This window comes from Haemophilus sp. HMSC068C11 (assembly GCF_001815355.1).
Taxonomy (GTDB): domain Bacteria; phylum Pseudomonadota; class Gammaproteobacteria; order Enterobacterales; family Pasteurellaceae; genus Haemophilus_D.
Genome location: NZ_KV820375.1, coordinates 1 through 115,343, shown reverse-complemented (window position 1 = coordinate 115,343; position 115,343 = coordinate 1). Strand labels below are relative to the sequence as shown.

General features: G+C 39.8%; 115 protein-coding genes (1 of these 115 running past the window's edge). 73 read left to right on the top strand and 42 right to left on the bottom strand.

Translation table 11 applies throughout. From position 1 onward, the window contains the following. Positions 1 to 1,338, bottom strand: the 5' portion of a protein-coding gene (locus HMPREF3020_RS07610; protein WP_070776087.1) for a putative transporter. The gene continues 315 nt to the left of window position 1, outside the view; 1,338 of the gene's 1,653 nt are visible here — the first part of the coding sequence; it begins with the start codon at positions 1,336 to 1,338; its stop codon lies off the left edge, out of view. Between the two features lie 165 nt (positions 1,339 to 1,503). Between HMPREF3020_RS07610 and HMPREF3020_RS07605 the strand changes: the two genes are divergently transcribed. The 4 genes from HMPREF3020_RS07605 (at position 1,504) to mreD (ending at position 6,160) form a co-directional block, all read left to right on the top strand. Then, positions 1,504 to 3,294: an ABC transporter ATP-binding protein/permease gene (locus tag HMPREF3020_RS07605; protein WP_070776086.1), complete on the top strand. Its 1,791-nt coding sequence runs from the start codon at positions 1,504 to 1,506 to the stop codon at positions 3,292 to 3,294. A gap of 171 nt (positions 3,295 to 3,465) precedes the next feature. Continuing rightward, positions 3,466 to 4,521, top strand: coding sequence for a rod shape-determining protein (locus HMPREF3020_RS07600; protein WP_014064069.1), 1,056 nt, complete (start codon positions 3,466 to 3,468; stop codon positions 4,519 to 4,521). A gap of 86 nt (positions 4,522 to 4,607) precedes the next feature. Beyond that, positions 4,608 to 5,672, top strand: coding sequence for a rod shape-determining protein MreC (gene mreC, locus HMPREF3020_RS07595; RefSeq protein ID WP_049372834.1), 1,065 nt, complete (start codon positions 4,608 to 4,610; stop codon positions 5,670 to 5,672). Next, positions 5,672 to 6,160, top strand: coding sequence for a rod shape-determining protein MreD (mreD, locus tag HMPREF3020_RS07590; protein WP_049364929.1), 489 nt, complete (start codon positions 5,672 to 5,674; stop codon positions 6,158 to 6,160). The genes mreC and mreD overlap by 1 nt, the downstream gene beginning before the upstream one ends. A gap of 40 nt (positions 6,161 to 6,200) precedes the next feature. Here mreD and rhlB read toward each other — a convergent pair whose 3' ends face one another. The 8 genes from rhlB to HMPREF3020_RS07550 all read right to left on the bottom strand — a co-directional run bounded on the left by rhlB (position 6,201) and on the right by HMPREF3020_RS07550 (position 12,472). Further along, the gene (gene rhlB, locus HMPREF3020_RS07585; protein WP_070776274.1) at positions 6,201 to 7,460 is read right to left on the bottom strand and encodes an ATP-dependent RNA helicase RhlB; all 1,260 of its coding nucleotides are present in this window, start codon (positions 7,458 to 7,460) and stop codon (positions 6,201 to 6,203) included. A gap of 90 nt (positions 7,461 to 7,550) precedes the next feature. Beyond that, positions 7,551 to 7,832, bottom strand: coding sequence for a GNAT family N-acetyltransferase (locus HMPREF3020_RS07580; protein WP_049357723.1), 282 nt, complete (start codon positions 7,830 to 7,832; stop codon positions 7,551 to 7,553). Next, positions 7,829 to 8,035 (bottom strand): DNA gyrase inhibitor YacG, encoded by a 207-nt coding sequence (yacG, locus tag HMPREF3020_RS07575; protein ID WP_005695505.1) that lies wholly within the window; start codon positions 8,033 to 8,035, stop codon positions 7,829 to 7,831. Before yacG ends, HMPREF3020_RS07580 begins: the two co-directional genes overlap by 4 nt. Further along, positions 8,028 to 8,648 carry a dephospho-CoA kinase gene (coaE, locus tag HMPREF3020_RS07570; RefSeq protein WP_070776085.1) on the bottom strand — a complete coding sequence of 207 codons (621 nt, stop codon included), beginning with the start codon at positions 8,646 to 8,648 and terminating at the stop codon, positions 8,028 to 8,030. The genes yacG and coaE overlap by 8 nt, the downstream gene beginning before the upstream one ends. Positions 8,649 to 8,736: 88 nt before the next feature. After that, the gene (locus HMPREF3020_RS07565; RefSeq protein ID WP_070776084.1) at positions 8,737 to 9,414 is read right to left on the bottom strand and encodes a prepilin peptidase; all 678 of its coding nucleotides are present in this window, start codon (positions 9,412 to 9,414) and stop codon (positions 8,737 to 8,739) included. Next, entirely contained in the window at positions 9,411 to 10,634 is a 1,224-nt protein-coding gene (locus tag HMPREF3020_RS07560) for a type II secretion system F family protein (RefSeq protein WP_070776083.1), read from the bottom strand. The genes HMPREF3020_RS07565 and HMPREF3020_RS07560 overlap by 4 nt, the downstream gene beginning before the upstream one ends. Positions 10,635 to 10,642: 8 nt before the next feature. Further along, positions 10,643 to 12,022, bottom strand: coding sequence for a GspE/PulE family protein (locus HMPREF3020_RS07555; protein ID WP_070776082.1), 1,380 nt, complete (start codon positions 12,020 to 12,022; stop codon positions 10,643 to 10,645). A 6-nt stretch (positions 12,023 to 12,028) separates the two neighbouring features. Beyond that, complete coding sequence (locus tag HMPREF3020_RS07550) at positions 12,029 to 12,472, bottom strand: prepilin-type N-terminal cleavage/methylation domain-containing protein (protein ID WP_070776081.1); 444 nt, start codon at positions 12,470 to 12,472, stop codon at positions 12,029 to 12,031. Positions 12,473 to 12,614: 142 nt separating this feature from the next. Between HMPREF3020_RS07550 and ampD the strand changes: the two genes are divergently transcribed. From ampD to tadA, 6 genes are all read left to right on the top strand, one after another. After that, the gene (ampD, locus tag HMPREF3020_RS07545; protein ID WP_049371639.1) at positions 12,615 to 13,178 is read left to right on the top strand and encodes a 1,6-anhydro-N-acetylmuramyl-L-alanine amidase AmpD; all 564 of its coding nucleotides are present in this window, start codon (positions 12,615 to 12,617) and stop codon (positions 13,176 to 13,178) included. Positions 13,179 to 13,662: 484 nt separating this feature from the next. Beyond that, the gene (rppH, locus tag HMPREF3020_RS07540; RefSeq protein ID WP_049384519.1) at positions 13,663 to 14,256 is read left to right on the top strand and encodes an RNA pyrophosphohydrolase; all 594 of its coding nucleotides are present in this window, start codon (positions 13,663 to 13,665) and stop codon (positions 14,254 to 14,256) included. Continuing rightward, positions 14,256 to 15,050, top strand: coding sequence for a sulfite exporter TauE/SafE family protein (locus HMPREF3020_RS07535; RefSeq protein ID WP_070776080.1), 795 nt, complete (start codon positions 14,256 to 14,258; stop codon positions 15,048 to 15,050). The genes rppH and HMPREF3020_RS07535 overlap by 1 nt, the downstream gene beginning before the upstream one ends. An 8-nt stretch (positions 15,051 to 15,058) precedes the next feature. After that, on the top strand, positions 15,059 to 15,868 hold the full coding sequence (lgt, locus tag HMPREF3020_RS07530; RefSeq protein WP_070776079.1) for a prolipoprotein diacylglyceryl transferase: 810 nt from the start codon (positions 15,059 to 15,061) through the stop codon (positions 15,866 to 15,868). 9 nt (positions 15,869 to 15,877) lie between these two features. Further along, positions 15,878 to 16,729, top strand: a complete 852-nt coding sequence (locus HMPREF3020_RS07525) for a thymidylate synthase (RefSeq protein ID WP_049364941.1) — start codon at positions 15,878 to 15,880, stop codon at positions 16,727 to 16,729. A 9-nt stretch (positions 16,730 to 16,738) separates the two neighbouring features. Then, complete coding sequence (tadA, locus tag HMPREF3020_RS07520) at positions 16,739 to 17,257, top strand: tRNA adenosine(34) deaminase TadA (protein ID WP_143422670.1); 519 nt, start codon at positions 16,739 to 16,741, stop codon at positions 17,255 to 17,257. On the opposite strand, the gene ung is transcribed toward tadA, so the two are convergent. After that, positions 17,254 to 17,928 (bottom strand): uracil-DNA glycosylase, encoded by a 675-nt coding sequence (gene ung / locus HMPREF3020_RS07515; protein ID WP_257282558.1) that lies wholly within the window; start codon positions 17,926 to 17,928, stop codon positions 17,254 to 17,256. The genes tadA and ung overlap by 4 nt on opposite strands. 250 nt (positions 17,929 to 18,178) lie before the next feature. Between ung and grcA the strand changes: the two genes are divergently transcribed. From grcA to HMPREF3020_RS07475, 8 genes are all read left to right on the top strand, one after another. Next, the gene (gene grcA / locus HMPREF3020_RS07510) at positions 18,179 to 18,562 is read left to right on the top strand and encodes an autonomous glycyl radical cofactor GrcA (RefSeq protein WP_005697846.1); all 384 of its coding nucleotides are present in this window, start codon (positions 18,179 to 18,181) and stop codon (positions 18,560 to 18,562) included. A gap of 168 nt (positions 18,563 to 18,730) precedes the next feature. Further along, positions 18,731 to 20,527, top strand: coding sequence for a translation elongation factor 4 (lepA, locus tag HMPREF3020_RS07505; RefSeq protein ID WP_049362389.1), 1,797 nt, complete (start codon positions 18,731 to 18,733; stop codon positions 20,525 to 20,527). A 12-nt stretch (positions 20,528 to 20,539) separates the two neighbouring features. Beyond that, positions 20,540 to 21,589, top strand: a complete 1,050-nt coding sequence (gene lepB, locus HMPREF3020_RS07500) for a signal peptidase I (protein ID WP_070776078.1) — start codon at positions 20,540 to 20,542, stop codon at positions 21,587 to 21,589. Position 21,590: 1 nt separating this feature from the next. Beyond that, positions 21,591 to 22,274, top strand: a complete 684-nt coding sequence (gene rnc, locus HMPREF3020_RS07495; protein ID WP_005699979.1) for a ribonuclease III — start codon at positions 21,591 to 21,593, stop codon at positions 22,272 to 22,274. Continuing rightward, a complete protein-coding gene (gene era, locus HMPREF3020_RS07490; RefSeq protein WP_070776077.1) occupies positions 22,271 to 23,185 on the top strand; it encodes a GTPase Era in 915 nt (304 codons plus the stop codon). Before rnc ends, era begins: the two co-directional genes overlap by 4 nt. 77 nt (positions 23,186 to 23,262) lie before the next feature. Next, a complete protein-coding gene (locus HMPREF3020_RS07485; protein WP_070776076.1) occupies positions 23,263 to 23,868 on the top strand; it encodes a CDP-alcohol phosphatidyltransferase family protein in 606 nt (201 codons plus the stop codon). A gap of 11 nt (positions 23,869 to 23,879) precedes the next feature. Further along, on the top strand, positions 23,880 to 24,512 hold the full coding sequence (locus tag HMPREF3020_RS07480; RefSeq protein ID WP_070776075.1) for a lysophospholipid acyltransferase family protein: 633 nt from the start codon (positions 23,880 to 23,882) through the stop codon (positions 24,510 to 24,512). A gap of 9 nt (positions 24,513 to 24,521) precedes the next feature. After that, positions 24,522 to 25,454, top strand: coding sequence for a phosphatidate cytidylyltransferase (locus tag HMPREF3020_RS07475; RefSeq protein WP_180363119.1), 933 nt, complete (start codon positions 24,522 to 24,524; stop codon positions 25,452 to 25,454). Between the two features lie 50 nt (positions 25,455 to 25,504). On the opposite strand, the gene HMPREF3020_RS07470 is transcribed toward HMPREF3020_RS07475, so the two are convergent. Next, a complete protein-coding gene (locus HMPREF3020_RS07470) occupies positions 25,505 to 26,719 on the bottom strand; it encodes a pyridoxal phosphate-dependent aminotransferase (protein WP_070776073.1) in 1,215 nt (404 codons plus the stop codon). Between the two features lie 153 nt (positions 26,720 to 26,872). On the opposite strand from HMPREF3020_RS07470, the gene HMPREF3020_RS07465 reads away from it, so the two are divergent. The 4 genes from HMPREF3020_RS07465 to HMPREF3020_RS07450 are packed head-to-tail and all read left to right on the top strand — an operon-like array spanning position 26,873 to position 32,026. Then, entirely contained in the window at positions 26,873 to 28,153 is a 1,281-nt protein-coding gene (locus HMPREF3020_RS07465) for an isochorismate synthase (protein WP_070776072.1), read from the top strand. A 5-nt stretch (positions 28,154 to 28,158) separates the two neighbouring features. Further along, positions 28,159 to 29,865 carry a 2-succinyl-5-enolpyruvyl-6-hydroxy-3-cyclohexene-1-carboxylic-acid synthase gene (gene menD, locus HMPREF3020_RS07460; RefSeq protein ID WP_070776071.1) on the top strand — a complete coding sequence of 569 codons (1,707 nt, stop codon included), beginning with the start codon at positions 28,159 to 28,161 and terminating at the stop codon, positions 29,863 to 29,865. Between the two features lie 47 nt (positions 29,866 to 29,912). Further along, positions 29,913 to 30,656 carry a 2-succinyl-6-hydroxy-2,4-cyclohexadiene-1-carboxylate synthase gene (menH, locus tag HMPREF3020_RS07455; protein ID WP_070776070.1) on the top strand — a complete coding sequence of 248 codons (744 nt, stop codon included), beginning with the start codon at positions 29,913 to 29,915 and terminating at the stop codon, positions 30,654 to 30,656. A 53-nt stretch (positions 30,657 to 30,709) separates the two neighbouring features. Beyond that, positions 30,710 to 32,026, top strand: coding sequence for an MFS transporter (locus tag HMPREF3020_RS07450; protein ID WP_070776069.1), 1,317 nt, complete (start codon positions 30,710 to 30,712; stop codon positions 32,024 to 32,026). A 140-nt stretch (positions 32,027 to 32,166) separates the two neighbouring features. Here HMPREF3020_RS07450 and HMPREF3020_RS07445 read toward each other — a convergent pair whose 3' ends face one another. From HMPREF3020_RS07445 to nrfA, 9 genes are all read right to left on the bottom strand, one after another. Then, on the bottom strand, positions 32,167 to 33,261 hold the full coding sequence (locus HMPREF3020_RS07445) for a 5-methyltetrahydropteroyltriglutamate--homocysteine S-methyltransferase (RefSeq protein WP_070776068.1): 1,095 nt from the start codon (positions 33,259 to 33,261) through the stop codon (positions 32,167 to 32,169). Positions 33,262 to 33,370: 109 nt separating this feature from the next. Next, positions 33,371 to 34,573 (bottom strand): BaiN/RdsA family NAD(P)/FAD-dependent oxidoreductase, encoded by a 1,203-nt coding sequence (locus HMPREF3020_RS07440; RefSeq protein WP_070776067.1) that lies wholly within the window; start codon positions 34,571 to 34,573, stop codon positions 33,371 to 33,373. A 3-nt stretch (positions 34,574 to 34,576) separates the two neighbouring features. Further along, entirely contained in the window at positions 34,577 to 35,632 is a 1,056-nt protein-coding gene (nrfF, locus tag HMPREF3020_RS07435) for a heme lyase NrfEFG subunit NrfF (protein WP_070776066.1), read from the bottom strand. Position 35,633: 1 nt separating this feature from the next. Next, the gene (locus tag HMPREF3020_RS07430; RefSeq protein WP_070776065.1) at positions 35,634 to 36,164 is read right to left on the bottom strand and encodes a DsbE family thiol:disulfide interchange protein; all 531 of its coding nucleotides are present in this window, start codon (positions 36,162 to 36,164) and stop codon (positions 35,634 to 35,636) included. Continuing rightward, positions 36,157 to 38,061: a heme lyase NrfEFG subunit NrfE gene (nrfE, locus tag HMPREF3020_RS07425; RefSeq protein WP_070776064.1), complete on the bottom strand. Its 1,905-nt coding sequence runs from the start codon at positions 38,059 to 38,061 to the stop codon at positions 36,157 to 36,159. Before nrfE ends, HMPREF3020_RS07430 begins: the two co-directional genes overlap by 8 nt. 147 nt (positions 38,062 to 38,208) lie before the next feature. Next, a complete protein-coding gene (gene nrfD, locus HMPREF3020_RS07420; protein WP_070776063.1) occupies positions 38,209 to 39,174 on the bottom strand; it encodes a cytochrome c nitrite reductase subunit NrfD in 966 nt (321 codons plus the stop codon). Further along, positions 39,171 to 39,848, bottom strand: coding sequence for a cytochrome c nitrite reductase Fe-S protein (gene nrfC, locus HMPREF3020_RS07415; RefSeq protein ID WP_005695543.1), 678 nt, complete (start codon positions 39,846 to 39,848; stop codon positions 39,171 to 39,173). Before nrfC ends, nrfD begins: the two co-directional genes overlap by 4 nt. Further along, positions 39,848 to 40,513, bottom strand: a complete 666-nt coding sequence (gene nrfB / locus HMPREF3020_RS07410; protein WP_070776062.1) for a cytochrome c nitrite reductase pentaheme subunit — start codon at positions 40,511 to 40,513, stop codon at positions 39,848 to 39,850. The genes nrfC and nrfB overlap by 1 nt, the downstream gene beginning before the upstream one ends. A gap of 72 nt (positions 40,514 to 40,585) precedes the next feature. Continuing rightward, positions 40,586 to 42,109: an ammonia-forming nitrite reductase cytochrome c552 subunit gene (gene nrfA / locus HMPREF3020_RS07405; RefSeq protein ID WP_180363118.1), complete on the bottom strand. Its 1,524-nt coding sequence runs from the start codon at positions 42,107 to 42,109 to the stop codon at positions 40,586 to 40,588. Between the two features lie 520 nt (positions 42,110 to 42,629). On the opposite strand from nrfA, the gene HMPREF3020_RS09375 reads away from it, so the two are divergent. Then, positions 42,630 to 47,294, top strand: coding sequence for a YadA-like family protein (locus HMPREF3020_RS09375; protein WP_083315446.1), 4,665 nt, complete (start codon positions 42,630 to 42,632; stop codon positions 47,292 to 47,294). A 113-nt stretch (positions 47,295 to 47,407) separates the two neighbouring features. Next, on the top strand, positions 47,408 to 48,127 hold the full coding sequence (locus HMPREF3020_RS07395) for a DUF554 domain-containing protein (protein WP_070776061.1): 720 nt from the start codon (positions 47,408 to 47,410) through the stop codon (positions 48,125 to 48,127). Between the two features lie 20 nt (positions 48,128 to 48,147). Here the strand turns inward: HMPREF3020_RS07395 and mutM are convergent, their stop codons facing one another. The 4 genes from mutM to radC form a co-directional block, all read right to left on the bottom strand. Further along, positions 48,148 to 48,963, bottom strand: coding sequence for a DNA-formamidopyrimidine glycosylase (gene mutM, locus HMPREF3020_RS07390; RefSeq protein WP_065243867.1), 816 nt, complete (start codon positions 48,961 to 48,963; stop codon positions 48,148 to 48,150). Positions 48,964 to 49,035: 72 nt separating this feature from the next. Next, positions 49,036 to 49,206: a 50S ribosomal protein L33 gene (rpmG, locus tag HMPREF3020_RS07385; RefSeq protein WP_005613503.1), complete on the bottom strand. Its 171-nt coding sequence runs from the start codon at positions 49,204 to 49,206 to the stop codon at positions 49,036 to 49,038. A gap of 11 nt (positions 49,207 to 49,217) precedes the next feature. Further along, complete coding sequence (gene rpmB / locus HMPREF3020_RS07380; RefSeq protein WP_005599762.1) at positions 49,218 to 49,454, bottom strand: 50S ribosomal protein L28; 237 nt, start codon at positions 49,452 to 49,454, stop codon at positions 49,218 to 49,220. A 218-nt stretch (positions 49,455 to 49,672) separates the two neighbouring features. Then, on the bottom strand, positions 49,673 to 50,338 hold the full coding sequence (radC, locus tag HMPREF3020_RS07375; protein WP_070776060.1) for a RadC family protein: 666 nt from the start codon (positions 50,336 to 50,338) through the stop codon (positions 49,673 to 49,675). A gap of 200 nt (positions 50,339 to 50,538) precedes the next feature. On the opposite strand from radC, the gene coaBC reads away from it, so the two are divergent. The 5 genes from coaBC to crp all read left to right on the top strand — a co-directional run bounded on the left by coaBC (position 50,539) and on the right by crp (position 53,852). Beyond that, a complete protein-coding gene (gene coaBC, locus HMPREF3020_RS07370) occupies positions 50,539 to 51,741 on the top strand; it encodes a bifunctional phosphopantothenoylcysteine decarboxylase/phosphopantothenate--cysteine ligase CoaBC (protein WP_070776059.1) in 1,203 nt (400 codons plus the stop codon). Positions 51,742 to 51,814: 73 nt separating this feature from the next. After that, a complete protein-coding gene (gene dut, locus HMPREF3020_RS07365; protein WP_005698440.1) occupies positions 51,815 to 52,270 on the top strand; it encodes a dUTP diphosphatase in 456 nt (151 codons plus the stop codon). Positions 52,271 to 52,273: 3 nt separating this feature from the next. Beyond that, on the top strand, positions 52,274 to 52,927 hold the full coding sequence (gene slmA / locus HMPREF3020_RS07360; protein ID WP_005698358.1) for a nucleoid occlusion factor SlmA: 654 nt from the start codon (positions 52,274 to 52,276) through the stop codon (positions 52,925 to 52,927). 21 nt (positions 52,928 to 52,948) lie between these two features. Beyond that, complete coding sequence (locus HMPREF3020_RS07355) at positions 52,949 to 53,167, top strand: YheU family protein (protein WP_005695554.1); 219 nt, start codon at positions 52,949 to 52,951, stop codon at positions 53,165 to 53,167. 16 nt (positions 53,168 to 53,183) lie between these two features. Next, on the top strand, positions 53,184 to 53,852 hold the full coding sequence (gene crp / locus HMPREF3020_RS07350) for a cAMP-activated global transcriptional regulator CRP (protein WP_049369445.1): 669 nt from the start codon (positions 53,184 to 53,186) through the stop codon (positions 53,850 to 53,852). A 510-nt stretch (positions 53,853 to 54,362) separates the two neighbouring features. On the opposite strand, the gene nagE is transcribed toward crp, so the two are convergent. Continuing rightward, entirely contained in the window at positions 54,363 to 55,829 is a 1,467-nt protein-coding gene (nagE, locus tag HMPREF3020_RS07345; RefSeq protein ID WP_070776058.1) for an N-acetylglucosamine-specific PTS transporter subunit IIBC, read from the bottom strand. A 217-nt stretch (positions 55,830 to 56,046) separates the two neighbouring features. Between nagE and HMPREF3020_RS07340 the strand changes: the two genes are divergently transcribed. The 6 genes from HMPREF3020_RS07340 (at position 56,047) to nagA (ending at position 61,507) form a co-directional block, all read left to right on the top strand. Beyond that, the gene (locus HMPREF3020_RS07340; protein WP_049372873.1) at positions 56,047 to 56,736 is read left to right on the top strand and encodes an N-acetylmannosamine-6-phosphate 2-epimerase; all 690 of its coding nucleotides are present in this window, start codon (positions 56,047 to 56,049) and stop codon (positions 56,734 to 56,736) included. Positions 56,737 to 56,747: 11 nt separating this feature from the next. Further along, positions 56,748 to 57,686, top strand: coding sequence for an N-acetylmannosamine kinase (locus HMPREF3020_RS07335; RefSeq protein ID WP_070776057.1), 939 nt, complete (start codon positions 56,748 to 56,750; stop codon positions 57,684 to 57,686). Next, complete coding sequence (locus tag HMPREF3020_RS07330; protein WP_070776056.1) at positions 57,679 to 58,545, top strand: MurR/RpiR family transcriptional regulator; 867 nt, start codon at positions 57,679 to 57,681, stop codon at positions 58,543 to 58,545. The genes HMPREF3020_RS07335 and HMPREF3020_RS07330 overlap by 8 nt, the downstream gene beginning before the upstream one ends. A gap of 9 nt (positions 58,546 to 58,554) precedes the next feature. Then, positions 58,555 to 59,433: an N-acetylneuraminate lyase gene (gene nanA, locus HMPREF3020_RS07325; protein ID WP_005695560.1), complete on the top strand. Its 879-nt coding sequence runs from the start codon at positions 58,555 to 58,557 to the stop codon at positions 59,431 to 59,433. An 88-nt stretch (positions 59,434 to 59,521) separates the two neighbouring features. After that, complete coding sequence (gene nagB / locus HMPREF3020_RS07320) at positions 59,522 to 60,325, top strand: glucosamine-6-phosphate deaminase (RefSeq protein ID WP_014064021.1); 804 nt, start codon at positions 59,522 to 59,524, stop codon at positions 60,323 to 60,325. A 36-nt stretch (positions 60,326 to 60,361) separates the two neighbouring features. Next, complete coding sequence (nagA, locus tag HMPREF3020_RS07315) at positions 60,362 to 61,507, top strand: N-acetylglucosamine-6-phosphate deacetylase (protein ID WP_070776055.1); 1,146 nt, start codon at positions 60,362 to 60,364, stop codon at positions 61,505 to 61,507. A gap of 63 nt (positions 61,508 to 61,570) precedes the next feature. Here nagA and recF read toward each other — a convergent pair whose 3' ends face one another. The 3 genes from recF to dnaA are packed head-to-tail and all read right to left on the bottom strand — an operon-like array spanning position 61,571 to position 65,137. After that, complete coding sequence (recF, locus tag HMPREF3020_RS07310) at positions 61,571 to 62,653, bottom strand: DNA replication/repair protein RecF (RefSeq protein ID WP_070776054.1); 1,083 nt, start codon at positions 62,651 to 62,653, stop codon at positions 61,571 to 61,573. A gap of 5 nt (positions 62,654 to 62,658) precedes the next feature. Continuing rightward, the gene (gene dnaN / locus HMPREF3020_RS07305; RefSeq protein WP_014064018.1) at positions 62,659 to 63,759 is read right to left on the bottom strand and encodes a DNA polymerase III subunit beta; all 1,101 of its coding nucleotides are present in this window, start codon (positions 63,757 to 63,759) and stop codon (positions 62,659 to 62,661) included. Between the two features lie 10 nt (positions 63,760 to 63,769). Beyond that, on the bottom strand, positions 63,770 to 65,137 hold the full coding sequence (gene dnaA / locus HMPREF3020_RS07300; RefSeq protein ID WP_070776053.1) for a chromosomal replication initiator protein DnaA: 1,368 nt from the start codon (positions 65,135 to 65,137) through the stop codon (positions 63,770 to 63,772). 318 nt (positions 65,138 to 65,455) lie between these two features. Between dnaA and rpmH the strand changes: the two genes are divergently transcribed. The 11 genes from rpmH (at position 65,456) to rlmC (ending at position 74,830) form a co-directional block, all read left to right on the top strand. Then, complete coding sequence (gene rpmH / locus HMPREF3020_RS07295; RefSeq protein ID WP_005539760.1) at positions 65,456 to 65,590, top strand: 50S ribosomal protein L34; 135 nt, start codon at positions 65,456 to 65,458, stop codon at positions 65,588 to 65,590. A 12-nt stretch (positions 65,591 to 65,602) separates the two neighbouring features. Next, positions 65,603 to 65,971, top strand: coding sequence for a ribonuclease P protein component (rnpA, locus tag HMPREF3020_RS07290; protein ID WP_014064016.1), 369 nt, complete (start codon positions 65,603 to 65,605; stop codon positions 65,969 to 65,971). Continuing rightward, the gene (gene yidD / locus HMPREF3020_RS07285; protein WP_005695569.1) at positions 65,926 to 66,189 is read left to right on the top strand and encodes a membrane protein insertion efficiency factor YidD; all 264 of its coding nucleotides are present in this window, start codon (positions 65,926 to 65,928) and stop codon (positions 66,187 to 66,189) included. The genes rnpA and yidD overlap by 46 nt, the downstream gene beginning before the upstream one ends. Continuing rightward, positions 66,189 to 67,817, top strand: coding sequence for a membrane protein insertase YidC (gene yidC, locus HMPREF3020_RS07280; protein ID WP_070590571.1), 1,629 nt, complete (start codon positions 66,189 to 66,191; stop codon positions 67,815 to 67,817). The genes yidD and yidC overlap by 1 nt, the downstream gene beginning before the upstream one ends. A gap of 127 nt (positions 67,818 to 67,944) precedes the next feature. Then, positions 67,945 to 69,303, top strand: coding sequence for a tRNA uridine-5-carboxymethylaminomethyl(34) synthesis GTPase MnmE (gene mnmE, locus HMPREF3020_RS07275; protein ID WP_049371893.1), 1,359 nt, complete (start codon positions 67,945 to 67,947; stop codon positions 69,301 to 69,303). A 10-nt stretch (positions 69,304 to 69,313) separates the two neighbouring features. Further along, on the top strand, positions 69,314 to 69,871 hold the full coding sequence (locus tag HMPREF3020_RS07270; protein ID WP_005699957.1) for a manganese efflux pump MntP: 558 nt from the start codon (positions 69,314 to 69,316) through the stop codon (positions 69,869 to 69,871). Between the two features lie 67 nt (positions 69,872 to 69,938). After that, positions 69,939 to 71,816: a peptidylprolyl isomerase gene (gene ppiD, locus HMPREF3020_RS07265; RefSeq protein WP_070776052.1), complete on the top strand. Its 1,878-nt coding sequence runs from the start codon at positions 69,939 to 69,941 to the stop codon at positions 71,814 to 71,816. Between the two features lie 100 nt (positions 71,817 to 71,916). Continuing rightward, positions 71,917 to 72,267, top strand: coding sequence for a purine nucleoside phosphoramidase (hinT, locus tag HMPREF3020_RS07260; protein ID WP_005695575.1), 351 nt, complete (start codon positions 71,917 to 71,919; stop codon positions 72,265 to 72,267). After that, complete coding sequence (locus HMPREF3020_RS07255) at positions 72,267 to 72,614, top strand: DUF1425 domain-containing protein (RefSeq protein ID WP_049357021.1); 348 nt, start codon at positions 72,267 to 72,269, stop codon at positions 72,612 to 72,614. Before hinT ends, HMPREF3020_RS07255 begins: the two co-directional genes overlap by 1 nt. Positions 72,615 to 72,617: 3 nt before the next feature. After that, positions 72,618 to 73,661, top strand: a complete 1,044-nt coding sequence (gene nagZ, locus HMPREF3020_RS07250; RefSeq protein WP_054419678.1) for a beta-N-acetylhexosaminidase — start codon at positions 72,618 to 72,620, stop codon at positions 73,659 to 73,661. Beyond that, on the top strand, positions 73,658 to 74,830 hold the full coding sequence (rlmC, locus tag HMPREF3020_RS07245) for a 23S rRNA (uracil(747)-C(5))-methyltransferase RlmC (protein WP_070776051.1): 1,173 nt from the start codon (positions 73,658 to 73,660) through the stop codon (positions 74,828 to 74,830). Before nagZ ends, rlmC begins: the two co-directional genes overlap by 4 nt. Positions 74,831 to 74,864: 34 nt before the next feature. On the opposite strand, the gene HMPREF3020_RS07240 is transcribed toward rlmC, so the two are convergent. The 5 genes from HMPREF3020_RS07240 to HMPREF3020_RS07220 form a co-directional block, all read right to left on the bottom strand. Continuing rightward, the gene (locus tag HMPREF3020_RS07240) at positions 74,865 to 75,698 is read right to left on the bottom strand and encodes a metal ABC transporter permease (RefSeq protein WP_070776050.1); all 834 of its coding nucleotides are present in this window, start codon (positions 75,696 to 75,698) and stop codon (positions 74,865 to 74,867) included. Next, positions 75,691 to 76,542, bottom strand: a complete 852-nt coding sequence (locus tag HMPREF3020_RS07235) for a metal ABC transporter permease (protein WP_070776049.1) — start codon at positions 76,540 to 76,542, stop codon at positions 75,691 to 75,693. Before HMPREF3020_RS07235 ends, HMPREF3020_RS07240 begins: the two co-directional genes overlap by 8 nt. 3 nt (positions 76,543 to 76,545) lie before the next feature. After that, on the bottom strand, positions 76,546 to 77,442 hold the full coding sequence (locus HMPREF3020_RS07230; protein ID WP_070582499.1) for a manganese/iron ABC transporter ATP-binding protein: 897 nt from the start codon (positions 77,440 to 77,442) through the stop codon (positions 76,546 to 76,548). Beyond that, entirely contained in the window at positions 77,442 to 78,323 is an 882-nt protein-coding gene (locus tag HMPREF3020_RS07225) for a metal ABC transporter substrate-binding protein (RefSeq protein ID WP_049364985.1), read from the bottom strand. The genes HMPREF3020_RS07230 and HMPREF3020_RS07225 overlap by 1 nt, the downstream gene beginning before the upstream one ends. Before the next feature lie 153 nt (positions 78,324 to 78,476). Next, positions 78,477 to 79,352 (bottom strand): D-alanyl-D-alanine carboxypeptidase family protein, encoded by an 876-nt coding sequence (locus tag HMPREF3020_RS07220; RefSeq protein ID WP_070776048.1) that lies wholly within the window; start codon positions 79,350 to 79,352, stop codon positions 78,477 to 78,479. 302 nt (positions 79,353 to 79,654) lie between these two features. Here HMPREF3020_RS07220 and HMPREF3020_RS07215 point away from each other — a divergent pair, with 302 nt between their 5' ends. The 7 genes from HMPREF3020_RS07215 (at position 79,655) to HMPREF3020_RS07185 (ending at position 86,057) form a co-directional block, all read left to right on the top strand. Next, positions 79,655 to 80,803 carry a dual-specificity RNA methyltransferase RlmN gene (locus tag HMPREF3020_RS07215; protein ID WP_070776047.1) on the top strand — a complete coding sequence of 383 codons (1,149 nt, stop codon included), beginning with the start codon at positions 79,655 to 79,657 and terminating at the stop codon, positions 80,801 to 80,803. Positions 80,804 to 80,872: 69 nt separating this feature from the next. Further along, the gene (pilW, locus tag HMPREF3020_RS07210; RefSeq protein WP_070776046.1) at positions 80,873 to 81,415 is read left to right on the top strand and encodes a type IV pilus biogenesis/stability protein PilW; all 543 of its coding nucleotides are present in this window, start codon (positions 80,873 to 80,875) and stop codon (positions 81,413 to 81,415) included. Positions 81,416 to 81,490: 75 nt separating this feature from the next. Continuing rightward, positions 81,491 to 82,522: a RodZ domain-containing protein gene (locus HMPREF3020_RS07205; protein ID WP_070776272.1), complete on the top strand. Its 1,032-nt coding sequence runs from the start codon at positions 81,491 to 81,493 to the stop codon at positions 82,520 to 82,522. 18 nt (positions 82,523 to 82,540) lie between these two features. Next, positions 82,541 to 83,647, top strand: a complete 1,107-nt coding sequence (ispG, locus tag HMPREF3020_RS07200; RefSeq protein ID WP_065243889.1) for a flavodoxin-dependent (E)-4-hydroxy-3-methylbut-2-enyl-diphosphate synthase — start codon at positions 82,541 to 82,543, stop codon at positions 83,645 to 83,647. A 9-nt stretch (positions 83,648 to 83,656) separates the two neighbouring features. Further along, positions 83,657 to 84,928, top strand: coding sequence for a histidine--tRNA ligase (gene hisS / locus HMPREF3020_RS07195; protein ID WP_070776045.1), 1,272 nt, complete (start codon positions 83,657 to 83,659; stop codon positions 84,926 to 84,928). A gap of 18 nt (positions 84,929 to 84,946) precedes the next feature. After that, complete coding sequence (locus tag HMPREF3020_RS07190) at positions 84,947 to 85,561, top strand: YfgM family protein (protein WP_049364991.1); 615 nt, start codon at positions 84,947 to 84,949, stop codon at positions 85,559 to 85,561. Positions 85,562 to 85,613: 52 nt separating this feature from the next. Then, on the top strand, positions 85,614 to 86,057 hold the full coding sequence (locus tag HMPREF3020_RS07185; RefSeq protein WP_070776044.1) for a methyltransferase family protein: 444 nt from the start codon (positions 85,614 to 85,616) through the stop codon (positions 86,055 to 86,057). A 51-nt stretch (positions 86,058 to 86,108) separates the two neighbouring features. Here HMPREF3020_RS07185 and sodA read toward each other — a convergent pair whose 3' ends face one another. Then, positions 86,109 to 86,756: a superoxide dismutase [Mn] gene (gene sodA, locus HMPREF3020_RS07180; protein ID WP_049364993.1), complete on the bottom strand. Its 648-nt coding sequence runs from the start codon at positions 86,754 to 86,756 to the stop codon at positions 86,109 to 86,111. Positions 86,757 to 87,039: 283 nt separating this feature from the next. Between sodA and ccmA the strand changes: the two genes are divergently transcribed. From ccmA to HMPREF3020_RS07120, 12 genes are all read left to right on the top strand, one after another. Further along, complete coding sequence (gene ccmA, locus HMPREF3020_RS07175) at positions 87,040 to 87,681, top strand: cytochrome c biogenesis heme-transporting ATPase CcmA (protein ID WP_049364994.1); 642 nt, start codon at positions 87,040 to 87,042, stop codon at positions 87,679 to 87,681. 6 nt (positions 87,682 to 87,687) lie between these two features. Then, complete coding sequence (gene ccmB, locus HMPREF3020_RS07170) at positions 87,688 to 88,353, top strand: heme exporter protein CcmB (protein WP_049372896.1); 666 nt, start codon at positions 87,688 to 87,690, stop codon at positions 88,351 to 88,353. A gap of 67 nt (positions 88,354 to 88,420) precedes the next feature. Next, a complete protein-coding gene (locus HMPREF3020_RS07165) occupies positions 88,421 to 89,161 on the top strand; it encodes a heme ABC transporter permease (RefSeq protein ID WP_005695597.1) in 741 nt (246 codons plus the stop codon). Between the two features lie 29 nt (positions 89,162 to 89,190). Next, positions 89,191 to 89,394 carry a heme exporter protein CcmD gene (gene ccmD / locus HMPREF3020_RS07160; protein ID WP_005699972.1) on the top strand — a complete coding sequence of 68 codons (204 nt, stop codon included), beginning with the start codon at positions 89,191 to 89,193 and terminating at the stop codon, positions 89,392 to 89,394. Further along, positions 89,391 to 89,921, top strand: coding sequence for a cytochrome c maturation protein CcmE (gene ccmE, locus HMPREF3020_RS07155; RefSeq protein ID WP_049385008.1), 531 nt, complete (start codon positions 89,391 to 89,393; stop codon positions 89,919 to 89,921). Before ccmD ends, ccmE begins: the two co-directional genes overlap by 4 nt. Beyond that, positions 89,921 to 91,870 (top strand): heme lyase CcmF/NrfE family subunit, encoded by a 1,950-nt coding sequence (locus HMPREF3020_RS07150; protein ID WP_049372898.1) that lies wholly within the window; start codon positions 89,921 to 89,923, stop codon positions 91,868 to 91,870. The genes ccmE and HMPREF3020_RS07150 overlap by 1 nt, the downstream gene beginning before the upstream one ends. A gap of 62 nt (positions 91,871 to 91,932) precedes the next feature. Beyond that, on the top strand, positions 91,933 to 92,478 hold the full coding sequence (locus HMPREF3020_RS07145) for a DsbE family thiol:disulfide interchange protein (protein ID WP_049364999.1): 546 nt from the start codon (positions 91,933 to 91,935) through the stop codon (positions 92,476 to 92,478). Next, positions 92,478 to 92,942, top strand: a complete 465-nt coding sequence (locus HMPREF3020_RS07140; RefSeq protein ID WP_049385007.1) for a cytochrome c-type biogenesis protein — start codon at positions 92,478 to 92,480, stop codon at positions 92,940 to 92,942. Before HMPREF3020_RS07145 ends, HMPREF3020_RS07140 begins: the two co-directional genes overlap by 1 nt. Beyond that, entirely contained in the window at positions 92,942 to 93,859 is a 918-nt protein-coding gene (gene ccmI, locus HMPREF3020_RS07135) for a c-type cytochrome biogenesis protein CcmI (protein ID WP_049385006.1), read from the top strand. Before HMPREF3020_RS07140 ends, ccmI begins: the two co-directional genes overlap by 1 nt. Continuing rightward, positions 93,859 to 94,257: an SMU1112c/YaeR family gloxylase I-like metalloprotein gene (locus HMPREF3020_RS07130; protein WP_070776043.1), complete on the top strand. Its 399-nt coding sequence runs from the start codon at positions 93,859 to 93,861 to the stop codon at positions 94,255 to 94,257. The genes ccmI and HMPREF3020_RS07130 overlap by 1 nt, the downstream gene beginning before the upstream one ends. Continuing rightward, positions 94,241 to 94,870 (top strand): DUF8095 domain-containing protein, encoded by a 630-nt coding sequence (locus HMPREF3020_RS07125; RefSeq protein ID WP_257282230.1) that lies wholly within the window; start codon positions 94,241 to 94,243, stop codon positions 94,868 to 94,870. Before HMPREF3020_RS07130 ends, HMPREF3020_RS07125 begins: the two co-directional genes overlap by 17 nt. A gap of 5 nt (positions 94,871 to 94,875) precedes the next feature. Further along, positions 94,876 to 95,172 carry a hypothetical protein gene (locus HMPREF3020_RS07120; RefSeq protein ID WP_049369386.1) on the top strand — a complete coding sequence of 99 codons (297 nt, stop codon included), beginning with the start codon at positions 94,876 to 94,878 and terminating at the stop codon, positions 95,170 to 95,172. 55 nt (positions 95,173 to 95,227) lie between these two features. Here the strand turns inward: HMPREF3020_RS07120 and hda are convergent, their stop codons facing one another. From hda to ffh, 6 genes are all read right to left on the bottom strand, one after another. After that, the gene (hda, locus tag HMPREF3020_RS07115; RefSeq protein ID WP_049374630.1) at positions 95,228 to 95,923 is read right to left on the bottom strand and encodes a DnaA regulatory inactivator Hda; all 696 of its coding nucleotides are present in this window, start codon (positions 95,921 to 95,923) and stop codon (positions 95,228 to 95,230) included. A 71-nt stretch (positions 95,924 to 95,994) separates the two neighbouring features. Continuing rightward, a complete protein-coding gene (locus HMPREF3020_RS07110) occupies positions 95,995 to 97,242 on the bottom strand; it encodes a nucleobase:cation symporter-2 family protein (RefSeq protein ID WP_049365006.1) in 1,248 nt (415 codons plus the stop codon). A gap of 120 nt (positions 97,243 to 97,362) precedes the next feature. Beyond that, positions 97,363 to 97,989 (bottom strand): uracil phosphoribosyltransferase, encoded by a 627-nt coding sequence (upp, locus tag HMPREF3020_RS07105; protein WP_005695610.1) that lies wholly within the window; start codon positions 97,987 to 97,989, stop codon positions 97,363 to 97,365. Positions 97,990 to 98,110: 121 nt separating this feature from the next. Further along, positions 98,111 to 98,449 (bottom strand): hypothetical protein, encoded by a 339-nt coding sequence (locus tag HMPREF3020_RS07100; protein ID WP_070776042.1) that lies wholly within the window; start codon positions 98,447 to 98,449, stop codon positions 98,111 to 98,113. A gap of 182 nt (positions 98,450 to 98,631) precedes the next feature. Beyond that, complete coding sequence (locus HMPREF3020_RS07095; RefSeq protein WP_070776041.1) at positions 98,632 to 100,875, bottom strand: nitric-oxide reductase large subunit; 2,244 nt, start codon at positions 100,873 to 100,875, stop codon at positions 98,632 to 98,634. Positions 100,876 to 101,115: 240 nt separating this feature from the next. Then, the gene (gene ffh, locus HMPREF3020_RS07090) at positions 101,116 to 102,507 is read right to left on the bottom strand and encodes a signal recognition particle protein (protein WP_005698426.1); all 1,392 of its coding nucleotides are present in this window, start codon (positions 102,505 to 102,507) and stop codon (positions 101,116 to 101,118) included. A gap of 139 nt (positions 102,508 to 102,646) precedes the next feature. Between ffh and HMPREF3020_RS07085 the strand changes: the two genes are divergently transcribed. From HMPREF3020_RS07085 to selD, 3 genes are all read left to right on the top strand, one after another. After that, positions 102,647 to 103,432 (top strand): cytochrome C assembly family protein, encoded by a 786-nt coding sequence (locus HMPREF3020_RS07085; protein WP_049372907.1) that lies wholly within the window; start codon positions 102,647 to 102,649, stop codon positions 103,430 to 103,432. A gap of 78 nt (positions 103,433 to 103,510) precedes the next feature. Next, on the top strand, positions 103,511 to 104,779 hold the full coding sequence (locus tag HMPREF3020_RS07080; RefSeq protein WP_070776040.1) for an HlyC/CorC family transporter: 1,269 nt from the start codon (positions 103,511 to 103,513) through the stop codon (positions 104,777 to 104,779). A 62-nt stretch (positions 104,780 to 104,841) separates the two neighbouring features. Further along, complete coding sequence (selD, locus tag HMPREF3020_RS07075) at positions 104,842 to 105,879, top strand: selenide, water dikinase SelD (RefSeq protein ID WP_083315445.1); 1,038 nt, start codon at positions 104,842 to 104,844, stop codon at positions 105,877 to 105,879. Positions 105,880 to 105,926: 47 nt separating this feature from the next. On the opposite strand, the gene HMPREF3020_RS07070 is transcribed toward selD, so the two are convergent. Then, positions 105,927 to 107,744: an AMP-dependent synthetase/ligase gene (locus tag HMPREF3020_RS07070; protein WP_070776038.1), complete on the bottom strand. Its 1,818-nt coding sequence runs from the start codon at positions 107,742 to 107,744 to the stop codon at positions 105,927 to 105,929. 235 nt (positions 107,745 to 107,979) lie between these two features. Next, the gene (gene gap / locus HMPREF3020_RS07065; protein WP_070776037.1) at positions 107,980 to 108,999 is read right to left on the bottom strand and encodes a type I glyceraldehyde-3-phosphate dehydrogenase; all 1,020 of its coding nucleotides are present in this window, start codon (positions 108,997 to 108,999) and stop codon (positions 107,980 to 107,982) included. A gap of 218 nt (positions 109,000 to 109,217) precedes the next feature. On the opposite strand from gap, the gene gmk reads away from it, so the two are divergent. From gmk to murI, 5 genes are all read left to right on the top strand, one after another. After that, positions 109,218 to 109,844: a guanylate kinase gene (gene gmk / locus HMPREF3020_RS07060; RefSeq protein WP_070776270.1), complete on the top strand. Its 627-nt coding sequence runs from the start codon at positions 109,218 to 109,220 to the stop codon at positions 109,842 to 109,844. A gap of 60 nt (positions 109,845 to 109,904) precedes the next feature. Beyond that, positions 109,905 to 110,171, top strand: coding sequence for a DNA-directed RNA polymerase subunit omega (gene rpoZ / locus HMPREF3020_RS07055; protein ID WP_005698386.1), 267 nt, complete (start codon positions 109,905 to 109,907; stop codon positions 110,169 to 110,171). A 76-nt stretch (positions 110,172 to 110,247) separates the two neighbouring features. Beyond that, positions 110,248 to 112,368 (top strand): bifunctional GTP diphosphokinase/guanosine-3',5'-bis pyrophosphate 3'-pyrophosphohydrolase, encoded by a 2,121-nt coding sequence (spoT, locus tag HMPREF3020_RS07050; protein WP_070776036.1) that lies wholly within the window; start codon positions 110,248 to 110,250, stop codon positions 112,366 to 112,368. Further along, the gene (recG, locus tag HMPREF3020_RS07045) at positions 112,368 to 114,449 is read left to right on the top strand and encodes an ATP-dependent DNA helicase RecG (RefSeq protein WP_070776035.1); all 2,082 of its coding nucleotides are present in this window, start codon (positions 112,368 to 112,370) and stop codon (positions 114,447 to 114,449) included. Before spoT ends, recG begins: the two co-directional genes overlap by 1 nt. A 30-nt stretch (positions 114,450 to 114,479) precedes the next feature. Then, positions 114,480 to 115,271, top strand: a complete 792-nt coding sequence (gene murI / locus HMPREF3020_RS07040; RefSeq protein ID WP_070776034.1) for a glutamate racemase — start codon at positions 114,480 to 114,482, stop codon at positions 115,269 to 115,271. The last annotated feature ends 72 nt before the right edge of the window (positions 115,272 to 115,343 follow it).

The window sequence follows — 115,343 nt, the reverse complement described above, 5'->3', positions numbered from 1 at the left end:
ACCGACTACAGCAAGGAAGAGCACAATACCAATTTCGCGCAATGCCAAGTTCGCACTCGGTGGCATAAACCAGTAGAGTTTTCCGATAGAGCCAATTCGAGCCAAGATCAATGCGACGACTAACGGTCCGCCTGCTAGCCCTAATTTTAATGCCACAGGGAAACCTGGAATATAGAAAGGAATGGAGCCGAGTAATACCCCTAAGCCAATCCCAATAAACACTGGCAACATTTGTACTTGTAGCAGTTTTTGTTTCGCATTCCCGATCACTGAAATGGCTTGGTTGAGAATGTCAGTTTTTCCAACCATGTGTAATACGTCACCAAATTGAAGGGTAGTATGGGCAGTTGGTACCAATTCCACACCTGCACGGTTTAAACGCGAAATGACTACACCATATTTTTGATGAATACCAAGATGACGAATTTGTTTTCCGAGTACTTTTTCATTGGTGACGACCACGCGCTCAGAACGAATTTCGCCACTCAAGCTTGCTACCGGGATATCAACTTCTTCCCCAATGATAAGGTGCATTTTTTTCAAGCCTTCAGGATTGCCGACCAAATGTAAAATATCCCCAATTTGAACATCGGTATCTGCTTTCGGCACAATAACAAGCTCACCCCGTTTCAAACGAGAGCAGACGACATCTTCATCATCAAAACCTGGAATTTCAATCAAATGGATACCATTGAGATTAGTATTGGTGACTTTCAGAGACATGCTTTTGAGTGCTTCTTTGTCATGACCACTTTCTTTTTCAAAATTTGCTGCTTCCTCATCCACTTTAATTTTAAAGAAAAGACGAATAAGCCACATAGAAAGTAAAATGCCACAAATTCCAAAAGGATAAGCCATTGCATAGGCCATCCCCATGTTAGACGTCGTTTGCGACATGCCTAATTCAGAAAGAATTTGCTGACCCGCACCGAGAGATGGGGTATTGGTGACCGCACCGGAGTAAATACCAAGCGCGACATCAAGAGGAATATCCGCAAGCTTATAAATGAGAATTGTCACCACTGCACCAAGTGCAACGATTAAAATGCCTAATCCATTTAAGGTTAAGCCTGATTTTCGTAAGGAAGCAAAAAAGCCCGGGCCCACTTGAATACCAATCGTATAAACAAACAGAATTAAGCCGAACTCTTGCACGAAATGTAATGTATGGCTATCTAATTTAATGCCATATTGGGTGGTAAAATGGGCAACTAAAATCCCACCAAATAGCACGCCCCCAATACCCAGGCCTACACCTTTAATTTTAAAATGCCCGATCCATAGGCCAATCACGGCGACGAGGGCAAGCAAACTAATGGTAATCGCAGTTTCACTCATACCGACCTCTAATTTATTAAAAATTTAACTATTTTGGATTATATCAATTAGATTTCTTACCCGCTTGTGACAAAGTCAAAAAATGTTATCTCCATCACATTTTTTCTTGCTTAAAAATAAACACCGCCTAAAATGACCGCACTTTTTTGATTTTATAGGTTGATTATGGATTACGCTCAAGAGGCCATTAATTCGCTTTTATGGATAGTAAAAACACTAGCGATGACGGCTGTCGTGTTTAGCTTTGGTATTTTCTTATTAGTCCGTTTTACCCACTGGGGTAAACAATTTTGGCAATTTGCGGGTGGGTATCTTTCACCACGTCGAAGTATTAAACCTTTGCTATTTTTCTTATTAATTGTAGCGATGACATTAGTCAGTGTACGTATTAGCTTGGTCCATTCTGAGTGGTATAACAATATGTACACATCCTTGCAGGAATTTAATGAACCTGTGTTTTGGGATCAAATGGTGCTGTTTTGTGTGATTGCGACAAGCTCAGTGATTGCTGCATTGCTAAGTTATTATTTAGAGCAACGTTTTTCTATTGATTGGATCGAATGGTTGAATGGTCAGCTAGTCGATAAATGGATGAATAATCGCGCGTACTACAAAACGCAGTATGTTTCCGCTAACTTAGATAACCCCGATCAACGTATTCAACAAGATGTGCAATCCTATGTGCGAACCACGCTCTCTTTAAGTACTGGGGTGATAGATGCCGTCACCTCCATGATTTCTTATACGATCTTATTGTGGGGATTAGCGGGACCAATGATGGTATTTGGTACTGAAATTCCACGCATGATGGTGTTCTTGGTATTTGCTTATGTGATTATCACTACCGCGATTGCATTCCGTTTAGGGCGTCCGTTAATTATGCTGAATTTCGTCAACGAACGCTTAAACGCTAACTATCGTTATTCTTTAATTCGTATCAAAGAATATGCGGAAAGTGTGGCATTTTATGCGGGTGAGAAAGTTGAGAGCAGCCAACTTTATAAACAATTCGGTGCGGTGATCAATAACATGTGGGATATTGTTTATCGAACCTTAAAATTCTCTGGTTTTAACCTAGTAGTAAGCCAAGTTTCTGTTGTGTTCCCTTTGTTAATTCAAGTGGGGCGTTATTTTGAGAAACAAATTAAACTCGGCGATCTGATGCAAACGCTACAAGTATTTGGTAAGTTGCATTCAAATCTTTCGTTCTTCCGTAATTCTTACGATGGTTTTGCCGGATACAAAGCCACATTAGATCGTTTAACGGGCTTTAGTTATGCGATTGATATGGCAAATCGTCAATCTACTTCCCATTTACACGAACATGAAACTGACGTGATCTTTAAGGATTTGAGCATCAGTAATCCATTTGGAAAAACCTTAATTGAGAATTTAAATTTGACGTTGCCACAAGGTTCAACCCTATTAATTCAAGGTAATTCAGGCGTGGGTAAAACCACGTTGTTGAGAACTGTAGCAGGGCTTTGGGCGTATTCCGAAGGAGATGTATATTGTCCAGCTCACCAACTTTTCTTATCGCAAAAGCCTTATTTACCGCAAGGTAGTTTGTTAACGGCACTGGCTTATCCGAATGAAGAAAAGGACTTTAATCGTGATGAGATGATTGAGGTGTTAAAACAAGTGTCTTTAGGGCATTTACAAGATCGTTTAGATCTAGAGCAAGATTGGACACGAATTCTTTCGCTAGGTGAGCAACAACGTTTGGCTTTTGCTCGTTTGCTGTTACACAAACCGAAAGTCGCCTTTCTGGACGAAGCCACGGCGAGTATGGATGAAGGTTTAGAAGATTCGATGTATCGTCTGTTAAAAGAACGCTTACCTAATACAACGGTTATCAGTGTGGGGCATCGTTCAACCTTGCAGGCTTTCCATCAGCAACAATTGATGATTTTAGGTAACGGTAAGTGGCAATTCACCGATCGAAATCAGGCATAAAATACCACTAAAATTGACCGCACTTACCTTGTTAGAAAAAATAGCGAGGTAAGTGTAGAGGATCAAGGCAAAAAATCCTGTTATCAAGCTCGATTTTTTGGTACATTTAGCACAATTTTTTTCTATGCTCAGAAATGAGTGATTTTTCACCAAACTAATGACGGAATTCTTATGTTATTCAAAAAAATTCGTGGTTTATTTTCAAACGATCTTTCTATCGATCTAGGTACAGCAAATACATTAATTTACGTGAAAGGCCAAGGTATCGTACTTGATGAGCCTTCAGTAGTGGCAATTCGTCAAGACCGTATGGGCGCATACAAAAGCATTGCGGCAGTAGGTAAAGAAGCAAAACAAATGCTTGGTCGTACACCAAAAAGCATTGTAGCTATTCGTCCGATGAAAGATGGCGTAATTGCTGATTTCTCTGTAACTGAAAAAATGTTGCAATATTTTATTAAACAAGTACATAGTGGTAACTTTATGCGTCCAAGCCCACGCGTACTCGTTTGTGTACCGGCTGGTGCAACTCAAGTTGAACGTCGTGCAATTAAAGAATCAGCATTAGGTGCAGGTGCGCGTGAAGTCTATTTAATTGAAGAGCCAATGGCGGCAGCAATCGGCGCAAACTTGCCGGTTTCGACAGCGATCGGTTCAATGGTCATTGATATCGGTGGTGGTACCACTGAAGTGGCAGTGATTTCTTTAAACGGTATTGTGTACTCATCTTCGGTACGTATCGGTGGTGACCGTTTTGATGAAGCAATCATTTCTTATGTTCGTCGTACTTTTGGTTCTGTTATCGGTGAGCCAACTGCAGAGCGTATCAAGCACGAAATTGGTTCAGCTTACATTCAAGAAGGTGATGAAATTTTAGAAATGGAAGTGCACGGTCATAACCTTGCTGAAGGTGCGCCTCGCTCATTCAAACTAACCTCTCGTGATGTACAAGAAGCTCTTCAACAACCATTAAATGGTATTGTTGCAGCAGTACGCACAGCACTTGAAGAATGCCAACCAGAACACGCAGCAGATATTTTTGAACGCGGTATGGTGTTAACAGGTGGTGGTGCCTTATTACGCAACATTGATGTGTTGTTATCAAAAGAATGTGGTGTACCGGCAATCATCGCAGAAGAACCATTAACTTGCGTAGCTCGTGGTGGCGGTGAAGCAATCGAAATGATTGATATGCACGGCGGCGATATTTTTAGCGACGAAATTTAATCTCTAAAAGTGCGGTCAGAAAAATCGGCGTTTTTAATTCGTCTGATTTTTTGACCGCACTTTTCCTTTTAACCCTAGGACAGTGAATGAAACCCATTTTTGGTAAAGCACCACCATTAGGTATCCGACTAGCATTAGCGGTGATTGCTTCTATGACACTCATTTTAGTTGATGGACAAACTTCATCAATGACGAAGGCGCGCAGTGTCATGGAAACTGCCGTTGGAGGATTGTATTACCTTGCGAATGGGCCAAGAACAGTTCTAGATGGAGTATCAAGCAACTTGGTGGATACCAATAAGTTACTCATTGAAAATAAAGTATTGCGTGAGCAATTGCGTGAGAAAAATGCCGATCTTTTATTATTGGATCAACTTAAGGTAGAAAACCAACGTCTTCGTTTACTACTTAATTCGCCTTTACGCACCGATGAATACAAAAAAATTGCTGAAGTGCTCACCGCTGAAACCGATGTCTATCGTCAGCAAGTGGTGATCAATCAAGGGGAACGTGATGGGGCTTATGTCGGTCAGCCTGTTATTGATGAAAAAGGAATGATTGGTCAGATTATATCTGTGGGTGAGAACACCAGCCGAGTCTTGCTTTTAACGGATGTAACCCATTCTATACCAGTGCAAGTTTTACGTAATGATGTACGCGTGATCGCGAGTGGTACAGGACACTCTGATGAACTTACTTTAGATAATGTGCCTCGTTCCGTGGATATTGAAAAAGGCGATTTATTGGTGACTTCCGGTTTAGGCGGTCGCTTTGTAGAAGGCTATCCTGTGGCAGTCGTACAAAGTGTGTCTCGCGATGGTTCTAATTATTTTGCAACAGTGAAAGCAAAACCTTTAGCTGAATTAGATCGTTTACGTTATTTGCTTTTACTCTGGCCGAGCAATCTTGATATGTCGAAAGTGAAATCCATGTCACCAGAAGAAGTGCGTCGTTTAGTACAGCAACGTTTGGAAAGTCAAGCTCATGAAGCGACACATTCTGTGAGTAAAACCAAAATTACGGATGACCAAGCGGATAGCACTCAACCGCATACAGGAAAAGAAATCGTAGATCCTGAAATTCCAACCACAATGCCTCAACAAGAGGAACCGGTTTCTCCAGATCAACAAGAACATAGGGATGAAGACTAATGCAAGGGCGTTTTATTTTTCAATGGGCGACCATTTTATGCTTCTTTGTTGTAGCATTAGTGATGGAGTTAGCACCATGGCCAGCAGGCTTTCAAGCCTTTAAACCTTCTTGGTTGATTTTAGTCTTGCTTTACTGGACCCTTGCTTTACCTGATAGAGTAAGCATTGGTTGGGCGTTTTTACTCGGGGTTTTATGGGATATTGTGCTAGGCTCTATTCTAGGCGTGCATGCATTAGTGCTTTCTGTCGCCTTCTATTTTGTTTCCAAATATTACTTAATGTTGCGCAATCTTTCCCTTTGGTTTCAAAGTTTATTGGTCCTTCTTTTCGTTTTTGCCATTCGAGTGGCTATTTTCTTGGTTGAATTCTCGTTACATGGAGCATTCTTTAACTGGCAGGAAATCTTTGGTGCCATTGCATCAGGCGTATTATGGCCGTGGGTATTCTTATTGATGCGTACTGCACGTCGACGGGTCGGATTGCATTAATCATAAAAAAGCTGATGAAGAGGTTCATCAGCTTTTCTTTTTAGTTTTTACGACGGTAGTTTGTTTTTCTCGTCGTAATATTTCTCGTTTGAGGCGTAGGATTGCGTTTTAAACGATAAGGTTTTGGAATATCACTAATCAATGAATTCGGGTCATATTGACTGACGGGAATAGAATGACCAATGTATTCTTCAATTGCCGGTAAATTCATCGCATATTCTTCACAAGCAAAGCTGATAGACACACCACTTTCACCCGCTCGACCAGTACGGCCAATGCGGTGAACATAATCTTCTCGATCATCAGGTAAATCAAAGTTAAAGACGTGTGTCACATCTGAAATATGTAATCCACGCGCGGCCACATCGGTTGCGACGATAACATCGAGTTCACCATCGGTAAATTGTTTGAGCAATGAAAGACGTTTTTTCTGTGCTACATCACCCGTGAGTAATCCTACTCGATGACCATCTGCGGCTAAATAGCCCCAAATTTCTTCACATTTATGTTTAGTATTCGCAAAAACAATGCAACGCTCTGGCCATTCCTCTTCCATTAACGTGAGCAAGAGAGGAATTTTGTCTTCATTTGAGGGATAGAATAGTTCCTCTTTAATTCGATGCCCCGTTTTTTGTTCTGGTTCAATTTCAATGTATTCTGGGGAATTCATATCTTCAAAGGCAAGTTCACGCACTTTGTAAGAGAGCGTTGCAGAAAAGAGCATGGTGAGTCGTTCTTGCGGAGAAGGACATTTACGTAATAAATAACGAATATCACGAATGAAACCTAAATCAAACATACGATCCGCTTCGTCTAATACTACGACTTGGATATCATCTAAACGAATAATGCCTTGTTTCACATAGTCAATCACACGACCAGTGGTACCAATTAAAATATCCACACCTGCTTCAATCGCTTTAAGTTGTTTATCATAGCCATCACCACCATAAGCCAGTGCGGTTCGTAATCCACTTGTTTTCGCTAATAACTCAGCATCATGATTAATTTGTACAGCCAGTTCACGGGTTGGAGCAAGAATTAAAGCACGGGGTTGATTGGTAGCAAAATCAGGTTGATGCGTTAATAAATGATGAAATGTTGCCGTTAAAAATGCCATTGTTTTACCAGTGCCGGTTTGCGCTTGGCCAGCAACATCTTTTCCTTGTAAGGTAATAGGTAACGATAACGCTTGAATAGGGGTGCAATATTCAAATCCCTTGTCTTGTAGGGCTTTTTGTACGATAGGATGTAATGGAAGATCAGCAAACCGCTGCTGACTTAAATAATTTTCTTGCATAATAAATAACAGGTTCTCAGAAATAAATGGGGCTAAGGATACCACGAAGTTGGAAAAATATCCTTAAAAATAAAATGCTTATTAATAGGTTTAAGCTTGGGATTGAGAAGATTGGGTTCGTTCCCATTTTCTTGCAATATAGCTACAAGTTGGGTGCAATGTCAGCTTTTTAGCCTGGATAAAATGAATTAAGGCTTGATAGAGTTTGTCTGCCACACCTTGTCCACGAAGAGAATCATCAACAAACGTGTGATTAGCATTAATGGTGTCGGGTGTTTCATAAAAATAGGTGAGTTTCGCGATTTTCTTGCCTTGCTCATCGAGTAAGAAAAACTCTCCCTGTTTACCATTGTCGTGATGCTGAAGACTCATTTGATACTCCATTCATCACTGAGATTGGGATCCATGGCAAAATCAGCAGTATCACTTGGAATGGCTTTTTCTTCTGCAGCCCATTCGCCTAAATCAATGAGTTGGCAACGTTTGCTGCAAAAAGGGCGAAATTGACTTTCCTGTGTCCAAGGCACGGGCTTTTGGCATGTCGGGCAAGGGACTTCAAAAATTTCATCAGACATTTTTATTTCTCGATTCACTTAAATAAAATTGGTGCAATTCTAGCACTTTTTGTTTTAAGTGCGGTAAGTTTTCTGGCAATTTTGCATCATTTGAAATGATATCATCCGCCCATTTTAATCTTTCTTCTCGGCTGACTTGTGCATTCATAATAGCTTGAATTTGCTGAAGATTATTATGATCTCTCGATGATGCACGAGCAAGCTGAGTTTCGGGCTTAACATCGACAACAAGCACGCGATCGCAAAGCGTGGTGAGCTTGTTTTCAATAAGCAGTGGAACGACAAACAAGCTATAAGGAGCGGTCTGAGCATTTAACTGCGCTAACATTCTTTCGCGAATAGCAGGATGTAATAAATGATTGAGCCAGTTTTTTTCATTTTCGTCTGCAAATACTTTTTTTCGTAGCTCAGCTCGATTTAATTCTCCCTCTTCAGTCAGAATTAATTTTCCAAAGTGCTCAGCAATTTGACCAAGCAGCGGCGAGCCTTTTTCAACCACTTCTCTTGCCACAATATCTGCATCAACAATGGGAATACCAAGTTCAACAAAGAGATTTGCAATCGTGCTTTTTCCACTACCGATGCCGCCAGTGAGGCCCACAATATAAGTCATGATATTCCTTGCCCTTTGATTTAAGGGGAGGATGTTTTACATCTACCCCTTAAACACAATATTTTTCAATGTTGCCAATATATTACATTTATAGGCTTATTGCACTGGTGATGATTAAAGATAAGCAAAGAAAGGGCGCGAAAGGTAAAACGGGCTGACGAGAAATCCAATAGACTATGATGCCTAATAAACAGGCAATGAATAAGAAAAGTGGTAAGTATTCGATGTTGAGATAAGTGCCGATTCCTAAAGCGAGCCAATAATCGCCACGGCCTAACGCTTCCTTCTTATAAAACCATTTAGACAAATGGTAGATGATATAAAAAACACAGAAAAAACTAACCGCACTTTCTAAACTTTGAGAAATCGTCAGAATTGAAAATTCTTGATGTGCGCCGAATAGCCCTAGGAAAAATAAAAATAGGCAAGGTGTAGGTGAAATCAGTTGATAATGCCAGTCTATCCAACTGATAACAAAGATGAGACTAAGCGTAATCGCGAGCCATAAAGTAAATAATTCATCCTGAAGAAAATAATAGAGTGCAGCAAAACAGAGTCCAAACCCTAAAAAATAAAGGAAAATATGACCGCACTTTTGAGATTGAATGGCTGCTTTTTCGCTATGGAAAATGGGTCTGTTTTCAGAGTAAAGTTCGATATAGTTCTGATAAATTTCTTGTTGGAGATTAGGGATAAAATGATCAATATAAAGCCAAGCAAAGATGCCCGCTAAACCACCTAATAAGAAAAAGGCTAATATCATCATTGGATTACCGATCCCATATTGAAAATCGGCAGATACATACCCATCATAATAATACCAATTAAACTACCAATGATGAGCATCATTAAAGGTTCTAGCAGTTGAGAAAGTAAATCAATTTGATGATTGAGCTTTTCTTGATAGTTATCAGCAATATGGCGCAACATCAACGCAAGTTTTCCACTTTTCTCTCCAATTTGTAGCATTTGCTGCGCTTCTATTGGAAAAAGATGGCTACTGACACTTTCTGAAAATGGGTAACCTTGAGAAACCCACTGTAAAATTGACCGCACTTCTTGTTGTAGCAGAATATCACCTTTTAAGGTACGTTGTGTTTGCCAGGTTTGTTGTTTGGGTAGGAAGCTATTTAAGGCTGGCGTTAATGCCACTCCTGATTGAAGCATTAATTGCAGGTTATGGCTAAAACTGATTAAGCGAGAAAGGCAAATGATATTGCCCCAAATCGGCATGCGACTAATCAGCGCATTCTTTTTTTGATTTAACCAAAGAGAATGTTTTAATGCCATCTTCAGCATAAAAAGAGCGAAAATACAGATAATCATCAATGAAATAAAATGATGTTGTAGGAATTGAGACATGGCTAATAATACGGCAGTTAATGTAGGTAACTCAGCTGAGTTTTCGCCATACATTTCAGCAAATTGTGGTACAACGAAGAGTAATAAAATCAACGTAAGTGAAAGCGAAATACCTAATACCATGGCAGGATAAAGCATAATTTTTTGCAATTTGCGTTGAAGCGTTAATGATTGCGTTCGACGTTCTGCGATTTTAGTGCATACCTCCGCCAGTTTTCCTGTCATTTCTCCAACTTGAATAAGTTGAATCTCCTGAAAGTTTAAATACTTTCCTTGAATTTCCAAGCTTTGCGAAAACGGAAGACCACTTTCAATTAACTCAATTAAGACGCCAAGCCACTGATGCAATCCCAATTGCGTGCAGTTATCTTGCAAAATGTGCAATGCATTTTTTAATGGAATGGCAGAGCTGAGTAGTGTAGCTAACTGATTTAATAAAGCACTGATCTCAGCATTTTTAGGTTTCTGATTCAGTTGCCAATCTTGTTGCAAGCGAATGTGGCTAAAACCTTTTGCGATTAACTGGAATTGTGCAGCTTGTTTAGATTGGGCAACCAGACTGCCTTTTTGCCATTGTTGTCGCTGATCATAGGCTTGAAAATAAAAGAGTTTTTGCTTTGCCATAGTGATACCTATTTTTTACCTAACACGCGTTGAATTTCGGCGAGATCAGTGATGCGATCTTTCACTTTTTCTAACGCGCTTTGATAAAGTGAATCGAAATCAGTTTGGTAACGGTTGTTTTCGCATTGTAAAAATTGATATACCCCAATACGGCCTTGATACCCCTGATGGCAATCACAAGAATTACCAAAATGTTGACCGCACTTTAAGCAACGTTTGCGTACCAATCGTTGTGCGATAACTAATAAGAGACTGTTTTCAATTTCGTGAGATTGAATGCCTAATTGTTGCAAGCGTGAAATGGCTGAGATGGCATCATTGGTATGCAAGGTAGAAAGCACTAGATGACCTGTTTGAGCCGCTCTTAATGCCATCAATGCACTTTCTTCATCTCGAATTTCACCAAGCATAATAATGTCGGGATCTTGTCGTAAAAATGTACGAAGTAATCGGCTAAAATCTAAACCGATTTGCGGATTTACTTGAGTTTGAATAATGCCTTCTAATTCAATTTCAACGGGATCTTCTGCCGTCATAATATGTTTATCTGGCGTATTGAGCCATTGAAGTGCGGTATAAAGCGAGATACTTTTTCCGCTTCCCGTTGGTCCAGTCACCAGAATTAAACCTTGAGGTTGGCTGAGTGCATGTTGAAATTGATTTTGTTGGTTTTGTGTCATGCCAAGTTCAGCAAAACTTAATTGAACAGGTTTATTTTGTTGTAATCGTAATACCGCTTTTTCTCCCCAATGCGTGGGCAAGGTAGAAAGGCGGAAATCTAAAATATCGGAGAATGTGGTTTTGAATTGAAAGCGACCATCTTGTGGTAATCGAGTTTCACTGATATCCAGTTTGGCTAAGAGTTTTAAACGAGAAATTACACGATTAGCGAGTGCTTTACTGATTACTGGCTGTGGTTGGAGTACGCCATCAATACGTAAACGAATTAAGAGCCCATTTGGCTGAGTTTCTAAATGAATATCGGAGGCATTTTTTTGTAGGGCGGTTTCAAAAATACTGTTTAATAATTGAATAACAGGTTCATCTTCATGAGATAAATTAGCCGTGTTTTCATCTTCAGAATGATGATAAAACGTCGTTTGTTCTTCTATTTGATTGGCTTTAGGTGCAAGGGATTGTAAAAGTTGCTTGAGTTGAGTCGTTTCAAATAAAATCGGTTCAACCAATTTTCCACTTAAAAAAGCAAAGGTTTCACAAGCCGCAAGATTATTCAGCGAATCCACCGCAAGCCATAAATGGTGTTCGTCTTCTTTAAGAGGGAGCGCAAAGTAACGCAGCAGCAAAGCTTGTTGCTGTTGGTTTTGTTGCCAATATTGTGGCGAGATATGATAAATCTCGCCATTTTTTGCGACTGCTTGATAGGCCATGTTTCGCTATTTGGTAGGAGAGCAGAAACCCGCAGGGAATAAATCCGCATTGCTTGGGCAGGCGGTTGTCCAGGTAACACCTGATGAGGTTGAGCCTGTCGCCGTTAAAGAATAACTGATCCCATCCAATGCACCATTTCCTGTCACCGTAATCACACCTGATTTCGTGGTGATGGATTTGACATAGCCTTTTGCGGTAGTGATATCTGCTGCAATGCCATTTGAGCCACCTGAACAGTTTGTTGGGGCATTGGTGCTATAGATACATAGTTCCACATCAGATTTATAAGGTGCAGAAGCTTGTAACAATTCGGAGATAGCTGCTTTTTTGGTATAATTTTGATAAGACGGAATGGCGATCGTTGCGAGAATAGCAATAATCGCAATCACGATCATCAATTCAATTAACGTAAAACCTTTATGTAAAGGTTTAGAAAAAGTGAGTTTCATTAAATTAAATTTCCTTTTGGTTGAATAAAAAAATGCCAGGATTGGCTGCAACATTGTGTAAAAGGGAAAAATGAAAGTGAAACTGACCGCACTTCTTTTGCGATCTCGATCGTAAAAATAAAATTTAATCGCAGAAAAACAGATGAATAAGATAAAAAATGGCTGGTTAAGCCAGGCAAGAAAAGTGATTTCACCACATTTTGATGAACGTCCTGATGTAGAGGATATTTCATTACTCGTCATTCATTACATCAGTTTGCCGCCAGAACAATTTGGTGGTGGATATGTAGATGATTTTTTCCAAGGTAAACTCGATCCAACCATCCATCCCTATTTTGAGGAAATTTATCAATTTCGCGTGTCTGCCCATTGTTTAATTGAACGGGATGGCAAGGTGACACAGTACGTTAGTTTCAATGATAGAGCATGGCATGCGGGGCTTTCTTGCTTTGAAGGACGGGATAAATGTAATGATTTTGCGATTGGGATTGAGCTAGAGGGCAGTAATGAACAACCTTTTACAGCGGAGCAATACCAAGTGCTTGCTGCATTAACACGAGATATCATGCAAGCTTACCCGAAAATAACGCTCGATCGTATCGTTGGGCATTGCGATATTTCGCCTGGTCGTAAGATCGATCCAGGTCAATATTTTGAATGGGAACGCTATTTAGCGTTAGTCAAAAAAGGCTTGGATGAAAAATAACCACTAAAATTTTTACTTGAATGTGAATAAGATGATTTCTGTGAATAAGCGTTATCTTTATGAAATTAAAGATAAAATTTTTCATCAAAGCTCTATGGTAAAATGCTAAGAAGAGTTATGCAACAGTCACCATTTGCTCAATCACAATTTTATCCACAGAAATATTGAATAACTCACAGCTGTTATTTCTTCACCAAGCCAGGAATGTTTAAACTAAAAAATGGCTGAATTTTTGACCGCACTTTGATGAGAAAAAGTGCGGTCATTTTTTTTGGAAAATTTTTGATTAAAGGTTATGCAAAAATGAAAAAAATGAAGTGTGAAAAGCGGTTTTTAATTTTTATACACAGTTAAATTTAGACTATCCAAGTGTTACCCACAGAGTTATCCACAATAGGGTAAATATGCCCATTCAGTTGATAAAAAAGCGAATTTATGAAACAATCTGCAAATTATTTTTGTACAAAATTTAAGGTGAACGATAGTGATCGATTTTGATGGCTACCGTCCAAATGTAGGCATTGTCATTTGTAATCGCAAAGGGCAGGTGCTTTGGGCTAAACGATACGGGCAGAATTCGTGGCAATTCCCGCAAGGTGGAATTAACGATAATGAAAGTGCCGAACAAGCCATGTATCGTGAATTATATGAAGAGGTTGGTTTGCAACCCAAAGATGTGAAGGTGCTTTACGCGTCTAAACATTGGTTGCGTTATAAGCTGCCGAAAAGATTGCTGCGTTATGACAGCAAACCCGTGTGTATTGGGCAAAAACAACGTTGGTTTTTGTTGCAATTAGTGGGGGATGAAAAAAATATTAATATGAACACAACAAAATCACCAGAATTTGATGGTTGGCGTTGGGTAAGTTTTTGGTATCCCGTACGTCAGGTTGTGTCCTTTAAGAAAGATGTTTATCGCAAAGCGATGAAAGAGTTTGCCCAAGTGATGTTTGGCAACGAAAAAACATTGCTTGAAAATTCGCAAGAGCATGAGACAAATAAACCTTATCATGCGCCGCGTAAAAATGGTTCTTCTAAATATCAAAAACGTTCGTTTTATAAATCAAGGGGGCAATAATGCTCACTTTTATTTTACTTTGTTTGCTTGTCGGGTCTGTGGTTGGTTTTCTTGCGGGATTATTTGGCATTGGTGGTGGGTTAATTATCGTCCCTACCTTGGTTTATTTATTGCCGATGGTAGGCGTACCTGAACCCTTGCTGATGTCTACCGCATTAGGGACTTCATTTGCAACCATTGTGATTACTGGATTTTCTTCTGCACAGCGTCATCATAAACTAGGTAATATAGTCTGGAGTGCCGTGAAAGTATTGGCACCGATGGTGATGATCTCGGTCTTTATCTCTGGTTTGTTTATTGGCAAACTTGATCGTGATGTATCAGCCAAAATCTTTGCCTGTTTAGTCGTATATTTAGCGGCAAAAATGGTGATTTCTATTAAGAAAAACACAGGGAAAACCAAACCTTTAACAACACAAGCATCTGTTATCGGTGGTATTTTAATTGGGATGGCATCAAGTGCAGCAGGCGTTGGCGGTGGTGGTTTTATCGTGCCATTTTTAAATTCCCGCGGGATTGATATGAAAAAATCTATCGGTTCTTCTGCATTCTGTGGGGCACTTCTTGGTTTATCAGGCATGTTTAGCTTTATGGTGAGTGGTTGGGGTAATCCTTCCATGCCAGATTATTCCCTAGGTTATGTTTATTTGCCTGCCGTGCTTGGTATTACGGGCACTTCATTCTTCACTTCTAAACTAGGGGCAACAGCAACCTCCAAACTCCCTGTCCCAACCTTGAAAAAAGGCTTTGCCTTGCTATTAATTGCGATCGCAGTTGATATGTTTATTAAATAAGGAATGTTATGAATTCAGAATTTTTGATGCTTCCGCATTTTGATCCGACTATTTTCACTTTTGGTAATAGCAATATAGGGTTGCGTTGGTATGGTTTAATGTATTTATTAGGCTTTATCTTTGCTCGTTGGCTAGCGGTTCGTCGTGCCAATCAACCAAATAGTGGTTGGACAGTCGATCAAGTGGATACGTTACTTTTTAATGGCTTTATGGGCGTGTTCTTAGGTGGTCGCATTGGGGATGTTTTCTTCTATAATTTCGATCATTTTGTACAAGATCCGCTGTATTTATTTCATGTTTGGGAAGGGGGAATGTCATTCCATGGTGGATTAATTGGGGTGATTATCTCAATGATTTGGACCTCTTATTCTCAAAAAAGAAGCTTTTGGCAAACGGCAGATTTTGTGGCGCCCTTGATTCCATTTGGCTTAGGGATGGGACGAATTGGTAATTTCATCAATTTAGAACTTTGGGGACGAGAAACAGATGTCCCTTGGGCCATGATTTTCCCAAATGATCCATTGTTATTACCTCGCCATCCTTCACAGCTTTATGAGGCGTTCTTAGAAGGTTTCGTGCTGTTTATTATTCTGAATGTCTTTATTAAAAAGCCTCGTCCTGTAGGTTCGGTAGCAGGATTATTCCTTGTTGGTTACGGGATTTTCCGTTTTATCGTTGAATATGTCCGTGAGCCTGAAGTGGAATCTTTCTTAGGCATCATGACTCGTGGACAAGCGCTTTGTTTGCCGATGATTATTGGCGGTGGGTTAATTATGGCATGGGCATACAATCGCTCTAAAAGTGCGGTTCATCAGTAAGGAGTTTTTATGAAACAATATTTAGATCTTTGCCGACGTATTGTAAATGAAGGTGAGTGGGTTGCTAATGAGCGTACTGGTAAGCGTTGCCTTACAGTGATTAATGCGGATTTAGAATATGATGTTGCTAATAATCAATTCCCCTTAATTACCACGCGAAAAAGCTATTGGAAAGCGGCAATTGCGGAGTTTTTAGGCTATATCCGTGGTTATGATAATGCGGCAGATTTCCGTAAACTTGGCACCAAAACATGGGATGCCAATGCCAATGAAAATGCCGCTTGGCTTGCCAATCCACACCGTAAAGGCACCGATGATATGGGCCGCGTCTATGGTGTGCAAGGTAGAGCATGGCGTAAACCGAATGGCGAAACCATCGATCAACTTCGTAAAATTGTGAATAATTTAAGTCGAGGTATCGATGACCGCGGTGAGATCCTGACTTTCTTTAATCCGGGTGAATTTGATCTGGGTTGTTTGCGTCCTTGCATGCACACACACACCTTCTCCTTAGTGGGCGATACATTGCACTTAACTAGCTATCAGCGTTCTTGTGATGTGCCACTTGGCTTAAATTTCAATCAAATTCAAGTTTTTACTTTCCTTGCATTAATGGCGCAAATTACTGGCAATAAACCGGGTAAGGCATATCATAAAATTGTAAATGCGCATATTTATGAAGACCAACTTGAGTTAATGCGTGATGTGCAATTAAAACGTGAACCATTCCCGTCACCACAATTAGAAATTAATCCTGATATTAAAACTCTTGAAGATCTTGAGACTTGGGTAACGATGGATGATTTCAAGGTGGTGGGTTATCAATCTCACGAACCAATCAAATATCCTTTCTCTGTTTAGGCATTCAAAGTGCGGTCAGATTTAGATGAGAAATTTATGCAACACGCTCTGATGCTTGCCGATCGTGCAGAAGCGCTCGGTGAGATTCCTGTCGGGGCAGTGTTGGTGGATGATGAAGGAAATATTCTCGGTGAAGGCTGGAATTTATCTATCATTGAAAATGATCCAACCGCTCACGCTGAAATTGTCGCATTGCGTAACGCAGCGCAAAATATTCAAAATTATCGTCTACTCAATACCACACTCTATGTCACACTAGAACCTTGTACGATGTGTGCCGGCGCGATTTTACATAGCCGTATTAAACGATTAGTCTTCGGTGCATCAGATTATAAAACCGGGGCAGTAGGTTCTCGCTTTCATTTCTTTGATGATTATAAAATGAATCATACGTTAGAAATTACGTCTGGCGTGCTCGCAGAAAAGTGCGGTCAGAAATTGAGTGATTTTTTCAAAAAAAGACGAGAGCAGAAAAAAGAAGAAAAGCGGGAAAAGAGTCTCCCGCTTGATGTTGAGTCGCAATCTTAAACTTGCCAATCAATTTCACTTAAACCATTTTGTTTTAAATATTCGTTAGTTTTAGAAAAATGATGACATCCTAGAAAACCACGATGTGCCGAAAGTGGAGAAGGGTGCGGTGCGGTTAAAACATAATGACGATTGCGATCAATAAATTGCCCTTTTTTCTGCGCATGACTTCCCCAAAGTAAAAATACGACTTTTTCACGATGTTCATTAAGTGCTGCAATCACTTGATCTGTAAAAACTTCCCAACCAAATTTAGCGTGTGAATGAGCCATGCCACGTTCTACGGTCAGCACGGTGTTAAGCAGCAGTACACCTTGCTCTGCCCATTTCACTAAGTAGCCATGATTTGGCATTTTAAAACCTGGAATGTCGTTAGCCAATTCTTTGTACATATTCAGTAGAGAAGGGGGAATTGCAACCTCAGGTTTCACCGAAAAAGCTAAACCGTGCGCTTGATTTGGGCCATGATAGGGATCCTGTCCTAAAATGACGACTTTTACCTCATCAAATGCCGTATATTTAAAGGCATTAAACACTTCGTCTTGCGGTGGGTAAATGGTTTTCCCCGCGAGTCGCTCTTGATGGACTTGTTGTAGAATGTGTTTAAAGTAAGGTTTTTCTTTCTCTTGACCGATAACATCTGTCCAGGTTTTCATTCTGTATTTCCTTATTGGATAAGCTTGAGCACATTATAAATGAAATTGCTTAGAAAGGCTTTATCTGAGAGTTGTGTTAATATTTTGTTAAGAGCGAGGATGTATTGAGGCCTTGCTGTGGCTGAAACTTTAATCTAGATCAATTTTTAAAAATTAGTCAGAAAAAAGAACCTGTTTTAGGTCAAAATTAATTGAATTCTTCAAATAGTTTGATAAAATTTGCACAGTTTAATAAATATACAACCGCCAAATTAGGAGGCACTTTATGATCAAAGGTATTCAAATTACTCAAGCAGCAAATGACAATCTTTTAAACTCATTCTGGTTATTAGACAGCGAAAAAAACGAAGCTCGTTGTTTATGTGCAAAAGCTGAATTTGCAGAAGACCAAGTAGTAGCAGTGAGCGAATTAGGCCAAATCGAATACCGTGAATTACCGGTAAACGTAGCACCAACAGTTAAAGTTGAAGGTGGTCAACACTTAAACGTAAACGTATTACGTCGTGAAACGTTAGAAGATGCAGTAAACAACCCGGATAAATACCCGCAATTAACTATCCGTGTTTCTGGTTACGCAGTACGTTTCAACTCTTTAACACCAGAACAACAACGCGACGTTATTACTCGTACTTTCACGGAAAGCCTATAATTTCAGTTTGAATGAAAAAAGAAACCCCGAAGTAATTCGGGGTTTTGTTTTATCTAAAAGGTTTGAAAATTTGACCGCACTTTTCCCTTTCATCCCTAGCGATTTCCACGCTTTTCAGGTACAATCCGCCAGTTAAATTTAATGATTTTTGAGAAAACTAATCTATTTATGAAGAATATTCGCAACTTTTCTATTATTGCCCATATTGACCACGGTAAATCGACCCTTTCTGACCGATTAATTCAGACCTGTGGCGGTCTTTCAGATCGTGAAATGGAAGCGCAGGTATTGGATTCCATGGATCTTGAGCGTGAGCGCGGTATTACCATTAAAGCGCAAAGTGTAACCTTAAATTATCAAGCGAAGGACGGTGAAACTTACCAATTAAACTTTATCGATACGCCAGGACACGTGGACTTCTCTTATGAAGTATCTCGTTCTCTTGCGGCTTGTGAAGGGGCATTGTTAGTTGTGGATGCAGGACAAGGCGTAGAAGCTCAAACCCTGGCGAACTGTTATACCGCCATTGAAATGGATTTAGAAGTGGTACCGATCTTAAACAAAATCGATTTACCGGCCGCAGATCCTGAACGTGTTGCAGAAGAAATTGAAGATATCGTTGGTATTGATGCGATGGAAGCGGTACGTTGTTCGGCGAAAACCGGTGTGGGTATTGAAGATGTATTAGAAGAAATTGTTGCGAAAATTCCTGCGCCAGAAGGTGATCCTGATGCACCGTTACAAGCCTTGATTATTGACTCTTGGTTCGATAACTATTTAGGTGTGGTGTCATTGGTTCGTATTAAGAATGGTGTGTTGCGTAAAGGTGACAAAATCAAAGTAATGTCCACCGGGCAAGCTTACAACGTCGATCGTCTAGGTATTTTCACGCCAAAACAAGTGGATACGACTGTATTAAATACCGGCGAAGTAGGTTGGGTTGTTTGTGCGATTAAAGATATTTTAGGGGCACCAGTAGGGGATACCTTAACGCATCAACACAATCCAGCAAGCCATGTATTGCCAGGTTTTAAGAAAGTAAAACCGCAGGTTTATGCTGGTTTATTCCCTGTTAGCTCTGACGATTATGAGGCTTTCCGTGATGCGCTAGGAAAATTAAGCTTAAACGATGCATCGCTGTTCTATGAGCCTGAAAACTCAACGGCTTTAGGTTTTGGTTTCCGTTGTGGCTTCTTGGGGCTTTTACACATGGAGATCATTCAAGAGCGTTTAGAACGTGAATATGATCTTGATTTGATTACCACAGCACCAACTGTAATTTATGAAGTTGAAATGACCAATGGTGAAGTGGTTTATGTGGATAGTCCATCAAAACTGCCACCATTAAATAATATTGCGGAAATTCGTGAGCCAATTGCAGAGTGTAATATGCTCGTGCCACAAGAATTCTTAGGAAATGTCATCACCCTTTGTGTGGAAAAACGTGGTGTACAAACCAATATGGTGTATCACGGTAACCAAATTGCGTTAACCTATGAAATTCCAATGGGCGAAGTAGTCTTAGATTTCTTTGACCGCTTGAAATCAACATCACGTGGTTATGCGTCTTTGGATTATGGTTTCAAACGTTTCCAAGCAGCAGACATGGTGCGCGTGGATATCATGATCAATGGTGATCGTGTTGATGCGTTAGCATTAATTGTTCATAAGGATAATGCCCCTTATCGTGGTCGTGAATTAGTTGAAAAAATGCGTGAACTGATTCCACGTCAACAATTTGATATCGCGATCCAAGCCGCGATTGGCAACCACATTATTGCGCGTTCAACGGTAAAACAATTGCGTAAAAACGTATTAGCAAAATGTTATGGTGGTGACGTGAGCCGTAAGAAAAAACTCTTACAGAAACAGAAAGAAGGTAAAAAACGAATGAAATCTTTAGGTAACGTGGAAGTACCGCAAGAAGCGTTTTTAGCGATCTTACATGTTGGTAAAGATAAATAGGAAAGTAGAGCAATGTCGAATGTATTTTTTATTCTGTTGTTAGCCGTAGGCTTTGCTGGTTGGAAAGCGTTAGATTATTTCCAACTGCCTAACACATTCAGTATTTTATTGCTGATTTTAACCGCACTTTCCGGCATTTTATGGTGTTATCACCGCTTTGCCGTGATGCCGAGACGTCGTCGTCAAATTGCACGGGCAGAACAACGTTCAGGCAAAGCATTAACGGACGAAGAAAAAGCGAAAATTGAGCCAATTTCAGAAGGCTCAGAATTTATTTCTTCGCTTTTCCCTGTGTTATCCGTGGTATTCCTTGTGCGTTCATTTATTTTTGAACCATTCCAAATTCCATCAGGATCAATGGAAGCGACGTTACGCGTAGGGGATTTCCTCGTTGTTAATAAATATACTTATGGTATTAAAGACCCCATTTTCCAAAATACGATTATTGAAGGTAATAAACCAGAACGTGGTGATGTGATCGTGTTTAAAGCGCCGGAACAAGCGTTACTTCGTACAAGCTTAGGGGCAACGCGAGCCGCTTATGCTGAAAATCTTGCATTAACATCTAAAAACAATATGTCTGGTGTAGATTACATTAAACGTATTGTAGGGAAAGGCGGAGACCGCATTATCCTTGATGTTGAAAAAAGTGCTTTAACATTGGTTTATGGCAAAGATGGCAAACCTTGCGAAATAGATTGCCAAACTAAAGCGTTTGAATATAAACAAGAACCCACAAATCCAGCATTCCCAACGCAAGTGGAATATTTGGAAATCGGTGACGTGACACATAGTATTTTAGTGGAGCCAATGCGCCGTTATTCGGGGATTGAATTCTATCCACAAGAAGGCTTACCTACTGCAGAATGGATTGTGCCAGAAGGGCAATATTTTGTGATGGGAGATAACCGTGATCATAGTGATGACAGCCGTTTTTGGGGATTTGTACCAGAAAAAAATATCGTGGGTAAAGCCACTTATATTTGGATGAGTTTAGAAAAAGAACCAAATGAGTGGCCTACAGGCTTCCGTTTAGACCGTTTCTTTACAAAAATTAATTAATATGAATCATTTAGATCGACTAGAACGAAAAATTGGTTATCAATTTTCCGATCTAAAAAATTTAAAATTGGCACTGACACACCGCAGTGCCTCCACTCAACATAATGAACGCCTAGAATTTCTAGGTGATTCGATTCTCAATTATGTCATTGCTGATGCGCTTTATCATCAATTCCCTCGTTGTAATGAAGGTGAACTTAGCAGAATGCGTGCCACATTAGTCCGTGAGCCCACCTTGGCGATGATTGCCCGCAATTTTGAGCTTGGGGATTATATGTCCTTAGGTTCAGGTGAATTGAAAAGTGGGGGCTTTCGTCGTGAATCGATTTTGGCCGATTGTGTTGAAGCGGTAATTGGCGCAATGGCATTAGATTCAAGCTTTGATAAAGCAGCAGATATTGTGCGTAGCTGGTATAAAACTTTACTCGCCGAAATTAAACCGGGTGATAACCAAAAAGATGCCAAAACGCGCTTGCAAGAGTATTTACAAGGTAAGCATTTTGCCTTACCAACCTATGAAGTAATCAAAATTGAAGGCGAAGCCCATTGCCAAACCTTCACCGTAGAATGTACAGTAAAAAATGTACCCAATATTGACCGCACTTTTATTGCGAAAGGTTCTAGCCGCCGTAAAGCAGAACAAGCGGCCGCAGAACAAATCTTAAAAACATTGGAAATTAAATGACCGAATTAAATCAAGAACAAGAGACCTATTGTGGCTTTATCGCTATCGTAGGTCGCCCAAATGTAGGGAAATCTACTCTGTTAAATAAAATTTTGGGACAAAAAATCTCGATTACTTCCCGCAAGGCGCAAACCACGCGTCACCGTATTGTGGGAATTAAAACGGAAGGCATCTACCAAGAAATTTATGTAGATACGCCAGGACTTCATATTGAAGAAAAACGCACGATTAATCGTTTAATGAACCGTGCTGCAAGCTCGGCAATCGGGGATGTGGATCTCATTATTTTTGTTGTGGATGGTACACATTGGAATGCCGATGATGAAATGGTGTTAAACAAATTACGTAATGCCAAGGCGCCTGTCGTACTCGCCATCAACAAAGTTGATAACATCAAGAATAAAGATGATTTATTGCCATTTATTACAGATTTAGGCAGTAAGTTTAACTTTGCTCATATTGTGCCGATATCTGCGCAACGAGGTAATAATGTCCATCAATTAGAGAAAATTGTTCGTCAATCATTACGTAAAGGTGTTCATCACTTCCCTGAAGATTATGTAACGGATCGTTCACAGCGCTTTATGGCGTCAGAAATTATCCGTGAAAAATTAATGCGTTTCACAGGGGAAGAGCTACCTTATTCGGTAACAGTTGAAATTGAACAATTTAAAGTAAATGAGCGTGGTACTTATGAAATCAATGGCTTGATTTTAGTTGAGCGCGAAGGTCAAAAGAAAATGGTGATTGGGGCTCAAGGGCAAAAAATTAAAACCATTGGTATGGAAGCTCGCGCTGATATGGAACGCTTATTTGATAATAAAGTACACCTTGAACTTTGGGTTAAAGTGAAGTCTGGTTGGGCAGACGATGAACGCGCCTTAAGAAGTCTAGGTTATATGGATGAATAAAAACTTGAGTAATACTCTATACTATTCTATTATTAGCGAAATTTTTATGTTTACTAATAAAAACAAGGAGATGGTAGATGAGTATCTATGCCTTAAAACCCAAATTTCAGAATTTACTTCGGCCTTTAGTTAGGCAATTAGCAGCAAAAGGCGTAACAGCAAATCAAGTTACGCTAATTGCTTGCTTACTTTCAATTTTATTAGGTGTGGTTCTCGCACTATTCCCGACATTTTCCACTCTTTTCTTCCTTATTCCTATTTGGTTGTTTTTGCGTATGGCGCTGAATGCTGTTGATGGCATGTTAGCACGTGAATTCAATCAAAAAAGTCGATTAGGGGGGTATCTTAATGAAATTACTGATGTAGTCTCTGATGCAGCACTTTACCTTCCTTTTGCTTTTGTCGCGCCTTTTGATGGTATTCAAATCTCATGTATTATTTGGCTTGCCGCGTTGAGTGAGTTATGCGGCATTTTAGGGCAAGTTCAAGGCAAAACGCGTCGCTATGATGGCCCAATGGGTAAAAGTGATCGTGCATTCGTATTTGGTGTGATCGGTTTACTTTATGCAGTGAATGGTAGCTTGCATTCACTTTTCTGGTGGGTAGCCAATATCGTCATTATCTTGCTCATTGTGACTTGTATTAAGCGAGTAAAAAATGGTTTAGCCGAAGTGACGGAATAATAGGAGCAAATATGTTTGCGAGATTAATCGATTTTTTATTGTGTCGTTTTGCTTCTTTTATTACAGGCGTTCGACCACAAGCCGCAATTGCGGAACAATCTTCAGAAGGGCATCGTGTCTATTTTGCCAATCATAATAGTCATGGGGATTTTATCTTACTTTGGATTTCATTGCCTTATGAAGTAAGAAAACAAACTCGCCCTGTTGCAGGCAAAGATTATTGGACGAAAGGCGCAATTCGTCGCTTTTTAGCCTATAAAGTATTTAATATGTTACTGATTGAACGTAATAGCCAAGATCCAAAAGCTGCCATACGACAAATGAGTGAAGCATTAGTCAATGACTCCCTGATTATTTTTCCTGAAGGAACTCGTAAGGTGGATGATGATTTACCACTTCAGCCGTTTAAAAGTGGGTTGTTTTATTTAGCAAAAGAAAATTCTGATTGTGAGTTTGTACCCGTTTGGATTAGTAATATGAATAATGTTTTACCAAAAGGCTTTATTTTACCGATACCATTGTTATGTGATCTTTATGTGGGCGAGCCATTAAAGATTGGGACAGATGAAACTAAAGAGGTGTTTCTGACACGTGCTCAATCGGCATTATTAAGTTTAAACGTCAGTGAAAAAGGCAAATCTTAGGAGCAAATGATGACAGAAATATGGCAACTCTTCGGTGGTTTATTTATCGCTTTAATTTTTGCTTCCTCAGTGGGATATATTTTAAAACGCAGATCGGGTGTGGATACACCGAATAGCGTTATTGATAACCTGAATGCACGCATCAATGCTTGGTGGGTGATGATTGGGATTATCTTTATTGCGAGTTTATTGGGCTTTTATGGCGTAATTGGGCTCTTTTTGATTATTTCATTTATGGGATTGCGTGAGTTTCTTTCTCTATTGAATATTCGTCGAGGCGATCATCTTGCGCTAGCCGCTTGTTTTTATGTGATCTTGCCATTGCAATATTTTTTAGTCGCCATTGATTGGTTTAGCATGTTCACCATTTTCATTCCCGTATATGGCTTCTTATTTTTACCTATTCTGTCGGCATTACTCGGCGATCCGGCGCATTTCTTAGATCGTTCAACGAAAATTCAGTGGGCATTGATGATTAGTGTATTCTGTATTTCACATATCCCCGCTTTATTGACCCTTGATATCTCTGGTTATGAAGGAAAAAATCTTTTATTAATGATCTTCTTAATCTTGGTAGTACAGTCTAGCGATGTGTTACAATACGTTTGGGGTAAACTTTTCGGTAAACGCAAAATTGCGCCAACCTTATCGCCATCTAAAACGGTAGAAGGGTTTGTTGGTGGGGTATTAAGCGCAAGTTTATTAGGGATGTTGCTTCATTGGATGACACCATTTAATGCATGGCAAGCCTTTTTAATGAGTCTGTTAATTTGCTTAATGGGATTCTTAGGGGGACTTGTGATGTCAGCAATGAAACGCAGTATGGGCGTGAAAGACTGGGGGAATATGATCAGTGGCCATGGCGGGATTTTAGACCGAATGGATTCACTGTGTTTCTCCGCACCTATTTTCTTCCATGTGGTGCGCTATTTCTGGGCATAGTTATAAATCATGAAATAAAAAAAGAGCGGTTAATTAACCGCTCTTTTTTATTATTGACGATAAGTCTCTAAGAATCGTGCCAATTTGCCAATTGCCTCTTCTAATTGGCCGGTATAAGGAAGTGTTACCACTCGGAAGTGATCCGGTGAATGCCAATTAAAGCCTTTACCATGCACGAGAAGTACTTTCTCTTTACGTAATAAATCGAGCACAAATTTTTCATCACTATGAATGTTGAATTTTTGGATATCGAGTTTCGGGAACATATACATCGCTCCCATTGGTTTTACGCAGCTAATACCCGGGATTTGAGTCAGTAACTCATAGGCTTTATTGCGTTGTTCCAGCAAACGACCGCCCGGTTGAACAAATTCATTAATACTTTGATAGCCACCTAATGCGGTTTGAATGGCGTGTTGCATTGGTACGTTTGCACATAAACGCATAGACGCCAACATATCCAAGCCTTCAATATAGCCTTTAGCATGTTGTTTTGGCCCATTTAAAATCATCCAACCTTGACGGAAACCCGCAACACGATACGCTTTTGATAAACCATTGAATGTAATGGTTAATACATCTGGTGCAAGAGCAGCAATATGATGGTGGATAGCACCGTCGTAGAGAATCTTGTCATAAATTTCATCAGCAAAAATAATCAGATTATTTTCACGTGCAACTTGGATAATTTCTTCGAGTAACGCTTTGCTATAAACCGCACCTGTCGGGTTGTTCGGGTTGATTACTACGATAGCTTTGGTTTTGGCATTGACTTTCGCGCGAATATCATCAATAGCAGGGAACCAACCCGCTTCTTCATCACATAAATAATGTACTGCTTTTCCGCCCGCTAACGTCACAGCCGCGGTCCATAATGGATAGTCAGGCATTGGGACCAATACTTCATCACCATCATTGAGAAGTGCTTGCATGGACATGGTAATCAATTCAGATACACCATTTCCGATGTACACATCGTTTACTGTCGCATCATGAATACCTTTCGATTGATAGTATTGCACGATAGCCTTACGTGCCGAATATAACCCTTTGGAATCGCAATAACCTTGTGCAGAGGGTAAGTTGCGGATGACATCGACTAAAATTTCATCTGGCGCTTCAAAACCAAATGGGGCAGGGTTGCCGATATTAAGTTTTAAAATTTTATTGCCTTCTTCTTCTAGGCGTAAAGCTTCTTTGTGAACCGGTCCACGAATATCGTAGCAAACGTGTTCTAATTTGTCTGATTTCGGAAAAGATCTCATTAGTAACATCCTATGATAATTAGATTTTCATTCAAAAATTGTGTCTAATTTACGCTTAAATTCTTATCTTGAAAAGATTTAATAAAAAAATTTTTTGAATGTATTAAAGTGCGGTAGAATATGGGCTAATTTTTTTGTGTTTTATTATTTTTCATGGGCCCTTTAGAACAAGCTAAATCTGAGCTAATTCGCCAATTTGAAACTTTGGCGATAACTGATCAGCAACCTGCTATTGCACGTCTTCAGATGAAGATGAAATTGGGTGTTGATCTTTTGGCATGGATGAAAGGACAGCTTGTTTATCCACAATTTTATTTACGTTTTCGTGATGAAGATAAAACCGTCGCTGCCGTAGGGAAAGTGCGGTCATTTTCAGATGTGAATTTGGCACAGCAATTTATTCAAGAGCACAATTTCCCGTTAGTGGGCGGTTTACAGTTCCAAGGTGAAAGTCAGTTTATTTTGCCGCAAGTTTTAATTGAACAGCAAAATGGTGAGACAGTGGTTTTAGTTTTTGTTGATCCAAATGAGCTTGATTCGGCAAAAATGATTTTGAATTCATTTGAAAAAATGACCGCACTTTCACCCCTTAATCAATTAACCATCGAAAGTGTAGAGCCAAAAGCGAATCAAGACACCTGGTGTGACTGGGTCAATCAAGCACTCACTCGAATTCGACAGGGTGAATTAACTAAGCTCGTTTTGGCAAATGAAACCGTGTTTGGTATTCAGGGTGAGCTAAGCGGAAAAGATTTTCTTGCTGCAAGCCAAGCAAAAAATAGTGGTTGTTACCATTTTTTATGGGCAGATAATGCTCAAAACTGTTTTGTGGGATCGACACCAGAACGCTTATTTGCACGTGATGATCGTCAGTTATTCACGGAAGCGCTTGCGGGGACAGCACCTGTTAGTGATAATCCGAGTGAAAATGACGAACGTGCGAATTGGCTGTTAAATGACGAAAAAAACCTCAATGAAAACTGGTTAGTGGTTGAAGATATTTCACAAAATATCAGTCACTTAGTGGAACAAATTACTGTTGATGATGTCGCATTAAAGTCACTACGCAAAGTGCAGCATTTAATTAGAAAAATGCAAGCAAAATTGACCGCACTTTGTACGGATGCCGATTTGCTGAAAGCGATCCATCCAACGGCGGCTGTATCAGGCTTACCACAGCAGCAAGCGAGGAAAGCTTTGGCTGAAATAGAAACCTTTGATCGTCGTTGGTATGCCGGTACATTAGGTGTGATGAATCAACATCTATCAGAATTTTGTGTCACCATTCGCTCGGCTTTTATCGAAGAAAAACAAGTGCGTGTATTTGCTGGAGCCGGTATTGTGGAAGGCTCACAACCTGTAGAAGAGTGGTTGGAAATTGAACGTAAAGCGGCAGGGCTCATTTCCCTGTTTGCAGAGAATAACGGAGAATAAGAAGAATGTCTGTAAGCGTATTTAATCGTTGTTGGTCAAAGGTGATCTTAGAAACCTTGGTTCGCCAAGGGGTGAGTCACTTTTGTATTGCGCCTGGTTCACGATCAACACCTTTAACGCTAGAAGCTGTGCGTTTACAAAATGCCTCTCGAGCAACGTGCCATAGTCACTTTGATGAACGTGGCTTAGGCTTTTTTGCTTTGGGTATTGCAAAATCCACGCAAGCACCTGTTGCCGTGATTGTCACCTCGGGCACCGCAGCAGCAAATTTATATCCAGCGATTATTGAAGCTCGCCAAACAGGCGTGAATCTAATTATTCTTACTGCCGATCGACCACCTGAATTGTGGGAATGTGGTGCAAATCAAGCGATCGTGCAACAAAATATGTTTGCTGATTACCCAGTGGCAAGTGTCAATTTACCGAAGCCTCAAGCCGATTATGCAGCGAAATGGTTAATTTCTACGTTAGAACAAGCTTGCTATAAACAAAAGCAACAACCAGGCGTGGTGCATATTAATGTACCTTTTGCTGAACCACTTTATAATGCCCAGGATCAAGAAATTGACGGTCATCCATGGTTAATGCCAATTCAACGTTGGTTAAGTCAGCCTAAAAATTGGGTTGATCATCAACCATTGCAACAAGAAGTGTTGATGCATGAGAATTGGGATAGCTGGCGTACAAAACGTGGTGTGATTGTGGCAGGGCAATTAACGCCTGAACAAGCAATGGGTATTAACTCATGGGCAAATACCATGGGATGGATTTTGCTGACGGATATTCAATCCGGTGTTGAACCGCTCATGCCTTATGCGGATATTTGGCTAGCAAACCAAACCGTAAAGCAAAAATTACTTCAAGCTGATATCGTGATTCAATTTGGTTCTCGTTTTATCAGTAAACGTATTAACCAATTCTTAGCGGAGTTCCAAGGCGAATTTTGGGTGGTGGAGCAAAGTCAAAATGCAGTTGATCCTAATCGCCATACGCAAACTCGCTTTAACGCCAAAGCACATCATTGGTTGCGTGCACATCCGCCATTGCGTCAAAAACCTTGGTTACTCGAGCCACTTGCGCTTTCAAAATTCTGTGCAACCTTTATCGAACAACAAGTTGGTGGCAATCTTAATGAAGCCTCATTAGCACATCATATTGAACGTGTTTTACCTTACAACGGTATTTTGTTCTTAGGAAACAGTCTTTTTGTACGTTTGGTTGATGCTTTAACCAAATTGCCTGAAGGGTATCCGATTTTCACCAACCGTGGTGCAAGTGGGATTGATGGCTTATTAGCAACGGCTGCAGGTATTGGTATCGGTGCTGATCAACCAGTGGTCGCCATGATTGGTGATACGTCTACGCTTTATGATTTAAACTCTTTAGCCTTATTTAAGAATGTGACTCAACCAACTATTATTTTTGTAATTAACAATAATGGTGGCGCAATCTTTGATATGTTGCCGGTGGATGAAGAGGTGAAAGAGCAGTTCTATCGCTTGCCACATAATGGTGATTTCTCTCAAGTCGCGGCAATGTTTGGCTTAAAATATGCCCTGCCTTACACCTGGGCAGATTTAAGCTCCGTGTTAAAACAAGCTTATACTCGCCGCCGTGCGACATTAATTGAAATCAAAACAAACCCAAGTGATGGCAGCGCAACCTATAAGCGCTTGATTGAACAAATCAGCCACGCGGTGATTGGTGAATAATTTCTTTCCCCTCTTATATAGAGGGGATTTCTTTATATGGCATTATTATGATGAATCTTGTTTTTCTTCATGGTTTATTAGGTACGAAATCAGATTGGCAAAAAGTCATCGAAAATCTACCGCACTTTCGTTGTTTCTCTCTCGATTTACCCTTTCATGGAGAGAATAAAGCTGTTGCCGTTGAAGATTTTGAGCAAACCGCTCAGTTCCTTGAAGAACAAATTCAACATCTCATAAAAGATGAGCCTTATATCTTAATTGGTTATTCACTTGGTGGACGAATCGCACAATATTATGCACTGCAAGCTAGAGTAAAAATAGGGCATTTAAAGGCTGTCATTTTAGAAGGGGCGAATTTAGGTTTACAATCTGAACAAGAAAAACAAAGTCGTTTGGTCAATGACGAAATGTGGGCTGAGCGTTTTTTCCATGAAAAGCCTGAAACCGTGCTCGAAGATTGGTATCAACAACCTGTTTTTTCTCATTTAAATGAACAGCAACATAAGGCATTAATTGAAAAGCGAAAAGCCAATTGTGGTGCAAATATTGGTCATATGTTATTAGCCACTAGTCTTGCCAAACAGCCTGATTTTCGAGAGAAAGTGCGGTCAAGTTTGCTGTCATTTTTTTATTTTTGTGGTGAACGAGATCAGAAGTTTCGCCAGATGGCAGAGGATAATCAACTTGATTTAACGATTATTCCTGATGCTGGTCATAATGCACATTTAGAAAATCCGACATATTTTGCTGAAAAAATAGAAAATATCGTATTAAAAATTGCTCAACTTTAAGAGAAATGCTAGGATTTAGCCCTTTCATTTTATTTGACTCTTAAGGAAGCAAAATGTCCTCACAACTTCGTAATGATCCATTTAAGGTTGCTTTAGCCTCTATGGTGGGTACCGCAATTGAATTCTTCGATTATTATATCTATGCCGCTGCGGCAGTATTAGTTTTTAACACGCAATTCTTCCATAGTGGCGATCCGCTTTCAGATGATTTGCTTTCTCTTTCGACATTAGCTTTAGCATTCTTTGCTCGTCCAATTGGTTCTGCTTTATTTGGACACTTTGGTGACAAGATTGGTCGTAAGAAAACCTTGGTTGCCTCTTTGGTTTTAATGGGCGGATCTACGGTCGTTATCGGTTTATTGCCGACTTATTCTCAAATTGGTATTTGGGCACCGATTTTGTTATGTATTTGCCGAGTCGGTCAGGGTATTGGTCTTGGTGGTGAATGGGGCGGCGCTGCTTTAGTGGCAACAGAAAATGCGCCAGAAGGAAAACGTGCTTGGTATGGCACATTCCCTCAATTAGGGGCGCCAATTGGCTTATTTGTGGCTAATGCGACCTTCTTCTTAGTGAGCTATTTCTGGGGGCAACAAGCCCTCGTTGAGTGGGCATGGCGTATCCCGTTTGTTTCTTCTTTAGCCTTAGTTTTAGTTGGGTTGTATGTTCGTTTAACTTTACATGAGAGCCATGTCTTCGTTGAAGCGGAAGAAAAAGGGAAAAAATTAAAAGCACCGGTGAGTGTGGTTTTCACTAAACACTTTAAACCAATGGTGATTGGTACATTTATCATGGTGGCAACCTATTCCTTGTTCTATATTATGACCGCCTTTGCTCAAGCGTATTCTCGTACACCGGCAACCCTTTCAGAAGCGGGCTATCCTATGGGGTTAGGCATTCCTGCCAATACCTTCACGGGATTACTTTTAATGAGTGCGATCGTTTTTGCGATTTTTATTAGTATTTCAGGTCTTTATGCAGATAAAATCGGTCGTCGTAAATGGTTGATTTGGACAACGGTCAGCATTTTAATTTTTGCATTATGTATGCCATTATTCCTTGGAAACGGTACACCAGCTTCTGTATTTGCTTTCTTAGTAATTGGTATGGCATTAATGGGCATGACATTTGGTCCAATGGCGGCGTTATTACCTGAATTATTCCCAACGGAAGTACGTTATTCTGGCGCTTCTTTAGCCTACAATATTGCATCCATTATCGGGGCAACCATTGCGGCAATGATTTCATTAAAAATCAATGCACTTTATGGCTTAATGGGCGTGGGGATTTATTTAGCCATTAATGCATTCTTAACCTTGTTAGCGTTATTAGCCTCAAAAGAAACGAAAAACGTTGATTTAACGCAAATCTAGTGACAAATTGATAATGAAAAGCTGATGTGAATAACATCAGCTTTTTTATTTATTGAAAGGAAGTAATAAAAAAGAGCGTATTGCTACGCTCTCAGATTACAAAAGTGCGGTTAAAAAACAGTATGTTTTTATGAAATGAATTAATCTTCACCCCATACTTCTTTAGCAATTTCTTCAACGTAACGGACTTTTGCCCATTGCTGTGCTTCCGTCATGATATTCCCTTCTTCGGTTGACGCAAAACCACATTGTGGGCTTAAGCAAAGCTGTTCAAGTGGAACATATTTAGTCGCTTCTTCAATGCGAGATTTAATAGCCGCTTTATCTTCTAATTCAGGGAATTTTGAACTGATTAAGCCTAATACGACTCGGCCTTTGTGTGGATTATTGGCAAAGTGTTTTAATGGTTCAAACCCACCAGAACGCTCATCATCATATTCCAGGAAGTAGCCATCGTATTGGGTTTGGCCAAATAACGCATCCGCAATAGGATCGTATGCACCGGTTAATAAATAGGTTGAACGGAAATTGCCACGGCAAACATGCGTTGTGATAACCATATCAGCTGGTTTAGCAGCTAATACAACTTGAATATTTTCAAGCGCTTGTGCTTTATCTGCTTCAAATTCAGGTTTTAAGTGATTGTTACAGAGTGATCCCCAATATACATCATCAAATTGTAAATAACGGCAACCTGCATCATAGAAGGCTTTGATCGCATCTTTATAAGCCTGTTGAACATCTTTGGCAAATTCTGCACGTGTCGCATAAACGCCAGTATCCCATTGAATTGGATACATTAATTGATTTGGGCTTGGAATGGTATATTTTACGACACCGCAATCTCCAACAATGTCTTTTAATTTTTTAAAATGTTCGATAAATGGGTGGTTTGGATTCCAAGATACTTTACCGCAGCAGCGAGTATTGTAAGGTTTGGTTTCTACACCATTAAATTTATAACCATGTTCAGGGTGATAACCTTCAATGCCATTTAGGTTTTCTAAGAAATCAATGTGCCAAAAGGCACGGCGATATTCCCCATCTGTGATCACTTGAATACCGGCATCTAACTGTGCTTGTACTAATTTAGCAATTTCTAGATCTTCAATTTCCGTTAATTGTTCACGCGAAAGTTCGCCTGCTGCAAATTTTGCACGGGCTTCTTTTAAAGGTTGAGAACGTAAATATGAGCCCACAGTATCAGCGTGGAAGGGAAGTGTTTTTGATGTCATGTTTATATCCTTTTTTTAATTTTAGTATGATGATTTTAACGTAAGGATATTTCATGATCAAAGTAATGATTTTTTCATTTATGATGAAAATAATTAATGCAGAGAAAAATTAGCTTTCAGCAATCCCCATTGCACAAACGGCTGCAGAACTCCATGCCCATTGGAAATTGTAGCCGCCTAACCAGCCGACAACATCCAGTACCTCACCAATAAAATAGAGGCCTTTAATCTTTGTCGCTTCCATGGTTTTGGACGAAATCTCATGGGTATCAACACCGCCCATCGTGACTTCAGCTGTACGGTAGCCCTCAGTGCCATTAGGAATGAATTGCCAGTTGTGGATTAAATTCTCTAGATTTTCTAACCGCACTTTACTTAAATTTGCAATCACTTCATCTTGAATTAAGCCTTGTTCTAACCAAAGTTCGACTAATTTCTTCGGCAATAAACGACTTAATACAGTCTTTAATTGCAATTTAGGTGAAGATTGACGCATTTCATCCAGGTGATAGCGAATATCTCTATAAGGCAATAAATCTAAATGAATGCTTTCACCCGGTTGCCAATAATTGGATATTTGCAAAATAGCAGGACCAGATAAACCGCGATGGGTGAATAGCATTTGATGAGTAAAGGTTTTGTGCTGATTCGTCGCCGCCACATCTAATGAAATACCGGATAGTGCCGTGTAGAATTTTTCACTTTCTCGCCATGTGAACGGTACAAGGCTTGCACGCGGAGGAATCACATTTAATCCAAACTGTTCTGCAATTTGATAGCCAAAAGGCGAAGCGCCTAAACCGGGCATGGAGAGCCCTCCTGTGGCGATAATCAAATTCTGGCATTGCCATTCAACCGCATTTACCTTTAATTTGAACCGCACTTTAGGGTTGTTTTCAACGGCTTCAATATCACTGACTTCGCTACGTAGTTGAATATGAACACCGTATTTGTCACATTCTGTTCCGAGCATCTTCACGATATCTTCTGCACCGTTATCACAAAATAACTGACCTAATTCTTTTTCGTGGTAAGGAATGCCGTACTCAGCGACTAAAGCAATAAAATCCCATTGTGTATAACGTTTTAAGGCAGATTTGACGAAGTGTTTATTTTGGCTGATATAACGGCCAGATGTGATTTCCATATTGGTGAAATTACAGAATCCGCCGCCAGACATTAAAATTTTTCGACCAATTTTCTTACCGTTATCAAAAATGGTGGCTTGTTTGCCCAGCTTTCCTAACTGTGCGGCACAAAATAAGCCGGCAGCACCGGCTCCAATAATGATATTTTCTGAATAATGAGACATAGCTTATTGTGAGGTTTGTCCTTTTTCAAAATAGTCTATCATTTTGATTCGTTGGATGACAGTACGGCGATCCACGGCAGCATTACCTGAATCTAATAATTGTTGCCAATAAGCTTTGGCTTTTTCGGCTTCATGATTTTTAAAGGCTTCAGTCGCCAATAATGTGATTACCGAGATTTCATGTTTATCTTGTTTTAACGCTTCATCCATTATTTGCTGGATTTGTGGTGTGATGTTTTGACCAGCTTGATAATAAAGTGCGGTCGCTTTTAGGCCTAAAATCGCGGGTGTTGTGCCTGAAATTTTTTCTGCATTGCTATAGGCAATGAGTGCATGATCAAATTCATCATTTTGCATATAGGCATCACCTAGCTGAGCCCAAAGCTCAGGGTTATTCACATCTTCTCGAATTTTATTTTGAATTTTGAGCACCATATCTTCTTTTTGATGCACCATTGATGTATCTGCTTTTTTATTGGCAAGCTCAATCATCTCTTTTTCACCTTGCTGAACACGCTCAAAACGATCAAGAGAGAAGTAATAACTTAAAGGAAGAACCAATAAAATACCAAAGACCCAAATAGCGGATTTGGTTTCAAATTTGAGCGCACTTTTTTCTTCTTTAGGCACTGTATGAAGTTGATTTTCAAGTTGTTTCGGTTCGTCTTCTGATTTTTTTGTGGAAAATAAAATCAACGCAAAAGCCCCAATTAATAGCAAAATAGGCAATAACCAGAGGAGTGCGGTATTCCACTGAAAAGGGGGCTTATAGTTCACGAAATTACCGAAACGTGCTGTCATTGTGTCGATAATTTGCTGATTCGTTTTTCCTTCATCCACCATTTTATAGACTTCAATACGTAAGTCATAAGCAATCGGCGAATTGGACTCAACTAAGTTCTGATTCTGACATTGTGGGCAACGTAAGGATTTTGCCAGTTCAACAGCACGAGTACGATCGGCTTGGTTTTTAAACGCATAGGTATCCACCATTTCTGCGTGAGCAAAAAGGGCGAAAGTCAGTAAAAGTGCGGTCAGAAATCGGGTTAATTTTTTCATTTTACTTTTTAGTTAATTCATCAAGTTTTGGTTTGATTTCGGTAAGCCACGTTTCGCGATCCATATAGCCAGAATGACGATAACGGATCATACCGTGTTCATCGATAACATAGGTTTCTGGTGCACCATCTACGCCTAATTGCATCGCAAATTCGCCACGGCTATCGTCAATGGTCAGTATAAATGGATTGCCCATACGTTCTAGCATCGCAATGCCATTTTGTGGTTTGTCACGATAATCGATACCCACAATGGGCACTTCTTTTGAAATTTCCATCAAAAGAGGGTGTTCCTGTTGGCAATAGCCACACCAACTTCCCCACACGTTAAGTAGGAAAGGTTTCTTTGGGAAATCTCTCGGGCTAACAATTTGATTCGGTTCAAGCAAATTCGCTTGATAGAATTCTGGCACAGGCTTATCAATGAGTGCTGAGGCAATTTGTTTTGGATCTTTGTGTAAGCCAACAAAAAGCAGTAAGCAAATACTCAATAACAAAATCAGCGGTAAAAACAAAATAAACTTTTTATTCATCACGTTTTCTCTTCAAATTGATGGCTGAACATAATGCGCCAAGTGCCATTAAAATGCCTCCGAGCCATAACCAGCGAATAAGCGGTTTGTAATGTAAACGGAATGTGAATTCGCCTTTACCTAAGTTATCGCCCATTACAATATATAAATCGCCCCAAAAGCCAGCATCTAACCCTACTTCACTCATGGTCATAGTTCGAACATCATAATAACGGCGTTCCGGTACAATTTCAGCGTAAGGTTTGCCTTGTTTTGACACGCTAAAGAAAGCGACTTCGGCGGTAAAGTTTGGCCCAATTTCATTGGAAAAACGATCGTAGTGGAACTCAAATTGACCTAATTGTTGGCTTTGTTGTGGTGCAAGTCTAACACCTAACTCACTGCTAAAGTAACTACTCATTACGGCACCCATTGTGGCAATCGCCACGCCGCAGTGTGCAAGAATCATTCCAAAATAGGCAAGTCTTACTTTTGTCCAATTTTGCCATAAGGTGACGAATAATACCCAAATAGCGAGGGTGAGTAATACATAAGCAAAGAAATGGAAACGTAACGCACTGTCATTTTGCAACGCGTTCCAAATCATGCCATAAGCAATTACTGCAGCGGGAATAAGTAATAACAGACGTTTGAAAAAGCGTTTTTTGTCTGATTTAAACCAGCTTAAGCAAAGCGTCGCCGCCATCGCAAAAAGCACTAACGTGAGCAATGGCAAGAAAATACTATTAAAGTAAGGGGCCCCCACAGAAATACTTCCCCAATTCATGGCTTGGAATAGCATCGGATAGAAGGTGCCTAAGAAGGTACTGACGGTGGCGACGGTCAATACGATGTTTAAACCTAAAATAGCCCCAGTTTTAGAAATGAGTGGAAATTTGACCGCACTTTCATTGGTATTTGTGCGTAGGGCAAATAAACTGAGTGAGCCGACAGTCAATAAGAAGAAAATAAGTAATAGTACATAACCACGGGAGCTATCTAAAGAAAAAGCATGAACAGAGGTTAATGCACCTGAACGGACAATAAATGTGCCTAATACACTAAATGCAAAAGCGAGTAGGGAAAAGAGTGTTGTCCAGTAGCTAAACATGCCTTGTCTTTCAGTCACCATTAAGCTGTGTAAAAGTGCAAGTCCTAATAACCATGGCATAAGTGAGGCGTTTTCTACAGGGTCCCAGAACCACCAGCCACCCCAGCCTAATTCGTAATATGCCCACCAGGCACCGAGAACGATCCCTAACGTTAAGAATAACCAAGAAACGAGAACCCAAGCTCGCATCGCACGCGCAATTACTTGTGCAGAACGATTAAAGATTAAGGCAGAAATTGACATGGCAAAGTTAACAGCAAAGCCCACATAACCCACATATAAAAGCGGCGGATGGAAAATTAAGCCAATATCTTGCAGCATTGGATTGAGATCTCGCCCTTCTGCAGGGGCAGGAAATGCACGTCCAAATGGATTGGAGTAGAACAAAATAAAAATAGCAAACCCAAGACAAATTAAGCCGAGTAAAGAAAGGGTTTGTGCAGAAAAAGTGCGGTCATTTTTGCGAGAGAAAAAGGCAAAAGCCACTAACCAAAGACTTAATGTGAAAAGCCAAAATAAAATTGAGCCTTCGTGTCCGCCCCATGTGGCGGCGACTTTGAAAAATGTTGGTAGTTGAGAATTGGAGTGCGCTGCCACGTATTCCAAAGTGAAGTCATCTGTTGCAAAAGAGTAGGCAAGAATACCGATTGAAACGCTCGTAAAAATACCGAAACAATAACTTAATCCCCAAGCCGTGTTGGTGAGAGAGGGTTTATTTCGCCAAATACCAATTTGTGGCACGATAGAAAGTAAGAGTGCTGCAGTAGTGGCGAAGAGTAGTGATAGAAATCCGAATTCGGGGAGCATAGTATTCTTCAGTATTAATGGTTGTATTTGACAAAATAAGGTTAATTTTAAGCATGAAAAACATACGTAAAATTAACCGCACTTTAGTCTTTTAAATAAACAAAAGGCGTATTGTATACGCCTTTTGATTAAATAAGAAGTTTATCCTTACGCAACGGTAAGTTGTCCTGCATACAAGATAAAGTAACGTAAGCAGAGAACCCCGATTAAGTCGAAGATTGACACAAGGATAATAAAGTTCTTGTTGTATTTTAAACTGTCTTTTGCTGCAAGGTTCGCAAGTAGAGGAATGATGATACCAATTAAGAATACCCCAATCCAGAACACAGCACCCCAGAAACCGGAAAGTGCATTGTGTAATGCAACCACTTTCTGACCACCACCGAAGTGTAGACCAACAAAGAAACAGATTAATAAACCGAGTTCAGTCACCATAATTGGCACTTCAAATTTGTGAATGAAGTGTGATTCATGGCTATCACCTTTTAATTTACCAGCAATGAGGATAAATAAGAAGGTTGCAGCGATACCGGAAGAGGTACCTGACGCCAAGAATAACGCTGGTAGAACAGGGTTATTTAACATTGGGTAACTGATCAATGCTGAAAGTAAGAAACCAGTATAAGCCCCTAGCACAGCGGCTAAGATGAAGAGAATAACTTCTACAGGACCAGTTAAACGTTCTAATACATTGATAATTTTACCGACAAAACCAAGTTTTGGCATAAAACGTTGGATAAATGCCATGATATCTTCTTTGAAGATAACCGCACACCAACATACCAAGAACAGCATATAAACTTGGAATAACATTACCCCCATAGACATTACAGAGTTGAATTGATAGTTAAACATCAATTTCCAGAATGTCCAAGGACGTGCCAAGTGGAAAATTAACAGGGTTAAACCAATTAATGTTGGCACAGAACCTAAAACGGCGGCTGCTCGGATAATCCAGTTTTTGCTAGGATTTTCTAATTTGTGACTACGTTTATAAGCAATCGCTAATTGTACCGCACCGGAAGAAATACCAAGTAAGAACAAATAGATAGCGATTGTTGAATCCCACACCAAATTAGGTGTGTGAAACGGAACAGGATAATCTAATGTCATCTTCTTGGCTCCCCGTGTTGGAATGGAATATGGTAAAGATTTGGTTGAGTACCTAATTCCACTTTAGTGCGATAAACCGGATTTTCTTTCACTTTGCGGGAAACTGCACTGCTTGGATCATTCATATCGCCAAAGGTTAATGCTTTGGTTGGACAAGCTTCTACACAAGCAGGTTGTTTGCCAGCTGCTAAGTTTGTATCGCGACAGAAGTTACATTTATCTGCAGTACGGTGTACTGGGTGAATGAAACGTACGCGGTAAGGACAAACTGCAACACAGTATTGGCAACCTACACAAAGATCTTTATGCACATCTACGATACCTGTTTCAGGATCAATAAATGATGCACCGGTTGGACAAACAGCCACACAAGGGGCGTTTGTACAGTGTTGGCAAGATTGACGGAAAAACTCGTATTCTTGATTTGGGAATTCGCCGTAAGGTTCACTACGGAGAATTTCCAAACGTGAAACGCCTTCAGGAACGTGGTTTGTTTCACGACAAGCATCCATACAAGCGGTACAGCCGATACAAGCTGTTTCGTCGTGTACCATTGCATAGCGTTTCGGTTTATCCGCCTTTTCCTCTTTCGCTAAAGAGGTAACTGATGTCCCCGTCATAAGGATTAATGCCCCCATGCCGGAAACAAAGTTTCGGCGTGAACAAGCTGTCATTATTTATCCTTTTGTTCGGTTGATTGCGTTTGTGATTGTGCGTCTTTTGCCGCTTTGCGTTTTTGTTGTTCGCCGTGGCAATCTACACAAAGTTTCACACGATTTTTCGGTTGAATACCTTTCATCGCATCATCTTTCGGGTGTAATGTGTGGCAGCTTGCACAAGGCAATTTCATTGCGTGAACATCGTGCGCCCAAAGTTTTTCACGAAGTTTTGCAGGTTGGTGACAAGCAAAACAAACTTGGTTTTGTTCTTGCGCGGTATACATTGGTTTTTTATCACCAAAGATATCGCCATCAAAACGCATCACATCTTTTGCACCACGACGGTGATCTTCCGAAATATTACCGTGACAGTTTACACAGTTAATCGGTTTACCTGTGTTAGGGCTTTTTTGATTTAAGTGTGCGCCGTGGAATTTACCAAAGTGTAATTCACCACCAGATTGATCTAAAGTTTGGTTTTTATCAACTTGGTCAAATTTGTGACATTTTGCACAATATTGGTTTGGATCACGTTGGTTATCCATTTGTGGCTCGTAAGTGAGTTGAGAGGCAGGTGTTTTTGCCATCTCTTCCGCACTTGCAGCCATTGGCATTGCCGCAAGCATTGCAAGCAATGCAAGGGATTTTGCCGATTTGCTGATTAAAGAAGTTAAATTCATTCTGATTACCTCAAATATATGGTTAAAAATGACCGCACTTCGACACTTTAGTTACAAAGTGCGGTTCTTTTTTTATTGTTTTGTTGCGGTATCTTCAGCTAATTTGCCATTGGCTTTCGCTTCTTTTACCCATTGAGGTACAACAGTTTCTAAGAATTCTTTTTTCGCTTGACGTTCTTTCTCGATATCAATACCCATTACTTTCCATGCTTTATCAGCTGTAGAAATATCTGGTACTTCAACCGGAGTTTTCACGCCATGTTTAGTTAAGATTGCTGCAAGTTTAGCACGTGCATCCGCAGCTTTGTCGATACCAGAACCTAATACGCGAAGCATTACATCAGGTGCGTGCATGTGACCACCGTGACTTGCTGCTGCGTAGTCCCAACGCCATTGAGCGTGACGGATATCCATTAAAGCAGGTTCCATTTCTTCTTTAGTTGCACCTGCATCCCATGCCGCTTTCGCTTCAAAGTGAGCACGAACAACTTGATCTTCTAAACGACCCATTACATCTTTCACTTCTTTTTTACGTGAAGCAACGATGTCTTTAAGTTTTTCTTTGCTTTGATCGTGACAGTTTGCACATGTGGTATCAAATGCATCGAATGGGTTTTGGATTTGGTGGTCGGTGTAAACTTTACCGTCTTTACCTTGTACTTTAGGCATGTGACAGTCGATACAAGTTACGCCGTTTTTACCGTGCATACCTAAAGACCAAATTTCAAAGTCAGGGTGTTGCGCTTTTAACATTGGTGCTTTAGAAAGAGAGTGAGTCCAGTCACTGAAGCCGATATCATCATAGTATTTTTCGATGTCATCAACAGTTTGACCGTTATCCCAAGGGAAGGTTACTTGTTTTAAGTCGCCCGCGAAGTAGTATTCAACATGACAGTTTGCACAGATTTCAGCACGTTTTTCAGTGCGAGCAGCTGTGTTAAAGCTTAAGTTAGCTTGTTCTTTACCTTCAGCTTTTGCTTTTGCTTGAAGTGCATTATTTAAGTGATCTAATGCACGAAGAACGTGTGGACGAGCAATACGTAATGCAGGTTTGCCTTCAGCAAAGTCTTTAGAGGTCGTATCGTGACAGTCAGCACAACCGATCGAGTTGACAATTTCTGGTCCACCTTTAGCCCATTTGGCACCAAAGTAACCATCTTCACCCCATTCTGCAATTAAACGAGGAACGTCTGGACCTTTACAAGTCCAACATGCCATTGGTTGAGGGCCATCATTTGCATTTTTGGGCGCACCAGTACGTAAAATATTACGTACATCTTCTACTGCATAAACGTGACCACGAGGTGCGTTATATTCTTTTGCGAAAGAATAGCCCCCCCATAACACGATTAAACGAGGATCTTGTTCATTAGCATAGATGATTTTGTCGCCTTTTTCAGTCGCTTTCCACGAATTGAATTGGCTAGGATATTTCTCAGCAAATTTTTCATTCACTGCTTCGATTTTTAAATTAGGGTTTGGTGCTTCCACAGGTTGTTCAACAGGCTTGTATACCATTTCAGCCATCGCTGAGTTATACACACCTAAAGCTGCGAAAGAAGTGGCCAAAACAAGGCTTTTTCTCAATGCGTTCACGATAATCACTCCATTAGGAAAGAATAAAAAAACAATTTTAAATGCGAACAATTCCTATTAAGCTTTTGAATTCACTCATAAAAATAGCTCAACGCAAGCATAAGATACCAAAAAGCAGTAGTTTTCCTAAGGTTTTTTTTCAAAACTTTGAGGTTGATCAAACTTTAAAATCAAAATACTTCTAAAGAGGTATAAGGGGGGTTAGGGAAGTGGTAGGTGAGTTGCATATTAAGAGAAAAAAGTGCGGTCAACTTTTACATTGTTTTTGACTTATATAAAGACGATTCCATGCTCATTATTACTGACTTTGACCTAATTTTAATGAGCATTCTTTTTACGCAAACGATACCTTGCATAGAAAATGTAAATTTCTTGTGAAAAATGGTATAAAAAGCGATCATTTTCTTGATCTTATAGATGAGTCAGCTATACTCCCAGAACCTTATTTTACCCAGCTTGTTCTATTGTTTGTTGGGATGTGATGAATACCTAAATCTATTTAACTTGGGAGAACTTTTTTATGAACAAAGTATTTAAGATTATTTGGAACAAAACGACACAATCTTTTGTCGTGACATCAGAATTAGCGAAAGGGGCAGTAAAAGCCTCTTCAAACTCAGAAGAACGTGTAGCAAGCGAAACACGTTTGTTTTCTCTTTTTAAACTTTCAGCATTTGCACTTTCTTTATCTGCAGTGATGATGCCGGCGCAAGCGAACGTGATTGTGGGGGATGGAAGCAATGCGCCTACAAATGTACATCCTTTTAGTATTGCGGTTGGGAACAGTGCCACATCAGCAAGCGGTGGAAGTACTACCGCTATTGGTTATGGCGTAAATGGTCGTTATGACAATAGTGTGCTGATTGGTGATGGCACAGGAAATTATGGTGGAACAACGGGTAGTCGTAATATTCTCATCGGTCAAAATGCTCAAGTTGGTGATAGCACTTCTGTTGTACGAGTAAACCAGTCTATTGCTATTGGAGCTGGCATTAGAGCTGATAAAGCAGCTACATTTGGTGGTAATTCTATTACTGAGGGTGCATGGGCTCGAGGCGATCAATCAATTGCGATTGGCGGTAATGTTATTTCTTATGGTAATGCATCAGTTGCGATTGGTGGGGATGATACTGATAAAGCAGCGGCTACACAAACGACTTATATCAATACTAATGGCCAAGATAAAACGGGAACGGTTCAACAAGCATTTAAAGATTTAACTGGAGGGGATCTTCAAACTCCCCGTTGGATGAATACGATTGCTGGTGAGGCTGCTGTATCATTAGGAACAAAAACAAAATCTGGGGATCTTTCATTAGCATTAGGTTCATTGGCTGCAGCTCAAAAAACGAATGCTGTCGCTGTTGGTACTGGAGCTAATGCATCGTTTGCAAACTCTGTTGCGATTGGTGGCGGTTCTGCGACGGATAAAGCGGGGGTTGCCTATACTACTCGTACTATTTTAGGGACAACTTATACTTGGGCTGGTGGTGCAAATACTATCGCAGGGGACGTTGTTTCTATCGGTAAAAAAGGCTATGAACGTCAACTCATCAACTTATCACCAGGTGATATTTCTGCAAACTCAACTGATGCAATCAATGGTTCTCAGCTTTATGCTGCGATGGCAGAACTTGAAAAAATTCATTATTTCTCGGTTAAATCAAATGTAACAGGTAACCAGAATAATACTGGTGCATCTGGAGTTAATGCGATTGCTATTGGTCCAAATGCGAGCACTATTACAGAAGCCTCGATTACTATGGGCTTAAATGCCAATGCATCTGATAGAGGTAAAAATGCAGTTGCGATTGGTACAGATGCTAAAACAACAGCAGAAAATGGTGTTTCATTAGGTCACAAAGCTAATAGTGAGTATTCAAACTCTACGGCAATTGGTTATTCAAGCCATGCAAATGGTGGTAATGCTACGGCTGTTGGTACTAATGCCAAAGCCGTTACTAACTCGACAGCACTAGGTTCTAATACAGATGCTAAAGAGTTAGGCGTAGCCATTGGCCATACTGCCTCTTCTGCTTATGCAGGCGTTGCTACGGGGGCGAATGCAAATGTTAGTGGTATTTATGGTATTGCTGTAGGTAATAATGCTAATGCTTCTGCACAAGCATCTATTGCTATCGGTAAGGGCGCAGCTGGCTCGGCAGCTGATGGTGTAGCGATTGGTTCATCAGCTAATGCAACGGTGCAAAATTCAGTTGCACTAGGTAAAGATAGCGTTGCAGGTGGCAATGTTTTCGGTGAAACCGCCCATGAAGCCGCTTTCAAAAATGATAATGGCGTGAGTGAAAATAAACAGTTTAAAGCAGGTCTAGCTAATAATTCGCTTGGTGCTGTTTCTGTCGGTAAAGAAGGTTTTGAACGTCAAATTCAAAATGTTGGTGCAGGTCGTGTTACTGCTAATTCAACTGATGCAATTAATGGTTCACAGCTTTATACCGTATTAACTTATAGTGGCTTTAACGTACAACAAAATGGTACTTCTAAATCACGTATCAATAACAATGGTTTTGTGAACTTTAAAGATGGTAATTTAACCACTGTAAATGTAACTGATGCGGATAATGGCACAATTGTGAAATTTGATGTCAACACAACAACTATCACTACTGATGCAGAAGGCAATGCAACTGCAGCGAATCCAAGCAATCTAGCAACTGCAGGCGACGTGACTAGCGCAATTAATAACGTACGTAACATGCCATTAACCTTTGCTGGTGATGCAGGAAAGGATGTAGAGCGTAAATTAGGTGAAAAAGTTAACTTAGTTGGTGGTGTAACTGATGAGACTAAACTTTCTGATGGTAACATTGGCGTAGTGGCAGATGGTACTGATAAGTTAGAAATCAAATTAGCTAAGGATATCAAAGTTGATAGCGTAAAAGCTGGTGATACAACCATTAATACTGATGGTTTAAAAATTGTCGGTGGACCAAGTGTTACTAAATCTGGCATTGATGCTGCGGGTAATAAAATTACTAATGTTGAAGCGGGTACCGATGACAAAGATGCTGTGAATTTTTCACAATTAAAAGATGTGGAAAAAGTAGCTAATAAAGGCTGGAATTTAACTGCTAATGGAGAAAATAGTAGTAATGTAGCACCTGGTGAAACGGTTGATTTGAATAACACCGATGGCAATATTAAAATTACCAAAAATGCAGCAGATGATAATGTGACGTTTAATTTAAATGAAACGATTAATGTTACTAATGTTAATGCTGCAGGTAATGTAACAGTTGGTGATACTGTTTTAAATACAGATGGCTTGAATATTAAAGATGGTCCAAGTGTAACAAAATCTGGTATTGATGCTGCTGGCAAGAAAATTAGCAACGTAGCAGCAGGTGATGTAAATGAAACATCACAAGATGCAGTAAACGGTAGCCAACTTTATCAAACAATTAATAACCTCACCACAAAAGGCTTTGGATTAACTGCTCAAGATGGTAATTCTGTGAAGAAACCATTAGGTGAAACGGTTGAGGTTGTTGGCGCAGATAAAAATATCAGCACCAAGGTTGAAGAAGGTAAAGTTAAGATTGCTTTATCGAAAGATATCAAGGTTGATAGTGTCACTGCGGGCGATACCAAAATTGATAAAGATGGTTTGAAAGCAGGTGATGTTACCGTGACTAACGCACCAATTAAAGTAGATGGTAACGTAGTAAATAACGTTAATGAGGCGATTAATCAAACTGCGAAACAAGCATTTAGTCCACTTACTTTTGCTGGTGATACTGGAAACAATGTAGAGCGTAAATTAGGTGAAACAGTTAACCTAGTTGGTGGTGAAACGGACACGACTAAACTTTCCGATGGTAACATTGGTGTGGTAGCAGATGGCACTGATAAGTTAGAAATTAAATTAGCTAAGGATATCAAAGTTGATAGCGTAAAAGCTGGCGATACAACCATTAATACTGATGGATTAACTATTGCTGGTGGGCCAAGTATAACCAAATCAGGTATTGACGCTGCAGGTAAGAAAATTAGCAATGTTGGAGATGGCGATGTATCTAAAGATAGCAAAGATGCAATAAACGGTAGCCAACTTTATAATGCTGTAGCGACCACTGATTTAAAACCTAATACAACAGGAAAAATTGATACACCTGTAGATGGCTCTAAATTGGTGAATGCAACCACAGTTGCAAATGCAATCAATAATTCTGGTTGGAATGTCACTGTGAATAAAGACGGTGGTGAAGCTGAAGGTGAAACTGTTCAAAAGGTAAGCCCAGGTAATACCGTGACTTATATCGCAGGACAAAATATCAAAATTAAGCAAGATGGCATGAATTTCACTATCTCTACTACGAAAGATTTAGAAGCCGGAGCGGTGAATGCCACAACGGTTAATACCACAACAATTAATCTTGGTGAAGGTGATAACTCAACGCCAATTACAGTAGTAAGTGGTAAAGATGCAGCACCAAATCTTGATGGTAAAACACCAAATCGTATGAACTTTGGTGGTGAAACTATCGCAACATTAAGCGATGGCTTAAAATTTGGCGCAAACGTAGGTGATGTTTACGGTGCGAAATTAAATAGCCAAATCAATGTGAAAGGCGCAGATAGCAACACAAACTGGAGTGAGTTTGATGGTGGCGATAATGTGATGACAAACATTGATAAGAGCGGTAATCTTCGTGTAGGTATCAAGAAAAACCTTAAAGTGGAAAGTGTAACTGCAAACAAATTCACTGCGGGTGATACTGTGATTGATGGCAATGGCGTAACCATTAAAAATGGTCCAAGCATGACTAAAAATGGTATTGATGCAGGTAATAAACAAATTACCAATGTTGCACCAGGGCGCATTGCAGCAGACAGTACTGATGCGGTAAACGGCAGCCAATTACACGAAGTAAAAGCTGACATGAATAACAAGATCAATAAGTTAAATGGTCAAGTGAACAAGTTAGGTAAACGTGTAAATGCAGGTACAGCAAGCGCGTTAGCAGCGTCTCAATTACCACAAGCTTACATTCCAGGTAAGAGCATGGTGTCTGTGGCAGCGGGTAATTATCAAGGTCAAAATGCAGTGGCATTAGGTATGTCACGTATTTCAGATAATGGTAAAATCATTATTCGTTTAGCAGGTACTAGCGATACACAAGGTAAAGTGGGTGTAGCAGTTGGTGCAGGTTACCACTGGTAATTTATTGTTAATAAATAAAAGGCATGGGAAACCATGCCTTTTTTATTGCCAAAAGTGCGGTCGATTTTCATCGCGTTTTTCGTATAATAGGGTGAGTCAACTCGGAGAAGAATATGATTATCGGACCTTATATCAACGCACTAGCGATTATCAGTGGTGCAGTTATCGGTGCGGTGCTCGGTGGGCGCATTCCAGAGCGTTTACGCACTAATTTAACCTTAATCTTTGGTTTGTGTTCCATGGGTATGGGTATTGTGATGGTGGCGAAAACTACCAATATGCCGGCAATGATTTTATCGCTGTTATTAGGGACGATAATTGGCGAGTTGCTTTTATTGGAACAGGGGATCAATAAACTGGCATCATCAGCCAAAGGCCTTGTTGAAAAAATGTTCCCTGATAAGCCAAGTAGCATGAATAGCCAAGAAGAGTTCTTATCTAAATTTGTAGCGATTGTAGTTTTATTTTCATTTAGTGGAACGGGGATTTTCGGGGCGATGAATGAGGGGATGAGTGGTAATTTTGATATCCTCATTGTGAAATCCTTTTTAGATTTTTTCACCGCGATGATCTTTGCTACATCTCTTGGCATTTCTGTGGCAAGTATTTTTGTGCCACAAACATTGGTTCAAGTGATTTTAGCTTATTCTGCGGTGTTTATTATGCCTTTTGTGACACCTGAAATGCGAGGTGATTTTGCTGCGGTAGGCGGTATGCTAATGATAGCGGCGGGCTTTCGCATTTGTAATATCCAAATGTTCCATGTGGCAAATATGCTGCCGGCTCTTTTCCTCGCTATGCCGATTTCTCATTTCTGGAGTACCTTTTTCTAAAAAATAGGCGTGTATAACGCCTATTTCTTTTTCTGACAATGAGGGCAATAAAAGCTATTGCGTTGCCCAATAATCATGCTTTCAATCTTAGTGCCACATTTAGGACAAGGCTTATCTTTGTTTCCATAAACTAACAATTCCTGCGCAAAATAACCAGGGCGACCATCGGGTTGTAAGAAATCTTTTAATGTTGTTCCACCTTGTGTAATGGCTTTCGCTAATACGTTTTTAATCGTTTCAACGAGTAAGGCACATTGGTTCCGCGTGAGATTTTCGGCTAATTTCATTGGATGTAAACCACATAAAAAGAGTGTTTCATTGGCATAAATATTTCCTACACCTACGACGACAGCATTATCCATTAAAAAGGTTTTAAGTGCGGTCGATTTCTTGCGTGATTTTTTAAAAAGGTATTCCGCATTAAATTCATCAGAAAGTGGTTCTGGACCAAGTTTTAGAAAAAGATGAAAGTCACCTAAGCTTTCCGTCCATAACCATGCACCGAAGCGTCTCGGGTCGTTATAACGCAGTAATTTGCCATTATTCATTACAATATCAAGGTGATCGTGTTTATCAATGGGGCTATCGTGCGGCACAATTCGAACAGAGCCAGACATGCCTAAATGACCAATGATATAACCTTTTTCAGTATGAATAATGAGGTATTTCGCACGGCGAGAAGTATCTAAAATTTTGACGTTTTTGAGCGTTGTTAATTCAGGAGAGACAACCCAGCGTAATTGTGGTTGGCGCACTACAATTTTTTCAATGGTAAAACCTTTCAAATAAGGGCTGACACCACGCAGGGCAGTTTCGACTTCAGGAAGTTCAGGCATAGATAATCTCGGTAATGAATTTGTGGTATAAAAAAACCCGAACAATGTCGGGCTTTTTTCAAATCAGCAAAATTATTTGATTTTTGCTTCTTTATAGATAACGTGTTTACGCACTACTGGATCAAATTTTTTGATTTCCATTTTTTCAGGCATATTACGTTTGTTTTTATCAGTTGTGTAGAAGTGACCAGTCTCTGCTGTAGAAACTAAACGGATTTTCTCACGAGCGCCTTTAGCTGCCATGTTTTAGCTCCTTAGATTTTTTCGCCACGAGCACGGATTTCAGCTAACACTGCATCAATGCCTTTTTTATCGATAATACGCATACCTTTCGCAGTTAAACGTAAGGTCACGAAACGGTTTTCACTTTCAACCCAGAAACGGTGAGTGTGAAGGTTTGGAAGAAAACGACGACGTGTCGCATTCAACGCGTGTGAGCGGTTGTTACCCACAGCTGGACGCTTGCCTGTTACTTGACAAACTCTAGACATAATAATCTCCAATAATTTAAATATAAGCTCGAGCTTATGGTTCGGATAATGAAGCTTAAAACTAAGCTTGCTTCCTCGTCAGGTCGCAGTATCCGACCCACTTACTATATTAAAGGTCGCAAATTATACTGACTTTATTTTCATTTCTCAAGTCCAAAAGCGATTTTTCCGTCTTTAAATGGAAATGAACGATAAAAAAATCATCAAATTCCCTAAAACTATAACAGATTATGTTCTGCAAAAGAATAACAAGTCCCTTTGCCGACAATAAAATGATCCAAAATACGAATGTCCATTAACTCAGCAGCTTCAATAATTTTTTGTGTGATCATTTTGTCGGAATAGCTAGGTTCTGCTAGGCCAGAAGGGTGGTTGTGAGCCAAAATTAAGGCGGCTGCATTGCAGTAAAGGCTTTCTTTGATGATTTCTCGTGGATAAACATTCGTTACATTAATTGTGCCTAAAAATAACCGCTCTTTTTTAATCAAACGATGTTGATTATCTAGAAATAACACCATGAAAATTTCACGTTCTTCGTGATGAAGCTCCGCTTGAAGATAAAGCTTTACCGTAGATGTGTCGCTAAATACATGCTCTATCAGTAATTCTTGTTTGAGATAGCGTTTGGTCATTTCTGTGGTGGCTTGTAGTTGAATAAACTGCGTAATGCCTAATCCTTTTACTTTGCAAAAGGCTTCTTTATCAGCACTTAATAAGGCTCGAAGGGATCCAAAATGTTGCAGCACGCTATGTGATAATTCCATGACAGGGCAGCCTTTAATCCCTGTACGTAAGAAAATAGCGAGTAGTTCGTGATCCTCTAGGGCTTCAACGCCATATTTCAACAGTTTTTCACGAGGCATTAAAGAAGAGTTTGTCTGCATATTAATTAATGAAAAGAAAAAGTGCGGTCAATTTTCATGATGTTTTCAATCTTTGCGAGAAATCAGTTTTGTTTTTGGTATAGCGATCGCAAAAATAAAATTTTTTATTGGTGAAATTTGAAGTAAAATAGGCGATCTTAAGTTGTTAAGTACTAACACACAAAACATATCCATTCTATTAAGTCGTAGCGGAGTAGCAAATGAGCTTGAGCGGAAAGCGTATTGTTGTCGGGATTACAGGGGGCATAGCCGCCTATAAAACCATTGAGTTTATTCGTTTATTACGCAAATCTAACGCAGAAGTTCGAGTCGCTTTAACACCTGCTGCCGCTGAATTTGTCACCCCTTTAACGTTACAAGCCATTTCAGGCAATGCGGTTTCTCAATCTTTACTTGATCCTCAAGCCGAATTAGCCATGGGGCATATTGAGCTGGCCAAATGGGCTGATGCGATTGTGATTGCACCAGCTAGTGCCGATTTTATTGCGCGTTTAACTGTTGGAATGGCAAATGATTTACTTAGCACGATTTGTCTTGCGACAAGTGCGCCTATTTTGCTCGCACCGGCTATGAATCAGCAAATGTACCGTCAGGCTATTACACAACAAAATTTAACCGCCCTTTCTGCGCGAGGTGTTAATTTTGTTGGACCAAATAGTGGTTTTCAAGCTTGTGGCGATGTGGGCGCAGGGAGAATGTCTGAACCTGCTGAAATTTTTGAATCGCTTCAATCACTTTTTGCTGTTTACCAAGATTTAGCTGATTTAAGTGTCGCTATTACAGCAGGACCGACACGTGAAGCTATCGATCCTGTTCGTTATATTTCTAATCACAGCTCGGGCAAAATGGGCTTTGCGATTGCCGAGGCCTTTGCAAAACGTGGGGCAAATGTCACCTTAATTGCGGGACCTGTTAATTTGGCTACGCCGAAAAATGTTCATCGTATTGATGTGACAACCGCCCATGAAATGTGGCAAGCCTCCCTTGAAAGTGCGGTCAAAAATCGTATTTTTATTGGCTGTGCCGCAGTAGCTGATTATCGAGTTGCGGAAGTTGCCGAGCAAAAAATTAAGAAAACCAATGATAACGATGAGCTTTCCCTTAAATTGGTGAAGAATCCAGACATTATCGCAAGTGTGGCAAGTTTAGAAAAAAATCGTCCATTTGTTGTGGGCTTTGCAGCTGAAACACAAAATGTTGCTGAATATGCGAAGAGCAAACTTCAACGTAAAAATTTAGATATGATTTGTGCCAATGATGTATCGGGTGGGCAAGTATTCGGACAAGATCAAAATTCCTTGCAGATCTTTTGGAAAACAGGCGAAAAATCGTTGCCGTTGGCTGACAAAAATAAATTGGCAGAAGTGTTAGTCACAGAAATTGTTGAACATTATCACAAATAAAATACGTTCAAAATTCGCTGTATTTTGTGACCGCACTTTTGTATTTAAGATTTCTTTTAAAGGATAAATAAGCATGAAAAAAATTGATGTAAAAATTTTAGATAGCCGTATTGGCAATGAATTTCCTTTACCAACCTATGCAACCGAAGGTTCAGCAGGTTTGGATTTACGTGCATTGCTTGAAGAGGGCATTGAAATTCAACCAGGCGAAACTAAACTTATTCCAACAGGCCTTTCAATTTATATTGCCGATCCAAATCTTGCAGCGGTGATTTTGCCTCGTTCTGGCTTAGGTCATAAACATGGTATCGTTTTAGGTAACTTAGTGGGCTTAATTGACTCAGATTACCAAGGTCCATTAATGGTGTCTGTATGGAATCGTGGCCATGAACCGTTCAAAATTGAAGTCGGCGATCGTATTGCACAATTAGTGTTTGTACCAGTAGTACAAGCTGAATTCAATATTGTTAGTGAATTTACCGAAACTGAACGCGGTGAGGGCGGTTTTGGTCATTCAGGTAAAAAATAGACTATGGTAGAACAATTATCTCTGGTAGAAGTTGATGAGATTGCCGCGGAAATCAAACCGCCAAAAATCGAAAAACGCACGGTGAAAGAACGTCGGCAACAAGTATTGACGGTGCTTACGCATATGCTGCATTCTGAACGCGGAATGGAGCGTATGACAACAGCGCGTTTAGCGGAAGAAGTAGGGGTGTCAGAAGCGGCACTTTATCGTTACTTCCCAAGTAAAACTAAAATGTTTGAAGCGTTGATCGATAATATTGAAGCGAATTTATTTAGCCGTATCACCACATCAATTCGTAATGAAACCAATACGATGAATCGTGTACGTGACATTATGCAGATGATCCTCGACTTTGCGCGTAAAAACCCTGGTTTGACACGTATTTTGACCGGACATGCATTGATGTTTGAAGAGCCGCTTTTACAGGCTCGTGTCGCTCAATTTTTCGATCGTCTTGAAATGCAATTTGTGAATATTTTACAAATGCGAAAATTACGCGAAGGGCGTGGTTTTAACGTCGATGAACGCATTATTGCAGGGCATTTAGTAACCCTTTGTGAAGGGCAGTTTATGCGTTATGTTCGTACAAACTTCCGTTTAGGTGCTAATCAAAGTTTTGAACAGCAATGGCGTTTTCTTGAACCGCTTTTTGCTTAATTGACTTTAGTTGATAAATATATGATTATTCCGTGGCAAGAATTGCCAACAGAAACCTTAGAAAATATTGTGGAAAGTGTGGTACTTAGAGAAGGTACTGATTATGGTTCACATGAATTTTCTTTAGAACAAAAAAAACAACACCTACTAAACAAGATTCACAATGGAAGTGCAGTGATTGTTTGGTCTGAGTTACATGAATCCATTGATATAAAAGATAAAATGGAATTTCTAAAATAAATCAATAGGAGCTTATATGTCAGAAAATGTAGAATTATTAGAAGAACAAAAGCCGCAGGACGATGATCAGCAGCGTGATCCTGCTCTGGATTGGTTCCTAACACACTGCCATTTACATAAATACCCGGCAAAATCGACCTTAATTCATGCAGGGGAAGATGCCAATATTTTATATTTCTTAATTAAAGGAACCGTGATGGTTTCATCGAAAGATGATGAAGGCAAAGAGATGATTTTATCTTATTTAGGTGCTGGACAATTTTTTGGTGAAGCCGGTTTATTTGATGAAGGCTCGAAACGTTCTGCTTGGGTGAAAACGAAAACCCCTTGTGAAATTGCAGAAATTTCCTATAAAAAATATCGTCAGCTTATTCAAATTAATCCTGAGATTTTAATGTTCCTTACTTCTCAATTATCAAAACGCTTGCAGAATACATCTCGACAAGTGACTAACTTGGCCTTTTTGGATGTGGCAGGCCGTATTGCTCAGGCGCTTATGCATTTAGCAAAACAACCTGAAGCCATGACACATCCTGATGGTATGCAGATTAAAATTACGCGTCAGGAAATCGGTCAAATGGTGGGCTGTTCACGTGAAACCGTAGGGCGAATCATTAAGATGCTGGAAGATCAAAATCTCATTCATGCACACGGCAAAACCATTGTGGTTTATGGCACAAGATAGCAAAAATAACCGTCTCTAATCAGACGGTTATTTTGTTTTTGTTACATTGATGTGATAGTTGAAATGTCTTTGTTAATTTTTATACGAAAAGCGAAAAAATACTTCTTTTAGTGCAATATCTTAATTGACAAAGTTGTGGAAGACTTCTATCATAACACTGCCTTCCAACGTGGTTTGTTTGGAAGTCAGGATTGGTCTCCTGAATATAATAAGTGGCTTTTAAAAGATACTTAATCTTTTAATTTTATATCGCAGACTGGAACCCCAGAGATGCTTTAAATCTATGGTGGGCTAGGTAGAAATCCCGCAGGGATGCGATGCAGTAAGCCACTTGCTGTTAAGACCAATTCTGCTTAGTTCCACCACCCTTCAAAACAATCTTCAATTTTCAAACATTCATCAAAATCACTTCAAACGAGAAATTCTTAGTTAAAGAGCGGTCATTTTTTACTTTATTTTTGGCAAAAAAATACCGACCCATTTCTGAGTCGGTATTTCATTTGGTGTGTTTTATTTTACTTTTTGTTTTATGGCTTCTGCCACAAGTTCAGCTTCAGGGCCGAGAACCACTTGTAAGCCATCGTTACCGATTTTCACGATACCTTTTGCGCCAAGAGACTTAAGCTGTTCTTCATTAATTTTGTGTTGATCCACTAAGCTCAAACGTAAGCGAGTGATACAAGCATCAATATTTTTGAAGTTATCTGCACCACCTAAAGCATCAATAAATTTGACCGCTCTTTCTTCGCGAGATTGGCTCGCTGCTGGTTTTGCTGTAGTGGTTTCTTCCGCTTCTTCTGTGCGACCTAATGTTTTTAAGTTGAACGCTTTAATTGCAAAACGGAATACCACGTAGTAAATCACGAAGAATACTAAGCCTTGTACGATTAGCATATACCATTCAACGGCTAATGGGTTGCGTGATGAAAGTACCATATCCACGAGACCTGCACTGAAACCGAAGCCTGCGATCCAATGCATTGTCGCCGCGATAAAGACGGAAATACCGGTCAATACCGCGTGGATGAAGTAAAGCACTGGTGCAACAAACATGAAAGAGAATTCTAATGGCTCGGTGATACCAGTGAAGAATGAGGCAAACGCACCCGCAAGCATGATTGATGCCACTTTAGTTCTTTGGCTTGGTTTAGCACTGAGATAAATTGCTAATGCTGCACCTGGTAAACCGAACATCATGACAGGGAAGAAACCTGCTTGATACATACCCGTTACACCAACTGTTGCCGTACCTTCAGCAAGTGATTTTGCACCACCTAAGAAGTTTGGAATATCGTTGATACCGGCCACGTCAAACCAGAATACAGAGTTTAATGCGTGGTGTAAGCCAACCGGAATGAGTAAACGGTTGAAGAAACCATAAAGACCCGCACCAACTGCACCTAAATCTTTAATGCTTTCACCGAATGATACTAAACCGCCGAAAATATATGGCCAGATGTAGAGCAATACGAAGCTGAGAAGCATCATGACAAAAGATACAACAATCGGCACGAGACGTTTTCCGCTAAAGAAGGAAAGGGCTTTTGGCAATTCTACTTGATAGAAGCGGTTATAAAGTTCAGCTGAAATCACCCCGATTAAAATCCCAATAAATTGGTTATTGATTTTCCCGAAGGCAGCAGGCACTTCACTTACATCGATATGTTGTAGTTGAGCAACACTGCCAGGTGAAAGTAGAGTGGTTACCACATAGTAACCTACTAAGCCTGAAAGCGCAGCAGAACCATGTTTGTCCTTAGATAAACCGAAAGCAACGCCAACGGCAAAAAGCAGGCCCATGTTATCGATGATAGCACCGCCTGATTTTATTAAAAATGCAGCAAGTTGACTGTTTGCACCCCAGCCATCAGGGTCAAGCCAATAACCGATACCCATCAGTACAGCAGCTGCTGGTAAGACAGCGACAGGTACCATCAAGGCCTGCCCAATTTTTTGCGCATAACCTAACACATTCATTTTTTTCTCCTATTTATAAGTAATGAAGTATTACTTCATATTTTAAAGTAAAAAAAAATATTTTGTATAGATGTTGTCACTTTATCTTAAATTTGAGAAGCCGATCACAAATTTTGAAATTAAACTTCAAAAAATATTTTTTTATGGTGTGAGTTTCACTATAATGACGAAAAAGCCAAAAGGAAACCAAGTGTTACTGTCTAATATAGGAGTTTATATGTCGAAATTATCACATAATGAAGTCTTAGATAAAATCAAATTTGGTCTTATTGCTTCTTGTCAGCCTGTCGATGACGGCCCTATGGATAAACCTGAAATCGTGGCGGCGATGGCGCAGGCTTCTGTCATTGGTGGCGCAGCGGGATTGCGCATTGAGGGCGTAGAAAATCTCAAAGCAACACGCCCTACCGTGAATGTGCCGATTATTGGTATTGTGAAACGTGATTTACCTGACAGCCCAGTGCGAATTACTCCGTTTTTGCATGATATTGAAGATTTAGCGAAAGCCGGTGCAGATATTATTGCCGTGGATGGGACAAATCGTCCTAGACCGGTAGATATTGAAAGTGCGGTCAAAAAAATCCATGAATTAGGCTGTTTAGCCATGGCAGATTGTTCGAATTTAGAAGAAGGTTTGTATTGTCAAAAACTCGGTTTTGATATCGTGGGGAGTACGATGTCAGGCTATACAGGTGGCGCTGTGCCGGAAGAGCCGGATTATCAATTAGTCAAAGATTTGAAAGCCGCAGGCTGTCGTGTCATGGCGGAAGGACGTTATAACACCCCTGAGTTGGCGAAAACAGCCATTGAAATTGGTGCTTATTGCGTGACAGTTGGTTCTGCACTAACGCGTTTAGAGCATATTGTAAGCTGGTTTGCTAAAGCCATTCATTCAGCAAAAAAATAAAGGAAGAAGACATGTCATTAACAGTGGATAGTGGCCAAGCATTACAGCGTTGTTTGGCATTAGATATTGGTGGCACGAAAATTGCTTCTGCTATTGTGAAAAATGGCGAAATTGAGCAGCGAAAACAGATTTCCACGCCACAAGATGATGCTGCGCAAGCGATGCATCAAACCCTTGCTCAGTTGTTAAAAGAATATGAAGGGCAGTTTGATTATGTCGCCGTTGCTTCAACGGGCATTATTAATCAAGGCATTCTGACTGCACTTAATCCTAAAAACTTGGGTGGATTAGCTCAATTCCCATTAAAAGACAGTATTGCACAGCACACCGATAAACCAATTGGCTTACTTAATGATGTGCAAGCGGCAGCCTACGCCGAGTATCAACTACAAAATCCTAATGATGTTCAAAACTTTACCTTTATTACGGTTTCAACAGGCGTAGGGGGCGGTTTAATTTTAAATCATCGTTTACTTACTGATCCAAATGGCATAGCAGGACATATTGGTCATACTTTAGCCGATCCTAATGGCCCCGTTTGTGGATGTGGTCGCCGTGGTTGTGTTGAAGCCATTGCATCTGGTCGCGCGATTGAAGCGGTTTCTTCTCAGTGGGATGAGCCTTGTGATCCGAAAGAAGTCTTTGCGCGTTTCCGTCAAAATGATGAAAAAGCGACCGCACTTGTGACTCGTTCAGCCCAAGCTATTGCGAATTTAATTGCGGATTTGAAGATTGGCTTAGATATGCAGAAAGTCGTAGTTGGTGGTAGTGTCGGATTAGCAGAAGGTTATTTACCGTTGGTTCAATCTTTATTAAGTGAACTTCCCGCTGTTTATCATTGTGAATTAGAAAGTGCTAAATTCGGGCAAGATGCTGGCTTGATTGGTGCAGCTTACTGGGTAAAAGATTGCTTATTACAAGCAAAAAATACGGGAGTGGTTTATGGCTAAAAATGGCAATATTTTAAATACCATCAGCTCGTTATATCGCAGTTTAACGAAAACTGAAAAGAAAATTGCGGATGCGATTTTACTGAATCCTTATCTTGCGGTGCAATGTCCTCTAGCTGAAATTGCGGCTCATTTAGAAGTCGGGGAAGCGACCTTTGTGCGTTTTTGCCGTACTCTCGGCTTTAAAGGCTTCAGCGATTTTAAATTGGAATTATCCATCGAGCTTGCGACGAAGGATGGCAAAGATAACACCGTATTAGATTCAGATATTACCGATTCTGACAACTCATTGAATATCGCGCATAAGCTGAAATCTGCCATCAATAACGTGATGGATGAAACCATTAATTTATTAGATTTTGAGCAGTTGGAGGAGGCAGTAAAAGCCATTCAGCAAGCAAATCGTGTCTTTTTATTTGGTGTGGGTACATCCGGTATTACTGCGGAAGATGCTAAAAATAAACTAATGCGTATCGGTGTGCAAGTGGATGCGACAGGTAACAACCATTTTATGTATATGCAGGCATCTTTATTGACGAAAAAAGATGTGGCAATTGGTTTGAGCCATTCCGGTTATTCTCAAGAAACCACTCATACCATGAAAATCGCCAAAGAAAATGGCGCCAAAACCATTGCGATTACACACAGCTTGCGTTCTCCAATCACTGAATATGCCGATCTTGTTTTAGTGAATGGTAATAAACAAGGTAAGCTACAAGGCGACTCTATCGGTACGAAGATTGCTCAATTATTCGTATTAGATTTGATTTACGCTTTATTAGTACAGGCATCACAGGAAAGTGCGGTCAAAATAAAGCAAAAAACATTAAATGTCATTTTAGAACAACGTATCAAATAGGAGAGAAAAATGCGTAACTTAAAAGGTATTTTTAGTGCGTTATTAGTATCATTCAATGAAGATGGCTCTATCAATGAAAAAGGCTTGCGTGAAATTATTCGCTATAACATTGATAAGATGAAAATTGATGGTTTATATGTAGGTGGCTCAACAGGTGAAAACTTCATGCTTTCTACGGAAGAGAAAAAACAAATTTTCCGTATCGCGAAAGATGAAGCAAAAGACCAAGTCGCGTTAATCGCACAAGTGGGTAGCGTGAACTTACATGAAGCAGTGGAATTAGGTAAATATGCAACGGAATTAGGCTATGACAGTCTTTCTGCGGTAACGCCTTTCTACTACAAATTCAGTTTCCCTGAAATCAAACATTACTACGACACCATTATTGCAGAGACAGGCAATAACATGATCGTGTACTCAATTCCGTTCTTAACAGGTGTGAACATGGGTATTGAGCAATTCGGCGAACTTTATAAAAACCCGAAAGTGCTTGGTGTGAAATTTACCGCTGGGGACTTCTATTTATTAGAACGTTTGAAAAAAGCTTATCCAAATCACCTCATTTGGGCTGGTTTTGATGAAATGATGGTTCCAGCTGTATCTCTTGGTGTAGATGGTGCGATCGGTAGTACATTCAACGTTAATGGTGTACGCGCAAGACAAATCTTTGAATTAACCAAACAAGGTAAATTGGCTGATGCGCTTCAAGTTCAACATGTGACCAATGATCTTATCGAAGGCATTTTAGCGAATGGCTTATATCTCACTATCAAAGAGTTATTGAAACTAGATGGCGTGGATGCAGGTTATTGCCGTGAGCCAATGACAGCGAAAGCAACACCAGAGCAATTAGCAAAAGCGAAAGAGTTAAAAGCAAAATATTTATAAATTAATGGAAAAGTGACCGCACTTACTTCTTTCCTCTCTCTATCGGAGAGGAAAGAATGTCGGTGTGGTACTGATAAGGAAGGTTATTATGCGTCTCATTCCTCTGAACAATGAACAACAAGTCAGCCGTTGGGCGGCGCGTCATATTGCTGATCGAATTAATCATTTTAAACCTACCGCAGAACGTCCTTTTGTATTAGGTTTACCAACAGGTGGTACGCCACTTAAGACCTATCAGGAATTGATTAAATTAAATCAAGCGGGAGAAGTGAGTTTTAAACATGTGGTGACCTTCAATATGGATGAATATGTAGGCTTGCCAAAAGAACATCCAGAAAGCTATCACAGTTTTATGCATAATAATTTCTTCAACCATATTGATATTCAACCGCAAAATATCAATATTTTAAATGGTAATACCAATGACCATGATGAAGAATGCCGCCGTTATGAAGAAAAAATTAAATCTTATGGCAAAATTCATTTATTTATGGGCGGAGTCGGTGTTGACGGACATATTGCCTTTAATGAACCTGCGTCTTCTTTAAGTTCGCGTACCCGTATTAAAACGTTAACGCCAGATACTATTATCGCGAATTCTCGTTTCTTTAATAATGACGTAAATCAAGTACCAAAATATGCCTTAACAATCGGTGTAGGGACATTACTTGATGCAGAAGAAGTGATGATTTTAGCAACGGGTCATAATAAAGCGTTAGCTGTACAAGCAGCCGTAGAGGGCAGTATTAATCACCTTTGGACAGTGAGTGCTTTACAGCTTCATCGTCATTTCGTTTTGGTATGTGATGAGCCAGCATTGCAAGAATTGAAAGTCAAAACAGTGAAATATTTTACTGAATTGGAAGGGCGCGCAATTCATAGTGTATTATAAATGCGGTTAATTTTAATTGGATTTTAGGAAGGTATGATGAAGCATGCATTAATTAACAGCGTAATCTACACGAAAAATGAAGTGTTAAGAGATTATGCAGTGGTTATTGAAGGGGAATATATTCAATCTGTTATTCCACAAAGCGAATTAGAAAGTGGGATTAAAACCATTGATTTGCAAGGTCATAATCTCACGGCAGGCTTTATTGATCTGCAATTAAACGGTTGTGGTGGCGTGATGTTTAACGATCAAACAAGCGTAGAAACATTAGAAATTATGCAAGCGACTAATTTGAAATCAGGCTGCACCAGTTTCTTACCAACGTTTATTACCGCACCGGATGAAGATATTAAATACGCAGTAAATATCATGCGTGAGTATTTGAATAAGCATAAAAATCAAGCGCTTGGTTTACACATCGAAGGGCCTTATTTGAGCTTAGAGAAAAAAGGCGTACATCGCCCGGAATATATCCGTGAAGCGACGCCTGAGATGAAGGATTTCTTATGTAGTAATGCTGATGTGATTACTAAGCTGACCATTGCCGCTGAAAACCCAACAGTGCAATATATTCCTGATTTTGTGAAAGCAGGCATTATTGTGTCTATTGGTCATTCTAATGCGACTTATGAAGTGGCGAAAGCTGCCTTTCATAAAGGTGCGACTTTTGCGACTCACTTACACAATGCCATGTCGCCGATCAGTTCAGGACGAGCAATGGGCGTAGTTGGTGCAGTGTTAGATTCTGATATTTACACGGGGATTATTGTAGATGGCGTGCATGTGAACTTTGGTAACGTTCGCTTAGATAAAAAAGCGAAAGGTGACAAACTTTGCATTGTAACCGATTCTCTTGCTGCTGCAGGTGCACCACCTGAATTGGAAACCTTCACCTTTGTAGGAAAACCAATTTATGTGAAAGAAGGTCGTTGCTACGATGCAAATGGTACGATTGCGGGCGCATCAATTACCATGATGGAATCTATTAAGAATGCTGTAGAGTATGTAGAAATTCCATTAGCAGAGGCGATTCGCATGAGTAACCTTTACCCTGCGAGAGCGATTGGCGTAGATGATCGTTTAGGCTCAGTTGAAGCAGGTAAGGTAGCAAACTTGGCAGTGTTCACAAAAGATTATGATGTGATTGGTACCGTATTAAACGGCGAATGGAAACCAAACTAAAGTGCGGTCAAAAATAGTATTGTTTTAAACGTAATCCGATCTTTAAACAGATCGGATTATTTTTTATGACTGTAGTACGGTGATCTTACCGGTATCCACTTGGAACAATTTTCCTTTTCCCACTTGCATCTCTTTGAGTTGACCTTGAGTGATGGCAGTAACAAAGACTTGAGATCCACTTTGTTGCAAGCGTTCCGCAAGCAAGGCACGTTTATGTTGATCCAACTCTGAGGCAAAGTCATCAATTAGGAAGATACAATGACGCTGTTTTTGAATCATTAAATGTTCACCTTGCGCTAAACGTAGCGCACACATCAATAATTTTAATTGACCGCGAGAGAGTACATCTTCTACAGGGAGTCCATTGGCTTTAAAGCGGAAATCCGCTTTTTGTGGACCAGAAACCGTATAGCCAATGGCTTTGTCTCGCTCAAAGTTTTGCGCCAATAATTCACCATATTCTGTCTCTTTCTCCCAGCCTTGATGAAAGCTGACAGTAATCTCTAATTCAGGTAAAAATAACTGGCAGGTTTTTTCAATTTCTGGGCGTAAGGCTTCAGCATATTCAGCACGCCAATCACTCACTTGATGGGCTAATTTAGCTAATTCAATATCCCATATTTTTATTGCAGAATAAGGCTGATTTTGACTTAATGCGGCATTTCGTTGCTTTAATAAGCGGTTTAATGTGACCCAAGAGGAATGGAAACTGTTATGGTGGTGGAATAAGCCCCAATCTAAAAATGCGCGTCGAAAGCTAGGTCCACCATTTAATAGGGTCAGCCCTTCAGGCGTAATTAATTGCATCGGTAAAAGGTGAGCAAGATCGGCAATTTTATTGCCATCTTCACCGTTTATTTTTGCGATGGTATTACCTTGACGAAGTTTTTGTAAGCCAACAGACCATTGATGCTGGCTTTCTTGAATTTGGCCAAAAAGCGTGAAATGAGGTTCATCGTAAGAAATGATGCGATTTGAGACCGCACTTTTGAAAGAGCGTCCATGTCCGAGATAAAAAATGGCTTCTAATAAGCTCGTTTTTCCGCTGCCGTTATTGCCGACTAAAAAGTTAAAGCCGTGATCAAATTCAAGATCCACGGCATTTAAATTTCTAAATTTTTCAACAATTAAGCGAGAGATGGCCATTATTCTTAGAGGCGCATTGGCATAATGACGTATTCTGCGCTTGCATCTTCACTGTTTTCAATTAAGCAGCTTGATGATGCATCTGTGAGGCGAATGCGTACTTGTTGGCATTTTAAGGCATTCAATACATCTAAAATGTAAGTCACATTAAAGCCCACTTCCATTTCTTCACCTTGATAATTCACATCCACGATTTCTTCTGCCACTTCGTGTTCTGGGTTCGATGCGGTAATTTTAAGTTGGTTTTCACTTAAGTTTAAACGCACGCTACGTACACGTTCATTTGAAAGGATAGAAGCACGTACAAAGGCTTGTTTTAAGGTTTCCCAGTTACCTTCTACGATACGAGTTGCATTACGTGGTAATACACGACGGTAATCAGGGAAGCGACCATCAATGAGTTTTGAGGTAAACACAATGTGGTTTAAGTGAATGCGAAGATTATTCGTGCCGATTTGCAAACGAGCAAGTTCGTCACTGCTTTCTAATAAGCGATTCAGTTCTAATACACCTTTGCGAGGGAGAATAACTGAATGGGTTTGCAGATCTTGATCTAATTCGATCGTACAAACAGCAAGACGGTGACCGTCAGTTGCAACAGTACGTAATAAATTACCTTCCGTTTCAAATTTCATGCCGTTTAAGAAATAGCGGGCATCCTGGTTTGCCATTGAAAATTGGGTTGCTTCAATTAAACGACGCAAGGTGCTTTGCGGTAAGGCAAAATCCACTTCAGATTGCCAATCCGTTAGATTTGGGTATTCTTCAGCGGGCAGAGTAGTGAGATTAAACTTACTGCGACCTGATTCTACAATGGCGCGATCTTCTTCAAAGGTAACTGTAATTTCAAATTCATCTGATAATGTACGGCAAATATCTAAGAATTTTTTAGCCGGAATAGTGAAAGCGCCATCAGCAGTTGAAGAAGAAAGTTGAGTATAGCTAGACAGCTCAACTTCAAGGTCCGTACCTGTAATCGTTAAACGGTTATCTTCAATTTGTAATAACACGTTATTTAATACAGGAATATTCGGACGATTGCTTAATACGCCACAAACTTGCTGTAAGGGTTTTAATAGATTTTCTCTTGAAATGCTAAATTGCATCATTGGCTCCTTATGCAGATAATGTGCGAATTAAATTCGCCCAATCTTCTTGAATACTGCTGTCTTTTTCACGGAATTTAGGCACTTCACGGCAGGCATTTAAGACTGTCGTGTGATCGCGTTCAAAGGCACGGCCAATTTCCGGTAAGCTTTTATTGGTTAATTCTTTTGCTAACGCCATCGCAACTTGGCGTGGGCGAGTGACTGATCTTGCTCTGCTTTTTGATTTTAAATCAGCCACTTTAATTCGATAGTATTCTGCCACGACTTTCTGAATATTTTCAATGGTTACCAAACGTTCTTGTAAGGCAAGAATATCTTTTAATGTGTCACGAACAAAATCAATATCAATGTGACCACCTTTGAAGTCTTGCATCGCTTTCACACGGTTTAATGCGCCTTCTAATTCACGAACATTGGTGCGTAAACGTTGTGCAATAAAGAATGCTACTTCTTCTGACAGTTCCATATTATGTTCTTCTGCTTTTTTCAGCAAAATCGCAACACGGGTTTCTAAATCTGGTGGTTCAATCGCAGTCGTTAAACCCCAACCGAAACGAGATTTTAGGCGTTCTTCAATTTTTTCAATTTCTTTTGGATAGCGGTCAGAAGTCAAAATGATTTGACGGCCAGTTTCAAATAAACTATTGAAAATATGGAAAAATTCTTCTTGTGTTTTTTCTTTTTCTGCGAAGAATTGAATATCATCCACTAACAATGCATCAAGAGAACGATAGAATTTTTTGAATTGCTCCATTTTATTATCACGCATCGCTTTTACCATGTGCTGCATAAAATTATTAGCATGGATATAAAGCACTCTGGCATTCGGTTTATTCGCTAAAATGCCATTACCGATTGCGTGTAATAAGTGAGTTTTACCTAAACCTGTACCACCATATAAAAAGAATGGGTTTGCTGTTGGTTCACCTGGTGCGAGAGCGAGTTTTTGACCTACGGCACGGGCGAGTTGGTTTGATTTACCTTCAACAAAGTTTTCAAATAAATGTTTACGATTTAGGTGTGATTCAAATTTAGTTGACGCATCAGACTCTTGCTGAAAACTCACCGCACTTTCTTGATGATTAGATGATTGACTCGGGGCTGGTTCAATTGCTTTTGGTGCAGGTTTTACCCCTTCTTTTACGATAATTTGTAAATTTGGATTTTTAGCAAGGGCTTGGCAAATTTGATGAATTTGGGCCAAGTAATGATTTTCTACCCAGCTTTTCACAAACATATTTGACGCATATAACACCACTTGATCTTGCGAGATGATATCCGCTTGTAATGGGCGTAACCATGTGCTGAGATCCATCGGGGAAACCTGATCTTGTAGTTGTGATAAGCAATCTTGCCATAGGGTAGAAAGGCTCACGATAAATTATCCTTATGTTATATGCGTATAAAATAAAAGCCGCAAAAGTGCGGTTAAAAATCGAAGAGAATTTTACAATAATTTAGGCAAAAGATCTTCTGTTGGTCGTCAAAAAAAGACAAAAAGGTTGCTTGAGATTTTGTCCAAAATCCGTATAATCCCCACGATTTTAGAAGAAACGGAAGATTATTTCGGAATTTTCTCTTTTCTTATTTGACGAAAGCCCAATTTATGATTAAAATTGCGGTCTATTTTTTATAACCCTTGTTGTGTTTTGAATATCAAAACAGTAAACCATTTTGATTTAGGTAGATTACAATGAAACGTACATTTCAACCTTCTGTATTAAAACGTAGCCGTACTCACGGTTTCCGTGCTCGTATGGCAACTAAAAACGGCCGTCAAGTTTTAGCTCGTCGTCGTGCTAAAGGTCGTAAGAGTTTATCTGCATAATCACCTCTTTTAGTGATTAAGCTAAACTTCTCTCGGGAGTTACGATTGTTAACTCCCACTCAATTCAAAAATGTCTTCGAACAACCGTTTCGAGCAAGCACCCCTGAAATTACCATTCTCGCACGCAAAAATAATCTTGAGCATCCACGCTTAGGTTTAACTGTGGCTAAAAAACATCTTAAACGAGCGCACGATCGTAATCGTATTAAACGTTTAGTTCGTGAAAGTTTTCGTTTATCTCAACATAATTTGCCCTCTTGTGACTTTGTCTTTGTGGCGAAACGTGGCATTGGTCAGCTTGATAATCAAACGTTTTTACAAACTTTGGATAAATTATGGGCACGTCACATTCGTTTGGCACAAAAATCCTCATCGCTTTAATTAAGTTTTATCAAGTAGCGATTAGCCCTTTAATCGGGCCGCGTTGTCGTTTTGTGCCAACCTGTTCTTGCTATGGTATTGAGGCGTTAAAAACACATGGATTGTTAAAAGGTAGTTGGCTTACGCTAAAACGTGTATTAAAATGTCACCCCTTAAGCGCCGGTGGATTCGATCCTGTTCCGCCGAAAAAGATTAATAATAACGATGAGAAAAAATAATGGACTCAAGACGTAGCCTATTAGTGCTTGCACTACTCTTTATTTCTTTCCTTGTTTATCAGCAATGGCAACTTGATAAAAATCCACCTGTTCAACAACAGACCACGGAACAAACAACAGCCGCCTCTTCTGATGTCCCGGCAAGTTCTTCTTCATCTGCTGAAGTAGTGGCAGATTCACAAACAAAAGGTCAAATTATCACATTAGAAAATGATGTACTCCGTTTGAAAGTGGATACATTAGGTGGTGATGTAATCAGTTCTGAACTATTAAAATATGATGCAGAATTAGGTTCAAAAGAACCTTTCGTCTTGTTAAAAGATACAAACGAGCATGTTTACATTGCACAAAGCGGTTTAATTGGTAAAAACGGGATCGATACAAAAGCAGGTCGTGCGCAATATCAAGTTACTGGCGATAATTTCAAATTAGCAGAAGGTCAAAATGAACTTTCAGTGCCATTAACATTTGAAAAAGATGGTGTGACTTATCGTAAAATCTTTGTGTTAAAACGTGATAGTTACGATGTCGGTGTTAACTTTGAAATTGTGAACCAAAGTGGTAGTGCAATTGAAGTTGAACCTTACGGCCAATTAAAACACACATTAGTTGAAAGCAGCGGTAACGTGGCAATGCCTACTTATACCGGTGGTGCGTATTCTTCTTCAGAAACCAATTACAAAAAATACAGCTTCAGCGATATGAAAGATAAAAATCTTTCTATCGATACCAAAGCAGGTTGGGTTGCTATTTTACAACACTATTTCGTATCAGCTTGGATCCCAAATCAAGATGTAAATAACCAACTTTATAGTATTACAGACAGTAAAAATAACGTTGCGTCTATTGGTTATCGTGGTCCAGTCGTTTCTATTCCAGCAGGTGCAACAGAGACTATTACCAGCTCATTATGGACAGGTCCGAAATTACAAAACAAAATGGCTGAAGTGGCTAACCACTTAGACTTAACTGTCGATTATGGTTGGGCATGGTTCATCGCGAAACCATTATTCTGGTTATTAACTTTCATTCAAAGTATTGTATCTAACTGGGGTGTGGCAATTATTTGTGTCACCTTAGTGGTTAAAGCGATTTTATATCCGCTTACAAAAGCACAATACACTTCTATGGCGAAAATGCGTATGTTGCAACCGAAAATGCAAGAAATGCGCGAACGTTTTGGTGATGATCGCCAACGTATGAGCCAAGAAATGATGAAACTTTACAAAGAAGAAAAAGTAAATCCACTTGGTGGTTGCTTACCATTAATCCTCCAAATGCCAATTTTCATTGCATTATACTGGACGTTTATGGAAGCAGTTGAACTTCGTCATGCGCCATTCTTTGGTTGGATTCAAGATTTATCGGCACAAGACCCTTACTACATTCTTCCAATCTTAATGGGCGGATCAATGTTCTTGTTACAAAAAATGTCACCAACACCGGTTGCAGATCCAATGCAACAAAAAGTGATGAACTTCATGCCGTTGATCTTCATGTTCTTCTTCCTCTGGTTCCCGGCAGGTCTGGTACTTTACTGGTTAGTGTCTAACTTAATCACTATCGTACAACAACAAATGATCTACCGTGGTTTAGAGAAAAAAGGGTTACATACCCGTAAAAAATAACAAATAGAAGGCATCGAAAGATGCCTTTTTTCTATCATTGATTGATATATAATCACATGGGCGTATTAATGCGCCCTCTCATTTTTTAATCGCCAATAAAAGTGCGGTCAATTTTTAGTGAGTTTTTATGAAAGAAACAATCGTTGCACAAGCGACAGCGCCAGGACGTGGCGGTATTGGTATTTTGCGTGTATCAGGCCCGAAAGCCCTTGAAGTGGCACAAGCTGTACTAGGTAAATGCCCTAAACCAAGAATGGCAGACTATTTACCTTTTAAAGATGCCGATGGCACAGTATTAGATCAAGGCATTGCGCTTTATTTTAAATCACCAAATTCCTTTACTGGTGAAGATGTATTGGAATTACAAGGTCATGGCGGCCAAGTAGTATTAGATTTGTTGCTAAAACGAATCTTACAACTTGATGGTGTTCGTCTTGCGCGTCCAGGTGAATTTTCAGAACAGGCTTTTTTAAACGATAAATTAGATTTAGCTCAAGCAGAAGCTATTGCAGATTTGATTGATGCCACTTCGGAGCAAGCCGCTCGTTCGGCATTAAAATCATTACAAGGTGAATTTTCTAATAAAGTGAATCAGTTGGTGGATTCCGTCATTTATCTTCGTACTTATGTGGAAGCGTCGATTGATTTCCCCGATGAAGAAATTGACTTCTTGGCAGACGGTAAAATTGAAGCAAAATTACGAGAAATTATTAATCAACTTGATTTAGTCCGTAGCGAAGCGAAACAAGGCTCGATTTTACGTGAAGGGATGAAAGTGGTGATTGCGGGTCGTCCAAATGCGGGTAAATCCAGCTTACTGAATGCTTTAGCGGGCAGAGAAGCGGCTATTGTGACAGATATTGCGGGAACGACGCGCGATGTATTGCGTGAGCATATTCATATTGATGGCATGCCTTTACATATTATTGATACTGCAGGACTTCGTGAAGCGACAGACGAAGTTGAACGTATCGGCATCTCGCGTGCGTGGACTGAAATTGAGCAAGCCGATCGTATAATTTTGATGTTGGACAGCAGCGATCCTGATAGCCAACATATTGAAAAAGTGCGGTCAGAATTTTTATCAAAATTGCCAAATAATATGCCGGTGACCATTGTCCGCAATAAAGTAGATTTAAGCGGCGAGACAGTTGGACTAAAAGAAGAAAATGGAACAACGACCGTTTGTTTATCGGCTCAAACGCATCAAGGCGTAGATTTATTACGTGAGCATTTAAAACAGGCGATGGGTTTCCAAACAGGGATGGAAGGTGGCTTCTTAGCACGTCGTCGTCATCTTGATGCTTTAGAAAAAGCGGCCGAACATTTACAAATTGGATTAGTTCAATTAACCGAGTTTCATGCTGGTGAATTGTTAGCGGAAGAACTTCGTTTAGTACAAGCTAACCTCAGTGAAATTACGGGGCAATTTACCTCGGATGATTTACTCGGGAATATTTTCAGTTCTTTCTGTATTGGAAAATAGGTTTTAGGTTATGACTTTTCATATGTTGTGGGTCATTGCGCTTGGTCTTTCGATGGATGCGTTTGCAGTATCCATTTCCAAAGGTTTGGCAATGCGCGCTTTTCGGTGGAAACAAGCGCTTGCCATTGCATGCTGTTTTGGACTATTTCAAGGCATTATGCCGGCAATCGGCTATGTTGTCGGGCTACAATTTAGTCAGATGATTCAAAATTGGGACCATTGGATTGCCTTTGCTTTACTTGTGCTTATTGGTGTGAATATGATTCGTGAAGGGGTGAGTTCAGATGATGAACCTGCGCTCTCATTGATTAGTTTAAAACACTTACTAACACTTGGTGTGGCAACGAGCATTGATGCGTTAGCCGTTGGTGTCTCTTTTGCTTTTCTTTCCGTAGACATTGTGTTGGCTGTATTTATCATTGATTTAATCACCTTTGTCATCTCTTTTATTGGTGTAAAGAGCGGTCATTTTTTAGGGAAAAAATTCAAAAGCAAAGCAGAGATTTTTGGCGGTTTAGTGTTATTAGTCATGGCTGTGAAAATCCTACACGAACATGGTGTTTTTTAAGTGCGAATTTTCGCCTTTTAGATTATAATCCTATGAACTTTGTCTTTTTTAAAAGGGTAATAATTGAATGTTAATTGAAAAAATGCATGGCATCGCCCATAGTTTTATCGGAAAAGCGATCTTTGCTTTAATTCCAGTTTCATTTTTGATTGGTGGGATGTCAGGTTATCTGTATAGCAGCAATGATAGTTTTGCGGCAAAAGTAAATGGCGAGACAATCTCTCAACAAGATTTCTTAAATCGTTATAACCAAGAGTTTGAAGCTAGAGCTCAACAAGAAGGCGAGAGCTTCCTAGCGAAAACTGACTCTGTGGAATTTGTGACCGCACTTCGTCAAAATTTAATTCAACGTTTGGTTGATCAAGAGTTAATCCGTCAATATGCGAAAGAATTAAAATTAGGTGTAAGTGATGAGATGATCAAGCGCGCGATTGTGAGCGATCCTAACTTACAATCTAACGGTAAATTTGATAACGTGCGCTATCAACAATTATTGTCCCAAAATGGCTTAACATCCGATACTTATGCGGCTATTTTACGTAATGCATTAACACTTGAACAAATGCAAAACGGTTTGGCTGACAGTGAGTTTGTCGTGCCGGCTCAAGTGAAAGATAACGCACAAGTCTTTTTCCAAAAACGTATCGCTCGTCTTGTAACTCTTCCATTAGCCGATGAAATTGCAAAACAAAAAGTAACGGACGAAGAAATTAAAGCCTATTACGATGCGAATGCGAAATCACTTGTTCAACCTGAACAAGCGAAAGTGCAATATATTCACGTCTCAGCAAATGAATTAGGTAAGTTACAACCTGTCACTGAAACACAAATTGCACAATATTATCAAGAAAATAAAGCGCAATTCATTAGCCAAAAATTAGCACATATTCAATTATCAACTGAGAAAGAAGCGGATTCCGTTTATCAAGAACTGAAAAAAGGTGCTGATTTTGCTGAGTTAGCAAAAACAAAATCCCTAGATAAACTTTCTGGTGCTCAAGGCGGTGAATTAGGTTGGGTAAAAGACAACGAATTACCGAAAAACTTTGAAGATGCAGCATTATTGTTAAATGTTGGTCAATACAGCACACCGGTTAATGTGGATGGGGCTTACCATATTATTTTAGTGCAAGATCGTAAAGAACGTACTTTAGAAGAAGTGAAAGAACAAATCGCGGATACTGTGCGTAAAAACTTAGCAGAAAGCCGTTTCCAAGCAGTAGAAAAAGCCGTTCGTGAAAAAGCAGCCGAAAGCAGTGATTCATTAGCTGCGGTAGCGGATGCTGCAGGTGTGAAAGTGGAAGAAACGGATTACTTTGGTAAAAACAATGTCCCTGCGGCATTAAATTTCCCAAATGTGACTTCTGCTATTTTTGAATCTGATATTGCAAACGGTGGTGCAAATTCTGAGCCATTAACTGTAGGTGAAAATGAATTTGTTGTGGTACGTGTCGTGGATCACAAAGCTGAAGGTTTACAAAGCCTTGATGAAGCGAAATCAACGATTGAGCAATTCTTAAAACGTGAAAAAGCCGATAAAGTATTGACTGAAAAAGCAGAGCAAGCCGTTAAAGCGCTATCTGCAGATCAAACCAAATTACCTGCCGGTATTAGTTTTAGTGAGCCACAAACCTTTACGTTAGTGGATAATAAAGATCCAGTGCTTTATGAAGGTGTATTTGCCATTGCAAAACCACAAGATGGTAAAGTGGCTTATCAAGTTGCTCGTAACAGCAAAGGTGATGTGGTTGTGGTTGCCCTTGAACGTGTAGAAGAACCTACTTTAAATGAGCAAGAGTTAGCGAAATTTAGCACTCAACTTGTTCGTGCGCGTCAAGGCGAATTGCAAGGACAGTTAATGCAAGCATTACGTGAAAAAGCACAAATCGAGATTAATACCAGCTTTATTAATCAAGATGATTCAGAAGAAGGTGCGGCTCACTAAGCTGATTGAAATGTCATTCATCATCAATTTCTGATGGAAAATAAAAGCAAAGTGCGGTAAATTTTGACCGCACTTTTTTATATAAAATAAGGAGAAGACTATGGCTCAAGAAACCATTTTCAGCAAAATTATTCGTAAAGAAATTCCCGCCAATATTGTTTATCAAGATGAATTAGTGACCGCATTCCGTGATATTTCACCGCAAGCGAAAACCCATATTTTGATTATCCCAAATAAAGTCATTCCAACGGTGAATGATGTGACAGAACAAGATGAAGTTACCTTGGGTCGCTTATTTACTGTCGCGGCTAAAATTGCTAAAGAAGAAGGCATTGCCGAAGACGGTTACCGTTTAATTGTGAACTGTAATAAACACGGTGGACAAGAAGTATTCCATATTCATATGCATCTTGTTGGTGGTGAACCTTTAGGTAGAATGTTGGCGAAATAATGAAAAAGATCCTAATTACAGCAACGGTATTATTTTTAACGGCTTGTTCATCTGCACCAAATATTGTAGGAACCAATAAGCCAATTTTAAATATGGCGGCAAATTTAGCACCGGCTTTAGATGTTGATTTGTCTGATAATACCGCAGCCTTAAAAAATAAAACTACGCAACAACTCAATGTGCTTTACCATCTTTATTGGTATAACACACAAGGTGTAACGCAAGTTTGGCCTAATCAGCAAGAAAGCCAATCAGGCAATATTTTATTGCAACCACAAGAAAAGAAAGTGTTTGAGATACTAAAACCAAGCACAGAAAGTAGCAATTATCGTCTTTACTTACAATAGTTTATGTCCACATTATTAATTGACCTTGAAGGTCATGAGCTCAAACAAGAAGAAGTTGAATTACTGGAACATCCTTTAGTTGCTGGTTTGATTTTATTTACCCGCAATTTTTATGATCGTCAGCAAGTTCAAGCGCTAATTAAATCCATTCGTCAACGAGTGAAAAAGCCTTTATTGGTCACAGTCGATCAAGAAGGTGGTCGCGTGCAACGTTTCCGTGAAGGTTTCACTCAGCTCCCTGCGATGCAGGCTTTTGCGGCATTAGTTGAGGACTCAGCTCAGCAACAGCAAATAGCAAAAGAAGCGGGTTGGCAAATGGCGGCTGAAATGGTGGCGCTAGATATTGATTTGAGTTTTGCTCCGGTGTTGGATTTAGGTCACGAATGTCGTGCGATTGGTGATCGTAGTTTTGGCTGTGATGTAAAAAGTGCGGTCAATTTAGCAGCAGCTTTTATTGATGGTATGCACCAGGCGGGCATGGCAACAACAGGAAAACACTTCCCGGGACACGGCCATGTTTTAGCTGATTCTCATCTTGAAACCCCTTATGATGAGCGCGCAAAAGAAGTGATTTTTAATCATGATATTTTGCCATTCCAGCAATTAATTCAACAGAGTAAGCTTGATGCGATTATGCCGGCTCACGTGATTTATACACAATGTGATAGCCAGCCAGCAAGCGGTTCGAGTTATTGGTTAAAAGAGATTTTGCGTAAACAGTTGGGATTTGAAGGGGCGATTTTCTCTGATGATTTAGGCATGAAAGGCGCAGGCTTTATGGGCGATTTTGTGGCTCGCAGTGAAAAAGCCTTGAAGGCTGGTTGTGACTTATTATTGCTTTGTAATGAGCGAGAAGGTGTCATTCAAGTGCTTGATAATCTGAAGTTAGAGGAAACAACAGAGCATTTCGCAGCACGCCAAGCTCGCTTGAAATCGCTCTTTAAACAAAAATCCTTTGATTGGTCAGAACTCACAAAAACTTCGCGTTGGATTGAAAATCATCAAAAACTGACCGCACTTCAACAAGAGTGGCTTGCTTCTAAATGATTGATTGCCATCATTATCAAAAAGGCGATTGCCGTTCTTGTCAATGGCTTGAAATGCCTTATGAACAGCAACTCGCCAAGAAAGAAGAGCATCTAAAACAACAACTTGCCAAATTAGATTGTGATAATTTAATTTGGCATCCGCCTTTTTATTCCTCCGAGACTGCCTTTCGTAATAAAGCGAAAATGGTTGTAAGTGGCGCGGTGGAACGTCCCATTTTAGGTATTTTACAAGACCCGAATGATCCACAAAGTGCGGTCGATTTATGTGATTGCCCGCTTTATCCAAAACGCTTTGCTGAACTCTTTCCGATTCTAAAAGATTTTATTGGACGTGCAGGCTTAGTCCCTTATAACGTGGCTAAACAAAAAGGTGAGCTGAAATATATTCTGCTTACAGAAAGCCAACATACAAAAAAATTGATGTTGCGTTTTGTATTGCGTTCAGAAACTAAATTATCGTTAATTCAACGTGAATTTGCAGGCTTATTGGAAAAATTACCACAACTTGAAGTGGTGAGCGTGAATATCCAACCTCAACATGCGGCGATCTTAGAAGGTGAGAAAGAAATCTTTTTGACTGACCAACATACTTTATCAGAAAGCTTTAACGGTATTCCGTTGTTTATTCGTCCTCAAGGTTTCTTCCAAACGAATCCACTTGTAGCACAAGGGCTATATGCAACGGCACAAGATTGGGTACAAGATTTGCCGATTACTAAACTTTGGGATCTCTTTTGTGGCGTTGGAGGTTTTGGACTGCATTGCGCTAAAGCTTTACAGGATAAACATCAGCAAGAAGTGGAATTGACCGGGATTGAAATTTCGGCATCTGCTATTCAAGCGGCGACTCAATCCGCTCAGGTGTTAGGGCTAAACAACGTTAAATTCCAATCTTTGGATGCGGCTAATTTTGCTTTAACACAAGATGAAAACAAACCAGATTTGGTGATCGTCAACCCGCCTCGTCGAGGTATCGGAAAGGAACTCGCTGAGTTTCTCAATGAAATGCAACCGCACTTTATTCTTTATTCCAGCTGTAACGCGATTTCCATGGGAAAAGATTTGCAACACCTAACCAATTATAAACTTACTCAAATTCAATTATTTGATATGTTCCCGCATACAGCGCATTATGAAGCACTGATATTATTAAAACGCAATGGTTAACAAAAAAAGCTAACAGAAATGTTAGCTTTTTTATTTAGAAATTTAACCGCACTTTTATTTTGCTATAAATTAATGCTATTAAGAAGAATGCTGCCTGTAACAAAATAATGCATGCACCAGTGGACGCATCAAAATGATAGCTAAGTAGCACGCCTAGTAGACTTGCAGTTACAGCGCTGATGATAGCAATAACCAGCATTTTATCGAAGCGATTCGTCAGGGTTAGCGCGGTGATGCCAGGCGCAATTAGCATCGCTACAACTAGAATAACCCCAACGACTTGCATCGTACTCACAATGGTGAGCGCGAGTAATGTGAGCAAGCCATAGTGCAATAATTTAGGTGAGAGCCCTGCAACACGGGCATGGCTAGGATCAAAGCAGTAAAGCAGAAAATCACGACGCTTTAATCCAAGTAAAATAAAAATGATCAAGGCGATGATAGCCGTTTGAATCAGCTCTTGTCTGCTTACACCCAATACGTTACCAAATAAGATGTGTGTGAGATGTTGTGAGGTTTGGATTTTAGTGAACAATACCAAACCAATGGCAAACATTCCCGAAAATACAATCCCCATCGCGGTATCTTCTTTGATACGGCTATTTTCTTTTAAATAACCTACCCCTAAGGCGCAGGCAATACCTGAGACAAATGCACCTATCACTAATGGAATACCAGCTAAAAAAGCTAAGACAATGCCAGGTAGGACAGCATGAGAAATGGCATCGCCCATCAATGACCATCCTTTCAATACTAAATAGCAAGAGAGTAGCGCACAGATCACGGCAACCACTAATGCCGTGAGTAGCGCATTTTGCATAAAGGCAAATTGAAATGGCTCAACGAAAATGGCGAACATCTCAGTCATAATCCACCACCTTACGTCGTTTTTGACTGATTAATCCGTATTTAGGTGAGAATAGAAAAGCCAATAAAAATAACAAGGTTTGCAATGTCACGATGACACCACCTGTTGTGCCATCCAGATAATAGCTTAAATAGACACCGACGAAACCAGTGATTGCGCCTAATGCTACGGCAATTTTGATAAGAGTTTTGAACTTGTCAGTAAGTAAATAGGCGGTTGCGCCAGGTGTGATTACCATCGCAATCACTAAAACCGCCCCGACAGTTTGTAATGCCGCAACGACACAAGCACTCAAGAGCGTAAAAAAGAGAACTTTGTAAAACAGTGGCGAAAGCCCAACCGTTATTGCTTGCGTTTCATCAAAGAAAATCAGTAATAGATCCTTCCAAAAAATCAGTAATAAAACTAAGCAGATCAGCATAATAATTGCGACTTGATAAATATCTTCATCAGCAATACCAAGGATATTACCGAGAATGATGTTTTGCACATTTATTGAAGTTGGATTCAGAGAAATAATCAACAATCCCAAGGCAAAGAATGTGCTGAAAATAAAGCCGATAACGGCATCTTCTTTGAGTTTAGAAATGGATTTGATCCATAAAATGGAAAGTGCGGCCAAAATTCCGGCAAAAAAAGCACCTAAAGCATAGGGGAGTGAAAAGGCATAAGCTATCGCCACACCCGGAACCACGGAATGAGAGAGCGCGTCGCCAATTAATGACCAGCCTTTCAACATTAAATAGGCAGAAAGAAAGGCACAAATGCCACCAACTGCGGCACTTATCCACATGGCTTTTTGCATATATTCATAGGAGAAAGGTTCCAGTAAATATTCAAGCATGACTTATTCCTTGTCAGACGGAGGCAGACGACAGGATTTTACAGCCGTTGCGGGCGGATCATTTTTGGTTTCGCCATAGAAGACAACAGGACGTTCATCATCCGTAAGCACGGTGACAGCACGTTTATCTTCATCATTATGCAGATCTTCACCTAATAATTTGATGTGTCGTAACACTCCGCCAAAGACTTTTTCCAAATTATGCTGATTGAATGTATCTTCCGTTTTACCGGCAGCAATTACAGTACGGTTAATCATTACCACTTGGTCACAGAAGTCTGGCACAGAACCCAAGTTGTGGGTAGAAACTAAAATTAAATGGCCTTCAGCACGTAATTGGCGAAGGAGTTCCACAATAGCATTTTCAGTTTTAACATCCACGCCTGTAAAAGGCTCATCGAGTAAGATAATCTTACTTTGTTGTGCTAATGCTCGAGCCAAAAATACGCGTTTTTTCTGTCCACCAGAAAGCTCACCGATTTGTCGTTCAGCTAAATGCTCGATGTTTACTCGTTGCATCGCTTCGAGCACTTTTTGTTTATCTTCCGCTTTTGGAATACGCAAAAAGTTCATATAGCCATAACGCCCCATCATGACAACATCATAAACGGAGACTGGAAATTGCCAATCGACTTCTTCCGCTTGCGGCACATAGGCAACCAAATTTTGTTTCAATGCTCGATTAATTGGCAAACCACAAAGCGCAATATTGCCTTGTTGTGGTTTAATTAAGCCCATGATGCTTTTGAATAGCGTTGATTTTCCGCTCCCATTTACGCCGACAAGAGCACAGATGGTTCCCCCTTGTAATGCAAAGGTAACATCATAAATTGCAGTGTGCCCGTTGTTGTAACGCACGGTTACGTCATTAACGGAAATAGAAGCGGACAGTTCAGTCATTATTTTTCAAATCCTTTGACTATGGTGGATACAGTGACATTCAGTAAGTCAATATAAGTTGGTACAGGGCCATCAGCAGCAGAAAGGGAATCGACATAAAGTACGCCGCCGTACTTAGCACCGCTTTCTTTCGCTACCTGTTGAGCAGGTTTGGCTGACACGGTACTTTCACTAAATACCACTGGAATGTGATTTTTTTTCACTAAATCGATAAGTTTACGCACTTGTTGAGGCGTACCTTGTTGTTCAGCGTTAATTGGCCATAAATAGCCTTCTTTGAGATCGTAATCTTTCGCTAAATAACTAAAGGCGCCTTCACTAGTCACTAACCAACGTTGGTCGGCAGGAATCTGTGAGAGTTTTTCACGTAAAGGTTTATCGAGCTGTTTGATTTTTTCTGCATACGCCGCTGCATTTTTTTGATAAGTATCAGCATTTTGCGGATCGTATTTAACTAATGCATTTTTGATATTTTCGACATAAATCAACGCATTAGATGGCGACATCCAAGCGTGTGGGTTAGGGGCATCTTTATAAGGGCCTTCATAAATAGAAAGTGGCGTGACGCCTTCGGTTACCACAACGGCTGGTTTATCTTTGATATTTTGGAAGAAACGCTCAAACCAACGCTCTAAATTTAATCCGTTCCATAAAATTAAATCAGCAGATTGAGCTTTTACAATATCTTTAGGGGTCGGTTCATACTCGTGAATTTCTGCACCAGGTTTGGTGATAGATTCCACCGTCGCGGCATCGCCCGCAACATTTTGTGCGATATCCTGAATAACCGTAAATGTGGTCACCACTTTAAATTTCGCTTCGGCTTGTAAAGCTGCTAAACCTAGAGCGATAACAGATAGGCTTTTAAATAAATGCTTCATGAGATCTCCTTAAAAATAATGATGAATTAGCATTCTGCATAATAATATCATTTTTTACAAGCTTTTTAAATGAAAATAATTATCAAATCGATAGGTGATTAAAATTAAAAAGCGGAAAATTTTGTGCAAAATTGACCGCTCTTTTTGAAATGATTAACCACCAACTTGTTGAATTAGGCGATCCATACCCGCTTCATCATAGCCTTCTTCATATTGGGCTTCATCAACGGTAAAGTTGTGCATGCTACGCCCTGCGATACAACCGTATTGTTCTAATTTTCCTTTGGTAAAGTTAGTACGAAACGCAGATGAATGGTTATTTAAACTGATCACACCGATGGTAGAGTGATTACATGGATTTTTATTCACGAAAACTAAATTATAGCCAGATTCGCGAATATAGCCGGTTTTATTAATTGCTGCATCAAACACTTCTTCACGCACTAATTTATTGGTGTTTTTAACAAAAACGCTGCGTCCGCCAGCTTGAATGAAGGCACTTGGCATATTAGAAAGATTTTTGATTTGTGCTTTATTGAGCGAGTATTTGGCTAGCTTAACTAAATCCATTGCACTTGAAATGTTGCTATCAGATAAACCTGAACTGTCTGAAAAGCGAGTAGAGCGCATGCCTAATTCTCGTGCTTTCTCATTCATTTTTTGGATAAATTGCAAACGACTCATGCCCGCAGAGCGAGAAAGTGCATGGGCAGCATAGTTATCAGAATGAACAAGCATTGCTTTTAATAATTCATTACAAGAAATTGGCGTGTATTTTGGTAATTTTGTATGTGTGCCTTTAATGTAATCATAATCATCGTCAGTAATCGATGCAGTACAATTTGCGTTTCGATTATTTTCAAGAAACACATTCGCTGTCATTAACTTGGTGACGGATGCGATAGGTTGCACATGATTAGGTGAGCTACTTTCGAGCACTCTATCATGGGTGAAATCATATACGATATAAGATTGTGCCGTTGCGACTGCGGGTACTAAACACAATACAGAAAGAACTTTTTTTAACATATCTTCAATATAGCTAACTCAGAGAATAAAACGAAGTGCACATTCTATCAGTTTTTGTAGGGGTTTGGGATGTATGAAAGATAAAAAATTCGAAGTTTTTTTAACCGCACTTTTCCCTTTCATTTTTTTGATTTTTGCGATGCGGATCGCAAATAAGTGCGGTCAAAATTTTCGTTGTTTTTTAAATCTGCTAGCTTATCTGTCGGTAAATCTGTAAAATCTCGGCTCATTTTTAATATGCGAATTTTTTGTTGCTCAATTATGAGTAACATCATCGCCGTAATGTGTAATAACGAGGCTTTATGTTAGAACAACCCCTTTCATCCGAAACGAATACAAAAAAGATTAACTTAATGGATTTAACGCGTCAGCAGATGCGTGAGTTTTTTGCTGAATTAGGCGAGAAACCATTTCGTGCGGATCAATTAGTGAAATGGATTTATCATTTTGGCGAAGATAACTTCGACAATATGACCAATATTAATAAAAAATTACGAGAAAAATTAAAAGCGGTCTCGGAAATTAAAGCGCCAGAAGTGGCGGTTGAGCAACGCTCTGCGGATGGTACCATTAAATGGGCGATGCAGGTAGGTGAACAGCAAGTTGAAACGGTCTATATTCCTGAAGCAGATCGCGCAACGCTTTGTGTCTCTTCTCAAGTAGGCTGTGCCTTAGCTTGTACTTTTTGTTCGACAGCACAGCAAGGCTTTAACCGTAATTTAACGGTGTCTGAAATTATTGGGCAGGTTTGGCGTGCATCAAAAATTATCGGTAATTTTGGTGTGACGGGTGTTCGTCCGATTACCAATGTGGTGATGATGGGCATGGGTGAACCATTGTTAAATGTAGCCAATGTTGTACCCGCGATGGAAATTATGCTCGATGATTTCGCATATGGATTATCTAAACGACGCGTGACGTTATCCACTTCAGGTGTTGTGCCAGCGCTCGATATGTTACGTGATAAGATTGATGTAGCATTAGCGATTTCACTTCACGCACCGAACGATGAATTGCGTGATGAAATCATGCCGATCAATAAAAAATATAACATCAAAATGTTGATGGATTCGGTACACAGATACTTAGAAGTATCAAATGCTAACCATGGTAAAGTGACAATTGAATATGTGTTATTAGATCATGTGAATGATGGTACAGAGCATGCGCATCAATTAGCCAAAGTATTAAGAAATACCCCATGTAAAATTAATTTGATCCCATGGAACCCGTTCCCAGAAGCGCCTTATGGTAAAAGCTCAAATAGCCGTGTCGATCGTTTCCAAAAAACCTTAATGGAATACGGTTTTACGGTAATTGTGCGCAAAACCCGTGGTGATGATATTGATGCCGCTTGTGGTCAGTTGGCGGGGGATGTGATCGACCGAACCAAACGTACAGCAATGAAACGTAAGTTTGGCGAAGGTATTGACGTAAAAGCGGTTAACTAAGCTAAATATAGCAAGACTTGTAAAGGAAAAATGGCCTGGATAAGAGTGATAAGATAGAGGAGTGATAAGATGAAATTAATCCCAATTAACATTCTAAGTGCGGTCATTTTTCCTTTTGTTTTTTCGGCTTGCGTCTCTCAGTCTTCTGTTGATTTTAATAAACAACAAGCAGCCAAAGCGCGTGTTGAATTGGCATTAGGTTATCTGCAACAAGAGGATTTTGTTCAAGCAAAACTGAATTTAGATAAAGCCTTTGAACATGATGAACACTATTATCTTGTGCACTCGGCACTTGCGCATTTTTATCAATTACAAGGCGATACGGAAAAAGCGAAGCAAGCTTATTTACAGGCGATTAAGTTAGACGATAAGCAAGGCGATGTGTACAACAACTTTGGCGCTTTTTTATGTGGGCAAGGTGAATTAGAACAAGCTTATTCACAATTTAATGCGGCACTCGCTGCGCCGAATTATTATCATCAAGCCGATACTTACGAAAATATGGCACTTTGTGCTTTTGCCGGAAAACAAACCGATGTTTATCAACAAGCATTGGAGAAATTGCGCCAAGTTGATCCTTCTAGAGCGGAAAAGCTCCGCACGCTCAAATAATCATTGCCAAAAGCCCCTTTCGACTTTAAAATTTGGTATTTAGTTTTTTATTTCTATTTCTCTATTTTTATACCTATGAATACAATCGTCGAACAAACTGAAACAACTGAAATCTCCTTTGGGGATAAACTTCGCCAAACACGCGAAGCATTAAATCTTTCTTTAGAAGATGTGGCAAAGGCCATTTCTTTACGTCCAAGCATTTTGGCAAAATTAGAAAATAATGAATTTGTCCAAAAAAATGTACCTTCAACCTTTTTGAGAGGTTACGTACGTAGTTATGCGAAATTTTTACGTATTCCTGATGCTGAATGGGTTCATTTAACTTTTGGTGAAGCACATAAAAATGATTTAAGTAAAAATACACGTGCGACTCGTTCAGTTAACCAATATTCTTCTCACAGCCGTTGGGTAGGCACACTCACAACAATTATTTTACTCGCTGCTGTTGGAATGACTGGCTTATGGTGGTGGCAAAATTATCAAAAATCAAACGAAGAACGTGATAATTTAGTGCAAACCTACGTTGAAAAAGAAAAAACAGCAGAGGTACCAGTTACTCATTCGAATGAAATTCCAGTAACAGTAAATACTCAGCCTGCGGTGTCAAGCAATGAAACTACGTCTGTAGCGGAAAAAACAAATAATGCCGCTGCTGAACCTGCTGTTTCAACTACTCAAGAAAATCAAGCTCAAACAGTAAACGCAGAAGTTTCAACCGCTGCAACTTCAGCGCCTACCGTTGAACAAGCTCAAGCACCGGTTGTGGAACAAACGTTACCTAACACAGAACCAACAACAGAGAAAACCGTGCCAGATACACAAAGTGCGGTTGAAAACCCCGCTATTTCTGAAGCACCAACTACAGCGAAAGGCGATCTCGTTATTGAGATCACGAAAAATTCAAGTTGGATTAGTGTGAAAGACAAAAACCGTAAAGTATTAGCGCAAAAAGAATATAAACAAGGTGAAACCTTAACCTTTAATGGTGATGAATATGCCTTGATTATCGGTGCGCCAGGTAACGTTCGCATTACTTATAAAGGCGAAGTGTATCCGCTTACCGTTGATGGCCGTGTGGCTAAATTTAAATTACCAAAACCTTAACGAATAATTTACGAAAGAATGTCAGCAGTAAAACCTACTATCAAACGTCGTGAATCGACAAAAATTTATGTGGGCAATGTACCAATCGGTGGTGATGCACCGATTGCCGTACAATCCATGACAAATACTCGCACAACTGATGTTGAAGCGACCGTTGCACAGATTAAATCTTTGGAGCGTGTCGGTGCAGATATTGTGCGTGTTTCTGTACCTACCATGGATGCCGCCGAAGCCTTTAAAATCATTAAACAGCAAGTGAATGTGCCATTAGTGGCGGATATTCATTTTGACTATCGCATTGCGTTAAAAGTGGCTGAATATGGGGTGGATTGCTTACGTATTAATCCAGGCAATATCGGTCGTGAAGATCGTATTCGAGCAGTGGTGGATTGCGCGCGTGATAAAAATATCCCGATTCGCATCGGTGTCAATGCTGGCTCATTAGAAAAAGATATTCAAGAGAAATATGGTGAACCAACACCAGAAGCCTTATTAGAATCAGCGTTACGCCACGTTGAGATCTTGGATCGTTTAAACTTCGATCAATTTAAAGTGAGCGTAAAAGCATCAGATGTCTTCCTTGCGGTGGAATCTTACCGTTTATTGGCAAAAGCCATTAAACAGCCGTTGCATTTAGGCATTACGGAAGCCGGTGGCGCGCGAGCGGGCTCAGTGAAATCTGCAATTGGTTTAGGTATGCTGTTGGCGGAAGGTATTGGTGATACCTTACGTGTCTCTTTAGCCGCCGATCCTGTAGAAGAAATCAAAGTTGGTTTTGATATTTTGAAATCGTTACGTATTCGTTCTCGCGGGATTAACTTTATTGCTTGTCCAACTTGCTCACGTCAAGAGTTTGATGTGATTGGCACGGTGAATGCACTGGAACAACGTTTAGAAGATATTATCACCCCAATGGATGTATCTATTATTGGTTGTGTGGTAAATGGCCCAGGTGAAGCATTAGTGTCTGACCTCGGTGTTACCGGTGGTAATAAGAAAAGTGGCTATTATTTAGATGGCGAGCGTCAAAAAGAACGTTTTGATAACGACGCGATTATTGACCAATTAGAAGCAAAAATTCGTGCCAAAGTTGCACAACAAGATCCAAAAAATCGAATTATTTAAGGAAAACTCGTGGCAAAAAATATTCAAGCAATTCGTGGGATGAATGACTGTTCCCCAACTGAATCTCCACTTTGGCAATGGATTGAAGGGCAGGTTCGCCAAGTTTTAAGCAGCTACGGCTATTCAGAAGTGCGTATGCCAATCGTGGAAAGTACGCCATTATTTGCTCGTGCAATCGGTGAAGTAACCGATGTTGTATCAAAAGAAATGTACACATTCTGGGATAATGATGAACAATTAACGCTTCGCCCAGAAGGCACAGCTGGATGTGTACGTGCTGCGATTGAACACGGTTGGATTTACAACAATGAACAACGTTTATGGTATATGGGACCAATGTTCCGTCATGAGCGTCCACAAAAAGGTCGTTACCGTCAATTCCATCAAGCAGGTGTGGAAGTATTTGGTATCGCAACCCCTGAAATTGATGCCGAGTTAATTATTTTAACTGCACGTTTGTGGAAAGCGTTAGGGATTGATCAACACGTTTCACTTCAATTAAATTCGATTGGTTCATTAGAAGCACGTGCAAACTATCGTTCTGCATTAGTGGCTTTCTTAGAAAATCACCAAGATTTAATGAGCGAAGAAGAGAAAGAACGTCTTGTAAAAAATCCATTACGTATTTTGGATACTAAAAATCAAGCATTACAAGATGTATTGGACGGCGCGCCAAAATTATTGGATTATTTAGATGATGAAAGTCGCGAGCATTTTGCACAGTTATGTGGTTTATTAGATGCGGTTGGCATTCAATATGAAATTAATCCAAAATTGGTTCGTGGCTTAGACTATTATAATAAAACCGTATTTGAATGGGTGACATCTGCATTAGGTGCACAAGGCACCGTATGTGGTGGTGGACGTTATGATGGCTTAGTTGAGCAACTTGGTGGTCACGCAACCAGTGGTGTCGGTTTCGCAATGGGCTTAGAGCGTTTAGTGCTACTTGTTCAAGAAGTGAATAAATCGATTCCGGTAAAAAGTGCGGTAGATATTTACGTTGTTTATCAAGGTGAAGGCACAACATTAGCCGCATTCCAACTCGCTGAAAAACTTCGCTCAGAATTACCGCACTTAAGCACCATGTTGCATTGCAGCGGCGGTAATTTCAAAAAACAATTTAAACGCGCTGATAAATCAGGTGCAACCCTTGCCCTTGTGCTTGGTGAAAGCGAAGTGCAAAATAATCAAGTGGTGGTAAAACACTTACTTGGCGTAGCTGAGCAACAAACCATTGATGTGGCCAATTTAATTGAACACGTGAAAGCTCAATTTTAATTTTAGAAGGATAGGAAAATGGCATATACCATTGAAGAAGAACAAGAACTGAATCAGTTAAAAGAGTGGTGGAAAGACAATGGCAAAGCCATTATTGCTGCTTTCATCCTTGGCGTAGGCGGGATGTTGGGCTGGCGTTATTGGCAGTCTTATCAAGCTAATCAAATCATGCAAGCGTCTGCTGAATATGATGCCTTAGTTTATACCACAAACAAAGATGCCGCAGCACAACAAGCTAAAGTGGCTGAATTTGTGAAAGCGCATGATAAAACTAGCTATGCGGTATTTAGCTTATTAGATGAAGCAAAAGGTTTCGTTGCAAAACAAGATTACGCCTCTGCTGAAAATAGCTTGAAACAAGCGATTGCTCAATCACAAGATGATATCTTAACGTCTCTTGCTGCGCTTCGTTTGTCTGCTGTGCAATTCCAACAAGGTCAATTTGATGCAGCACTAGCAAGTCTAAATCAAGTGAAAAGCCAAGGCTTTAGTGCGCGTAAAGATCTTTTAGCGGGTGATATTCAAGTCGCAAAAGGCGATGTGAATGGTGCTAAATCAAGCTTTGAGAATGCACAGAAAAACGGTAACCCGTTAGAGAAACAAATGGCACAGATGAAATTAAATAATCTGTAATATTTTAATTAGCCCGAATTGCTCGGGCTTTTTTTATTGGATTTTTGATCTGATGATTCAGAAACCTATTGTGCCGCCACCCGTCATTTTTATTGGCTGTGCACTTATGATGGCATATTTGCCTAATCCTTATCCATTCGAAATCAATGTGTTAGCAGTTTATTTGATTGTATCGATTTCTTTTGTCATCGCTTTTTTCAGCCTTTGGCAATTTTATAAAAGTAAAGCGAATATCAATCCAATTCACTTAGAAAAAAGCAACGTGTTTGTGGCAGATGGTATTTATCGTTTTAGCCGTAACCCAATGTATTTAAGTTTAGCGGGCTTGCTAGTGGCATGGGCAGTTTATTTGCAAAGTGCGGTCAGTTTTCTAGGTGTTTTTCTTTTTGTTTATCTCATCACACAATGGCAAATTAAACCTGAAGAATACTGGCTTGAGAAGAAGTTTGGTGAGTCTTATTTAGCTTACAAGAAAAAAGTCAGACGTTGGATTTAACTAATAAAAAAATCGCCTAAAAAAGGCGATTTTTTACATTTAGAGAAGTGATTATTTAGCTGAACATCCGCAGTTTGCTAATTTTTTAGCTAAACGCTCTGCCACGAAATCCCAGTTCACTACGTTCCAGAATTCTTTGATGTAGTCTGGACGACGGTTTTGGAATTTCAAGTAGTAAGCGTGTTCCCAAACGTCTAAACCTAAAAGTGGGAAACCTTCACAACCTGCGATTTCTTTACCCATTAATGGAGAATCTTGGTTTGCGGTAGACACAACAGATAATTTACCTTGGTTAATCACTAACCATGCCCAACCAGAACCAAAACGAGTCGCTGCTGCTTTTTCAAATTCAGCTTTGAAGTTTTCTACAGAACCGAAATCACGTTCGATAGCTGCTTTTAAATCACCTTGTAAAGTAGTGCCTTTTTTCAATGATTTCCAGAATAAGCTGTGGTTTGCATGACCGCCTGCGTTGTTACGTAATGCAGTACGTTTTTCAGCTGGGATTTTATCTAATTGGCTGATTAATTGGCCTGCACACATTTCAGAAAATTCAGCGGGTAAAGTTTCTAACACTGCATTTGCATTATTTACATATGCTTGGTGGTGTTTAGAGTGGTGAATTTCCATTGTTTGTGCATCAAAATGTGGTTCTAACGCATCATAAGCGTAGCCTAATTCAGGTAGAGTATAAGACATAATATGTTCCTTTTTTAAATGAAGTTAAGGTAATGTTTTTGATAAAACAACATCAAAAAGTAACTAAATAGTAACAGAAAATTTGATTTAGATCAGTAAATCTTTTAATTATTTGATTATCCGATGAAAAAGCTAGGAAAATTTAGTTTGTTTTAAATCAATAAATACACCGATCTACGCCTAAATAGTTATGCCTTTTAGCCCTTAAAATCTCGTCAAAATTTCCCCTTGTGGTAGAATACCCGCTGATTTTTCACAAGATTTTATTTTTAAGGCTGAGACTATGTTTCCTGCTCATCAACTTCAATTAGAACAATTAGCGTGCCAACGGGGCGATCGCGTGTTGTTCACTGATCTTTCACTGCAATTTCAAAGCGGTGATTTCGTGCAAATTGAAGGGCACAATGGTATAGGTAAAACAAGTTTATTGCGGATTTTAGCCGGCCTTGCACAACCTGTAGAAGGTAAAGTGCGGTGGAATTCAGAAGAGATTACAAAACAACGCGAAGAATACCATCATCAGCTACTTTATCTCGGCCATCATTCTGGTGTGAAACCTGAATTAACGGCATGGGAAAATTTAAAATTTTATCAGCAGATTAGTCAAAGCCAACAAGGCACCGATATTTTATGGGATGTGTTGGAAACAGTAGGTTTACTTGGACGTGAAGATTTGCCGGCAGCTCAACTTTCAGCGGGTCAGCAAAAGCGCATTGCCTTGGCGAGACTATGGATATCGGAAGCACCACTTTGGATTTTGGATGAACCTTTTACAGCAATAGACAAAAAAGGGGTTGAAGTTTTGACCGCACTTTTTGAAAATCATGCTAAAAAAGGTGGAATGGTGATTTTAACGAGCCATCAGGAAGTACCAAGTAGCCTATTGAAGAAAATCAATCTTGCTGATTATAAATATAACCCTTAGATTTTTATGATATTTTTACAGATTATAAAGCGAGAGCTGAAGATTGCGACCCGTAAGCAAGCGGAAATTTTAAATCCGCTTTGGTTCTTTTTGATTGTCATCACGCTATTTCCATTAGTTATTGGGCCGGATCCTAAGTTACTTTCTCGCATCGCACCTGGAGTTGCTTGGGTGGCGGCATTGCTTTCTGCGTTGCTGTCTTTTGAGCGCTTATTCCGAGATGACTTTATTGATGGTTCTTTAGAACAATTGATGCTTACGGCTCAACCTTTAGCATTAACGGCACTTGCAAAAGTCGTTGCACACTGGTTGTTAACGGGTTTGCCGTTGATTCTACTTTCTCCGATTGCCGCTTTATTGCTTTCATTGGAAGTGAATATTTGGTGGGCACTGGTGCTTACACTCTTAGTGGGCACGCCGATTTTAAGCTGCATTGGTGCAATTGGTGTGGCATTAACGGTGGGGTTGCGTAAAGGTGGCGTATTGCTGAGTTTACTTGTGGTACCATTATTCATTCCGGTTTTAATTTTTGCTTCAGCAATTTTAGATGCCGCTACGTTAAATCTCCCTTATGGTGGACAACTTGCTATTTTAGGTGCAATTTTAGCTGGCGCGATAACCTTATCGCCTTTTGCGATTGCCGCTGCACTACGAATTAGTTTAGATAATTAATCATCATGACGGTGAAAGTGCGGTCAGATTTTTAACTGTTTTTTATTTTTTGAATTAAGGATCTTTTATGTGGAAGTGGTTACATCCTTACGCAAAACATGAAACCCAATATCATTTATGTGGCAAATTAAGTCCATTTTTTGGTGTGATTGCGGTTTTATTATTGGCTGTTGGAATCGTTTGGGGTTTAGCTTATGCTCCGGCAGATTATCAGCAAGGCAATAGTTTCCGAATTATGTATGTCCATGTGCCGGCAGCGATTTGGTCAATGGGTGTGTATGGTTCCATGGCTGTGGCTGCCATTATTGCGTTAGTTTGGCAAATTAAAGCCGCTCATCTTTCAATGATAGCCATGGCACCGATCGGTGCAATGTTTACCTTTATTGCCTTGGTAACAGGTGCAATTTGGGGTAAACCAATGTGGGGAACCTGGTGGGTATGGGATGCACGTTTAACTGCTGAACTCATTCTTTTCTTCTTATATATTGGTGTATTAGCGCTTTATTCTGCATTTTCTGATCGTGCTGTGGGTGCAAAATCAGCGGGTATCTTGTGTATTGTTGGTGTAGTGAATTTACCAATCATTCACTTTTCCGTAGAGTGGTGGAATACCTTACATCAAGGGGCAAGTATCACGAAGTTTGAAAAACCGTCGATTGCAACGCCGATGTTAATTCCACTGATTTTATGTATTTTTGGATTTTTATTTTTATCCATTTGGTTTACGCTTGTGCGTTACCGCGTTGAATTGCTAAAAGAAGACAGTAAACGTCCATGGGTAAAAGAGTTAGCAAGTAAGCTGAAATAGTTTTTTATTTTTATTTTAGGGAGCGGAAAATGTTTTTCCAAAGTTGGAGTGATTTTATCAATATGGGAGGCTATGGTTTTTATGTGTGGCTTTCCTATGGCATTAGCCTCGTGGCAATGATCATTTTGGCGATACAAAGCGTCAAGGGGCGTAAAGCAGTATTAAAAGAGGTGTTACGCGAGCAACAACGTGAAGCTCGTTTAAACCAAGCAAATAAAGGAAATACGCTATGAATCCAAGACGTAAATCAAGACTTTCGATCATCATCTTTGTGATTTTAGGTATTTCGATTGCGACAGGTTTGGTGCTTTATGCGCTTCGCCAAAATATTGATTTATTTTATACCCCTTCGGAAGTTGTAGAAGGGAAAGACGGAAATCCTGATCAAAAACCTGAAGTTGGGCAACGTATTCGTGTTGGTGGTATGGTGGTTGAAGGCTCTGTTAGTCGAGATCCGAAAAGTCTCAAAGTTCGCTTTGATGTGAATGATATTGGTCCATCAATTACAGTTGAATACGAAGGTATTCTGCCGGATCTTTTCCGTGAGGGACAGGGTATTGTTGCGCAAGGTGTGTTAAAAGAACCAACCTTATTAGAAGCAACAGAAGTGCTTGCTAAACATGATGAAAATTATGTGCCGCCAGAATTAGGTGAGAAAATGAAGAAAATGCATAAACCAATGGGGGCAGAACTAAAAGGCGAGAGTGAAGCCGATCGTCGTTATAAAGAAACCCAGCAAAAATCGCAAGAAGGTCGCTAATGATTGCTGAATTAGGAAATTATGCGCTTGCTTTAAGCCTTGCCGTTTCATTCTTTTTAGCCATTCTCCCATTATGGGGAGCTGAAAAAGGTCATCCTCAACTTATGTCATTGGCTCGTCCCATGACTTATGGTTTATTTTTTACTTTAACCATTGCGTTTGCAGCATTGTTCTATCTGTTTGCTGTAAATGATTTCAGTGTGCAATATGTGGTAAATAACTCTAACAGCAGCTTGCCGATTTATTATCGTTTATCTGCAGTTTGGGGCTCACATGAGGGGTCATTATTACTTTGGATTTGGTTATTAACACTTTGGGGTGCAGCAGTAGCCTTATTTAGCAAACACTTGCCACAGGAAGCAGTAGCTCGTGTATTAGGTATTATGGGGATTATTAGCATCGGCTTTTTACTCTTCGTATTATTTACCTCAAATCCGTTTACCCGTACATTCCCTGACTTCCCAGTAGATGGCAGAGAACTCAATCCAATGTTGCAAGATGTGGGCTTAATTTTCCACCCACCATTACTTTATATGGGATATGTTGGTTTTTCTGTTGCTTTTGCCTTTGCGATCGCATCATTAATGACGGGTAAATTAGACTCAGCTTGGGCTAGATGGTCACGTCCTTGGACGATCGCTGCTTGGGTGTTTTTAACACTCGGGATCGTGCTCGGTTCTTGGTGGGCATATTATGAGCTCGGCTGGGGTGGCTGGTGGTTCTGGGATCCAGTAGAAAACTCTTCTTTAATGCCTTGGCTTGCGGGAACCGCATTAATCCACTCTTTAGCGGTGACTGAAAAACGTGGCTCTTTTAAAGCTTGGACTGTGCTTTTAGCGATTTTGGCGTTCTCCCTTTGCTTACTGGGTACATTCTTAGTTCGTTCCGGTATCTTAGTGTCAGTACACGCCTTTGCTTCAGATCCAACACGTGGTTTGTATATTCTTGCTTATTTGGTTGTAGTGATAGGTGGCTCGTTAACCTTGTATGCTTATAAAGGCAACCAAATTCGTTCACGTGATAATGCGGAACGTTATTCTCGTGAAACCTTATTATTATTAAATAACATCCTATTAATGACCGCACTTTGTGTGGTGTTCTTAGGAACATTATTACCGTTAGTTCACAAACAATTAGGTTTGGGATCTATTTCGATCGGTGCGCCGTTCTTTGATCAAATGTTCCTGATTATTATGACCCCATTTGCCTTATTACTAGGTATTGGGCCATTAGTAAAATGGCGTCGCGATCAGTTCTCTGAAATTCGTACACCGGTTGTTGTGAGTGCCATTGTGATGGCGATTGCAGGTTTTGCTTTACCGTATTTCCTACAAAATAAACTCACCGTCAGTGCTGTGCTTGGTACCATGATGTCCGTCATTATTGTGTTACTGAGTCTCTATGAAATGAAACAACGTGCAACACACCGCGAATCTTTCTTTAAAGGTATTACTAAACTTTCTCGTTCCCATTGGGGGATGATTTTAGCTCACCTTGGTGTAGCGATGACCGTTTGGGGAATTGCCTTTAGCCAAAACTTCAGTGTAGAACGTGATGTGCGAATGGCTGTGGGTGATACAGTGCAGATTGCTAATTATGACTTTAAATTTGCTGGCGTGAGTGATGCAAATGGTCCTAACTATATGGGCGGTAAAGCACAAATCGACATTTCAAAAGCGGGTAAACCAGAAGCAACATTATTTGCTGAAAAACGTTTTTATACCGTCAGTAAAATGCCAATGACGGAAGCGGCAATTAATTGGGGCTTTACTCGCGATCTTTATGTCGCTTTAGGTGAAAAAATAGATGATAACTCATGGGCACTACGTCTTTACTATAAACCATTTATCCGTTGGATTTGGATTGGCGGATTGTTTATGGCATTAGGTGGCTTGCTCTGTATGTTTGACCGTCGTTATCGTTTTAGTCGATTAGTTAAACAGTCTTAATTGTAATAAGGGGCGTATGCCCTTAGAAATAGATGTGAAATAGATGTGAAATTGATAGTGTTATGAATAAAAAATTACTTATCCCACTTATTATTTTTCTTGCTGTGGCTGCTGCTTTTTTAGTTCAGTTAGGACGTAACGCGCAAGGTGATGATCCAAAAGCGTTAGAATCTGCGCTTGTGGGAAAACCAGTGCCACAGAAAACATTAACGGATTTATTGGAAAATAAAACCTACGGTAATGAAATTTTCCAACAAGGCAAACCGATTCTATTAAATGTGTGGGCAACTTGGTGTCCAACTTGTTATGCCGAGCATCAATACTTGAATCAATTGGCTAAACAAGGTGTAACAATCATTGGTATCGACTATAAAGATGAATCACCAAAAGCGATAAAATGGCTGAAAGATTTAGGCAATCCTTATAGTCTTGTGCTTAAAGATGAAAAAGGTTCTTTTGCATTAGATTTGGGGGTTTACGGCGCACCAGAAACATTTATCGTGGATGGCAAAGGTGTGATTCATTATCGCTTAGCGGGTGATGTGAATGAACGCGTTTGGAATGAGACCTTAAAACCGATTTATGACAAACTCGCGGAGAAACCATAATGAAAAAATCATGGCTTTTTTTAACCGCACTTTTTGTGAGTATCTCGGCGACAGCTTCCATTGATGCATTGAATTTTGCTTCACCAGAGCAAGAAAAGGACTATCATCAATTAACACAAGAATTACGTTGTCCACAATGTCAAAATAACAATATTGCCGATTCGAATGCAACCATTGCGGTAGATATGCGTGGCAAAGTGTTTGAGTTGTTACAAGAAGGCAAAAAACGAAGTGAAGTTGTCGATTATATGATTCAACGTTATGGCAATTTTGTGACTTATGATCCACCAATGACGACGTCAACAATCGTATTATGGATTGCCCCAATTTTGTTAGTGTTGATTGGCATTTTATTTGTATTTAAACGTAAATCAAAAAGCCCAAGTGCGGTTAATTCTGATGCGATTTTAGATGACGAAGAGAATGCGCGTTTATCGGCTTTACTCAAAGAAAAGGATAAATAATGAATTTTGCATTAAGTATTATTGTGCTCACTTTAGTGGTGGCATTGATTTGTTTTTATCCCTTGTTGCGTTCAGTTAAAGCGAAAGAAGACAAAAAGCGTGATGAATTAAATAAAGCATTGTATTTTTCTCGCTTAAAAGAGATTGAGCAAGATAATCAGCAAGGTTTAGTAGAGAACGTTGAACAACTTAAACAAGAGCTACAAAAAACATTGTTGGAAGATATTCCTCAACAAGAAACACAAACGCTCGATAAAAATGCCAAAAATTACGGTAAGTTATGGTTTGTTTCTGGTTTATTAGGTTTGGCTATTATTGCTGGCGGGGCTTATTTCCCTTTGGGATCTTGGAAAGCCGAAGATATGATGGAAAAAACATTGGCAAAATTACCTTATTTCTTTGAACGAATCAAAGAAGAAGACACAAACCCAATGACGGATGCAGAAATGCAACAATTTTCTACCGCACTTCGTTTGGATTTACAAAAAACACCAAAGGATGCTAAAAAATGGTGGTTGCTAGGTCAGGTAGGGATGAATTTAGGTAATGGAAAATTAGCCTTTGATAGTTACCAACAAGCGAATAAGCTTGAGCCGGATAATTTAGATTATAAGCTTTCTTATGCGCGTATGTTAATGTCTTCTGAAGATCAAACGGATAAACTGAAAGGTAATCAGCTTTTACGTGAGATTATTCGTCAAGATCATTCTAACCCTGAAGCATTAAGTTTACTTGCTTTCAGTTATTTTGAAGGTGAGGATTATAAAATGGCGGCAGTAACCTGGGCAATGATGTTACGTTTATTGGAACCAGATGATCCTCGAGTGCCAATGCTTGAGAAGAGTATTCGTGCTGCACGTGATGCCCTTGCTTTACAGGAAGAAGAAAAAGCAAAAAGCGTCACCCCGGAGAAATAATGAAACCTCAATTATTAGGTTTTCACCATATTGCGATTATTGCTTCGAACTATGCACGTTCGAAGCATTTTTATATGGAGATTTTAGGGGCAAAACCGCTAAATGAAACTTATCGGGCAGAACGAGATAGTTATAAATTAGATTTAAGTTTTCCGGATGGGAGTCAAATAGAGCTATTTTCTTTCCCAAATCCGCCTCAAAGAGTCACCAACCCTGAAGCCTGCGGTTTACGGCATTTGGCATTTAAAGTCGATAACATTGATGAATATGTTGCTTATCTTCTGGAAAACAGTATTAATTGTGAACCAATTAGAGTTGATGAATTAACTGGAATGAAGTACACTTTCTTCCGAGACCCAGATTATTTACCTATTGAGTTATATGAAAATAATTATTAACGTAGAAAATCAAATTATTATGAGTCATATTAAGAAAAAAATTGGGATTTACTCTTTTTGTATTTTAGCAGCGTCAGTTGTTTCAGCCGAAGGTAGTAGTGTTGTATATGCAACAAAGGTAAAAACGCCTGAAAATAATCTTTCAGTTAATGTTTCTGAAAGTAATATTTCTGAAACAGTGAAATATATTGATGGAAAAGGACAGAGAAGTTTAGATCCTAAATCTGAAAAAGATATGGAAGAGCTGGCCAACAGTGTTGAATTTGAAGTATATAAATTTAACGAAGTTGCGGCATCTAAAACAACGTTTCTGTCACCCGCGGGAATCTGTAGTGGTTTTAAAAGCACAGATGGTGTAGATGTAACAAATTCTAGTAATTATTACATTAAGCCAAATGATGCCAGTGAATATTATGGAAGCGTGTTAGGGGCGACAATTTATAAACAGGGCGAAACAAAAACTTCGCAGTATGTGCCTGTTTATGCAATAAAGAATGCCAATGTAGCGAAATACATTGAAAATAACGAAGATCCGAATGTTAGAAGAAAAGCGAACGAACGGATCAAAGAAGGCAGAGAAACACTTAATAAAGTGGTTTGTAACAAAAGGTAAAATTTATGAAAAAATTGATCTCTATTGCAGCGTTAGCTGTTTTAACTGCGTGTACTGCACCTCAGGAAGCTTCAAGTATTGGTAATGGCGCAGCTGAGTATGATATGAATGCTGTACAAGATTATAATGCTCGAGTAACAAGTGGTAATACTGTTACAGCTCGAGAAAAAGCGAGAGTCGCACAAAGAGATAGTGTTCCAAATGAAGTGAATGCAAGCGATCATCGTCCAAAAATGACAGGCTATTCTCGTTATCCAGTGGCTATTATGCCGGCATTCGGTTATTGCCATCATTGCTGGTAATTAAATAAAGAAAAAATAACCGCGCTTGAAAAAGTGCGGTTATTTTTTTGCTTGTTTATAAGCCTAAAATCGATTTTACAAAAGGAATCGTCAGATTTCGTTTTGCTTGTAGTGAGGCTTCATCGAGTTTCACTAATGCTTCTTTTAGTGTCGCCATATCACGATCTAAACGCGTGAATATAAAATTGACAGTATCATCTGAAAGTATGATACCTCGTTGATGGGCATTCTGTTTCAATACTGCAAATTTTTGTTCATCGCTGAGTGGAATCAATTGATAACTTTCTCCCCATTTTAAGCGAGAAGCAAGATCCGGTAATTTAACGGGTAGGGCAGTTGGAGATTGATCTGAACTGACAACTAATAAGGTTTTACCATTAGCCTTAATGCGATTAAAAAGATCAAATAAGGCAATTTCCCATTCTGAATTTCCAATAATTGTTTGCAAATCGTCTAAGCAAACCAGTTCTTGTTGTTCTAAATTCTCAAAAACCGCCGTGGAAAAATATTGTGATTTACTCAGTGGGACATAGATGGCACTTCGTTGTTGCTGAATATATTCATTACAAAGTGCGCGCAAAAGATGGGTTTTCCCAACGCTTTGGCTGCCCCAAAGGTAGAAGAATTGTTGTTGTAAATCAGTCATGTTTTGACGTAAAGAATTAAGCAATAATGCATTATTATCGCTATAAAAATTCTCAAGCGTTTCATCATCAATTTGATGAATAGGTAAAGAAAGTTGCTGATTCACGGATTAACGAGTTGATTTAAAATAAAAAAGAAAGGGCTAAATTTTCATTTAACCCTTTTGTTTGGGAGGTTTTATTCTACTTCATTTTTTGCTTTTGGCAAAATCAAGTTCAGCACAATGGCAACGATGGCACAAAGGCTAATCCCTTTCAGGGAAACAACATCGCCGACGTTGACAAACATATTCCCGATCCCGAAAGTCATCACCACAGAAATGATGCAAAGATTGCGAGGCTCGGTCACATCTACTTTACCTTTGATTAAGGTGCTCATTCCGACAACGGCAATTGAACCGAATACCAACATCATAATTCCCCCCATTACGATGGTTGGAATTGTAGAAAGGAATGCGCCTACTTTTCCACAGAAGGAAATTGCAATCGCCCATACCGCAGCCCAAGTCATAATATTTGGATTGAAGTTGCGAGTTAGCATTACAGCACCCGTTACTTCAGCATAAGTGGTATTTGGTGGACCACCAACTAATGACGCTGCAGCCGTTGCCACACCATCACCTAATAAGGTGCGATGTAAGCCTGGTTTTTTAAGGAAATCTTTACCTGTTACAGAACTGATTGCCATAATACCACCCACGTGTTCAACGGCTGGTGCGATAGCAATTGGTAGCATATAAAGAATCGCTTCTAAATTAAATTCTGGTTTGGTTAACTCAGGTAATTCAAACCATTTTGCATCTAAAACAGGTTGGAAATTAATTAATCCTAGGAATAAACAAACCACATAGCCAGCAACGATACCAAACATAATTGGAATCAGTTTCATCATACCTTTAGCAAATACCGCAACAGAAAGGGTAGTGACCAAGGTAATCATCGAAACCAATACTGAATGCTCATAGCTGTATGCACTGTTTTTACCTAATGCCATATCCACAGCAACAGGTGCAAGTCCCATACCAATAATGATAATTACGGGACCGACAACAACAGGCGGGAAGATACGCTCAAGCGCAGCACTACCACGTAATTTTACTAAGGTTGATAGTGCGAAATAGACGAAACCTGCACAAGCAAGTCCACCCATTGTGGTTGGAATGCCCCAAGTTTGTACGCCATATTGAATAGGCGCAATAAAGGCAAAAGAGGAGGCTAAGAAAATAGGAACCTGTTTACCGGTACAAAGTTGGAAAAGTAGTGTGCCGATACCTGCGGTTAGAAGGGCTGTATTAGAATTTAATCCGGTGATTAAGGGAACTAATACTAAGGCGCCAAAGGCCACAAATAACATCTGTAAACCGACAAACGCTTGTTTGCCCATGCTTTGCACCTCAACAGGTGCGGTTGTAGTTTGATTACTCATTTAGTTTCAACTCTCGGTTTGAATTAACTGAAAGTGCGGTCGGTTTTAATGCTTTTTTAGCTTTTGTGTTTTCACGCACGGAAAAAAGACGGCTATAAATGCCGTCTTGTTAAAAGGGAATTATTTCGTCCCAAAAATCTTATCGCCCGCATCACCCAAGCCAGGAATGATGTAGCCTTGTTCATTTAAGTGATCATCAATCGATGCGCAATAAAGTTCGATATCTGGATGCGCCTTTTCTAATGCTTTGATCCCTTCTGGTGCCGCGACTAATACTAATACTTTAATGTGTTGGCAACCTTTTGCTTTTAATAGATCAATTGTAGAGATCATTGAACCACCGGTTGCAAGCATTGGGTCCACAACGATAGCTAAACGTTCTTCTAAATCGCTCGCGAGTTTTTGGAAATAAGGGACAGGCTCAAGGGTTTCTTCATTACGATAAATCCCAACCACACTGATACGAGCGCTTGGAACGTGTTCTAATACACCGTCCATCATACCAAGACCCGCACGTAAAATTGGTACAACAGTGACTTTTTTACCTTTGATACGTTCAATTTCAACTGGGCCATTCCAACCTTCGATAATCACTTTTTCTGTTTCAAGATCGGCAGTGGCTTCATAGGTAAGTAAGCTGCCCACTTCAGTGGCAAGTTCACGGAATTTTTTGGTATCAATATCCGCTTCGCGCATCACGCCTAATTTATGTTTAACAAGCGGATGTTTAACTTCAACGAGTTTCATCTTTTTTCTCCCTTTTAAAAAACAAATCGAAGAATTCTATATCAGAAATATTGAATTTCCTAGTGTTTTTATTATGACAGTTCGGTATAAAAACGACGATAAAATTGGCCGCACTTTGCTATTAAATACATCCACCACAGCTACCACAGCGCCAATCTTCCTTATTCACCGCTTGATAGAATGCTCGCATAGTTTCTTCTTCTAAGGGGATATTGTGATCAATAAAAACATCCGAAAGCCAATCGATGTTTTCCACAATCCAATCATCTTCCATTAAGCCTTCTCGATAAAGCTCATCTTCGGGATCTATAAAATTATAAATATTATTTGTTCCCATATCTTTATCACGGCGTTCAAGTGGCAGTACTACAGGTAAACCGAGATAAGTAATGTCCCAATGACCTAGACATAGCGTATTGCCCTTTGATGACCAACTCGCGTTGAATGGATTGTCACTCATGTTGAAATGTTATAAAAAAAGTTGAAAGTATGAAGAGTATAGATCTAAAGACAAATTTAATCATACTTAAAAGAAGGTAAATGGTTTGATGGAGATCAAAGTGCGGTCAGAAAATTTAACGGATTTTTCACAAATAAAAAGCGGCCAGTTACTTAGCCGCTTTTGCACGATAATAAATTTAATTATGCTGCTTTTTTAGGTTTAAAGAATACCATCGTAAAGATTTGCCAGAAGAAAGCGAGAGCACCGAAGATGAAGACAACGTCGCCACCGAAACGAACCCAACGTAGGGTATCGAATAGAGGTTGTTGCATAAATTCTTCACTACGTGCATACCATAAGCCTTCAGAGATACTTGCATATCCTTGGATAATACCGATAGGTAATAAGCTTGATGCGATCATTAATACTAAACCGCCATTTAATAACCAGAAGCCCCATTTCATTAACTTATCGTTAAATGGTGTATCCGGACGTAAATAACGAGCGATTAAGAAGACGAAGCCTAGTGCTAAGAAGCCATACACACCGAATAATGCGGCGTGAGCATGAACGGCAGTCGTGTTCAAGCCTTGGATATAGTAAAGCGAAATTGGTGGATTGATTAAGAAACCAAATACGCCAGCACCTAACATATTCCAGAACGCTACGGCAACGAAGCAGTAAAGAGGCCATTTTAAGCGTTCCATCCAAGGTGTTTTTTGTTGCATCGCCCAGTGTTCCCAAGCTTCATGACCTAGTAACACTAAAGGTACCACTTCAAGCGCAGAGAATGATGCACCAACTGCGATAATTGGTGTGGTTGCACCTGCGAAGTATAAGTGGTGGAATGTACCTGGAATACCACCGATTAAGAATAATGCTGCTTCAGTAATGGTTGCCACAGTTGCAGTACGACGCGAAACTAAACCTAAACTTACGAAGATGAATGAAAGTGCAGCTACAGAGAATACTTCGAAGAAGCCTTCTACCCATAGATGAACTACCCACCAACGCCAGTATTCCATCACAGAAATGTGAGTGTGTTCGCCATAGAATAATGCAGGGCCATAGAATAAGCCGATCGCAATTACGGAAGCGAAGAATAATGCTAATAAGTTTTTATCACCCGGTTGTTTGAATGCGTTCACAGTACCGCGAAGCATTAAGACTAACCAGAATAAGATGCCTGCGAATTTCACTGCTTGCCAGAAACGACCTAAGTCAATGAATTCATAGCCTTGGTGACCGAACATGAAGCTCCATTCTTCTGGAAGAATATGCGCAATCGCTAAGTAGCTACCAGTGAATGAACCGACGACTAATACCACTAATGCCCAGTATAGAACATCCACACCCAATTTTTGGAATTTCGGATCTTTACCGCCATTAATGATTGGTGCAAGGAATAAACCACCCGCTAAGAATGCCATTGCAATCCAGAATAAGGCTGCTTGAATATGCCATGTACGTACTAATGAATATGGGAAGTATTGAGAAATATCAATACCATAGAATTCCTGACCTTCAACTGTATAGTGTGCAACAACCGCACCTAATGTGACTTGCAAGAGGAAAAGTGCAAGCACAGTGAAGAGGTATTTACCTAATGAACGTTGAGAAGGGGTAAGTTGTAATTTTGTGAGTGGATCGAACTCAGGTGTTGGTGGTTCTTTTTCATCTTCACGTTTTTTGAATGACCAAATCCATACCACGAAACCAATACCTGCAATGAGGAATACCACACTCGCAATAGACCAAATCACGTTTTCTGGTGTTGGCACGTTATTAATTAACGGCTCATGTGGCCAGTTGTTGGTGTAACTTGCGTGAGTATTTGGACGTTCAGCAGATGCAGTCCATGCGGTCCAGAAGAAGAATTTAGCTAAGTCTTTACGAGCTTGTAAATCAGGAAGGGTATTATCCTTCATCGCAAAGTGTTCACGGGTCACTTTGGTTGCAGGATCATCACCATATAAAGAGATGTAGTATTGCGCTGTTTTTTCCATTGCCGCTAAACGGGTGTTTGAAAGCACAACGGTACCGTTTTCAACTTTGCTACCACGATATTCTTTGGTTAGACGCGCTTTTAATAACGTTTGTTGTTCATCATTTAAATCAGCGAAGTTTTTACCAAATTCTTGATTCGCTGTAATATCCAACCAGTTAGTTAATTCACGGTGAAGCCAATCTGCCGTCCAGTCTGGTGCTTGGTATGCACCGTGTCCCCAAACAGACCCCACTTGCATACCACCAGTGGTTTGCCAAGCGGTTTGACCATGTAAAATATCATCGTGAGTAATCACTTTTTCGCCAGATTCAGAAACATATTGTTGCGGAATCGGTGGTGCTTCACGATAAACTTCGAACCCATAGTAACCGAGGATGGAGAAGGCTCCAATCAATACGGCGACTAATAGGTACCAGAACTTTTTATACTGTCCCATTTTATCACTCCTAGATTATTAGAAAATATCACTTCCTGATGATTAAATGTCGTAGATAATCATCAGGACCTAGATTTTACGCCAAGTAAAATACTTGAGCAATTATATCGGCTATCGATTGATGAAAATATTACCTAAAACTGAGTAATTTAATCAGGTAATAGGAAATGCTGAATAAAAAGATAAAAAATACGGTCAAAAACCTATTGATTTTTGACCGCACTTTATTTGAAGAAGGAATTAACGTTTAAACATACCGCCTAAACCACCAAGGCCACCTAAGCCGCCTCCGCCCATTAAGCCTTGCATGCCACGCATCATTTTCGCCATGCCACCTTTGCGCATTTTTTTCATCATACGCTGCATCTCGTCAAATTGTTTCAGCAACTTATTCACATCTTGAACTTGTGTGCCAGAACCTAATGCAATACGACGACGGCGAGATCCTTTGATAATATCTGGATTGGCACGTTCTTTTAAGGTCATGGAATTAATGATAGCTTCCATTTTGATAAACATTTTGTCATCTACTTGATTTTTGACATGATCCGGTAAGTTTTTCGCACCCGGTAATTTTTCAAGCATAGACATCATGCCACCCATTTTTTTCATCTCACGGAGCTGTTCACGGAAATCGTCTAAGGTGAAATCATCGCCTTTCTTGAATTTTTGCGCCATTTTTTCCGCTTTTTCTCGATCCACTGAACGTTCCAGATCTTCGATAAGGGAAAGCACATCACCCATGCCTAAAATACGCGATGCTACACGATCAGGATGGAATGGCTCGAGGGCTTCTGTTTTTTCGCCCACACCTAGGAATTTAATCGGTTTGCCGGTGATTTGACGAATGGATAAAGCCGCACCGCCACGCGCATCACCATCCACTTTGGTTAAGATAACCCCAGTAAGAGGCAAGGCTTCATTGAAGGCTTTTGCGGTATTTGCCGCATCTTGACCGGTCATCGCATCAACCGTGAAGAGCGTTTCAATTGGATTTAATGTTGCATGAACTTGCTTGATTTCATCCATCATCTCGCTATCAACGTGTAAGCGACCCGCGGTATCCACGATTAATACATCGTAAAATTTGAGTTTAGCGTCAGCAAGTGCCGCTTTTGCAATCTCTACCGGTTTTTGTTTAACATCAGATGGGAAGAAATCCACGCCAACAGATTGTGCTAAGGTTTCAAGCTGTTTGATCGCCGCAGGACGATATACGTCGGCAGATACCACGAGCACTTTCTTTTTATGACGTTCGCGTAAGAATTTAGCTAATTTACCCACGCTGGTGGTTTTACCCGCACCTTGTAAACCCGCCATTAAAATAACTGCAGGTGGTTGTGTCGCCAGGTTTAAGCTTTCATTAGCTTCCCCCATTGCTTTTTCTAGTTCACGTTGAACAATTTTTAAGAACTCTTGGCCTGGTGTTAAGCTTTTATTGACTTCTTCGCCTAATGCGCTTTCTTTTACTTTGGCGATAAATTCACGTACGACAGGCAACGCAACGTCTGCTTCTAATAAAGCCATACGTACTTCGCGTAGGGTTTCTTTAATATTATCTTCAGTTAAGCGACCTTTACCGCTAATGTTGCGTAGCGTTTTGGAAAGGCGATCCGATAAATTCTCAAACATTTTAAATCCTGTTTTTTCTTAAAAAATTGCCGTGATTATACCGAAATTTGGGCGTTTTTCATCATTTCAAATAAAATTATGGCGATCTAGAGAAAAGATCCGTTAAAATAAGAATACTTCCTAGTAAAGAGAACGCATTATGTGGTTTGCCCTTTTTTCGATTATTTTTTACATTCTTAGTCTATTGCTGATCGCCCCGTTTTTGATGAACTCGTCAGAAGGGAAGTTGAGTCAAAGTAAAATCCCGTTTTTTCTGACCGCACTTGCAGCCATTATTCTACATGCTGTCAGCACGTTCCCTTTGTTAGAGGATCTTGCCTCAGGACAACGTTTTACGTTAATGGGAATTGCGTCCTTAATGAGCGCAGTTATTGCCGGATTGGCGACGCTTTCAATGTTTCTCGTTTCGACAATGTGGTTTGTTTTACCAATTGTGTATGCGTTTTCGATCATTAGCTTGATCTTTGCGACATTCTTATCAAGCCACATCATCCAAATGTTGAATCAGAACACATTGATGTTGTTCCATATCGGCTTGTCGCTTTTTACCTATGCGGTTTGTTTTATTGCAACGCTTTATGTGATTCAGTTGGTCTGGTTAGACCGTAATTTGAAAAAGCGTAAAATCCAATTTTCACCAGCAATTCCACCATTAATGGCGGTAGAACGTCATTTCTTCTGTTTATTTGCGATGGGAGAAGTTTTACTCACGCTGACGCTAATTTCGGGCACTTATCATGTATTACAAGCGGTAACTCCAGAAAATCTGCACAAAGCGATTTTCTCTTTCCTTGCTTGGATTAGTTTTGGGATTGCTTGTTTTGGTCATTGGCGACTAGGCTGGCGTGGAAAAAGGATGATTATTTACGCAATTTCAGGTATCATTCTGCTCACGATTGGCTATTTTGGTAGCCGTTTGATTTAATCAAAATCAAAGAACAGGTAAAAAGTGCGGTGAAAATAACCGCACTTTTTGTTGATTAACGAACAAAAGGATTTACCCTTGGACAGTATCCCCCTTAGTACTTTATTTATTACACTCATTATTTGTTTAGTTTTATCAGCCTATTTTTCCGGCTCAGAAACCGGATTACTCTCTCTCAATAAATATCGCCTTCGTTTTATGGCGGAACAAGGCAATAAAGGGGCGCAAAAAGCAGAAAAGCTGCTTGAAAAGCCTGATACCTTGTTAAGTTTTATTCTGATCTTTAATAACCTTGTGAATATTAGTGCGTCAGCTATTGCAACCATGATTGGTATGCGTTTATATGGTGATGCGGGGGTAGCAATCGCAACGGGTTTATTAACCTTTGTAATGCTTGTTTTTTCTGAAATTTTCCCTAAAACGGTTGCGGCGATGCACCCAGAGAAAGTGGGCTTGTTTTCAAGTCACATTTTGTCGCTATTGTTAAAAGTATTCTATCCATTAGTCTGGTTGATGAATATTTTTACGAAAACCTTAATGCGAATTGTCGGCTTAAAACCTGATTTACAAAAACAAGTGATTAGCCGCGATGAATTAAGAAGTATTGTATCGGAAGCGGGAGAAGCCACACCGGATGAACAGCATCCACAAATGTTGCTTTCCATTTTAGATATGGAAACCATCACCGTGGACGATATTATGGTGCCACGTAATGAAATTGGTGGGATTGATATTGACGATGATTGGAAAGCCATTATGCGTCAGCTTACTCATGCGCCACATAATCGAATTGTGCTGTATAAAGGCAGCCTTGATGAGCAAGTGTTAGGAATTTTACGTGTGCGTGAAGCTTTCCGTTTGTTATTGGAAAAAAATGAATTTACCAAAGAAACCTTATTACGCGCCGTCGATGAAGTGTATTTCATTCCTGAAGGTACCCCGCTTAAAACACAATTAGATAATTTCCGTACGAAAAAAGAACGTATTGGCTTAGTGGTGGATGAGTATGGTGATATCAAAGGGTTAGTGACTCTTGAAGATATTTTGGAAGAAATTGTAGGTGATTTCACCACTTCCATGGCGCCGTCTATTGAACAAGAAGTGGTGCACCAATCTGATGGTTCAATAATTATTGAAGGCTCGGCAAATCTTCGAGATTTAAATAAAATGTTTGGTTGGGAATTGGATACAGAAGACGCTAGAACCTTTAATGGTTTGATTCTTGAACATCTTGAAGATATTCCTGATGAAGGAACGATTTGTGAAATTGATGGCTTGAAAATTACGATTTTGGAAGTCAGCGATAATATGATTAAACAAGCGAAAGTGGAGAAGTTGGCATCATAAACACCAAATTTTCTGACCGCACTTTTAGCTTAAAGGGTATGTGATTTTAGCAAGGATTTAGTATGACGGATGAGATTCGTTTAACACAATATAGCCACGGCGCAGGTTGAGGCTGTAAAATTTCGCCTAAGGTGTTAGGGACAATTTTACAGACAGAAATCGAAAAATTTACTGACCCTAATTTGTTGGTCGGGAACGAAACGGCGGATGACGCAGCGGTTTATGATCTTGGTAATGGTACAGCAATTATCAGTACCACGGATTTCTTCATGCCGATTGTGGATGATCCTTTTGATTTTGGTCGCATTGCTGCAACCAATGCCATTAGTGATATTTTCGCAATGGGTGGTAAGCCAATTATGGCAATTGCCATTCTAGGCTTCCCGATTAATAAATTGCCGGCAGAAGTGGCACAGAAGATTGTTGATGGTGGCCGTTTTGCTTGTCATCAAGCGGGGATTTCACTGGCTGGTGGACACTCGATTGATGCGCCAGAACCCATTTTTGGTTTAGCGGTAACAGGCGTTATTGCAACGGATCGTGTAAAACGTAATGCCTCAGCAGAAGCAGGTTGTAAGCTTTATTTAACCAAACCATTAGGTATCGGTGTGCTGACTACTGCAGAGAAAAAAGGCAAATTAAAACCAGAACATCAAGGCTTGGCAACGGCAGCCATGTGTCAAATGAACCTGATTGGCAGCCAATTTGCAGAAGTTGCTGGTGTAACCGCCATGACGGATGTTACTGGCTTTGGTTTGTTAGGACACTTAGCTGAAATTTGTGAAGGCTCAAATCTTAATGCGATTGTGCATTTTGATAGAATCAAATTATTAGATGGCGTAGCTGATTATATTGCTGAAGGTTGTGTACCAGGTGGAACCAACCGTAACTTTGAAAGCTATGGTCATAAAATCGGTCCTCTTACGGATTATCAAAAGGCGGTACTTTGCGATCCTCAAACTTCAGGTGGCTTGTTGATTGCGGTTAAACCTGAAAGTGAAGCGGAAATCTTAGAGATTGCGAAAAAAGCGGGCATTGAGCTTAGTGAGGTTGGTGTATTGAAACCTTACCAAGAAGGTGTGCTGGTAGAAGTCGAATAAATCATTTTCGTCAAAATAAAAAGTGCGGTGAATTTCACCGCACTTTTTTATTCTTTATTTTCTTTATTCTCTTTATTGTTGGAATACATCGAATCAATAATATGACGATAACGTTCCATAATTACTTTTCGGCGTAATTTGAGCGTAGGGGTGATTTCACCAAGTTTGACGCTAAATGCCTGAGAGAGTAGCGTAAATTTCTTCACCTGCTCGAAGTGTGCCAGTTCTTTTTGAAGGCTTTCGATGCGCTGCTCAAACATTTTGATGATTTCAGAGTGTTTGAGTAATTCCATGCGATCTTGATACTTAATATTCAGTTTTTTCGCATATTCTTCTACACTATCAAAACAAGGTACGATCAACGCTGAAACATATTTTTTTGCATCGGCAATAATCGCAATTTGTTCGATAAATTTATCTTTGCCGATTTTACCTTCGATATATTGTGGCGCAATGTATTTACCGTTAGAGGTTTTCATCAATTCTTTAATGCGGTCGGTAATAAATAAATTACCTTCAGCATCAAATTCACCTGCATCTCCCGTTTTCAAGAAACCATCTTCGGTGAAAGCTTGAGCCGTTTCTTCTGGCTTTTTATAGTAACCTTTCATCACCATGCCGCCACGCACCAGAATCTCGTTATTTTCACCAATTTTAACTTCGGCATTTGGCATCAATTTACCAATAGAATTAGGATTAAAATGATGGTCATCCCAGCAAGAAATGGTAGCTGTGGTTTCTGTCATACCATAACCGAGTTTGATATTAATCCCAATGCTATGGAAGAAAAGGCCAATGGTCGGTTCTAATTTTGCGCCACCACAAGGCATCATTTTGATACGTCCGCCTAACAATGAACGTAGTTTAGACAGTACTAGCTTATCGGCAAGCGCATAACGTTTTTGCAAGAAGAGCGGGACCTTTTTATTCTGAGACAGAAGCTCAAAACGTTTTTGCCCCACTGCAATCGCCCAATGGAAAATCATCTGACGAATAAAAGGTGCTTTTTGTACTTTATCAAGCACAGCAGAATAAATTTTTTCATAGAAACGCGGTACTGCACACATAAAGGTTGGGCGCACTTCTGTTAATGTTTCACGTACTTGATTGGTATCTTCGAGATAACAAAGGATTGCTCCACGATGTAACACATAGGCAACCCAAGCTCGCTCAAAAATATGGCTAAATGGTAAAAAAGAAAGTGAAACCTCATCTTGATTAACATCTAATGCAATATCATGGGCTTCAAGTTGATGCGCCAAGTTATTGTAATCGAGCATTACGCCTTTCGGTTCACCAGTTGTACCTGATGTGTAGATGATCGTGAATAAATCATCCATTGTCTTATTTGCTAAACGAGTTTCAAATTCAGTCTGGAATTCTTCTGTACCTAATTGAATTAAATCGTCCCAATAGCAGGAAAGGGTAGTTTCTGTCAGTTGAATTTGTTCTTTCATGGCCACAATTTTTTGTAACTGTGGACACTGATGTGCAATTTCTAACGCTTGATCATATTGTTCTTGATCGCCAACAAACAGAATTTTGACATCGGCATGATTTAAAATAAATTCTGCCTGTTGTGCCGTATTCGTTGCATAAATTGGAACAGTGATAGCTCGGACTTGAAGCGCTGCAATATCTGCGATTGTCCAACGTGACATATTGTGCGCAAAAATCGCAATTTTATCTTGTACTTGAATATTGCAAGCAAGAAAAGCTAATGAAAGCTGATCAAGCTGTTGTTGGAATGCGTTCCACGAAATATCTTTCCACAAGCCATTAATTTTATGGCGAAGTGCGGTTGCATTTTGACGAGTTTTTGCCTGCTGGCGAATTCGATTGACGAAATGACGTTCTAAATTCATATAAGCCTTATTTGAGCGAACAACTGTACGCTAATATAAACGAAATAAATTTAAAATCTAGTAAAATGTTATTATTTTGTGAATATAGAATAAATAATAGACATATTATTTTTCTATTTTTATATTTTTATATTGAAATGATCAATAAAGAATATATAAAGTATTGAGAAAATTTAAATTGATTAGAAATAAAAAACCGCTCTAAAAAGAGCGGTTAATTTTTTAGCTATTTTGATTAGCCTTTGTAGTTGTATACGTGTGCAACTAAGTCTAATACTTTGTTTGAGTAACCAGTTTCGTTATCGTACCAAGATACTAATTTAACGAAAGAGTCAGTTAATGCGATACCCGCATCAGCATCAAACACAGAAGTTAAAGCACAACCGTTGAAGTCTGTAGAAACTACTGCATCTTCAGTGTAACCTAAAACGCCTTTTAATTCGCCGTTGAAAGTTTTACCTTCAGCTGCATCTTTGATTGCTTGTTTGATTTGTTCGTAAGTTGCTGGTTTTTCTAAGTTTACAGTTAAATCAACTACAGAAACGTTTGGAGTAGGAACACGGAACGCCATACCTGTTAATTTACCGTTTAATGCTGGTAATACTTTACCAACAGCTTTCGCAGCACCGGTAGATGAAGGGATGATGTTTTGTGATGCACCACGACCACCGCGCCAGTCTTTAGCTGATGGACCATCAACCGTTTTTTGAGTTGCTGTGGTTGCGTGAACTGTAGTCATTAAACCATCTTTGATACCGAAAGTTTCGTGAACAACACGCGCTAAAGGTGCTAAACAGTTTGTAGTACAAGAAGCGTTAGACACGATGTCTTGACCAGCGTATGCACCGAAGTTTACACCGCGTACGAACATAGGTGTGCTATCTTTAGAAGGACCTGTTAATACGACTTTTTTCGCACCAGCAGTGATGTGTTTGCGTGCTGTTTCATCAGTTAAGAATAAACCTGTTGCTTCAACTGCAACATCAACGCCGATCGCACCCCAGTTAAGGTTTGCAGGATCACGTTCAGAAGTAACACGGATAGTTTTACCGTTTACTACTAAGTTACCGTCTTTAACTTCAACAGTACCCTCAAAACGACCGTGAGTTGAATCGTATTTCAACATGTAAGCCATGTATTCAACGTCGATTAAGTCGTTGATACCTACAACTTCGATGTCATCGCGATGTTGTGCTGCACGGAATACGATACGACCGATACGGCCGAAACCGTTGATACCAATTTTAATAGCCATAAGATTTTCACCTTCTATTTTTTAAGTTAAACAAAATCGTTGCTCTAACGAGTTCTCGTGGATTATAGCATGGGCATTTTGATAAAAAAAAGGGTATATACCACTTTTTTGTGATCTCGATCACTTTTTAACAATTTGGTAAAACAAATGAAAATTTGACCGCACTTTTCATTTTCTTTTTGTATAATAAAAACAAACAACAAGAAGAGGTTTCAATTATGTCTCAAGGTAATTTATACATTCTTTCTGCACCAAGTGGGGCGGGAAAGTCATCATTAATTTCCGCGTTATTAGAAAAAAATCAAGGCACGAAAAAAATGGTGTCTATTTCACACACAACGCGTTTACCTCGACCAGGTGAAAGTCATGGTGTGCATTATTATTTTGTTTCAGTAGAAGAATTTGAAACCTTAATTGAAAAAGGCCACTTCTTAGAATATGCAAAAGTGTTTGGCGGTAATTATTACGGCACTTCATTGCCAGCAATTGAAGAAAACTTAGCAAAAGGCATTGATGTGTTTTTAGATATTGACTGGCAAGGTGCGCAGCAAATTCGTCAAAAAGTACCTTCTGTAAAAAGCATTTTTATTTTGCCTCCATCATTGCCAGAATTGGAGCGTCGCTTGGTTGGACGCGGACAGGATAGCAAAGAGGTCATTGCTGAGCGAATGTCAAAAGCAATCAGCGAAATTTCGCATTATGATGAATATGATTACGTTATTGTGAATGATAATTTTGAACAGGCATTAGCAGATTTGCAAAGCATTTTGCAGGCAGAGCGCTTGACCAAAGCTTATCAGCAAACAGAAAATGCAGACTTAATTCATCAGCTACTAGCAAAATAAGCTTGAATTGAGTACAATATTTCCCCTTTATAGACATTATTTTTAACATCGGAGTAAAACATGGCTCGAGTGACTGTGCAAGATGCAGTAGAAAAAATTGGTAACCGTTTTGATTTAATTTTAACCGCCGCTCGTCGTGCGAGACAATTAGAGTTACATCAAAGTGAGCCGTTAGTGCCAGAAGATAACGATAAACCAACTGTAATCGCATTACGTGAAATCGAAAAAGGGTTAATCAACCAAGAAATCATGGATGCAAAAGAGTATTTAGATGCGGCAGCTTCTCAACGTAATGAAGAAGTGGCAGTAGCGTTAATCGCAGAATAATCTCATTAAAGTGCGGTCAAAATTAAAGCTATTTTGATCGCCTCGTCTTTCTCTCTACAAAAAAGTCAGGTGTCCTTTGGAATTGTTTGCAGATTTAGATCGAATTATTCAGGGGTATTTGCCCGCCGATAAAATTGAATTAATCAAACGTGCATTCGTCATTGCGCGAGATGCTCACGAAGGACAATTTCGCTCAAGCGGCGAACCTTACATTACTCACCCTGTTGCAGTAGCTTCACTTATTGCGGAAATGCATCTAGACCATGAAGCAATCATGGCTGCATTATTGCATGATGTTATCGAAGATACCCCTTATACCGAATCCCAATTAAAAGATGAATTTGGCGCTAGCGTAGCCGAAATTGTTGACGGCGTATCTAAACTAGATAAATTGAAATTCCGTACCCGACAAGAAGCGCAGGTTGAAAACTTCCGCAAAATGATTTTAGCGATGACTCGAGATATTCGCGTTGTCTTAATCAAACTGGCTGACCGTACCCATAATATGCGAACGTTGGGAGCGCTACGTCCAGACAAACGTCGTCGCATTGCAAAAGAAACCTTAGAGATTTATTGTCCATTAGCTCACCGTTTAGGCATTGAGCATATCAAGAATGAATTAGAAGATTTATCTTTTGAAGCAATGCATCCTCGCCGTTATGAAGTGCTTAAAAAATTTGTTGAACAGGCTCGTGGTTCTCGTCAAGAGTTGATCCAACGTATTTCTAATGATATTTCACTACGCCTTAAGGATGCGGGTATTCCAAGTCGTATTTGGGGACGTGAAAAACATCTCTATAAAATCTATCAAAAAATGCGCATGAAAGATCAGAAATTCCATTCTATTATGGATATTTATGCTTTCCGCGTTATTGTGAGTTCGGTTGATGATTGCTATCGCGGATTAGGGCAAATGCATAGTTTGTATAAGCCTCGCCCGGGTAAAGTGAAAGATTATATTGCTGTGCCACGTGCAAATGGCTACCAAGCATTACAAACCTCGATGATAGGCCCTCATGGTGTACCTGTGGAAGTTCATCTTCAGACTGAAGAAATGGAACAGGTCGCTGAAATGGGAATTACCGCGCATTGGGTGTATAAAGAAGGCGGTAAAAATGATAGCACCACCGCTCAAGTACGCGCACAACGTTGGTTGCAAAGCTTAGTAGATATTCAACAAAACGTGGGTAACTCCTTTGAGTTTATTGAAAATGTAAAATCAGAGTTTTTCCCGAAAGAAATCTATGTCTTTACACCGAAAGGTCGTATTGTTGAATTACCAATGGGTGCAACCGCTGTTGATTTTGCTTATGCAGTGCATTCTGATGTGGGAAATCACTGTGTTGCGGCAGTAGTAGAGCATAAACCTTATCCATTATCACAAGCTTTAGAATCTGGTCAAACCGTTGAGATTGTAACCAGTGAAAATACTCATCCAAGCGTTAGCTGGTTAAATTTTGTTGTGACCGCTCGCGCAAGAACTCGTATTCGTCATTTCTTAAAATTATTGCGTGCAGATGATGCCGTTCAAACTGGTAAAAAACAATTGGAAATGGCGTTGAAACCACATTATCTCTCTGAAGTTTCTGAAGAGAAAATCCAAGCAGTATTGAATGAATTGAATCTCTCAAGCCTCAATGAGCTTTTTGAGGAAATTGGTGTGGGCAATCAAATGTCGAGCGTTATTGCTCACCAATTAATGGATGAAGCTATTGAAATTGATGTGGATGGTGTTTCTGAAAATACGCAAAGCACACTAACATTGAGCCGAGATGGTGAAATGAAAGCATCTTTTGCTCAATGTTGTCATCCAATTCCGGGTGATCCGATCGTGGCATTAAGCACAGCGAAGAAAGGCGTAGTGGTACATCATCAAGCTTGTTCTAATTTAGCGTCAAGTAATACGAAAGATTTTACTGCCGCAAAATGGGAAGAGGCTGAAAGTGCGGTCAATTTTGATGCCGAATTACACATTGAAATGCTTAATGAACAAAATGCATTAGGTAGTCTCATGACAGCAGTCGCGACTTGCGAAAGTAATATTCAAAGTATTTGGACAGAAGAATTAGAAAATAATGTCCTATTAGTTATTATCCAAGTTGGCGCGAGAGATATCTATCATTTAGAAAACATTATGCGAAAAATCAAACAAATTACCAGTGTGATTCGTTTGAAGCGCAATATTAATGAAGCATAATGAGCACGCAACTTCTCGATGCCGTTCCTCTAACCACTTTATCGGGTGTAGGCGCGGCAATCTCCGATAAATTAAGCCGTATTGGAATTCATAATCTCCAAGACTTACTTTTTCATTTACCAATCCGTTATGAAGATCGCACGAGAATTACGCCCATTGCCGATCTTCGTCCTGAACAATATGCCACTATTGAAGGTGTTGTCCAAACTTGTGAAGTTGCCTTTGGGCGCCGTCCTATTTTAACCGTAAGTCTTTCTGATGGAACGAGCAAGATTATGCTTCGTTTTTTCAATTTTAACGCGGGAATGAAAAATAGTTTTCAGATTGGTACGCGCGTCAAAGCGTTCGGTGAAATTAAACGCGGGCGTTTTATGGCGGAAATTCATCATCCTGAGTATCAAATTATACGGGATAATGCGCCATTAGTTTTAGAGGAAACGCTCACACCAATTTATTCCACAACGGAAGGTTTAAAACAAAATTCATTACGTAAGCTAACCGATCAAGCATTGGCTTTACTCGATAAAATCCAATTAACGGAAATTTTACCTAATGAATTTAATCCGCATCCTTTTAGCTTAAAGGATGCTATTCGATTTTTGCATCGTCCACCGCCAGATATCTCATTAGATATTTTGGAGAAAGGACAACATCCTGCACAGCAACGACTTATCTTTGAAGAGCTTCTTGCACATAATCTTGCGATGCAAAAAGTGCGGTTGGGTACGCAGCAGTTTTTAGCGTTGCCATTGCATTATCAAACCGATTTGAAGCAACGTTTTCTTGCATCTTTGCCTTTTCAACCAACAAATGCCCAAAATAGAGTGGTGGCCGATATTGAACAGGATTTAGCAAAAGACTATCCGATGATGCGACTTGTTCAAGGTGATGTGGGTTCAGGGAAAACGTTAGTTGCAGCCTTAGCTGCCTTATTAGCGATTGATAATGGCAAACAAGTGGCTTTAATGGCACCAACAGAGATTTTAACGGAACAGCATGCGAATAATTTCCGCCGTTGGTTAGAGCCTTTCGGTATTGAAGTTGGCTGGTTAGCGGGTAAGGTGAAAGGGAAAGCTCGCCAAGCCGAACTGGAAAAAATTAAGTCCGGTGCGGTACAAATGGTGGTGGGTACGCATGCTTTGTTCCAAGAAGAAGTAGAATTTGCCGATTTAGCCTTGGTAATTATTGATGAACAACATCGCTTTGGCGTACATCAACGTTTAATGTTACGAGAAAAAGGCGAAAAAGCAGGATTTTATCCCCATCAACTGATTATGACAGCAACACCAATCCCGAGAACGTTAGCGATGACGGTTTATGCCGATCTCGATACGTCGATTATTGACGAATTGCCACCAGGTAGAACGCCGATTACGACAGTTGTTATTTCAGAAGAGCGTCGTGATGAAATCGTTGCTCGAGTAAAAAATGCCTGTATAAATGAAAAACGCCAGGCTTATTGGGTTTGTACGTTAATTGATGAATCTGAAGTGTTAGAGGCGCAAGCAGCCGAGGCTATTTGGGAAGATTTAACGAAAGCGTTGCCGATGCTTAAAATTGGTCTTGTACATGGGCGAATGAAACCGCAAGAAAAACAAGATATTATGGCGGCCTTTAAAAATGCAGAACTCGATTTGCTTGTGGCCACAACCGTAATCGAAGTGGGCGTAGATGTGCCGAATGCCAGTCTCATGATCATTGAAAATGCTGAGCGCTTAGGTTTATCACAACTCCATCAGTTACGTGGGCGAGTAGGACGTGGCAGCACGGCTTCTTTTTGTGTCCTAATGTATAAACCGCCATTGGGTAAAGTGTCGCAAAAACGTTTACAAGTATTGCGTGATAGCCAAGATGGGTTTGTGATTTCAGAGAAAGATTTAGAAATTCGCGGCCCTGGTGAAGTGTTGGGCACTAAACAAACAGGAATTGCCGAATTTAAGGTGGCGAATTTAATGCGTGATCGTAAAATGATTCCAACCGTTCAACATTATGCTAAAGCATTAATAGTGAAATATCCGGATGTGGCAGATAGTTTAATCCGTCGTTGGCTAAATAATCGAGAAATTTATTCGAATGCCTAAAGTGCGGTTATTTTTGAAAGAGTTTTATAAATGAATAAATCAACGGTACTTTTCTTTGATTCAGGAATGGGGGGCTTAAGCGTTTATCGGGAAGCGAAAAAGCTCATGCCAGAGAACCATTATTTGTATTGCTTTGACAATGCAGGTTTCCCTTATTCGGAAAAATCAGAAGAAACAATCATTCAGCGAACATTGGATATTTGTAAAAAAATTAATCAGGATTATCCACTTGATGCCATTGTGATTGCTTGTAATACCGCGAGTACGGTGGTGCTACCGCCTTTGCGTGAGCAATTTTCTATTCCTATAGTGGGAACTGTACCAGCTATAAAGCCAGCGGCAGAAATCTCACAAACGAAACATATTGGTCTATTGGCAACAAAGGGCACGGTTAAACGCCCTTATGTTAATGAGCTTATTCATCAGTTTGCCTCCCATTGTATAGTAGAACGATTAGGCTCGACTAAATTGGTTGAAATCGCAGAGCATAAAATCCAAGGAAAATCGGTCGATTTGATTGCATTAAAAAATGAATTAACTCCTTGGGCCTCAATAGAGAATTTAGATACGATTTGTTTAGGCTGTACCCATTTCCCTTTAATTAAAGATGAAATTCAAATTTGCTTACCTCAAGTGAAGAATTTTATGGACCCTGGATTTGCTATTGCCAAACGGCTACAATTTTTACTTGATAAATTAGAAGTGCGGTCAAAATCTGAGATGAAAAATCAGGTTTTTTGTACGCAAGATGTAGAGAATAAATACCAATTAGAACAAGCGTTGGCTCTCTGGGGATTTGATGGAATTACCGTTTTAAAATGATTTTTTCTCGTCATGTTGGTGCGTTTGTAAGCAAACAGCAAAAAAATTTACATTTTTTTACAAAAAGATCTT

What these genes read in the sequence shown, in the direction of transcription:
- HMPREF3020_RS07605 (WP_070776086.1), top strand. Translation starts at nt 1,504, where the DNA reads ATGGATTACGCTCAAGAGGCCATTAATTCGCTTTTATGGATAGTAAAA.
- HMPREF3020_RS07600 (WP_014064069.1), top strand. Translation starts at nt 3,466, where the DNA reads ATGTTATTCAAAAAAATTCGTGGTTTATTTTCAAACGATCTTTCTATC.
- mreC (WP_049372834.1), top strand. Translation starts at nt 4,608, where the DNA reads ATGAAACCCATTTTTGGTAAAGCACCACCATTAGGTATCCGACTAGCA.
- mreD (WP_049364929.1), top strand. Translation starts at nt 5,672, where the DNA reads ATGCAAGGGCGTTTTATTTTTCAATGGGCGACCATTTTATGCTTCTTT.
- rhlB (WP_070776274.1), bottom strand. Translation starts at nt 7,460, where the DNA reads ATGCAAGAAAATTATTTAAGTCAGCAGCGGTTTGCTGATCTTCCATTA.
- HMPREF3020_RS07580 (WP_049357723.1), bottom strand. Translation starts at nt 7,832, where the DNA reads ATGAGTCTTCAGCATCACGACAATGGTAAACAGGGAGAGTTTTTCTTA.
- yacG (WP_005695505.1), bottom strand. Translation starts at nt 8,035, where the DNA reads ATGTCTGATGAAATTTTTGAAGTCCCTTGCCCGACATGCCAAAAGCCC.
- coaE (WP_070776085.1), bottom strand. Translation starts at nt 8,648, where the DNA reads ATGACTTATATTGTGGGCCTCACTGGCGGCATCGGTAGTGGAAAAAGC.
- HMPREF3020_RS07565 (WP_070776084.1), bottom strand. Translation starts at nt 9,414, where the DNA reads ATGATGATATTAGCCTTTTTCTTATTAGGTGGTTTAGCGGGCATCTTT.
- HMPREF3020_RS07560 (WP_070776083.1), bottom strand. Translation starts at nt 10,634, where the DNA reads ATGGCAAAGCAAAAACTCTTTTATTTTCAAGCCTATGATCAGCGACAA.
- HMPREF3020_RS07555 (WP_070776082.1), bottom strand. Translation starts at nt 12,022, where the DNA reads ATGGCCTATCAAGCAGTCGCAAAAAATGGCGAGATTTATCATATCTCG.
- HMPREF3020_RS07550 (WP_070776081.1), bottom strand. Translation starts at nt 12,472, where the DNA reads ATGAAACTCACTTTTTCTAAACCTTTACATAAAGGTTTTACGTTAATT.
- ampD (WP_049371639.1), top strand. Translation starts at nt 12,615, where the DNA reads ATGAATAAGATAAAAAATGGCTGGTTAAGCCAGGCAAGAAAAGTGATT.
- HMPREF3020_RS07535 (WP_070776080.1), top strand. Translation starts at nt 14,256, where the DNA reads ATGCTCACTTTTATTTTACTTTGTTTGCTTGTCGGGTCTGTGGTTGGT.
- lgt (WP_070776079.1), top strand. Translation starts at nt 15,059, where the DNA reads ATGAATTCAGAATTTTTGATGCTTCCGCATTTTGATCCGACTATTTTC.
- HMPREF3020_RS07525 (WP_049364941.1), top strand. Translation starts at nt 15,878, where the DNA reads ATGAAACAATATTTAGATCTTTGCCGACGTATTGTAAATGAAGGTGAG.
- grcA (WP_005697846.1), top strand. Translation starts at nt 18,179, where the DNA reads ATGATCAAAGGTATTCAAATTACTCAAGCAGCAAATGACAATCTTTTA.
- lepA (WP_049362389.1), top strand. Translation starts at nt 18,731, where the DNA reads ATGAAGAATATTCGCAACTTTTCTATTATTGCCCATATTGACCACGGT.
- lepB (WP_070776078.1), top strand. Translation starts at nt 20,540, where the DNA reads ATGTCGAATGTATTTTTTATTCTGTTGTTAGCCGTAGGCTTTGCTGGT.
- rnc (WP_005699979.1), top strand. Translation starts at nt 21,591, where the DNA reads ATGAATCATTTAGATCGACTAGAACGAAAAATTGGTTATCAATTTTCC.
- era (WP_070776077.1), top strand. Translation starts at nt 22,271, where the DNA reads ATGACCGAATTAAATCAAGAACAAGAGACCTATTGTGGCTTTATCGCT.
- HMPREF3020_RS07485 (WP_070776076.1), top strand. Translation starts at nt 23,263, where the DNA reads ATGAGTATCTATGCCTTAAAACCCAAATTTCAGAATTTACTTCGGCCT.
- HMPREF3020_RS07480 (WP_070776075.1), top strand. Translation starts at nt 23,880, where the DNA reads ATGTTTGCGAGATTAATCGATTTTTTATTGTGTCGTTTTGCTTCTTTT.
- HMPREF3020_RS07475 (WP_180363119.1), top strand. Translation starts at nt 24,522, where the DNA reads ATGACAGAAATATGGCAACTCTTCGGTGGTTTATTTATCGCTTTAATT.
- HMPREF3020_RS07470 (WP_070776073.1), bottom strand. Translation starts at nt 26,719, where the DNA reads ATGAGATCTTTTCCGAAATCAGACAAATTAGAACACGTTTGCTACGAT.
- HMPREF3020_RS07465 (WP_070776072.1), top strand. Translation starts at nt 26,873, where the DNA reads ATGGGCCCTTTAGAACAAGCTAAATCTGAGCTAATTCGCCAATTTGAA.
- menD (WP_070776071.1), top strand. Translation starts at nt 28,159, where the DNA reads ATGTCTGTAAGCGTATTTAATCGTTGTTGGTCAAAGGTGATCTTAGAA.
- menH (WP_070776070.1), top strand. Translation starts at nt 29,913, where the DNA reads ATGATGAATCTTGTTTTTCTTCATGGTTTATTAGGTACGAAATCAGAT.
- HMPREF3020_RS07450 (WP_070776069.1), top strand. Translation starts at nt 30,710, where the DNA reads ATGTCCTCACAACTTCGTAATGATCCATTTAAGGTTGCTTTAGCCTCT.
- HMPREF3020_RS07445 (WP_070776068.1), bottom strand. Translation starts at nt 33,261, where the DNA reads ATGACATCAAAAACACTTCCCTTCCACGCTGATACTGTGGGCTCATAT.
- HMPREF3020_RS07440 (WP_070776067.1), bottom strand. Translation starts at nt 34,573, where the DNA reads ATGTCTCATTATTCAGAAAATATCATTATTGGAGCCGGTGCTGCCGGC.
- nrfF (WP_070776066.1), bottom strand. Translation starts at nt 35,632, where the DNA reads ATGAAAAAATTAACCCGATTTCTGACCGCACTTTTACTGACTTTCGCC.
- HMPREF3020_RS07430 (WP_070776065.1), bottom strand. Translation starts at nt 36,164, where the DNA reads ATGAATAAAAAGTTTATTTTGTTTTTACCGCTGATTTTGTTATTGAGT.
- nrfE (WP_070776064.1), bottom strand. Translation starts at nt 38,061, where the DNA reads ATGCTCCCCGAATTCGGATTTCTATCACTACTCTTCGCCACTACTGCA.
- nrfD (WP_070776063.1), bottom strand. Translation starts at nt 39,174, where the DNA reads ATGACATTAGATTATCCTGTTCCGTTTCACACACCTAATTTGGTGTGG.
- nrfC (WP_005695543.1), bottom strand. Translation starts at nt 39,848, where the DNA reads ATGACAGCTTGTTCACGCCGAAACTTTGTTTCCGGCATGGGGGCATTA.
- nrfB (WP_070776062.1), bottom strand. Translation starts at nt 40,513, where the DNA reads ATGAATTTAACTTCTTTAATCAGCAAATCGGCAAAATCCCTTGCATTG.
- HMPREF3020_RS09375 (WP_083315446.1), top strand. Translation starts at nt 42,630, where the DNA reads ATGAACAAAGTATTTAAGATTATTTGGAACAAAACGACACAATCTTTT.
- HMPREF3020_RS07395 (WP_070776061.1), top strand. Translation starts at nt 47,408, where the DNA reads ATGATTATCGGACCTTATATCAACGCACTAGCGATTATCAGTGGTGCA.
- mutM (WP_065243867.1), bottom strand. Translation starts at nt 48,963, where the DNA reads ATGCCTGAACTTCCTGAAGTCGAAACTGCCCTGCGTGGTGTCAGCCCT.
- rpmG (WP_005613503.1), bottom strand. Translation starts at nt 49,206, where the DNA reads ATGGCAGCTAAAGGCGCTCGTGAGAAAATCCGTTTAGTTTCTACAGCA.
- rpmB (WP_005599762.1), bottom strand. Translation starts at nt 49,454, where the DNA reads ATGTCTAGAGTTTGTCAAGTAACAGGCAAGCGTCCAGCTGTGGGTAAC.
- radC (WP_070776060.1), bottom strand. Translation starts at nt 50,338, where the DNA reads ATGCAGACAAACTCTTCTTTAATGCCTCGTGAAAAACTGTTGAAATAT.
- coaBC (WP_070776059.1), top strand. Translation starts at nt 50,539, where the DNA reads ATGAGCTTGAGCGGAAAGCGTATTGTTGTCGGGATTACAGGGGGCATA.
- dut (WP_005698440.1), top strand. Translation starts at nt 51,815, where the DNA reads ATGAAAAAAATTGATGTAAAAATTTTAGATAGCCGTATTGGCAATGAA.
- slmA (WP_005698358.1), top strand. Translation starts at nt 52,274, where the DNA reads ATGGTAGAACAATTATCTCTGGTAGAAGTTGATGAGATTGCCGCGGAA.
- HMPREF3020_RS07355 (WP_005695554.1), top strand. Translation starts at nt 52,949, where the DNA reads ATGATTATTCCGTGGCAAGAATTGCCAACAGAAACCTTAGAAAATATT.
- crp (WP_049369445.1), top strand. Translation starts at nt 53,184, where the DNA reads ATGTCAGAAAATGTAGAATTATTAGAAGAACAAAAGCCGCAGGACGAT.
- nagE (WP_070776058.1), bottom strand. Translation starts at nt 55,829, where the DNA reads ATGAATGTGTTAGGTTATGCGCAAAAAATTGGGCAGGCCTTGATGGTA.
- HMPREF3020_RS07340 (WP_049372873.1), top strand. Translation starts at nt 56,047, where the DNA reads ATGTCGAAATTATCACATAATGAAGTCTTAGATAAAATCAAATTTGGT.
- HMPREF3020_RS07335 (WP_070776057.1), top strand. Translation starts at nt 56,748, where the DNA reads ATGTCATTAACAGTGGATAGTGGCCAAGCATTACAGCGTTGTTTGGCA.
- HMPREF3020_RS07330 (WP_070776056.1), top strand. Translation starts at nt 57,679, where the DNA reads ATGGCTAAAAATGGCAATATTTTAAATACCATCAGCTCGTTATATCGC.
- nanA (WP_005695560.1), top strand. Translation starts at nt 58,555, where the DNA reads ATGCGTAACTTAAAAGGTATTTTTAGTGCGTTATTAGTATCATTCAAT.
- nagB (WP_014064021.1), top strand. Translation starts at nt 59,522, where the DNA reads ATGCGTCTCATTCCTCTGAACAATGAACAACAAGTCAGCCGTTGGGCG.
- nagA (WP_070776055.1), top strand. Translation starts at nt 60,362, where the DNA reads ATGAAGCATGCATTAATTAACAGCGTAATCTACACGAAAAATGAAGTG.
- recF (WP_070776054.1), bottom strand. Translation starts at nt 62,653, where the DNA reads ATGGCCATCTCTCGCTTAATTGTTGAAAAATTTAGAAATTTAAATGCC.
- dnaN (WP_014064018.1), bottom strand. Translation starts at nt 63,759, where the DNA reads ATGCAATTTAGCATTTCAAGAGAAAATCTATTAAAACCCTTACAGCAA.
- rpmH (WP_005539760.1), top strand. Translation starts at nt 65,456, where the DNA reads ATGAAACGTACATTTCAACCTTCTGTATTAAAACGTAGCCGTACTCAC.
- yidD (WP_005695569.1), top strand. Translation starts at nt 65,926, where the DNA reads ATGGGCACGTCACATTCGTTTGGCACAAAAATCCTCATCGCTTTAATT.
- yidC (WP_070590571.1), top strand. Translation starts at nt 66,189, where the DNA reads ATGGACTCAAGACGTAGCCTATTAGTGCTTGCACTACTCTTTATTTCT.
- mnmE (WP_049371893.1), top strand. Translation starts at nt 67,945, where the DNA reads ATGAAAGAAACAATCGTTGCACAAGCGACAGCGCCAGGACGTGGCGGT.
- HMPREF3020_RS07270 (WP_005699957.1), top strand. Translation starts at nt 69,314, where the DNA reads ATGACTTTTCATATGTTGTGGGTCATTGCGCTTGGTCTTTCGATGGAT.
- ppiD (WP_070776052.1), top strand. Translation starts at nt 69,939, where the DNA reads ATGTTAATTGAAAAAATGCATGGCATCGCCCATAGTTTTATCGGAAAA.
- hinT (WP_005695575.1), top strand. Translation starts at nt 71,917, where the DNA reads ATGGCTCAAGAAACCATTTTCAGCAAAATTATTCGTAAAGAAATTCCC.
- HMPREF3020_RS07255 (WP_049357021.1), top strand. Translation starts at nt 72,267, where the DNA reads ATGAAAAAGATCCTAATTACAGCAACGGTATTATTTTTAACGGCTTGT.
- nagZ (WP_054419678.1), top strand. Translation starts at nt 72,618, where the DNA reads ATGTCCACATTATTAATTGACCTTGAAGGTCATGAGCTCAAACAAGAA.
- rlmC (WP_070776051.1), top strand. Translation starts at nt 73,658, where the DNA reads ATGATTGATTGCCATCATTATCAAAAAGGCGATTGCCGTTCTTGTCAA.
- HMPREF3020_RS07240 (WP_070776050.1), bottom strand. Translation starts at nt 75,698, where the DNA reads ATGACTGAGATGTTCGCCATTTTCGTTGAGCCATTTCAATTTGCCTTT.
- HMPREF3020_RS07235 (WP_070776049.1), bottom strand. Translation starts at nt 76,542, where the DNA reads ATGCTTGAATATTTACTGGAACCTTTCTCCTATGAATATATGCAAAAA.
- HMPREF3020_RS07230 (WP_070582499.1), bottom strand. Translation starts at nt 77,442, where the DNA reads ATGACTGAACTGTCCGCTTCTATTTCCGTTAATGACGTAACCGTGCGT.
- HMPREF3020_RS07225 (WP_049364985.1), bottom strand. Translation starts at nt 78,323, where the DNA reads ATGAAGCATTTATTTAAAAGCCTATCTGTTATCGCTCTAGGTTTAGCA.
- HMPREF3020_RS07220 (WP_070776048.1), bottom strand. Translation starts at nt 79,352, where the DNA reads ATGTTAAAAAAAGTTCTTTCTGTATTGTGTTTAGTACCCGCAGTCGCA.
- HMPREF3020_RS07215 (WP_070776047.1), top strand. Translation starts at nt 79,655, where the DNA reads ATGTTAGAACAACCCCTTTCATCCGAAACGAATACAAAAAAGATTAAC.
- pilW (WP_070776046.1), top strand. Translation starts at nt 80,873, where the DNA reads ATGAAATTAATCCCAATTAACATTCTAAGTGCGGTCATTTTTCCTTTT.
- HMPREF3020_RS07205 (WP_070776272.1), top strand. Translation starts at nt 81,491, where the DNA reads ATGAATACAATCGTCGAACAAACTGAAACAACTGAAATCTCCTTTGGG.
- ispG (WP_065243889.1), top strand. Translation starts at nt 82,541, where the DNA reads ATGTCAGCAGTAAAACCTACTATCAAACGTCGTGAATCGACAAAAATT.
- HMPREF3020_RS07190 (WP_049364991.1), top strand. Translation starts at nt 84,947, where the DNA reads ATGGCATATACCATTGAAGAAGAACAAGAACTGAATCAGTTAAAAGAG.
- HMPREF3020_RS07185 (WP_070776044.1), top strand. Translation starts at nt 85,614, where the DNA reads ATGATTCAGAAACCTATTGTGCCGCCACCCGTCATTTTTATTGGCTGT.
- sodA (WP_049364993.1), bottom strand. Translation starts at nt 86,756, where the DNA reads ATGTCTTATACTCTACCTGAATTAGGCTACGCTTATGATGCGTTAGAA.
- ccmA (WP_049364994.1), top strand. Translation starts at nt 87,040, where the DNA reads ATGTTTCCTGCTCATCAACTTCAATTAGAACAATTAGCGTGCCAACGG.
- ccmB (WP_049372896.1), top strand. Translation starts at nt 87,688, where the DNA reads ATGATATTTTTACAGATTATAAAGCGAGAGCTGAAGATTGCGACCCGT.
- HMPREF3020_RS07165 (WP_005695597.1), top strand. Translation starts at nt 88,421, where the DNA reads ATGTGGAAGTGGTTACATCCTTACGCAAAACATGAAACCCAATATCAT.
- ccmD (WP_005699972.1), top strand. Translation starts at nt 89,191, where the DNA reads ATGTTTTTCCAAAGTTGGAGTGATTTTATCAATATGGGAGGCTATGGT.
- ccmE (WP_049385008.1), top strand. Translation starts at nt 89,391, where the DNA reads ATGAATCCAAGACGTAAATCAAGACTTTCGATCATCATCTTTGTGATT.
- HMPREF3020_RS07150 (WP_049372898.1), top strand. Translation starts at nt 89,921, where the DNA reads ATGATTGCTGAATTAGGAAATTATGCGCTTGCTTTAAGCCTTGCCGTT.
- HMPREF3020_RS07145 (WP_049364999.1), top strand. Translation starts at nt 91,933, where the DNA reads ATGAATAAAAAATTACTTATCCCACTTATTATTTTTCTTGCTGTGGCT.
- HMPREF3020_RS07140 (WP_049385007.1), top strand. Translation starts at nt 92,478, where the DNA reads ATGAAAAAATCATGGCTTTTTTTAACCGCACTTTTTGTGAGTATCTCG.
- ccmI (WP_049385006.1), top strand. Translation starts at nt 92,942, where the DNA reads ATGAATTTTGCATTAAGTATTATTGTGCTCACTTTAGTGGTGGCATTG.
- HMPREF3020_RS07130 (WP_070776043.1), top strand. Translation starts at nt 93,859, where the DNA reads ATGAAACCTCAATTATTAGGTTTTCACCATATTGCGATTATTGCTTCG.
- HMPREF3020_RS07125 (WP_257282230.1), top strand. Translation starts at nt 94,241, where the DNA reads ATGAAAATAATTATTAACGTAGAAAATCAAATTATTATGAGTCATATT.
- HMPREF3020_RS07120 (WP_049369386.1), top strand. Translation starts at nt 94,876, where the DNA reads ATGAAAAAATTGATCTCTATTGCAGCGTTAGCTGTTTTAACTGCGTGT.
- HMPREF3020_RS07110 (WP_049365006.1), bottom strand. Translation starts at nt 97,242, where the DNA reads ATGAGTAATCAAACTACAACCGCACCTGTTGAGGTGCAAAGCATGGGC.
- upp (WP_005695610.1), bottom strand. Translation starts at nt 97,989, where the DNA reads ATGAAACTCGTTGAAGTTAAACATCCGCTTGTTAAACATAAATTAGGC.
- HMPREF3020_RS07100 (WP_070776042.1), bottom strand. Translation starts at nt 98,449, where the DNA reads ATGAGTGACAATCCATTCAACGCGAGTTGGTCATCAAAGGGCAATACG.
- HMPREF3020_RS07095 (WP_070776041.1), bottom strand. Translation starts at nt 100,875, where the DNA reads ATGGGACAGTATAAAAAGTTCTGGTACCTATTAGTCGCCGTATTGATT.
- ffh (WP_005698426.1), bottom strand. Translation starts at nt 102,507, where the DNA reads ATGTTTGAGAATTTATCGGATCGCCTTTCCAAAACGCTACGCAACATT.
- HMPREF3020_RS07085 (WP_049372907.1), top strand. Translation starts at nt 102,647, where the DNA reads ATGTGGTTTGCCCTTTTTTCGATTATTTTTTACATTCTTAGTCTATTG.
- HMPREF3020_RS07070 (WP_070776038.1), bottom strand. Translation starts at nt 107,744, where the DNA reads ATGAATTTAGAACGTCATTTCGTCAATCGAATTCGCCAGCAGGCAAAA.
- gap (WP_070776037.1), bottom strand. Translation starts at nt 108,999, where the DNA reads ATGGCTATTAAAATTGGTATCAACGGTTTCGGCCGTATCGGTCGTATC.
- gmk (WP_070776270.1), top strand. Translation starts at nt 109,218, where the DNA reads ATGTCTCAAGGTAATTTATACATTCTTTCTGCACCAAGTGGGGCGGGA.
- rpoZ (WP_005698386.1), top strand. Translation starts at nt 109,905, where the DNA reads ATGGCTCGAGTGACTGTGCAAGATGCAGTAGAAAAAATTGGTAACCGT.
- recG (WP_070776035.1), top strand. Translation starts at nt 112,368, where the DNA reads ATGAGCACGCAACTTCTCGATGCCGTTCCTCTAACCACTTTATCGGGT.
- murI (WP_070776034.1), top strand. Translation starts at nt 114,480, where the DNA reads ATGAATAAATCAACGGTACTTTTCTTTGATTCAGGAATGGGGGGCTTA.